The sequence below is a fragment of the Pedobacter sp. L105 genome (genome assembly GCF_009765875.1).
GTDB lineage: Bacteria > Bacteroidota > Bacteroidia > Sphingobacteriales > Sphingobacteriaceae > Pedobacter.
In genome coordinates, this window is the sequence record NZ_LMUP01000007.1 from 1 (window position 1) to 115343 (window position 115343).

86 protein-coding genes, 1 tRNA gene, 2 pseudogenes and 1 riboswitch (1 of these 90 running past the window's edge) are annotated in these 115343 nt (G+C 39.9%); of the genes and pseudogenes, 25 read left to right on the top strand and 64 right to left on the bottom strand.

Annotated features, from left to right (window positions below):
• Window positions 1-22: 22 nt before the first annotated feature.
• The 18 genes and pseudogenes from GSQ84_RS13795 to GSQ84_RS13880 form a co-directional block, all read right to left on the bottom strand.
• Complete coding sequence (locus GSQ84_RS13795) at window positions 23-880, bottom strand: hypothetical protein (RefSeq protein WP_158797869.1); 858 nt, start codon at window positions 878-880, stop codon at window positions 23-25.
• 238 nt (window positions 881-1118) lie between these two features.
• A pseudogene (locus tag GSQ84_RS13800) lies at window positions 1119-2753 on the bottom strand (DUF6119 family protein).
• Window positions 2750-3568 carry a TerC family protein gene (locus GSQ84_RS13805; RefSeq protein WP_254070863.1) on the bottom strand — a complete coding sequence of 273 codons (819 nt, stop codon included), beginning with the start codon at window positions 3566-3568 and terminating at the stop codon, window positions 2750-2752. Before GSQ84_RS13805 ends, GSQ84_RS13800 begins: the two are co-directional and overlap by 4 nt.
• Window positions 3569-3855: 287 nt before the next feature.
• Window positions 3856-4623 carry an OmpA family protein gene (locus GSQ84_RS13810; protein WP_158797871.1) on the bottom strand — a complete coding sequence of 256 codons (768 nt, stop codon included), beginning with the start codon at window positions 4621-4623 and terminating at the stop codon, window positions 3856-3858.
• Between the two features lie 13 nt (window positions 4624-4636).
• Window positions 4637-5290: a TerD family protein gene (locus GSQ84_RS13815; RefSeq protein WP_158797872.1), complete on the bottom strand. Its 654-nt coding sequence runs from the start codon at window positions 5288-5290 to the stop codon at window positions 4637-4639.
• Between the two features lie 11 nt (window positions 5291-5301).
• Window positions 5302-5868: a TerD family protein gene (locus tag GSQ84_RS13820; RefSeq protein ID WP_158797873.1), complete on the bottom strand. Its 567-nt coding sequence runs from the start codon at window positions 5866-5868 to the stop codon at window positions 5302-5304.
• A gap of 22 nt (window positions 5869-5890) precedes the next feature.
• Entirely contained in the window at window positions 5891-7195 is a 1305-nt protein-coding gene (locus GSQ84_RS13825; protein WP_158797874.1) for a hypothetical protein, read from the bottom strand.
• Window positions 7196-7199: 4 nt separating this feature from the next.
• The gene (locus GSQ84_RS13830; RefSeq protein WP_158797875.1) at window positions 7200-11108 is read right to left on the bottom strand and encodes a hypothetical protein; all 3909 of its coding nucleotides are present in this window, start codon (window positions 11106-11108) and stop codon (window positions 7200-7202) included.
• Between the two features lie 5 nt (window positions 11109-11113).
• On the bottom strand, window positions 11114-12757 hold the full coding sequence (locus GSQ84_RS13835) for a hypothetical protein (protein WP_158797876.1): 1644 nt from the start codon (window positions 12755-12757) through the stop codon (window positions 11114-11116).
• 16 nt (window positions 12758-12773) lie between these two features.
• Window positions 12774-13112, bottom strand: coding sequence for a hypothetical protein (locus tag GSQ84_RS13840; RefSeq protein WP_158797877.1), 339 nt, complete (start codon window positions 13110-13112; stop codon window positions 12774-12776).
• Between the two features lie 24 nt (window positions 13113-13136).
• A complete protein-coding gene (locus GSQ84_RS13845) occupies window positions 13137-14678 on the bottom strand; it encodes a hypothetical protein (RefSeq protein ID WP_158797878.1) in 1542 nt (513 codons plus the stop codon).
• Between the two features lie 20 nt (window positions 14679-14698).
• Complete coding sequence (locus GSQ84_RS13850; RefSeq protein ID WP_158797879.1) at window positions 14699-15799, bottom strand: type I restriction endonuclease; 1101 nt, start codon at window positions 15797-15799, stop codon at window positions 14699-14701.
• A 251-nt stretch (window positions 15800-16050) separates the two neighbouring features.
• Window positions 16051-16374, bottom strand: coding sequence for a membrane protein insertion efficiency factor YidD (gene yidD, locus GSQ84_RS28370; RefSeq protein ID WP_158797880.1), 324 nt, complete (start codon window positions 16372-16374; stop codon window positions 16051-16053).
• Window positions 16374-16607: a hypothetical protein gene (locus tag GSQ84_RS13860; protein ID WP_158797881.1), complete on the bottom strand. Its 234-nt coding sequence runs from the start codon at window positions 16605-16607 to the stop codon at window positions 16374-16376. Before GSQ84_RS13860 ends, yidD begins: the two co-directional genes overlap by 1 nt.
• A gap of 356 nt (window positions 16608-16963) precedes the next feature.
• Window positions 16964-17170 carry a hypothetical protein gene (locus GSQ84_RS13865; RefSeq protein WP_158797882.1) on the bottom strand — a complete coding sequence of 69 codons (207 nt, stop codon included), beginning with the start codon at window positions 17168-17170 and terminating at the stop codon, window positions 16964-16966.
• Window positions 17171-17295: 125 nt separating this feature from the next.
• On the bottom strand, window positions 17296-18543 hold the full coding sequence (locus GSQ84_RS13870) for an IS256 family transposase (protein WP_158797883.1): 1248 nt from the start codon (window positions 18541-18543) through the stop codon (window positions 17296-17298).
• Window positions 18544-18714: 171 nt separating this feature from the next.
• Window positions 18715-19383 (bottom strand): response regulator, encoded by a 669-nt coding sequence (locus GSQ84_RS13875; protein WP_371416370.1) that lies wholly within the window; start codon window positions 19381-19383, stop codon window positions 18715-18717.
• An 8-nt stretch (window positions 19384-19391) separates the two neighbouring features.
• Window positions 19392-21062: a tetratricopeptide repeat-containing sensor histidine kinase gene (locus GSQ84_RS13880; RefSeq protein ID WP_254070864.1), complete on the bottom strand. Its 1671-nt coding sequence runs from the start codon at window positions 21060-21062 to the stop codon at window positions 19392-19394.
• 1050 nt (window positions 21063-22112) lie between these two features.
• Between GSQ84_RS13880 and GSQ84_RS13885 the strand changes: the two are divergent.
• The 5 genes and pseudogenes from GSQ84_RS13885 to GSQ84_RS13905 all read left to right on the top strand — a co-directional run bounded on the left by GSQ84_RS13885 (window position 22113) and on the right by GSQ84_RS13905 (window position 25617).
• Window positions 22113-22198: pseudogene (locus GSQ84_RS13885) on the top strand.
• Between the two features lie 35 nt (window positions 22199-22233).
• A complete protein-coding gene (locus GSQ84_RS13890; RefSeq protein ID WP_158797884.1) occupies window positions 22234-22653 on the top strand; it encodes a hypothetical protein in 420 nt (139 codons plus the stop codon).
• 1119 nt (window positions 22654-23772) lie between these two features.
• Window positions 23773-24462 (top strand): hypothetical protein, encoded by a 690-nt coding sequence (locus GSQ84_RS13895; RefSeq protein WP_158797885.1) that lies wholly within the window; start codon window positions 23773-23775, stop codon window positions 24460-24462.
• Window positions 24463-24753, top strand: coding sequence for a hypothetical protein (locus GSQ84_RS13900; protein WP_158797886.1), 291 nt, complete (start codon window positions 24463-24465; stop codon window positions 24751-24753).
• 372 nt (window positions 24754-25125) lie between these two features.
• Window positions 25126-25617 carry a TlpA disulfide reductase family protein gene (locus GSQ84_RS13905; RefSeq protein WP_158797887.1) on the top strand — a complete coding sequence of 164 codons (492 nt, stop codon included), beginning with the start codon at window positions 25126-25128 and terminating at the stop codon, window positions 25615-25617.
• A 48-nt stretch (window positions 25618-25665) separates the two neighbouring features.
• Here the strand turns inward: GSQ84_RS13905 and cysM are convergent, their stop codons facing one another.
• The 4 genes from cysM to GSQ84_RS13925 form a co-directional block, all read right to left on the bottom strand.
• The gene (gene cysM / locus GSQ84_RS13910; protein ID WP_371416378.1) at window positions 25666-26556 is read right to left on the bottom strand and encodes a cysteine synthase CysM; all 891 of its coding nucleotides are present in this window, start codon (window positions 26554-26556) and stop codon (window positions 25666-25668) included.
• Complete coding sequence (epsC, locus tag GSQ84_RS13915; protein WP_158797889.1) at window positions 26546-27358, bottom strand: serine O-acetyltransferase EpsC; 813 nt, start codon at window positions 27356-27358, stop codon at window positions 26546-26548. Before epsC ends, cysM begins: the two co-directional genes overlap by 11 nt.
• Before the next feature lie 21 nt (window positions 27359-27379).
• A complete protein-coding gene (locus tag GSQ84_RS13920) occupies window positions 27380-28207 on the bottom strand; it encodes a mechanosensitive ion channel family protein (protein ID WP_158797890.1) in 828 nt (275 codons plus the stop codon).
• 120 nt (window positions 28208-28327) lie between these two features.
• A complete protein-coding gene (locus tag GSQ84_RS13925; protein WP_158797891.1) occupies window positions 28328-28963 on the bottom strand; it encodes an enhanced serine sensitivity protein SseB C-terminal domain-containing protein in 636 nt (211 codons plus the stop codon).
• Window positions 28964-29268: 305 nt separating this feature from the next.
• Here GSQ84_RS13925 and GSQ84_RS13930 point away from each other — a divergent pair, with 305 nt between their 5' ends.
• The 7 genes from GSQ84_RS13930 to metQ all read left to right on the top strand — a co-directional run bounded on the left by GSQ84_RS13930 (window position 29269) and on the right by metQ (window position 37093).
• Window positions 29269-31680: a TonB-dependent receptor gene (locus tag GSQ84_RS13930; protein WP_158797892.1), complete on the top strand. Its 2412-nt coding sequence runs from the start codon at window positions 29269-29271 to the stop codon at window positions 31678-31680.
• A 23-nt stretch (window positions 31681-31703) separates the two neighbouring features.
• Window positions 31704-32948 (top strand): DUF4374 domain-containing protein, encoded by a 1245-nt coding sequence (locus GSQ84_RS13935; RefSeq protein ID WP_158797893.1) that lies wholly within the window; start codon window positions 31704-31706, stop codon window positions 32946-32948.
• Window positions 32949-33013: 65 nt separating this feature from the next.
• Window positions 33014-34168, top strand: coding sequence for a PepSY domain-containing protein (locus tag GSQ84_RS13940; protein WP_158797894.1), 1155 nt, complete (start codon window positions 33014-33016; stop codon window positions 34166-34168).
• A 218-nt stretch (window positions 34169-34386) separates the two neighbouring features.
• Window positions 34387-34457 (top strand) — tRNA-Cys (locus tag GSQ84_RS13945).
• 128 nt (window positions 34458-34585) lie between these two features.
• Window positions 34586-35617 carry a methionine ABC transporter ATP-binding protein MetN gene (metN, locus tag GSQ84_RS13950; protein ID WP_158797895.1) on the top strand — a complete coding sequence of 344 codons (1032 nt, stop codon included), beginning with the start codon at window positions 34586-34588 and terminating at the stop codon, window positions 35615-35617.
• On the top strand, window positions 35610-36266 hold the full coding sequence (gene metI / locus GSQ84_RS13955; protein WP_158797896.1) for a methionine ABC transporter permease MetI: 657 nt from the start codon (window positions 35610-35612) through the stop codon (window positions 36264-36266). Before metN ends, metI begins: the two co-directional genes overlap by 8 nt.
• A gap of 17 nt (window positions 36267-36283) precedes the next feature.
• Window positions 36284-37093 (top strand): methionine ABC transporter substrate-binding lipoprotein MetQ, encoded by an 810-nt coding sequence (metQ, locus tag GSQ84_RS13960; protein ID WP_158797897.1) that lies wholly within the window; start codon window positions 36284-36286, stop codon window positions 37091-37093.
• Window positions 37094-37161: 68 nt separating this feature from the next.
• On the opposite strand, the gene GSQ84_RS13965 is transcribed toward metQ, so the two are convergent.
• The 18 genes from GSQ84_RS13965 to GSQ84_RS14045 form a co-directional block, all read right to left on the bottom strand.
• Window positions 37162-38178 carry an LLM class flavin-dependent oxidoreductase gene (locus tag GSQ84_RS13965; RefSeq protein WP_158797898.1) on the bottom strand — a complete coding sequence of 339 codons (1017 nt, stop codon included), beginning with the start codon at window positions 38176-38178 and terminating at the stop codon, window positions 37162-37164.
• Between the two features lie 3 nt (window positions 38179-38181).
• Window positions 38182-39165 (bottom strand): RimK family alpha-L-glutamate ligase, encoded by a 984-nt coding sequence (locus GSQ84_RS13970; RefSeq protein WP_158797899.1) that lies wholly within the window; start codon window positions 39163-39165, stop codon window positions 38182-38184.
• A 97-nt stretch (window positions 39166-39262) separates the two neighbouring features.
• Window positions 39263-39949, bottom strand: coding sequence for a Sir2 family NAD-dependent protein deacetylase (locus GSQ84_RS13975; protein ID WP_158797900.1), 687 nt, complete (start codon window positions 39947-39949; stop codon window positions 39263-39265).
• Window positions 39950-39955: 6 nt separating this feature from the next.
• Complete coding sequence (locus GSQ84_RS13980) at window positions 39956-40222, bottom strand: UBP-type zinc finger domain-containing protein (RefSeq protein WP_158797901.1); 267 nt, start codon at window positions 40220-40222, stop codon at window positions 39956-39958.
• 120 nt (window positions 40223-40342) lie between these two features.
• Window positions 40343-40990, bottom strand: a complete 648-nt coding sequence (locus GSQ84_RS13985) for a hypothetical protein (RefSeq protein ID WP_158797902.1) — start codon at window positions 40988-40990, stop codon at window positions 40343-40345.
• A gap of 110 nt (window positions 40991-41100) precedes the next feature.
• Entirely contained in the window at window positions 41101-42102 is a 1002-nt protein-coding gene (locus tag GSQ84_RS13990) for a lysylphosphatidylglycerol synthase transmembrane domain-containing protein (protein ID WP_158797903.1), read from the bottom strand.
• A gap of 241 nt (window positions 42103-42343) precedes the next feature.
• Window positions 42344-45412 carry an efflux RND transporter permease subunit gene (locus GSQ84_RS13995; protein WP_158797904.1) on the bottom strand — a complete coding sequence of 1023 codons (3069 nt, stop codon included), beginning with the start codon at window positions 45410-45412 and terminating at the stop codon, window positions 42344-42346.
• 149 nt (window positions 45413-45561) lie between these two features.
• A complete protein-coding gene (locus GSQ84_RS14000) occupies window positions 45562-46626 on the bottom strand; it encodes an efflux RND transporter periplasmic adaptor subunit (protein ID WP_254070865.1) in 1065 nt (354 codons plus the stop codon).
• Between the two features lie 24 nt (window positions 46627-46650).
• Window positions 46651-48030: a TolC family protein gene (locus GSQ84_RS14005; protein ID WP_158797905.1), complete on the bottom strand. Its 1380-nt coding sequence runs from the start codon at window positions 48028-48030 to the stop codon at window positions 46651-46653.
• 153 nt (window positions 48031-48183) lie between these two features.
• Window positions 48184-48792 carry a TetR/AcrR family transcriptional regulator gene (locus GSQ84_RS14010; protein ID WP_158797906.1) on the bottom strand — a complete coding sequence of 203 codons (609 nt, stop codon included), beginning with the start codon at window positions 48790-48792 and terminating at the stop codon, window positions 48184-48186.
• 409 nt (window positions 48793-49201) lie between these two features.
• Entirely contained in the window at window positions 49202-50578 is a 1377-nt protein-coding gene (locus GSQ84_RS14015) for a YeiH family protein (RefSeq protein ID WP_158797907.1), read from the bottom strand.
• 249 nt (window positions 50579-50827) lie between these two features.
• On the bottom strand, window positions 50828-52381 hold the full coding sequence (locus GSQ84_RS14020) for a RagB/SusD family nutrient uptake outer membrane protein (protein WP_216848923.1): 1554 nt from the start codon (window positions 52379-52381) through the stop codon (window positions 50828-50830).
• A gap of 23 nt (window positions 52382-52404) precedes the next feature.
• Window positions 52405-55488 carry a TonB-dependent receptor gene (locus GSQ84_RS14025; RefSeq protein WP_158797908.1) on the bottom strand — a complete coding sequence of 1028 codons (3084 nt, stop codon included), beginning with the start codon at window positions 55486-55488 and terminating at the stop codon, window positions 52405-52407.
• Window positions 55489-55770: 282 nt separating this feature from the next.
• On the bottom strand, window positions 55771-56757 hold the full coding sequence (locus GSQ84_RS14030; RefSeq protein ID WP_158797909.1) for a sterol desaturase family protein: 987 nt from the start codon (window positions 56755-56757) through the stop codon (window positions 55771-55773).
• Window positions 56758-56768: 11 nt separating this feature from the next.
• Window positions 56769-56957, bottom strand: coding sequence for a hypothetical protein (locus GSQ84_RS14035; protein ID WP_158797910.1), 189 nt, complete (start codon window positions 56955-56957; stop codon window positions 56769-56771).
• A complete protein-coding gene (locus GSQ84_RS27810; protein ID WP_174238661.1) occupies window positions 56954-57127 on the bottom strand; it encodes a hypothetical protein in 174 nt (57 codons plus the stop codon). Before GSQ84_RS27810 ends, GSQ84_RS14035 begins: the two co-directional genes overlap by 4 nt.
• Window positions 57128-57572: 445 nt before the next feature.
• The gene (locus tag GSQ84_RS14040; RefSeq protein ID WP_158797911.1) at window positions 57573-59006 is read right to left on the bottom strand and encodes a SusD/RagB family nutrient-binding outer membrane lipoprotein; all 1434 of its coding nucleotides are present in this window, start codon (window positions 59004-59006) and stop codon (window positions 57573-57575) included.
• Between the two features lie 4 nt (window positions 59007-59010).
• The gene (locus tag GSQ84_RS14045; protein ID WP_158797912.1) at window positions 59011-62193 is read right to left on the bottom strand and encodes a SusC/RagA family TonB-linked outer membrane protein; all 3183 of its coding nucleotides are present in this window, start codon (window positions 62191-62193) and stop codon (window positions 59011-59013) included.
• 373 nt (window positions 62194-62566) lie between these two features.
• Window positions 62567-62672, bottom strand: a riboswitch (SAM riboswitch).
• Window positions 62673-62865: 193 nt separating this feature from the next.
• Between GSQ84_RS14045 and GSQ84_RS14050 the strand changes: the two genes are divergently transcribed.
• On the top strand, window positions 62866-63945 hold the full coding sequence (locus GSQ84_RS14050) for an aminotransferase class V-fold PLP-dependent enzyme (protein WP_158797913.1): 1080 nt from the start codon (window positions 62866-62868) through the stop codon (window positions 63943-63945).
• Between the two features lie 16 nt (window positions 63946-63961).
• Here the strand turns inward: GSQ84_RS14050 and GSQ84_RS14055 are convergent, their stop codons facing one another.
• Window positions 63962-64174, bottom strand: coding sequence for a nucleotidyltransferase domain-containing protein (locus GSQ84_RS14055; RefSeq protein WP_254070866.1), 213 nt, complete (start codon window positions 64172-64174; stop codon window positions 63962-63964).
• 299 nt (window positions 64175-64473) lie between these two features.
• Between GSQ84_RS14055 and GSQ84_RS14060 the strand changes: the two genes are divergently transcribed.
• Both GSQ84_RS14060 and GSQ84_RS14065 read left to right on the top strand, forming a co-directional pair.
• Window positions 64474-65361 carry a GLPGLI family protein gene (locus GSQ84_RS14060; protein WP_256377529.1) on the top strand — a complete coding sequence of 296 codons (888 nt, stop codon included), beginning with the start codon at window positions 64474-64476 and terminating at the stop codon, window positions 65359-65361.
• Between the two features lie 74 nt (window positions 65362-65435).
• Window positions 65436-68000, top strand: coding sequence for a hypothetical protein (locus tag GSQ84_RS14065; protein ID WP_158797915.1), 2565 nt, complete (start codon window positions 65436-65438; stop codon window positions 67998-68000).
• Between the two features lie 135 nt (window positions 68001-68135).
• Here GSQ84_RS14065 and GSQ84_RS14070 read toward each other — a convergent pair whose 3' ends face one another.
• Entirely contained in the window at window positions 68136-68324 is a 189-nt protein-coding gene (locus GSQ84_RS14070) for a hypothetical protein (protein ID WP_158797916.1), read from the bottom strand.
• 218 nt (window positions 68325-68542) lie between these two features.
• The gene (locus tag GSQ84_RS14075) at window positions 68543-68992 is read right to left on the bottom strand and encodes a cysteine peptidase family C39 domain-containing protein (RefSeq protein WP_158797917.1); all 450 of its coding nucleotides are present in this window, start codon (window positions 68990-68992) and stop codon (window positions 68543-68545) included.
• Between the two features lie 295 nt (window positions 68993-69287).
• On the opposite strand from GSQ84_RS14075, the gene GSQ84_RS14080 reads away from it, so the two are divergent.
• Complete coding sequence (locus GSQ84_RS14080; RefSeq protein ID WP_158797918.1) at window positions 69288-70532, top strand: hypothetical protein; 1245 nt, start codon at window positions 69288-69290, stop codon at window positions 70530-70532.
• A gap of 375 nt (window positions 70533-70907) precedes the next feature.
• Here the strand turns inward: GSQ84_RS14080 and GSQ84_RS14085 are convergent, their stop codons facing one another.
• Window positions 70908-71804 (bottom strand): hypothetical protein, encoded by an 897-nt coding sequence (locus GSQ84_RS14085; protein ID WP_158797919.1) that lies wholly within the window; start codon window positions 71802-71804, stop codon window positions 70908-70910.
• 236 nt (window positions 71805-72040) lie between these two features.
• Here GSQ84_RS14085 and GSQ84_RS14090 point away from each other — a divergent pair, with 236 nt between their 5' ends.
• Together GSQ84_RS14090 and GSQ84_RS14095 are read left to right on the top strand one after the other, a co-directional pair.
• Window positions 72041-73087 carry a sensor histidine kinase gene (locus GSQ84_RS14090; RefSeq protein ID WP_158797920.1) on the top strand — a complete coding sequence of 349 codons (1047 nt, stop codon included), beginning with the start codon at window positions 72041-72043 and terminating at the stop codon, window positions 73085-73087.
• Window positions 73088-73115: 28 nt separating this feature from the next.
• On the top strand, window positions 73116-73838 hold the full coding sequence (locus GSQ84_RS14095; protein ID WP_158797921.1) for a LytTR family DNA-binding domain-containing protein: 723 nt from the start codon (window positions 73116-73118) through the stop codon (window positions 73836-73838).
• Between the two features lie 5 nt (window positions 73839-73843).
• Here the strand turns inward: GSQ84_RS14095 and GSQ84_RS14100 are convergent, their stop codons facing one another.
• The 8 genes from GSQ84_RS14100 to GSQ84_RS14130 all read right to left on the bottom strand — a co-directional run bounded on the left by GSQ84_RS14100 (window position 73844) and on the right by GSQ84_RS14130 (window position 84130).
• A complete protein-coding gene (locus GSQ84_RS14100) occupies window positions 73844-74980 on the bottom strand; it encodes a TlpA disulfide reductase family protein (protein WP_216848924.1) in 1137 nt (378 codons plus the stop codon).
• 218 nt (window positions 74981-75198) lie between these two features.
• Window positions 75199-75675, bottom strand: a complete 477-nt coding sequence (locus GSQ84_RS14105) for a PepSY-like domain-containing protein (protein ID WP_158797923.1) — start codon at window positions 75673-75675, stop codon at window positions 75199-75201.
• 162 nt (window positions 75676-75837) lie between these two features.
• Window positions 75838-76917 (bottom strand): efflux RND transporter periplasmic adaptor subunit, encoded by a 1080-nt coding sequence (locus tag GSQ84_RS27890; RefSeq protein WP_216848925.1) that lies wholly within the window; start codon window positions 76915-76917, stop codon window positions 75838-75840.
• Between the two features lie 25 nt (window positions 76918-76942).
• Complete coding sequence (locus tag GSQ84_RS14110) at window positions 76943-80167, bottom strand: efflux RND transporter permease subunit (protein ID WP_216848926.1); 3225 nt, start codon at window positions 80165-80167, stop codon at window positions 76943-76945.
• Between the two features lie 4 nt (window positions 80168-80171).
• Window positions 80172-81569 (bottom strand): TolC family protein, encoded by a 1398-nt coding sequence (locus tag GSQ84_RS14115; RefSeq protein WP_158797924.1) that lies wholly within the window; start codon window positions 81567-81569, stop codon window positions 80172-80174.
• Between the two features lie 200 nt (window positions 81570-81769).
• Window positions 81770-82084: a hypothetical protein gene (locus tag GSQ84_RS14120; protein WP_216848927.1), complete on the bottom strand. Its 315-nt coding sequence runs from the start codon at window positions 82082-82084 to the stop codon at window positions 81770-81772.
• A gap of 342 nt (window positions 82085-82426) precedes the next feature.
• Entirely contained in the window at window positions 82427-82636 is a 210-nt protein-coding gene (locus GSQ84_RS14125) for a hypothetical protein (RefSeq protein ID WP_158797926.1), read from the bottom strand.
• 339 nt (window positions 82637-82975) lie between these two features.
• Entirely contained in the window at window positions 82976-84130 is a 1155-nt protein-coding gene (locus GSQ84_RS14130; protein WP_158797927.1) for an acyltransferase, read from the bottom strand.
• A 648-nt stretch (window positions 84131-84778) separates the two neighbouring features.
• On the opposite strand from GSQ84_RS14130, the gene GSQ84_RS14135 reads away from it, so the two are divergent.
• Window positions 84779-85831, top strand: a complete 1053-nt coding sequence (locus tag GSQ84_RS14135; protein ID WP_158797928.1) for a glycoside hydrolase family 130 protein — start codon at window positions 84779-84781, stop codon at window positions 85829-85831.
• Between the two features lie 52 nt (window positions 85832-85883).
• Here GSQ84_RS14135 and GSQ84_RS14140 read toward each other — a convergent pair whose 3' ends face one another.
• Together GSQ84_RS14140 and GSQ84_RS14145 are read right to left on the bottom strand one after the other, a co-directional pair.
• Window positions 85884-86663: a GLPGLI family protein gene (locus tag GSQ84_RS14140; RefSeq protein ID WP_158797929.1), complete on the bottom strand. Its 780-nt coding sequence runs from the start codon at window positions 86661-86663 to the stop codon at window positions 85884-85886.
• A gap of 4 nt (window positions 86664-86667) precedes the next feature.
• Window positions 86668-89454, bottom strand: a complete 2787-nt coding sequence (locus tag GSQ84_RS14145; protein WP_158797930.1) for an outer membrane beta-barrel protein — start codon at window positions 89452-89454, stop codon at window positions 86668-86670.
• 260 nt (window positions 89455-89714) lie between these two features.
• Between GSQ84_RS14145 and GSQ84_RS14150 the strand changes: the two genes are divergently transcribed.
• Entirely contained in the window at window positions 89715-92144 is a 2430-nt protein-coding gene (locus GSQ84_RS14150; RefSeq protein WP_158797931.1) for an outer membrane beta-barrel family protein, read from the top strand.
• Window positions 92145-92148: 4 nt separating this feature from the next.
• On the opposite strand, the gene lodB is transcribed toward GSQ84_RS14150, so the two are convergent.
• From lodB to GSQ84_RS14170, 4 genes are all read right to left on the bottom strand, one after another.
• A complete protein-coding gene (lodB, locus tag GSQ84_RS14155) occupies window positions 92149-93252 on the bottom strand; it encodes a lysine-epsilon-oxidase maturase LodB (RefSeq protein WP_158797932.1) in 1104 nt (367 codons plus the stop codon).
• 1 nt (window position 93253) lies between these two features.
• The gene (lodA, locus tag GSQ84_RS14160; protein WP_158797933.1) at window positions 93254-95296 is read right to left on the bottom strand and encodes a CTQ-dependent lysine 6-oxidase LodA; all 2043 of its coding nucleotides are present in this window, start codon (window positions 95294-95296) and stop codon (window positions 93254-93256) included.
• Window positions 95297-95578: 282 nt separating this feature from the next.
• Window positions 95579-96955: a sulfatase gene (locus GSQ84_RS14165; protein ID WP_158797934.1), complete on the bottom strand. Its 1377-nt coding sequence runs from the start codon at window positions 96953-96955 to the stop codon at window positions 95579-95581.
• A gap of 97 nt (window positions 96956-97052) precedes the next feature.
• Window positions 97053-97817 carry a rhamnogalacturonan acetylesterase gene (locus tag GSQ84_RS14170; RefSeq protein WP_158797935.1) on the bottom strand — a complete coding sequence of 255 codons (765 nt, stop codon included), beginning with the start codon at window positions 97815-97817 and terminating at the stop codon, window positions 97053-97055.
• Window positions 97818-98420: 603 nt separating this feature from the next.
• Between GSQ84_RS14170 and GSQ84_RS14175 the strand changes: the two genes are divergently transcribed.
• The 5 genes from GSQ84_RS14175 to GSQ84_RS14195 are packed head-to-tail and all read left to right on the top strand — an operon-like array spanning window position 98421 to window position 107497.
• Window positions 98421-101525 (top strand): TonB-dependent receptor, encoded by a 3105-nt coding sequence (locus tag GSQ84_RS14175; protein WP_158797936.1) that lies wholly within the window; start codon window positions 98421-98423, stop codon window positions 101523-101525.
• A gap of 10 nt (window positions 101526-101535) precedes the next feature.
• A complete protein-coding gene (locus tag GSQ84_RS14180) occupies window positions 101536-102891 on the top strand; it encodes a RagB/SusD family nutrient uptake outer membrane protein (RefSeq protein ID WP_158797937.1) in 1356 nt (451 codons plus the stop codon).
• Window positions 102892-102944: 53 nt separating this feature from the next.
• Entirely contained in the window at window positions 102945-104291 is a 1347-nt protein-coding gene (locus GSQ84_RS14185) for a DoxX family protein (protein ID WP_158797938.1), read from the top strand.
• 38 nt (window positions 104292-104329) lie between these two features.
• The gene (locus GSQ84_RS14190) at window positions 104330-106048 is read left to right on the top strand and encodes a hypothetical protein (protein ID WP_216848928.1); all 1719 of its coding nucleotides are present in this window, start codon (window positions 104330-104332) and stop codon (window positions 106046-106048) included.
• On the top strand, window positions 106049-107497 hold the full coding sequence (locus GSQ84_RS14195) for an NAD(P)/FAD-dependent oxidoreductase (protein ID WP_158797940.1): 1449 nt from the start codon (window positions 106049-106051) through the stop codon (window positions 107495-107497).
• Between the two features lie 45 nt (window positions 107498-107542).
• On the opposite strand, the gene GSQ84_RS14200 is transcribed toward GSQ84_RS14195, so the two are convergent.
• From GSQ84_RS14200 to GSQ84_RS14225, 6 genes are all read right to left on the bottom strand, one after another.
• A complete protein-coding gene (locus GSQ84_RS14200) occupies window positions 107543-108409 on the bottom strand; it encodes a cyanophycinase (RefSeq protein ID WP_254070867.1) in 867 nt (288 codons plus the stop codon).
• A gap of 206 nt (window positions 108410-108615) precedes the next feature.
• Window positions 108616-110109 (bottom strand): RagB/SusD family nutrient uptake outer membrane protein, encoded by a 1494-nt coding sequence (locus GSQ84_RS14205; protein ID WP_158797941.1) that lies wholly within the window; start codon window positions 110107-110109, stop codon window positions 108616-108618.
• A gap of 17 nt (window positions 110110-110126) precedes the next feature.
• On the bottom strand, window positions 110127-113453 hold the full coding sequence (locus tag GSQ84_RS14210; protein ID WP_158797942.1) for a TonB-dependent receptor: 3327 nt from the start codon (window positions 113451-113453) through the stop codon (window positions 110127-110129).
• A 110-nt stretch (window positions 113454-113563) separates the two neighbouring features.
• Complete coding sequence (locus GSQ84_RS14215) at window positions 113564-114142, bottom strand: FecR domain-containing protein (protein WP_216848929.1); 579 nt, start codon at window positions 114140-114142, stop codon at window positions 113564-113566.
• A 54-nt stretch (window positions 114143-114196) separates the two neighbouring features.
• A complete protein-coding gene (locus GSQ84_RS14220) occupies window positions 114197-114781 on the bottom strand; it encodes an RNA polymerase sigma factor (protein WP_158797944.1) in 585 nt (194 codons plus the stop codon).
• Between the two features lie 193 nt (window positions 114782-114974).
• Window positions 114975-115343: the 3' portion of a DUF6250 domain-containing protein gene (locus GSQ84_RS14225; RefSeq protein WP_158797945.1), read on the bottom strand. The gene runs 300 nt beyond the window's last position; 369 of the gene's 669 nt are visible here — the last part of the coding sequence; the start codon falls outside the window, past its right edge — the gene reads right to left on this strand; the stop codon is at window positions 114975-114977.

Below are 115343 nucleotides of genomic sequence, written 5' to 3' on the forward strand. Positions count from 1 at the left end.
TTCATATTTGTTCTTATTGTTTTTAACGATAATAAGCAGAGCCCCGTAGGTTCTCATGCAGCGGCAGCTGCAATTCATCTTGTTGTAGATGCTGCTGATCAAGGTTCTGCCTTAGGATAGATTCCAGAATCTTATAGCCGTATTGTTCAAAGCTGATTGCGCGTAAACAAGCAGATTTTAGCCTTTCAGTGCCATATATTTTCCCTAGCCGCTGGATTCCTCCACAGGATCTGCAAGCTTGTTCGGGATGGGAACGTTGTACAAAGACTTTCTCAATATATTGATAGATTACCGGGTCTTTGGATTCTGCCCAGGAGAGAAAAGAGGCCATATTCCAATCCTTCATTATCTGATGATTTTCCGGCATATGGTTATCATGAGTGCTGAAAGCAGCTGCCGTCCTGTTCCTGAAGTGACAGGCTATTCTTGAACTGTAGGAATAGACCTCCACCAGTGTTTCGCTGTAACGTATTTCCACTTTTCTGCCAATATACTGATGCGGCACACTGTAATAATGCTTATCCTCACTGATAAAGACATGGTAATTCTTTTGAACCATAGTGTGCTTATATGTAAGTAATTCATAAGGTTGGATGGGTAGTGGCGATAATAAAGGCTTTTCCTGATCCAGGAATAACTGTTTCCGGCTGGTTTGCCTTTGTTGATACATTCGCTCATTATAAAGGTCAAGCAAGGGAGAGATAGCTTGATTTAAGGAATGGAGATCAAAGAATACCCTGTCTTTCAGGGTAAAGCAGATACGTTGATACACAAGTCTCACAGCGTTTTCAACCAATGCTTTGTCCTTTGGCTTGCGCGCTCTGGTGGCTAATACCGCTGTTCCATAATGAAGGGCAAACGCTTTAAAGTCTTTATTCAATTCTGGTTCGTACTTAATACTTTGTCTTTCACGCCAATTACTATTTAAATTATTTTTTCAGGTCTGCAACTCATTTAATTATTGTTTAATTTAATCTTTCAGTTATAATAACAGATACGCAATTTATCTAATAAATCTCACACATATAGTCGATAATCGCAAAACATTTTTTTACAAAAAAACATAATTCAAACTAAACACTATCCTCTGAAGTACAGCACATTATGTCATCATAAAGCTATGGACTAACAATAAAAGCAATTTTACAATCGTAGCCCATTAGACCTAAGATATTCTCAACGGTGTCCCTAAAGGTTACCTTACTGAAAAAAGGTATATCTTTTTTTTGTTTTTTACCAATAACAAGTGCAAAAATGATATTCTATTCTGCTGGAGTATAAGGCTCGGATATAACTTTATTTGTACATCCATAATCTTTTAGGTGCTTGATAAACTGTTTGCATATTGCATCATCCTGTTTCAGGATCTGTCCACTGAAAGCACCTTGGCGAAACAATTGGCTCAAAGCTGGTGAACTTTTGCCCATTTTTACATGGATAAATGTCTTAGCAGAAATATCATAGACATCACAAACCTCGTTATGGTCAATGCCAATAGATTTAGATTTTGAACTTGCGTGACCAAGGTCAAAAAGTAACCTATTCCTCTTTTTGCAGATCTCTGCATTATAGTCGCTTTCCATGATTTTACTTTTAGAAGGTGTAGGGAAATTATGGTGCTCCAAAACTCTATCTAAGTAAAATTTATTGACTTTAGCAAAAAAGCTAGGATCTACAACATACCAGCTGCCTTCAGATAGGATATATTTGTGATCGTTGAATTCAGTTTCCCAGGCGAGGCACCGTTGGAGGGGCCAGGATTGATTTTTCCCATTTTCTTCATTTAACAAATTAACTTTAAAGCTGTCTATATTTTCTTCTTTAATTTCTTTTCTCGCCTCACCAATTGATTTTTTCCAGTCGAGCATGTCAGGCATATTAAAAGCCTCCTTTTTGTTCAAACGAGCGCGATCACCTGAAGAAAAGACAAATCCATTATATTCAAAAATTAATTCATAATAAACCGGAGGGGAAAAAAACATATTTTCGAATTTAGCTTGCTTAAGATTTTTGACAAGGTGCTTTGTTAATGCCTCAACCAGAGATTTATCGCGAACCATAGCAATATTGTCTATCCATGGATAATCCTTTTTATATCCATTTGATAAATAATATTTAATCGCTTCTTTGCACAAACTCTTAAGCTTCTCAAGACCTTCAACTCCCTTTATCAGCCGCAAACTATCTTTACCATCCATAGATTCTCCTAAAATATGACCTTTAGGAAGCTTGCCCGTAATCCCCCTCAAAATATCCTTTTGCTTATTGATCCCGAATTCTTCCGGAGTCGAGCCAACGACCGCTTGCTTTTTTGTTTTTTGTGAGTTGGTTTCGGGAGTTGTAGTATCTATTTGTCTGATTTCTTCCTTAGGAATACAATTTAGTGCCGTCCGAAGACCAAAGTTATACTCGATCTTCGGCATATCCATCAAATGAATTCCAGAACCTAGAGGTATTGCCATAAATCTTCCTTCAACTTTTACTACGATTACAGCTTGCGATGAAGAATTATTAAAAGGCTTAGTATTAACGTTAAAGTTTTCATTTAGATAATTGGCCCAATCAGGCGTATTTTTTTTACAATCAATATAATAAAGCCAAAAATCTCCTTTTTCTTCATAATGCAGCCTTGTACCCTTCTTAAATAGCTGTCTAGGGTCTTTTATATATTCTTTGATGAGATAGATTGTTGGTTTGATAGCGCTCATTATGCTTTTTTTTATAGTTGTGAATAATTGATCATATTTCTTCATACTCTGTCTAATACCTCATTTCCAGGTTTGGAAACATTTAACTCGACCACCTTCCTTTTCGGATAATTAAAAACCAATGAAGTAATCACAGGAACAACAAACACAGCTACCGTAAAAATTGATACGAACATATCTGTCTTCTCTCCTTCGATTAGCTGGGAAATTTGTGATTTTGGAGCATAATGAGTAAAAAAAGAAGAGATGAGTTTAATTCCCAGCACTCCGATTACAATGAATGCAACAGTTTCCAGAAAACTAAACTTCTCCATTAATTTCACAAATGCCTGTGCAACAAATCTCATGGCAAGAATTCCAATAAAAACGCCAATGTAAATGAGCCAGATATGATCGGTAAAGGCTACCGCGGCAAAAACATTATCAATAGAAAAAGCCAAATCCATAACCTCCACTAGTGCGACAGTTGCCCAAAATGTTCCGACTAAGCCTACAGTAGACTTATAAAGCCGGTTCTTGCTTTTGTCAATTTCGTCTTCTCCATCTTCTTTCTTTGAATTCTTCTTCATGAAGTAATCAAAAGTCAGGTATAAGAGATAGAACCCACCTATGGGCTTTAGCCACCAGATCTTAACCAGCCATGCTGCCAGAAATAAGCAAATACCACGAAACACATATGCCCCAATAATACCATACTTCAATGCTTTACTTCTTTGATCTTTTGGAAGATCCATCACCATAGTAGCCAAGACAGCGGCATTATCTACTGATAGCAAACTTTCTATAACAATTAAATTTAAAATGATTAGTAGCCCAGCCTGGATATCATTTCCAAGAATATTATGTAAAAAATCCATCATGTATAATTATTTAATTTGCTGATCTATATTCAATTTAGACGTTTAGTGATTAGCTAAATTTTTCTAAGAATTGCCTTCAACGCGGTTATTAAGAAAATAATAAAAAAAGCAACGATGACAGGTGCAAAAACCTCGAACCAGCCTATACTGCCTGTAATCACCTTTGTTAAAAAAAAGATTGCGCTAAATAGTATTCCTAATGAAATTAAAACTTGTTTGATACCTGTTTGACCAGTCTTAGTTTTCTGAGTTCTTCTCTTTGCCACAAGGAGTATCTTTCAATTAATTTACGGAAGCGTAATTTCCACCCTTCTGTTCTTTTTTCTGCCAGCATTGGTTTCATTTGATGCAATAGGATCCTCAATTCCTTTTCCGGTTGCTACTACCCTGCTCTCCGCAATAGCTTTAGTAACGAGGTATTTCTTAAAGGCATCTGCTCTTGCCTGAGAGATGGTCTGATTGATCTCAAGAGAACCATCACTACTTGCATAACCATTTATATGAATTGATGCAGCAGGGTTTTCAGTCAGATAAGAAATGATTCTTCTGACCAATGATTGATCTACCTTTTTAAAAGAAGAAGCACCCTGGTTAAACGTAACTGGTATTTTATGATTTAACCCCGTCCTGAAAACATCAGGAATATCAGATACTGTTTTTACAGGTGTAACAGCCGTATTTTTAGCTACAGGAGTTTCTGTAACAATGGGCTTGACAGAGGCAGTTTTAACTGCTGTATCGGCTGGTACAGCCTTAGCTTCTATATTTTTATTGCTGCTATCAGCAATTTTAGTACTGGAATCAACAGTAGTGGTAGCAGATAATGCACCTTCACCCGTATTTTCTGTTTTTGGAAGAGATGAATAATACCAGATCCCTCCTCCTACAACTAAGATCCCAACTAATCCGACGATCCACATCTTTGATTTCGTAGATTGCCCTGATACCATTGCATTAGTTACATCACCTTTTGATAGATCAAATTTAGATTTAGTGGGTATTTTACTCGTTGAGTCTGGTACAGACCCATCGTTTTTATTTAAATCAAATGCCATAATTTCAACTGGATTAAGTGTACATATCTACTAATGTTTGCAAACTGCCGGTATGAGCTCTGCCCATGGCCTCAAATTCCCAGGTATCACCAACACGGAATAAACGACCAAATTCAACAGCATCTTCGTTGGTGTACTGATCTTTCAAATCATAGCGGGTAATTTCTTCTCCGGTACTTTCATTGACAATCCGGATGTAACAATCATTCACTTGTCCAAAGTGGAGATCTAATGTCCTGCGGTCTTTCTTATTGTCATGTGGATACTTACAGACGGTACAGCAGATAATGATCTGTTCAATCTTCTGACTAACCTTCGTTAGATCAATAAACATATCTTCATCATCATCGCCATCACTTCTGGTTCCGTCAGGATCATCAATTGCACCAATGATCGCCCCGTCCTCTGTCAATGGCCTGAAAAGGCCTTTTTCTAGTTTATCTTCAATTTTATTACCCATACGGAGCTGACCGTAAAAAGTGAAGTAAGAATCTGAAGGGATTTTGAAATCGCTTCCTATAGAGAAAGCAGACACATCCAGATCAAATTCTGGCCCACCTGGTTCGTCATTAGGATCCCATCCCATTCCAATTTTTACAATTGATAGTCCGGGTGCCGCCTTGGAAAGGGAAAATCTATCCCCTTTACTTAAATTAAAACTGCTCATATTGATATGTTTTATTGATATAATTCTACTAGTGTATTTAATCCTCCGGAAAATGCTTGCCCAAGTGCTTCTACATTCCAATCCCCTCCATTTCTTGAAATAGCGGCTATAATCAAAGAATCTTCGTTGGTAAAGTTGTCCTTTAACTGATATTGGCACAGAATGGAATTGTCCGCAGCATTTCTGATATTGATATAAGAGTTCTGGACGTGCCCGAAATGATGCCCCCGCTCTTCGCATTGATCAATTGTCACTGCAAAATACAGGAACTCAACTTTTGGATCTATTTTAGACAAGTCGATGTTAATCACTTCATCATCTCCCTCACCTTCACCACCTCTGCTATCACCAGGATAGTCTGTAGAACCATCCGGACTTGCTGAATTATTATAAAAAATGAAGTACTCATCTGCAACCAGCTTACCATTTTCGCCTAACATAAATAAGGATAGATCCAGGTCTACGGGATAACCATTAATGATAGCCGGATCCCAGCCTAAACCAGCTACGATTTTGTGGAGCCCCGGTTGTTGCTTACTGATGGAGATCGGTTTTTTCTTTTCTAATTGTATAGCCATTGTATTTTATGATTTAATCTTGCTAATTCCCCTTTTTAGGGGGAAGCGGGGGAACCTTTACTGTATTTACTTTTATTGTGCCTGACGGTTTTACTTGAGGCAATTTTGGAATAGGAATAGGCCGTTGGCTTACATTTACCTCTTTTTTTGGCGGCAATGGAGGGGGCATCTTTGGTGGCGGAAGCGGTGGCCTTGGGGATACTGAAGTTCCAGGCAATACTGGCGGTGTAAAAGTCTCCCTCACTTTAACGCTATAATTGGAACCGGAGATTTCTGCAAAAACAGCTTGCATAGTATCTTTATTATCCAGGGCTTTTACTTCTTTCACGTAGTGATATCTCTTTAGTAGTTTATTGGAAAAATAAGGAGTACTGATCTCCCCGGTACCCAATAAAACAACTACATCCTCTCCCTGTAATCCACTGGATTTCAATAAATCATCTATCGCAGAATAAATTATACTGTCATTAGAATAGTAGTTCAGTCTGTCATTGAGATTCCTTTCATTTACTTTAAACCAGTAGCAATTTCCATCAGATAGCTCAGCATCGCCTTTTATAATAGGATTGATATTTTCTAACAGATTTGCGCAGAAAGGAAGTAACGCTGCAACCTCGGTACCTTTATCTATTGATAAATAGGAGTTTTGAAGAATGATGTATTCAATGATCATATCTGCTAAAATCTTTACTCTCGGATCTGCTCCCTGCCCGTCCAGTTTAAAAGAACCTATCAGGTCAGCATTGATACCTTGATAGAGTTGCAGATATAATACATCATCAATACCACTCAATAACAGAATTGCTTTATCTCTTCCAAAAACTCCTTTTTGAGCCAATACTTCAAACAATAGGTTATTAAAATGAATCCGGTCCAGGTTAAAATAACCGGCTTCTTTAAACAGGTTTTCTATCAATGATTTTTCATTATCTTCTATATCGGTGTCAAATAAAAAACGTAATGGAAAATGCTGCCTGTAGGATTCGATGGAGTCTGCTTTATATAAAATGGTATTGAGAAAATGAGATAAATACTGCTCAATTCCATAATAAAAAAGCTGCTTAACCGGCTTTTTATTACCATAGATGGTGAAATGCATGCCTGGATCCTTAATAATTTCAAAGTAGTTACCATAGGCATTAGGATCATGACGGTAGAACCGTTCTCTGGCAGCATTACCAAAAATAAAGTCGTTACCATTCACATAGAAGTACAAGGGAATTTCATTCGATTCCCTCATCTTTAATGGCGCATAGGCGTTACTATCTGACTGGTACCAGAAAGAAACTGAACGTTTAGATATTTTTACCAATACACAGAATTTCATGATCCTATTGTTTTTGAATTCCTTTAAGCAGATGTTTTTCGAAGAATTTCATGCCTTCTAAAATGATGATTGGGGCCACATAATCAAACTCTTTCTGATCATCATGCTTCCGCTTTTGTGCTTTGATAAAAGCAGGCTCTCCTTTGATATAATTTTCCATATTCATATCCTGAAAGCCAGCCATAAAATCTGCAGGACTCATTTTTAAGCCAAACATGCTGGAAGAAACTTTGTAGAATAAATCGGCAAAATCCATAAATCTTGGACAAAGCGGTTTTCCCTCCTGAGGCAAATAGATAAAGTGATTACCTATATGTTCTAACATTTCCGGAGTGATAGAGTTAGTGGATTCCAGATATTTGAATTCCCCGGCAGGGGTAACCACGCAAAAATTGTCTTCTCCCAGGATCTCAATAGCCTGTTTATTGGCAGGAACCAGTATACTGGTGATATTTGTTGGAATAGCCAGGCCTTTGGACACTTCATATTTAACATCAGCATTGTTGACTCCACGCTGCGAATTGATATCAATTATTTTTAAGGGATTGGTTTGAAACGGTTTAATAGTCTGCTTCGCTATTGCTTCCCCGCCCATTCCCCTGATAAACATCTGGGTATAGTAATCATCAGCTGCTGTTGGATTCACCGCTGTAAACCAGTCGAAAATCCTTGACCCTTTGCCCGCAAAAGCAATCTTGATTTTGGGAGGAAGGGCTTTAACATGCACCGGCGCATCCTCAGACTTTACAATCTCAGTTCTTAATTTATAAGCCAGCTGACCGGCATAATACATGATGAGCCCTGTAACGTATAAATTTACACTCATCATCTCTTTACATTCTGCGGCTATCAAGAGATAAAAAGTTTCAAAATCTGCAGCTTCCAGACGATCTACAACCTGTTCAAAATAATATGGGGCAGTATTTTCAGAGAATTTATTGGCACCATGATTCAATCCTTCAATGAAGATATTTTTTCTCTCACACATTCTCAGCAAAACGTTCTTAAAGTTTGGAGAGAACTTAGTGGCCTGAGCTACCCTTTCTGCAGCAAAATGAATAGAGTTTTGCTTGATCATGGCTTTTCCATTCTCCATCTGGCACAATGCCGTAATATCAGTTGTACTTCCACCAATATCAAAACATAGAACCAGTTCTTCAGGATTAATAGAATAACCTCCATTTGGCCTGACCAGGTAATTTGCTACAGCACAGGCTTCAGAGAGTGACTCTTCATTACTTAATTTTTTGAAATCGAAGCGTACCGGTCCTGTTTCTGTAGTTATATTAACAACACCAGAAGCTTTAACAGGTTCATCACCCCAGCCACCACCGGCAGCTGCAGCATTAGTTACCGAACTCCAGCCGTTAGCGCTGTTTCCAGCTGACCCCCAGCTTGAGGCTGATGCTGGCGGATCAGTCACACCACTGCCCCAACCAGAATCAGCAGCCGGTGTATTCCATGTACTATTACCCGAGGTATCACCAATATCTGAGAGATCTGATGGCGGGTAGGGTTTCAACTTGACATTGCCAACAATCGGAGAAATCTCTCTCAAAGAATCCCATATACCCCTGTATTCGTTTAACAATTCTTTACCCATTGATGATGGATAAGACCATTTTAAGGTGTGAGGCTCGTGGCCCTCAATAAATAACTGTGCATAAACATGTAATAATAAAGAGCTTAAATAAGCAGTTTTATAACTCTTGTCAATTGATTGGGTTGACCACTTCATGTTATATACCAGCTCTGCCCTGCCAACTCTATTGTAACTCAGAATATAGCGGTTGTCTTCTGCCGTTTCAATCGGCAGATTCTTTTCAAAACAAGGAAACCCACCTTTAACCGCTTGCGCCATCAAGGAATCGTTCTGAATTTTACCATCATTGACTAGCCTTCTGGAGTCATGAATAGTTAAAACCGACTTAATTGCATTCGTAAGGATTTCATCATTTTGGAAAAAGAAAATCTCATCTTCCACAGCCGGGCGTTTATCATTGTCCTTGACATCAGTGGAAAGCAGCGAAACCCTTTTATTAGTTAATTTTAAACTTTCACATACTTCATTTTTATGGTCGGAAAAATAAGCAATAGAAGTGTTTGTGCTTCCAAAGTCTACACCCAAATAGGCTTTTGACAGTGTTTTTGGAGAATTGAGCATATTGACCGGTAAGAATTGTGTATTTCCTGATCCATCATAACGAATGATCCCAAATCCGCAATCAATACCCGCATGGGCAAATTTTACGCCCTTGAATGGCCTGTTGCTTTCGTAAATCTCGTATTTGTATTTGTTGTCAGCTACAGCATTATTTGATGTGATGTGCAGTTCTGTTTTAATAGCACCATTTTTTTCAGGAATAGTAGCCGACCGGCCATTGCTGGCCAAATACAGTGGAACCCCTTTTTCATCGAGCACAATCCGGAAAAAATCGTCGTCGATATTACCTATAAACGGAGTGGCCTGAAACTTTGCATCATTATGCGGAATTTCTGAATATAAAAAATACCGGTTCCATTGTTTGGAAATGAAGTTGGGCCACATTAAAATGTCTTTCCCACCTATGGGCAAAGCAATTACATTATATATGACTTCTTTAATAATTTCATTTCCACTTTCTGTATATAATTTGAGATTGACAGTAAGGCGCTCGCCATCCTTATCATTTGGGTCATAAATAGCAGTAATCCTTGAATTCACATTGGAAGCATCTGAAATGCCGACCAATGCATCCAGCGTAGCGCCAAAAACATTTAGGGCCAACGGTGTTAATGGTAAGGTAAAATAAGCATAGGTATTTCGCTCACCTTTAGTTTCTGCTGCTAATAAAAGTATGGGTTTAGTTTGGAGGTAATTTCTGGTTTCCATCCCTTCTTTACCAAAGTCTATCTGGGCGATCTCTGTTGTATCTGGCAAGAGCAGATCTTTAGGATCAAAGATGATACGACCTTCTTTTGGTTCATTATAGATGATACCTTCCGAGCCATATAATTCGGTAGAGTAGTTAAACAGGATACTGAACGGATAATTAAACAAAGAACCCACTTCAGGAGGTGCCTGCTGATCTAATTTTGGATAACCTTTCTTTTGCTGATAGGTTATCATCTCATCAATCCATTCCCGGATACTGGAAGATAGATTGCCGTATTCTGGTCTGATCAGTTCTTCTAACCCAGCATAATTTGTTCTGAACAGTTCTATATTTTTAAGGATATGCTGCGCATAACCGTATAGTGTGGATAGTTCCTGCGAAGTTAATGGCGATTGCAAGGGATCAATAAACTTACCGTTTTGTACATTGACGAATGGTAAGTTGTCTTTTACCTGATACGCTACAGAAGTAAACAGGAAACTATCTGGTGATGTTCCGCCTACAACATTCCCCTTAAAAGAGATCACGTCAATAAACGGAACTTTACCTGCATTGGTTGCGAGCGATTGATCACACCATAAAGGCTGGCGCTCAAACAGCATATTTCCAAAGGCACCTACCGGTTCGTAGATATTGGAAGTATTGATCAGCTGCTGTCCGTCGGAATAGGCTAAATGAATTCTATTGACCTCAATATCCTTATAATTCAAGGCGATACAGCTGATAAAACCCTTCCACTCACTAATCAGCGATTTATAAAAAAGCATCAGTCCGGCAGCCTCTGAATCCTTATCCTGGATATTATCTAAAGCACTTTTGAATAAGTTGGCCCTCGCAAATACTGAAGGTATACCAGAAACGATGGTTCCAATGTTAACAGAAGAGTTTCCCTCTCTGTCGACTGCTATTTCAGGTATGATTATATTTTTAGTAAAAACTTCTAATTGAGGGATCTTGTCCCAGGCAAATTCAACACCATTAGGTTCAGTTTTGGGATGAACTTTTATCGCCAGTGCCTTTATTCTTTTATCTGACATGTCCTTTAGTTTATATCGAAGTTTTGTGAAATGGTAAGCGCATTAAAAATGTGAGCAAGGAATTTCTCTTTGGTGGTATTTACTTTCTGCTCATCCTTTGGACCACTATTGATAAGTTTCGCCACAAAAGTGTCGTATCGGTCACCGAAAAACCCTCCTTTTGACCAATGATGTTTTTCATCCAGAAAGATTGTCCCTACATCCAATTTCTTCAGCTCAGCCTGATTATCTGGAAATGCCTTGCTATCAAATAAGAATTTACCCGGCGCTATGGAACCCCTTATCTGATACAGCCATCCAGGGGTGAATTTGGCGTCTTTAAAAGTATAGGCAAATAGCTTAAAGTATTCATTGATATCTTTACAATCGGCATCTGTTATGGTACTGTATTGGAGCAGTTTCTGATTCTCACATTGTGTAATAAAACCTTTGATGCCAGCATCATTAAAGGCACCCCCATTTTTTGTTAAAGAGATATGGGCTAAAGAGAAGAATGCGCCTAGTTTATTGACAAATATTTCTCCGGCTTTATTGTCTTTACCTACAAAATCATCGAAGGAAAAGTTGAATGAGTTATCTTTAAATTCTACCGCTTTATACAAATAATCAGCTTTTGAACTATCAAAACCACTATTTCTGGTAAAAAAGTCATAAGCTGCGCAGGCACATAACAACTCTGTGATATGGCAAGGATTCTTTTGTTCACTCCCACCAGTTACGGTTTGATTGGAGGCACTATTGTTATCAATCTTTTTACTTTCTATGGGCCAACCAATGTGGTACAATAATTTATAACACTTCTGCACAGTGGGATCACTCTGGTAAAATTGCAGCGCAGCCTGGCTATTTAATGGAAAAAATGATGAATCTGCAATAACACTATTGGCTTTGCCAGACTTTTGCTTGTCGTCTGGTTTGTTAAAGGTGAAGTATTCAGTAAGCAATGTAGAGCCAAATTTTGCTTTAGAAAAATCTATACTGGCACTTCCACCAGAACGAATTTTCACAAAATCCTGCAGTGCTTTAGGAATAACAGGTATAGAAGAAGCTCCGGTTCCACCGAATATGGATCCAAAAATAAAGACCCTGGCGTTGGCGCCTGCTTTTTCCAGTTTGCCGATAAAAGTATCCAGCTCACGTTCCTGAGATTGTACAGCAGATCCTTTTAGTATATTCCTTGCAGCTTCAACAATCCCGTGATACATTAACATGGAACCCAGGTGTGTTTGCGCACGATAGCCGTGTTCTAAAGCAAATTCCTGTACAGAAGCAGTATCAAGGAATAAATCAGAGATCAATTTATTAGCTTTCTGCTGATCAGGGGTACCCGTTGAAATTTTGGTGATGTTCTTATAAGTCTCTCTACCCGGCCCCGAATAGTTAGTCCAAAACCTGTGCAAATTAAGTTTTGCTGAAAAGAATGTATTTGCATTAGGTGTTCCTCCTTCTGTTGAACCCGATGTTTTAATTCGGTTATATAAATTGATCAACTCTTCAACCCTGCCCTTGTTTCCGTTATTCTGATCCGTATCCAGTGTCAATACTTCTATTTCCTGATTATCAAATAATCCAGCTGCACTTAAGTGAACAAAAGATTCTAAACAGCGCATTCCCGTACCGCCTATAGCGATGACAAATAATTTATCCATGATTCTATTTGAGGGTTTAAAACCAGTGACCGATTTTTCCGTTGGCAAATATCTTGCTCAGTATAAAGCCCAATAGGATATATAAGACAAATCCAATAGCGGTTCCTATATTCAGAGCAATTTTATAATTATTTAATACCATGATGTTTGCATCTGGCCTGAAAACGAAATAACCTAACAGGAAGGCCACTGCTGGATTTAGCAGGGCTAAAGTCCAAAACCAGTTTCTCCGTAATTGCGGATCTTTAGGGGCACTGCCACCTTCGAACTTTATAGCATTTGCTAGGATAGCCGATAACAGTAGAAAAAGTAAAGCAGTGATGAGCGCAATGATGTAAGCAGATGTAGATTCCATTTGATGAATGATGAGTGTTAAAGATTATTGCTGAGTTTTGATATAGTAAGAATAGATCACCTTATTTGCTGGTTTAAGCTCTTGCAAGGTATTTTTGATAGATTCTGATAAGGCGATGTTTGGAATGTTCTCCGAGTTGATCCATTGGAACTTGGAGAGTTTTGCATTCGTAAGGTTGGGCTTAGCTGTATTTAACAGGATATCAACTTTAACCAGTCCTTCAGGATTTTTAATATTTTTAAGATTGAACTTTGGATCGAAAGCCACACCAAATTCTACCTTTTTATTTTCTGAGGCCTTAGTATTTGTAAAGAGGGATTTATTTAAGATAAAAACTTCATTTAAGGAAACTCCGGCTTCTGGTTTATAGATCCACTCGTCTTTTAATTTTCCATTGTTTTGATAACACGATAATGCAATTGGATCTATTTGACCTACAGCTAACTTAGCTTCACCATTATTTCCCTTAGTTAATTTAGGCTGATGCTTTTTTGCCTCCTCCGATTTGGAAAATTTGTCAAAATCTGAGGTGACATCAGAAACTTTAACAATAAAATCTCCAAATATGTAACTATCATCATTGCTCAGATCTATGTACAACTTTCTAAAAAAGTCATTAAATTGACCCTGACTGGAGTATGTGGTATGAAGCTGATCTATGGTCTTCCAATCAACTCCTAGAGGATAAAATTCAAATGGATTTCCATTTTTAAGTCCGTTGACGTAGCTATCTTTCAGATCCAGCACATTCTTTGCTTTATCTGATGTACCACTGGCGTCGTAAAATATACCCCCGGATTTCTCACTTGCATATCCTGTGTAAAGTTTATACGATTGAGTAGAGAGATCGAATCTGATTGTCAATGGCCCAAGTTTAGATTCCAGCTTTGAGATCATACTTGATTCAATTGGGCGGCCACAATTAAAAACCGTGAAATAGATGTGCTTATCAACTTTACCTTCTTTATAGTCAGCAATAAAGAAGTGTATTGTGTTTCCTTTTGAAAGCCATTTTGAAAAAGGTATTTTTAGAAAAGCTGTATTGATAACCTCGCTGTTTTGTTGCCATTCTTCAAAGTCGGTGATCAATAAGGCATCGTTATGACCATCTACTATTTTTTCAACCGCGGACTGGATGGGAGCCCATATATCAGCATACTCTGAAGCATTACTGACTTGCTGGCCTAATTCAGTAGTGTTATTTACATTTAATGGGGTAATTTTATTGGAACCTAGTTTGTAAACATCAAACTTTTGGGCTAAAACAGTATTGAAACAGTCGGTCATCATTGATTTGATACGAGGATCAGCAAATGCTTTATTGATACCGGAAGAGAAATCGATATATAAGGCGGGATTTCCGCTTTTTGAATTGGCATTATTTGGGGCAATGATAGCGTTATAAGCTTCAATGCGTTTACCTACTGCTTCATCATAAGGGTTAAATTTCGCATCTGCGAATGGATCATCTGTAGGGTGAGTACAGCTATCACAAGAAAGTACTAACGTGAATAGCGCAAATATTCCTGCGATCCTGAAAATGCCCAGGGCTCTACCTATTTTCATAAAATATAATTTAAGATCTGTTATTTAACTATGGAATGGTTTTGATCAAGAGTTTTAGCACTTTCTAATCTTAGGACGACTTCATTTAAAATGCCTGAATGCTGGTATAAGTCATCCAGAGAATGTATTTCGTATTTAATTTCTTTTTTATTCTCGTCGAGCACTGCCAAATATTTTTTAGCATTCATATATAAGCGGCAAATGGTTTTGCGGTTATTATTGTCCAGCAGGATAGAGAAATAGGAAAGTGCATCCCGGTAAGTAATCCTTTTAGGGTCGGTTGTTTCTCTAAGAATTGATTTCACAATAAAAAACCCCTCTATCTCCTCCTCTGTTGTTATAATTCCGGAAGCCGGCTCAGCGATAATAAGCTCTTCAATTTTAACCGCCTCTGCAGCATCTTTATCTTTTTCCTGATTAAGAGCAGATTTCAAACGTTCATTAATCGCATCACTGATGAGCTGATTGAATGATCGTTTTATAATTGGTGTAAATTGTTCTTTGACCTTAGCAGTAATCACCTTCGGATACACCTGTTTAGTAAAAAAAGTGATAAAGCTATCCGAAGGGTCGGCTATCTCCTTATGAAGCAGACCTTTTAGTTCGTTCAGGTATTTTAACTCACTCGCAGTATTCGTAATATTCTCTACGTCAAAGTATGATTTGTGGAACTTCTTTAATTCTGAGATTTCAGCTTCCTTAACTTCAGTTAATTTGAATTCAAAGAATGGAGTGCTATCCATTTTGTTTTTCTCCACCAGATCAGTGTAAAAGCGATATACCAAACCATTAGTTAGCAAACCGAATTTAGCACTGGTGGTATGAAAATATCTGAACAGTTGAGAATTATGCGGATCCAAATTCTCCAGGTGGTGTTTACATTCGATCAGGATTGTTGGTTCACCATCCTTCATAATAGCATAATCAACCTTCTCTCCTTTTTTAATACCTAAATCAGCAATAAATTCAGGGTTTACCTCAAAAGGATTAAACACATCATAACCCATGATCTGAATAAATGGCATCACCAAGGCATTTTTTGTAGCTTCTTCTGTTTGTATCTGCGGCAGCATCTTCTCCACGCGAGAGGCTAACTGTGCAATCTGGTCTTTAAAATCCATCTGAATATGATTTATTAATTGATAATTATATATTGAATATGATTATTGTTCCCATCGACATAAGGTCATTCCCTTGCTTTTAGCTGCGGTTAAGGTTATTTTGATAATTTTAAACTGGCAGTTACTTAAGCCCCGGCAATTAGGCGTTTGATGGTACTTTTTGGCGTAATGACTGCCACAGATATAAATCATGGTTGGCTTATTGCCTGCAATGTGATGTAAGGAGATAAATGTTAGTAGTAAAAGTATTTTCATAGACAGTGATTTAATTCAGTACTGTTATCGAAGAGTTGTCTTGTAATCAATCTTTCTGCTATCTGATCTTCTGTAACCCCCTGGCCATTTGGAAGAATCATAATTTTGCTTCTTTTAATCGGATCTTCAAAAATGTGAAAGTCACCCCTGCAGTTTAAGTATCTATATTTTAATGCTGCTAACCCACTGTTAAACCCTTCCTTTCTAGTAGCCTGATAAACATATTGAGAGCAACTTGTCCTGAATATGCATTTGCGTCTCTTGCCCTTAGGAACTGTTGCCCAATAGATCCTTATGAACAGCAGCAGAAGTATTTTCATTAATAGTCTTTAGTAAAAACTACCATTTGATGTGCAGTCATACGACCTGGTGTTCCACCCCCAAAACATCCAGACTCTGGTTGCACATAAGTCGAAACACTTTCTAACCTTAAGTATTCCCAACCTTCAGCATGAAATTTTTGGATTAACTGTTCTAGTTGATCTGCGACCACTTTTGTTGTTTCTTTTTGTTGGTTTATAACCGCGACGAATGGTACTACTTTATATTCCATTTTATTGATTTTTAATTGTTCAACACTTCAAAAGTAAAGAGACAGATGACCCTTTTCTTACGGGAAACCGTAAAGCAAAAAATATATTCAATGAAATTTATTAAGATTTTAACCTTGATTGACAGAGGGTTATTTTCAACAAAGAACTCTCTCACCTTTTGTGGCCCACCATTAGAAATTTACAATATCATATTAAGGAAGTAGAATGTAGATATGAAAATGCGGAATTGTAACCCTTCCACGAGATTTGCGGATTTCAGAAACAATTCCTGCATTTGTTGGAGAGCTAACATTTTTGATTCTAGGCAATACTCATCTCTGAGTTTAACTTCAAAAGTGTGATGCCAGAATTTCTATTACCCCTTATTACAAGTGGGTGAGCAAATTGCACAGCCATCTGCTGTAGAATAGGTTTTTTTTGCTTCTTTGACAGCTGCAGAACAAGAGGAAAAATTGCCTAGAAATGTTTTACTTACGATCAAATGTAAGTAAGGACAGGTATCATCATGAACCTCATGATCACCACTGTTTTGTGCACGGTCGTTTACGTAATATTTTTTCATACTTTTTTTGAGGTCTAATAGTATAGACTAGTCAAAAGTAGATGGAGGCATAAAATATTTTTTACGTAAAACGGGAGTGTAAAGTGAACTGTGTCAACATCACTTCTTCTTAGGTGGAGGCTCCTTCAGCCTCCACCTAAGAAGAAGTCGCCGAAGGCTTTCAATCGATCACCGAATTTAATAAAGAGCTGCGACATTGTCAAGCCCCAATTGTGCATAGGCATTGTCCATTTTTTGGAAAAGTCTCTATAGGAAAGATACACAAGCTTCAGTAGTGCCTGATCTGAAGTAAACGCCCCCTTAGTTTTCGTTATTTTACGGATCTGCCTGTGCATTCCTTCAATGGCATTAGTGGTGTAAATCACCTTCCTTATTTCCGCAGAATACTCAAAATAAGTTGAAAGATTCGTCCAGTTATCCACCCATCCCTTAACTGATAGCGGATATTTTTTGCCCCATTTATCTTCAAACTCCAGTAACTTCTCATAGCCTTGTTCCTGATTATTAGCCTTATAAATGGGCTTAAGATCAGCAACTACTGCTTTTTTATCTTTTTCAGGCACATAACGAAGGCTTGTACGGATTTGGTGCACAATGCATAACTGAATCTGTGTTTTTGGAAATACAGCCTGGACCGCTTCTGGAAAGCCTTTTAAGCCATCGATGCAAGCAACCAGGATATCTTCTACACCACGCTGTTTCAAATCTGTGAGTACAGAGAGCCAGAATTTTGCACCTTCATTTTCTGAAAGATACACGCCAATTAAATCTTTTTTTCCATCACGATTCACGCCCAGGATATTATATACCGCACGGGACTCAACACCACCGCTATCACGTACTTTGTAATGCATACAATCAAGAAATACAAAGGGATACACTGTTTCCAATGGTCGATTGCGCCATTCGTTCATTGCAGGGATAATTCGGTCAGTAATGTTAGATATCTCCGTTGCTGAGATGTCCATCGCATACATTTCCTTTACATAATCTGCGATATTACGAGTACTCATTCCGCGGGCATACATCGCTATTACATTATCCTCCAGCTCATCAGTGATAATTAACTGACGTTTAGGAACGATCTTGGGCTCAAAAGTTCCGTTGCGATCACGAGTGCTTTCCAATTCAAATTCTCCTGATTGCAGACTACGAACGTTTTTCTTTGTCTTACCGTTACGACGATTGGGTTCGCTACTGCTTTTACTCTCCTGAAGATGATTATCAAGCTCCCCTTCGAGCATAGATTCCAACAAATGCTTCAACATCGGGGCAAAAACACCATTGGTGCCGCCCATCTTTTTGCCTTGATAAAGGCCTTCCATAGCTTCATGTTTGAAGCGCTCAAAATCGAATGGTTCTTTACTTTTCATTGTGTCCTAAGTGGTACTAAATTACTTATTTTAACTCTATCATTCTAGAGTTGACACAGTTCACTTTACAGTCTCCGTAAAACCGTAAAGTGCAAGATTTTTAAACTTTATTAGTGTAAAACAGTATAATTGTTATGTGCAACAGGATTAACGAATTTCAGTTAATGGATCCTAAATAATTCCCATGTCTTTACAATAAACAATCAATTGTTCATTATTAGAAAATCCAAATACCTCCCTGATGAGGTTAAAACGTTTCTCGACACTGCTTAGACCAGAGGGCTTAATGTTGTTTTCTTGTAAATAGGATGGTATTTCTTTTTGAAGTATTCCCTTAGAAAGCAAAGATATGATCGTTATATCATAGGTGGTAAATTCATGCGAGTTTTTATCTTTTACAGCTTGCTTTAGATCAATAGATATGTATTTATTTCCTTTATAAACGCGATCAACAGCCATTTTTAGATCTTTAGCGTCATTCCGTGCTTTCCTAACATATCCGTTTATGTCCAAGTCCTTAAATAGAGAATGAATTTTTGATTGCTTATTTTCAGCAGAGAATACAATAACTTTTAAATTAGATTGCACATTTTTACAAGCCTTTATTAATTCGATGCCCCCGGAAATTTTTTGTTTTTGATGGTCTTCTTCAAAAGATAGGTCCGTAATGAGTAAATCATAGGGATCATCATTTTTAACCGCCTTTAATATCCTGGTTAAAGCGTCATCACAGTAAAATACGTAATCAGTATCAATAATTCCCAGGTCTTCCAAGGTTATTCGCACCGAAATGTTAGAACTTTCGTGGTCTTCAGCAATTAATACTTTTCTAAACATCATTTATCAAATTAACATATGGGAAAGGAAATTCGAATCTTCAGTCCCCTTTCGGTTTCATTATCAAAAGTAATTGTACCATGGATATTTTTTATACGGTTTCCCGTACTGGTAAGCCCGTTATTAAATTTAATATTGTTTGATATGCCTCTTCCATTATCAGAATATTGAATATTAATGTGCGTATCAGTTTGTTCAAAACGAATAAAAACATCAGTCCCTCCGCTATGTCTAGTCATGTTGACCATCAACTCCTGAAGAACAATTTCAATTTCATATTTTGCCTGGGAATTTACATTTTCCCATAATCCCGGACTGCTTCCTGTATAGCCTACACGAATAATGTCAGTCACAAAAGATTTTAATATTGAGACTATTTTTTCATGAAAGTTCTCATCTGTCGTTGATAACTTTTCATAAGAGATATCACGGGATTTTTCATACATATCATCCAATCTATCTACAATACTTTCTCTATCTAAAACCTTCACATTGTCAATTTCTTTCATTACTCTATATAACCCGTTTGCAACAATATCATGTACCTTCTTTGATAGCTTAAGTTGATTTTCACGAATGGTATTTTGCGCTTCCAGCTGCAGCTTTTGTTTTCCCTTTTTGGACCAAAGGAAGATAATAATAGATCCAGCAATGATTAACAAAAATGTACCAATTATGATTATCTTTTGTTTAGTGATCTGATAAGTTTTCTCATTGTTCTCTTTTTGAAGATTCAGATTATCCGCTTTATTTTTTTGGGCTTCATATCTTATCAGTGCAAATTGATTTTTAGCAGCGTTACGCGCGGTCTGTATGCTATCGTCTAATTTTTGATAGGTTTCAAAATAAGTTTTTGTCTCTGCTGGTGAACTTAGTTTTATCAATTTTTGAAGTGCTTCACGTTGATCATCCGGGCTTTTGATTTTCTGAGAAACTTCATACATCTTTCCGGCATATAATAAAGCAGTATTTGGCTGCCTTGCAGTATAATAATAATCAGCTAAATGAGCATAACTTGAATTTTGTCCCCATAAATCATTTTCTTTTAAACGAATATTTAATGCCCTTAGCAATTCTGGTCCTGCCTCATATTGGCCATTATTCAGCCACTTTGTAAAAGAAATATTGGTTAATATCCTTGCATACAATATTTTATCTATTTTTTTTGAAGAGATAATCTGATTATATATTTTAAGAGCCTTTAAATATTTTTTGCCATCTCTATAGGCTGCTGCTTTATTATTTAAAATGCTCAATCTTAGATCATCATCTTTCGAGAATTTGATAGCTAAATTATAATATGGAATAGCTGCGTCATAATTTTTTAAATTTCGCATATTTAATCCCAGTTCACTATAATTTGCTGCAAGACAGGAATAATCCTTTTTCTTTTTCTCATTTAAATATTTTAGCGAGGCCAGTAAACTTTCCTGACTTCCAAAATAATCGCCCGCATCAGTTTGAATTGCAGCCATAAAACTATAGGACAATGCTATTGATAAACTATCTTTGGTGGTCGTAGTAACTTTGTTAAAATAATAAAAAGCTGAATCGTTATTCTTATATAAGAATGATTGAGCTTTTTTATAATTAAAATCTTCAATGACAGATTTTTTGTCTTGTTTCTTTCCACAAGACAAAAGAAAAAAAATGAAGATTAATAAAAGAAATGTTATTTTCAAGAGCTTTTTTTTGAAAAATACAAAAAAATATATGAAGAAGAAACTTTCGCTCCTTCTTCATATTTTTTCAATAAGACAAGTAGTACCTGCCTTATTATATTTAGTGACCTGTCGGTGGAATGTGACCCGAATCGCCACCTGTATCAGGCGCATCTTGTGTTGTAGGTGTAGTAGGACTTGGCGGTGTTGGGTGACCTGGACAGGCTAATCCTATCATTATAGCAATCATTAATTCTAACATGGTTCAAAAATTTAAGAATGAAATACTTTGTAGTTCCCCACGATCCGTTCGTGGGGGCTGCTACGATTTGTAAATCAGAAGGCCTTCTGAAATTTTTGGGAAGTAATGAGAATCAAACGCGGGAGGTAATAACTGCTTCCCAAACCGGCTACTAACTACCGCGCCTTCATCTCTTTTTGAAATCTGTTTTGTACATTTAAACTTTGATAGCGAATCAAAGTCTGAACTGATTTCTAATGCAAACATACGGGGAGGTAAATGACTATCTATCAGTGAATTCCGAAGATTCCAATCATTCCATTGGAATTCCGAAAATTCCTTAGAAATTCCAAAAATTCCGTTTAACTATAGCTCTTAATGGATTTGAAAAGATTTGAAGATTATAAAAGAGAAGTAATTCTTGCTTATGAAAAGAAAAAAAGGGAAGGTAAATTACCTCCTAATTTGGAGCGTCCGACCCCCGCAAAACTGAAAAAGGAGTGTCTCAAGGAGTTTTCCAATAGATATTCAGATAAGGATAGTCCCACCTTCTCATCGCTATTGAATAAAGGAAACAGTGCGGGAGAATACTTAAAATTAATCGATCAGTCCGAACCAAAGATCTTTAAACCGCTAAATAACTTTTTAAATAACAAGATAGGTTCGCCTAAAGATATAAGTATTGAACTCTTAGCCTGGTTAATTGATTTTGGAGACAGACCACACAGGTATGGAGATATTTATGAGATAGTAAAAGAAGACAGGAATTCATTAACAAATGTGACAGCAGCAGACACATCAGAAATTATATATCCTGAAAAAGAAGCAAAAGTTGAGAAGTTGAGTGAAACTGATCTCACAAATATTCCAGAAGAAAAAGATAATAACGAGGGTTCGAATCCCTCTTCCTCAACTACAGATGATATAGGTGAAGTAAGAGACATTTCTATAATGCCAAGAGACGAGATTCAGAATAGCGGCACCACAACTTTTGGTGTTCCACGTAAATTCAACAAATCTATTCTGGCATTTTTTGGTGCATTCATCATCTTTAGCGGCTCTTACATAGTATATATTCTCAGAGATCACCAGTGTATGTACTGGGATGGTGGTCAATATCAATCAATAGGATGTAATGAAAAAGTTAATGGTGCCACTATAATCGCTTTAGACACTTCCAGATTAGCACATTTAAAAAGAATAACGAATCTGTCATCCATTACTATAAATGATATTGGAAAAATTTACTATTCAAAGGTATATGGCAAAGTAGAATTTTATACCACCGGAGGGGAAAATCCTAATGATAGCCATAAAAGGTTATTGCCAATGACTAAGTATATGTATGACAAGTATGTCCCTCATAAATAACCACCTGGCAGACACCTTCGAATCCTGGCAAGAAATTACATTCCATCAATTAAGCAGGATCACAATTACATGAGACTTGTCCATGTTATATAATTCCCACGCACAATATGCTACGGCTAGAAATATATCTGATATGTAAATGTGAAATCTAATTAGTTTAATATATTTTCAAAAGGAAATAAATAAATACAAATTCAATGTAAAAAATCACAAAATACTGTATTTAAGTAAATTACATAAAGAAAACTATGCTAATCGACATTGTAAATTAATAATTATACAAATTAATTGATTCCTATTTGATTAATTTCAGTACATAAAATAGGAGATACTCACCAAAGTTATTTTAAATAGAATTATCCGCATAAAGCCCCAACACTACTCATTCCAGTAAAGACACCCTCCTTTTTAGCCGGTAACCTCACATATTTTGAAGCTTCATCGTGTAAACATCCACAGGGTCTAACCTTGATGTATCCAAGACCTTCGGCAGATATGCCTTGGACATTTGCTGATACCCCAAATTGAAGATTCTTCGACAGCTGGAAACCCACAATCTGGATCTCCGGATTTTATTCTTTCGGACACATAGAATTACACATGACACTTCCCATACCTCCCATTGAACTTACAAAATGCGCGATCTGCTGATTGTTATCATGGCAGACCTCAGGTTCTGTAGTTTCATAATCTGCCAGGCAATTATTAGTATATGTTATTCCTAGTTTTCTATAAACGTATTCAATAGAATCCTTTACATAAAAACCTTTTGTGATAATTATTTGGTAATCTCCTCATAGAAATCCAGAAGATATGTACAAAAATGAAGTTCACATAGAGAAACGGGCATTTCACGTAAATTAATTTTACATTACATTTCATTTATGTTACTTCATATAAAAAAATGATTAACTATCAATATAATCAAACTGATTTCACAGCAGCAGTAATATTGTGTAATGCTGAACTTAAAAAAGCAATAGGTGCTAAAGTCCCCATTTATCTATGATCGTAAATCAAATCCAGAACTTGTTAAAGTTGCAGTATTACTGTGAATTAACAAGACCACTCTGCTCGAATCTTCTAATTAACAAACGCTATATATCTTAATTAAATTTCATGAAATATTTCATCACACTGCTTTTTGTATTTAATACACTCATTTTAATAGCCCAACCTATAAAATTCAATATCCAGGGTGAAATTAAAAATACAGCGCATGCTAAATTTGCTTATCTGACTACGCTATCACAGCAGACAACTATTTCAAGTCCAAAAATATTTATAGTTTCTCCCATTATAAATGGAGAATTTTCATTTAAAGGAACCTTTAACTTAGAACAAAATGATTATCAACAAGCCTGCGTGTTCGTGGATGAAAGAAGTAACATTTCAAAAGAGGAAATAGCATCAAAATTTAAAGAACTCATTTGGGTAACAGGAAGAGAAGGTAATTTAAGAATGATTGTCCTGGAAGATCTTACACTCAAAATAGAGGGGCAGGATCAAATGAAAGTATCAGAAATCACAGCAGGCGGTAAATTAACAAAACAATTAGATGAACTACATCTTGCTTTTGTCAAAGGAGATAAAGAATTTTTAGTATTTATAAAAAAATATCCGGATTCACCAATCAGTTTCGATGGAGTAAAATCATTAACTAATATGGCTCAAGCCTCCAATAAAGATAAAATCGAAAGCAGATGGGGATCTCCTGTAGAACAGTATGAACTACTTTCAAACAGATTGAAAAAAAGCGGGAAAGGCATTATTTTAAAAAAACAGATAGATGAAAAATATAAAAATTAAATGATAAAAAAAATAATAGTCTTAATCATCCTGACCAATATAACATTAACCTCATTTGGTCAGGAGCCCGTTACAGGAAAGCTAATAATAGCTTCAGATTTAGCCAGCCTAAAAGAGCTACCAATAAAGATTTTAATTGAAAAAAGCGATTTGGGAGATTACGAAAGTACAATAGATACTTGCAAAATAAACGATAAATCATTTAATTATAAGACAGACATTCCTGAACCTGAACTGATTAAAGTAACCTGTTATTGGCAGGGTAAAAAACTTACCTCAACATCGTTTTGAGCCTTACCAATCACCTATAAATTAAAAATTAGCGATAATCTGCTACCAGAAGTTATAGATGCAGCAAACTCGAGCTTTGCAATAGCTATTAGTGATATAAAAAACCAGATATCCAATTCCAAAAACAGATCAGACAGTTTAGTAAAAAATATCAGTTACGAGAACCATTCAGTAGCTGATGTTGAAGAAAAAATAGCTCACCTGAGGGACTCAATTGAGTTTGATGTTGACGAAAACATTTACAAAAAGAATATTCTTAACCACTTAAATTCCCCTTTATCCTTATATGCATTATGTAGATATGCTGAAAGACCTTACGCAAATCAAAGAATTAAATCTGAGCCTGAAAAAATAGAAGCCCTACTTAATCAATTGGATACAAGTTTAAAAAAATTACCATCAGCTGTAATTTTGCTCAAAAAGATAGAAATCAGTAAACAACTGAAAATTGGAAAAGTATTTACAACAATTTCCTTAAAAGACACAATAGGTAAAGCTTTTAAAATAGGGAATTTCAAGGATAAATATATTCTTATAGATTTTTGGGCCAGCTGGTGTATCCCATGCAGACAAGAAAGCCCCGAATTAATAAAAATATTTAAAAAATATAAAGGGGAAGGGTTTCAAATTATTAGCATTAGCAGGGATGTAATATCTTCAAAAGCCAATTGGAAAAAAGCAATTAAACAAGATCATACAAACTTGTGGCCTCAACTGAGTGATTTTGATAATTTGGCACAAAATACTTACGCCATCAGATTTATACCTACCAATTATTTGGTAGATAAAAATGGGGTAATAATTGCGAGGGATTTGAAAGGCAAAGAATTGGAAGAAGAGCTAAAGAAATTATTCGGGCGGTAGTTAATTACATTTAGTTATTTATTCAACCGCCCGATAACATTAAAACCCTTATTTCTCTATAAACAAGTCGCTGCTCAGGTACCTGTCTCCCCTATCGCAGGCAATAAATACAATAATTCCTGAAGTCAGTTCAGCAGCTAGTTTTAATGAACAGGCAAAAGCCCCGCCACTGCTCATCCCGGCAAAGATGCCCTCCTTTTTAGCCAGAAGCCTCGCATACTTTGAAGCTTCATCCTGTGAAACATCCAGTACCCGGTCTACCCTTGACGCATCAAAGATCTTCGGCAGATATTCCTTTGGCCATCTGCGGATACCAGGAATAGAAGATTCTTCCGTAGGTTGGCAGCCCACAATCTGGATCTCCGGATTTTGTTCTTTCAGGAACATGGAATTTCCCATAATACTTCCGGTGGTTCCCATAGAACTCACAAAATGCGTGATCTGCTGATTGGTATCGCGCCAGATCTCCGGTCCTGTAGTTTTATAATGCGCCAGATAGTTATCCTTATTGGCAAACTGGTCCAGCAGGAAATAACCTTCCTCTTCGCCCCTGGCTTCAGCATAATCCCTGCAGGCTTCTATAGATTCAAGCAGGGTAACCTTTGCGCCAAATGCTTCCATGGTTAGCGTGCGTTCACGGGTAGAATTAGAAGGCATCACCAGCTCTATCTCCAGATCATACAGACTTGCTATCATGGCCAGCGCAATACCTGTGTTTCCGCTGGTAGCTTCAATTAGCTTTGTTCCGGGTTTAATTTCCCCGCGTTCCATCGCACTGCGGATCATATTTAAAGCAGCCCTGTCCTTTACACTTCCGCCCGGGTTATTTCCTTCCAGCTTAGCAAAGATCTTTACGCCCGGGTTAGGATTTAACTTCTGGATTTCTACCAACGGGGTATTTCCTATGCACTCTATAATGTTAGCCATGTTAAATTTTATTTTTTGTTTCTATCACTTTCATAGCCGACTGATGGTATACCGTTGAATCAGGCAAAACGGATTTGGTTAACCATACATTTCCACCAATAATGCTGTTGTGACCGATAAAAGTATCGCCTCCTAAAATTGTCGCCCCTGAATAGATGATCACATGATCGCCTATTGTAGGGTGTCTTTTGGTATTGGCCATGAATTTCTCTACGCTTAATGCCCCTAATGTTACACCCTGGTATAATTTTACATGGTCTCCAATCACCGTAGTCTCACCGATAACGATACCGGTACCATGATCTATAAATAAGTACTCCCCTATCTTTGCCCCGGGGTGAATATCTATTCCAGTAATAGAATGTGCATACTCTGTAAGTACCCTCGGAATTAAAGGAACGCCCAAAACCAGCAACTGATGGGCAATACGGTATAAGGATATGCCAAGAAAACCAGGATAAGTCCTGATGATCTCAAATTCACTTTTTGCAGCCGGATCACCATTTAACGTGGCTGTAATATCTGTATTCATCCTGCGGTACAATTCCGGAAGATCACGGTAAAAGGTACCTGCAATCACTTCGTTATCACATTGCCCGCAGGCTTTGGTAGCTTTCAGTATTCCGAGCAACCCTTCCTGCGACTGGCGGAATAACTCTCTGATTTCCTCCAGAGAATATTCTGGCTGCGTTAAACGTTCAGGATAGACTAAGTTTAATAAATTCACTGCCCATTCAGCTATCTCCCTGTTGGAAGGAATCGCCTCCTTTAGGTTTTGTTTATGATAGAGATGAAGGTAAAATTCTTCGTTCATTTTGATGGAATACGGATTGGATTAAGGTAAAGGGTTGGTGTTTACATTCACTACGGTGGTAGTGCTTGGCAGTTTAATTTTATTGACCTCCAGTTCCTCTTTTAGTTTTTGATAATTGCTGTAATAGGCTGTCCAGAAATCGGCATTGAGCGACCACGACCTGATGATCAGTATAATGGCATCATCTCCAATAGAACTTACCAATACCGCAGGTTTAGGATCCTGAAGGGTTAGAGGATCATTTTCCAAAATGGCCAGCAGGACCTTACGTACAGCCTCTATATTGTTATCAAAAGATATGGATATTTTGTATTCTGCCTGTCGGATATCATTATCGGAGGCATTATTGATCACGGCATTGGCCAAAGGGCCATTCGGTGCATAGATGGTAGTTCCATTCCCGGCTTTTAGTGTGGTATATAAGATATCGATCTTCAAAACAGTTCCGGCAACATTATTACTGGAAGTGATATTGTGTCCTACCTTAAAAGGTTTGAAAAGCAGGATCAGCACCCCACCCGCAAAATTAGACAGACTGCCTTGCAGTGCCAGGCCAACGGCTAATCCGGCTGCACCCAGCACCGCTACAAAAGAACTGGTCTGAATACCAATCATAGAAGCGCAGCTGATAATCAGCAGTACGTAAAGCACTACGTTAACAATGCTGATCAGGAACTCACTTAAGGAAACATCTATACTGTTCCGGTGCAAACGCGCGTGGAGAAACCTCACAAAACGTTTGATAATCCAGAATCCCGCTAAAAGCGTGATGATAGCAAAAAAAAGATTGGGCAAACCCCTTACCAGGGTAAGGGTAAGGGCTTCCACATATTGTTTAACATTATTCATCCTTAATTATTCTTGGGTTCAAAGCTAATCGCCTCCTAAGATTTTTTAAAGATACATATCTATTTATTTGTTTAAAATCAAAGGATGTAATTGCTTTGTCAAGGAATAATTCCAGATCGGCTATAATAGGGTAAATTCTATCCCGAATGAAGTCCCGGGGTTGAGCACATAAAAATTCTCACGCAGCTTTCCGTCCAGCAGCTCATCTACTTTTACCCAGTCGAACTCCACCACGGTAAGATCTGGCGGTATGGTTGTCATCCCGCTCTTACCAATCATATCCTTGTCTGAAAATAGCGGAATGAACTCCCTGCCATCCTTAACATAAGTTTGGAAATTAAGTGCGTTGCTCATGGGGTTAAAATCTTTAAACAGGGAACGAAGCCTTCCTGTAGTTACCTGATTAATAAACTCTTTTCTATATTTCTCGGGTTCAAACCAATATTTCATTATTGCTACATGCAGCGGCTTAGGCTCATCCAGCGCGTAAAAGGGGGCATTTGTCTGTTCTATAAAACTTAATAGTTCAGGCTCATAGGCTGATGAAGTAAAAGACACCTGACGGTTGGCGAGAAATTGCTGCTTAAGCGATTCAGTAACGATAAGTATGTTATCCAGGTCCCCATGATGCACTACGGCGAGAAATAAATCCTCAGAATTATCCTGTTCATTATAGAGCAGACCAAAGTAAGCTTTGAGCACAGCAGGATTGGAGGAAAAAAAACTAATCAGGCTTTCTATGTAGTTTTTGTTCATATCAATAAATTAAAAACACCAACACTAATATATAAATTATATAAAAGCAATAATAATCTATTTTATAAAAAATAATTTTCCATTGCTTAATAAGGAAACTAAGCATCCCTGGCGCTATTGATAAATGGATATAGCATAAAATCCGAATATGATTTTACTCTTTGCTATTATTTCAAAAATCTTTTATCTGGAATTGTTCTAAATCACTTTTTATTTTATAAAAAATACTGTAATATTGTCCGCTGTTAATAATTAGTCTTAATAAGACAGACTAGCAGATAACAGCTGGCTCAATAACCCCAAAAATGACTGCAAGATATTTGCCCCTAAAATTTAGTTTTTCTAACGTTTCTCTTTCCATTTTTATTGCTCTTCTTTTATTTAACCTCAGCGGTTATGCCCAGGATACCAAAGGCACAATTTCTGGAAAAGTACAGAACAATGACTATGAACCTGTAGAAAATGCAACTGTTTACCTGAAGGGCAGACCTGGCAAAACGACTACCAATCAAGCCGGTGAATTTAGTCTCTCCGCAGCTGCCGGAAATTATGAACTGATCATCTCTATTGTAGGTTATAAAAAAGAAACGGTAAAAGTACATTTGCTTCAGGGTGTTACTACCAGCATTACCCCTCTCCTGTTATCAGGCAGTAATGATATGAACGAGGTTAAGATTGGTGGAAAATCCCAAAACAAACAAATAAAAGAATTGCCTTTTAATGTCAATATCGTTGACACCAAACAGTTATATAACAATTCATCTGATATAAATCAGGTGCTGAATAGAACTTCAGGTGTGCGTGTCCGTGAAGACGGAGGGGTTGGGTCTAACTTTACCTTTTCACTAAACGGTTTTTCCGGCAAACAGGTGAAGTTCTTTTTGGATGGGATCCCAATGGATAACTTCGGGTCTTCTTTGACCCTGAATAACTTTCCGGTAAATATGGCCGAAAGAGTAGAGGTATATAAAGGGGTAACCCCTATCGGTTTGGGCGCCGATGCATTGGGCGGAGCAGTGAATATCGTAACCAGGAACAATCCTAATTACATGGATGTGTCTTATGGATACGGCTCGTTTAACACCCATAAAGCTACCTTTAATGCGGCTTATACCAATGCCAAAACCGGCTTTACTATCCGGGCAAATGCCTTTTACAATTATTCCGACAATGATTATAAAGTAGATGTAAGCCCTATTAACCTCATTACAGGACAAACAGAGCCTGAGCAGGAAGTAAAACGTTTTCATGATGGTTATAAATCGGGAACCGCGCAGGTAGAAGTGGGCGTAACAGGAAAAAAATATGCCGACAAATTACTAATCGGATTAATCGCTTCCGGAAATGACAAAGATGTGCAGACCGGTGTAACAATGGAACAGGTTTTTGGTGCCAGAACAACACGCAGTGCTTCGGTTATCCCTACTTTAAAATATAAAAAAGCCGATTTGTTTGTCAAAGGACTGGACGTAAGTTTATACAGTGCTTATAATATGTCTGTCAACAGATTCATCGATACTACAAGACTAAAGTACAACTGGCTACAGCAGACCATTCCAACTTCAACAGCCGAATTATTGAGAACACAGCTTAAAAATAAGGATAATGAAGAATTAACCACAGCCAATATAGCTTACCGGATCAATGAGCACCACGCCATATCTTATAACTATACCCTTTCTGATTTCACAAGAAAGTCGAGCGATTTGGAAGATCCAAATAATGTAACCTATACTTACCCGCAGAACCTAACCAAACAGATTATGGGCCTGGCCTGGCAAACAGATTACAAACGTTTTACCGCCACTCTTTTTTCTAAATTGTACCTGCTGGATGCAAATTCATTTGAGCAAAAGGGGCTGACCGTAGCAGATGGCTACAAACAAACTTCCACTAACACCAGCAATACCGGTTACGGAGCAGCTGTTGCCTATTATATTTTAACTGGCTTACAGGCAAAAGCATCTTATGAACATACTTACAGACTACCAGACCCTACGGAGCTATTGGGTGATGGATTATATGTAAGAAGAAATTCCGATTTGAAACCAGAAAACAGCAATAACCTCAATCTGGGAGCTTTATATACGCTGCCGCTAAACAGCGACCATAAAATAGGAATAGAAGCTAATTTCATTTACAGAAATGCACAGAACTTTATTCGTCTCGACCAGGCACAGGCACAGCCGATAGACAGGCAGTATGTAAACGTAGGTAAAGTACGTACTACCGGCGTGGAAGGCGAAATTAAATATGCCTGGGCAGATAAAATCTTTGCTTCCGTAAATGCAACTTATCAGAATATCATTGACAAACAGCAGTTTATTACCAACAGCAACCTTACCGGTGATAATGTAACCCAGAATTTCTATTACAATTACCGTCTCCCTAATATCCCCTATTTGTTTGGCAATGCCGATATAGGTACCCTGCTTCACAACACCTGGGGAAAAGGAAATACACTGGGCTTAAATTATAGCCTGAATTATGTAGAAAAATACTACCTAACGCCTTCCGGATTTGGTGTAAATAATACAGATGACATTCCAACACAGGTATCACATAATGTGTCTGCTAACTATGCGCTTAGCCAAGGTAAGTACAATATTACGCTGGAATGCAGGGACTTCACTAATAATAAGCTTTACGACAACTACCTTCTGCAAAAACCAGGACGTTCTGTCTTTATCAAATTAAGATACTTCATCAGTAAATAAGAAACACATATAAAACCACGATTATGTATACAATTAAACAATTATTTAAATCTACTTTTTTTGCCGCACTGGCTATAACAGCGGTATCCTGCAGCAAGGATAAAGGTGTTGCTTCCGTAAGTACAGGAACTGAGACTTATGCTTTAGGTGTGGGTATCACTGATGCAAGCAACAATACCGTAAATTATGTGGTACAGGCCAGTAACCTGATGACCGGAACTATCTCTGCAACTTCCGGCAGTACCAACAATCCACAATTACAAACCGGATACCGTGATTATTCATTTGGTGGAGGAACATTCTACAGTGTTGGAGGATTAGGCGTATCTGATGCTACAGCTTATACTTTAGATGCTTCAGGTAAACTTTCCGGTAAAACAGGACTAACTTTTGATTTACCAAATACTGACCTGGTTAACGTTGATGGTACCACCATGATTGGCGGATCTTTTCCTACAGGACCAACGGTAAGCGCAAATGCCCAGTTATATACCCTGAACATCGCCGGCAACACGATCACCAATAAAGTAACTGTTCCTATGAACAGTTTATTTCCTACTAATACCGACTGGACTTTCTATACCGGAATGGTAGTTAGCGGATCTCAATTGTTCCAGACTTTCTATCCTGTTAATGCAAGTACTTATGAAACCTTACATACAGATACCAACTATGTTGCTGTATATTCTTACCCTGCTCTTGCTTTACAAAAAGTGATTAAGGATACACGTACTGGTCCTTCAGGTGCTTTTGGAACAAGATCTGGCATTATCAAAACTGATGCAGGGGATGTATATACAATTTCTAACTCCAGCTTTGCAAATGGCTACAGTCAATCTACCAAACCAGCAGGTATCTTAAAAATCGCTGCAGGCACAACTGTATTTGATCCTGCCTATTTCTTCAATACAGACACTGCTCCGAATGGTGGAAAAATTGCCCATGCAAAATACATCAGCGGTAACCTGATTTTTGTAGAGATTACTACTACAGCACCTACCCTGGCAGACAGATGGGGTGATAAAAACCTTCAGATGGCAATTGTAGACTTAAGCAAACAAACGATTACCCCTGTATCAGGTTCTCCTGTATTTAGTGGTAACGGCGGAAGAAGTTTTGATGCATTGGTAGACAACGGAAAAGTTTATACGGCCATCACTGTTAATGGTGTTACTAACATCTACCAGGTTGACGTAGCAACTGCTACTGTTACTAAAGGTGCCATCGTTTCAGGAACTTTTGTAGGCGGTATGGCCAGATTAAAATAATCAGCTATATTTTTTAAAAGTCTGATGAGGCCTATCTTCATCAGACTTCTCCTTTAATGATCTCTATGACTGGTTACCGAAAAAAGAAAAAACATCCGCGTTCACTATTTTATAGAATCTCCGCCTGGCTTCACTTATGGCTGGGACTGATCTCTGGAATGGTGATCGTCATTGTGAGTCTTACCGGTGCCATCCTTACCTTTGAACAGGAGCTACGCCTGTTATTTCAACCTTATCAAAAGGCTGAAGCAAATCATCTTCCTTTTTTACCGCCTTCTGCATTAAGTAAAGTAGTAATGGAGACCTATAAATTCCCTACCGTTGCAGGTGTTTTTTACCAGGGGGAAGGCCGAAGTGCCATTGTACCCTATTATGGCGATCCAAAGCGATATACGGTAGTGTATGTAGATCCTTATAGCGGTAAAATATTGCACCATCAGTTGCTGGATGAAGATTTTTATAGGATCATGCTTACCGGTCATTACCAGTTATGGCTCCCCCGTCCTGTTGGGCAGCCTATCGTTGCCTATGCTACGCTGATCTTTGTAATCACCCTGATCTCAGGAATGGTTTTATGGTGGCCAAAGAAATGGACAAAATCTACCAGGAAAGCCAGTTTTTTTATCAAAGTTAAAGCGAAATTCAAACGTGTAAATTATGACCTTCATAATGTGCTTGGATTTTATTCCCTGCTTATTGCGCTTGTGTTAGCCCTTACCGGAATGGTTTACGGCATGAAGTGGTTTTCTACAGCGGTTTATTTTGTAGGCTCCGGCGGAGAAAAGCAGTTGTCCAGGCGCGACCGCGCAGTATCTGATACTACCTTAGCTACTATCCACAACTTACCCGAAGAAGATATCTTATTTCATCATTTAGTAACGACAGGGGTAGATCTTGATCACCAGTTGATCAGCATCAGTTATCCCTTTGGTAAAAAAGGTGCATGGGGCGTGGGCATTAATCCAAAACCGGGCACCTCTTACCTGGACCACTATCAGTATTACGAGCAGCATTCCCTAAAACTGCTGCCCAGTCCTGATTTGTATGCCAAAGCCAATGGTGGAGAAAAAATAAGCAGGCTTAACCTGGACCTTCACATTGGTGCCATTGGTGGCATATGGACAAAGATCATTGCCTTTTTAGTCTGTGTGATCTGTACCAGCCTGCCCATTACCGGTTTTATCATCTGGATCAGGAAGAGGAATAAGTTCCAGTTTTAGATATCCTGTCTGTTGGTGAATGATTAAAATCTTTCTTCAAAAATTACCCAAAAGCTAAATAGCTGATACTCAATATAGGCTTAAAACTGCATACAACTGCTTTGTCAGGAAAAAGTCAAGCCTGTTCTTACATTGAAATTATTTTCAAATAAATACTACTATTTTAATAGACATTATTATCTTTGTGTCGTTCAGTAATTGAATTAACGAATAAAAATAGTCATGTGGCCGAGTGGTTAGGTGTGAGTCTGCAAAACTCTTTACGGCGGTTCGAGCCCGCCCTTGACGTCTGCTTTAATAGGTATAAAGACTTTTTGGTTAAAATTAAGTTTTGTTGAGAAGCCGGGCCGGATGGCCTGGCTTTATTTTTATCCGGCTATTTAATGTATTTTACACCTTATACGCAAACACTAATTAATGATCACGCTACAACACATTACCAAAACTTTCCATCAAAAAAACAGGACCGTAACAGCCTTATCGGATGTTTCCCTGCATGTTGCCGAAGGGAAAATATTTGGCGTTATCGGTGCCTCCGGAGCAGGAAAAAGCACACTGATCCGCTGCGTAAACCTATTGGAAACACCTACCTCCGGAGAGGTAATTGTAGACGGGCAGCATTTAACTTCACTTTCCAGAACAGCGCTGGCAAAAGCCAGAAGACATATCGGCATGATCTTTCAGCATTTCAATTTGTTATCCTCCAGGACGGTTTTTGAAAATATAGCCTTCTCGCTGGAGTTGGACCATGTACCTAAAGAAGAGATCAAAAAAAGGGTAAAGGAATTACTGGCTTTAGTAGGACTGGAAGAAAAATATAACGATTATCCTGTTAGTTTATCCGGAGGACAAAAACAAAGGGTGGCCATTGCGCGTACCTTAGCGAGTAATCCCAAAGTTTTGTTATGTGACGAAGCCACCAGTGCGCTGGACCCGGCTACTACCCATGCTATCCTCCAGTTATTAAAAGATATCAATCAGCGTTTAAACATTACCATTTTACTCATTACCCATGAGATGAATGTGGTAAAGACAATTTGCGATGAAGTGGCAGTGATCAGTGAGGGAAAACTGATTGAGCAGGGACCTGTAAGCACGATTTTTTCACACCCAAAAACAGACCTGGCCAGGCAATTTATCAGTTCTTCACTGAAGATCGATGTTCCGGCAGCTTACCAGCGACGGCTTTCTGCCCTGCGTTCTGAAGGAAAGCGGCCATTGCTAAAACTTGAATTTACGGGACAGTCGGTTGATGATCCTGTATTTTCTGAAGTAGCTACCTTGTTCCAGGTACAGAACAATATTATCAGTGCACAGCTTGACTATGCCGGTGAGGTGAAATTTGGCGTGATCCTGACTGAAGTATCGGCCACACCAGAAAACCATGAAAAAGCAATCTTATTTTATGAACAAAAAAATATTAAAACGGAGGTATTAGGTTATGTCTGAAGCAATGATCTGGATGCTGATCCACGGCACACTGGAAACTATACTAATGACTTTTGCAGCCGGCTTTTTTGGTTTCGTAATTGGTTTACCCGCCGGCGTATTTCTCTTTATTACGCGTGACGGGCAGATCATGGAAAATAAATCAATGAACCGCCTTTTATCGGTTATTGTAAATATTTTCCGTTCTATTCCTTTTATCATCCTGATCGTATGGATGATCCCTTTTACCAGGGCATTGGTAGGTACTTCCATTGGCGTAGAGGCAGCCCTTGTGCCCTTAAGTATTGGTGCCGCCCCTTTTATTGCCCGAATGATAGAAAACAGCTTACTGGAAATCCCTTATGGATTAATAGAAGCAGCAAGGGCGATGGGTGCAAAACCCTACCAGATCGTAGTTAAAGTATTATTGCCCGAAGCGCTACCCGCTATTATCAATAGTGCATCGATTACGCTGATCACCCTTGTGGGCTATTCTGCCATGGGCGGTGCTGTAGGCGCAGGAGGATTAGGACAAATAGGTTACCAGTATGGCTATGTAGGTTACGACGTAGTGGTGATGAATACCGTATTGGTATTGCTGGTAGCGCTGGTGTTTTTTATCCAGTTTTTTGGAGACCTGATCTCAAAATTAACAGACCATAGAAAATAAGAATGATAGCAATCCATATGAAACTTTTAGCAAAAATGACCGTTGTTGCCGGATCACTGCTCATCCTGAGCTGTGCAGGCAAATCAAAAAGGAACAACCCCAATCACCTTATCGTAGGCGTAGAATCCGGACCGGAATACAATATGGCACTGGTAGCACAAAAAGTAGCCAAGGATAAATACGGACTGGATGTGGAACTGGTGCAGTTCAATGATTATGTGATGCCCAATGAAGCTTTAAACCAGGGGGATATTGAGGTAAATGCTTATCAGAACAAACCTTATCTCGATGTGCAGGCTAAACAGCGTGGTTATAAATTTGCCATTGCAGGTAATACTTTTGTTTATCCTATAGCGGGTTATTCGAAAAAAATAAAAAGCATTGACCAGCTAAAGGATGAAAGCACAGTGATCATTCCAAACGACCCTACCAATAGCGGCAGGTCATTATTATTACTGCAAAAGGCAGGATTGTTAAAATTGAAAGATAATGTGGGCTTATTCCCTACCATCAATGATATCACGGCTAATCCTAAGAACTTAAAAATTGTTGAAATGGAAGCCCCTCAGCTCCCACGTTCGCTTGACGATGCGAAGGTGAGCATTGCTATTATCAACAATACTTTCGCCACTCCTGCAGGTTTAATTGCTTCCCGCGATGGACTGTTTGTAGAGGATAAACAATCACCCTATGTAAACATCATTGTTTCAAGAGAAGACAACAAAAACGAAGAGAAAATAAAGAAATTTGTTAAAGCTTATGAATCGCCCGAAGTAGAGGCAGCTGCCCTGAAAGAATTTAAAGGGGGTGCGATAAAAGGCTGGTAATTCAACAGAAAAACAGAAAGGCCAGATCATTAACATTGATTCGGCCTTTCTATTTTAATAAATACCTGTTAACCAATAACCGCTGCAGAGAAACGTTCCATTTCTTCCAACTGAGGACTGCATTGCAGCAGGAAAAAATTAACACCAGCTTTTTCAAATTCTCCGATCCTGTCCTGTACCTGATTTGGCGTACCAATCAATCCTGAACGCAAACCACGGTTTGAAACCGAATAATCTTCCAGTGAAACCTGTTGTTCCAATTGTGTGCCTGCCAGCCATTGCTGGTAGTTCTTATAACCTGAGCTGCTTGCTTTCACATCAGTTATCCTGGCCAGTTCTTTCTTAACTTCCTGTTCGGAATCCCTGATCACGCTATAGGCAGCTACGCCAAACTGCATTGGGGGCAGGTTCTTTTTATCCCTGCGCTCACTCAGGTCGCTGATGCGTTCTGCGATCTTTCCAGGGCTATCGCCATGCATTACATAACCGTCAGACGTAGTAGAGATCAGGTCTTTCGCCGCTTCAGATTCTCCACCGGCATAAATCCGCGGCCTCGGATGACCAATAGGTTTAGGCTGCAGGATATTTTCTTTCACCTGATAATACTTGCCATCAAAACTAAAATTATCTTTTTTCCAGACATTATCCAGTACCTCCAGCCATTCGGCGGTACGCGCATACCTGTCATCGTGCTGCTCAAATTTAACCCCGTACTTCTCGGCCTCATCCTGCCACCAGGAAGAAACTACATTTAACGACAAACGGCCGCTGCTGATGTGATCTATATTTGCAGCCTGCTTTGCCAGTAATGCCGGATTATGGAAAGTTGGCCTTACAGCCACCATCAGCTCCTGCTTATGCGTAACTGCTGCCATTGCCGCTGCTGTAGACCATGCATCCAGTGAAGGGGCATATTCTCCTTTAATATCGTTTAAATTTAGCTCGGCAATCAACGCCAGGTCGAACCCTATTTCTTCACTTCTGATTGCCAGCTTTTTCACGTAATCCCAGCTGGCTTCCATATTTTCATTTTCAACATTTCTTAACCAGCCTCCAAAAACCGGTACCCAATATCCGTATCTCATAATTTAAAAGCTTGCTTTTTCAAGATGTACCTCTTCCTGTTTAGCCTGCTCATCTACTAAATACTGTACCAGCAGATCGTGCGGATTGAAACCAATTACATTCACCGCATCAGCTACAAAATTTGAAAGTGCATTGATATCGTAATAATAGATCTCCCCGTCACGGTCGTCAATAATATATTCAATTCCACCTACATCAATGCCGGTATGCGCCATGATGGTTTCTATGTTTTTCACTACTTCTTCAGACGGTGTAAAACCCTCTACCTTTAACCCGTTTTTTGGTGCATCTATTGCACAGGCATTCCTTATCAATTCATCGCCAGTATTGGTCTGGCAAATATCTGCCGGGCATAAATTGAACGTATCACCCGTTAAATAAACCCTGATGCCATAGATCACTTTGCCACCAATCGTTTCTACCCTTGATATATAACCTCCTTTGGCCGGAATGAACTCCTGCACCAAAGCAGTATGGTCGATTCCAAAATCTATAGCCTCATTTGCAATCGCTTCTTCTACCTCTTCCAGTGAATTGAATTTCTCGATACCGGCACCGCTGCCCCCAATATTCGCTTTGATCACGATGGGGAAACGCAGACCTTCCAGTGCTTCTTTGATTTTAGAAACGTGGTTAACCACCTTAGATTTTGGATATTTAATGCCCAGGGACTGCAGCAAGCTTAGTTGTAAAGCTTTAGAAGTTTCGTATACATAAGCTTTGTAACCGTTGATTACCCTTACACCATGTAATTCAAGATGTTTTAGATAATATTGGGTATAAAACGTACCCTGAATACCGTCGCGTAAGTAGGCTGAAGGACTCATCCGGTTAAAAAATACTTTGAAATCTGGTTTAGGCGCGTCTATTGCATATTGATGCCGAACCGGATTGATGCTTTGAAAAGCTATTCCCTGCTTTGTTAACAGTTCAAATAATGGTTTGAACCAATCAGGGTGTTCGTGTGAGATGATTATAGGTTGCATGGACTATTCTTTTTTACTAAAATAGTTATTTATTCTTTGCCTACTAATATGGTAGTTTAAATATTACATTGTATTTAAACGTGCCCTGCCATGAACGCTATTTTTCTATTAACTCCCTGATCATCATTGCTACACCAATAGTAGCAGGCTCCTGTATTTTTTTAACGAGCCTCCCTCCGCTTACCGGTGGGATATTCGGGTCAATTACATACCTGATTACGCCGGCGGGTACAAAGTCAATTAATCCTGCTGCAGGATAGACAGCTAGTTTAGTTCCTATGACAGCGAAAATGTCTGCCCGACTGCATATTTCTGCCGCAATTGGCAGGTTGGGCACTGCTTCTCCGAACCACACTACATGAGGACGCAACGGTTTGCCATATTTGCATAGATCAGTGGCCTTGATCTCCCATCCTTCAATGGGATAAGTTAAGGACGCATCTACATCAGATTGTGAACGGGTAATTACGCCATGCAGGTGTAACACATTTTTAGAACCTGCCCTTTCATGAAGGTCATCTACATTCTGGGTAATGATCTGAACATCAAAATGCTGTTGCAGCCTGGCCAGATCCAGATGGGCCTGATTAGGCTCTGCCGCCTGTACCGCTTTGCGGCGCTCATTATAAAAATCCTGTACCAGCACAGGATTACGCTGCCAGGCTTCCGGGGTAGCTACATCTTCAATATTGTAACCTTCCCAAAGGCCATCCGAGTCTCTGAAGGTTTTTAATCCGCTCTCAGCGCTAATGCCTGCCCCGGTTAATACGACGATCTTTTTCATTGGCTATTAATAATCAACCATCTGCTCATCAACATAACACCAAAGCCAGCGCTCATCGGGCTGTGCAGAAGCGATTACGGGGTGATGACTTTGATGGAAATGTTTAGTCATGTGCTGATTGGGCGACTGATCACAACAAAGCGTAACGCCACAGGTCTGGCAAACACGCAGGTGTACCCATTCATCATCAGTTTTGATACATTCTTCGCAAACAGCTTTACCGGGTTTAACTTCAGTAATCATACTGATGTGGGAACAAATTTCGTTTTTCATATCTTTCAGATTTATTTACCAGGAGCGAAGGCTGATGAATTTACTACATACATAAAATGGGCATGCCCAATAAGGTATGCCCATCCAAGGTAAAGATTTATTTTAAATAAACGATAATTTTTATGGTTTCGTGACTATATCTTCCTTGTTATCGGGCAGCGCACTTTTCTGCACCATATTTCCAACCAGCAGTTGTGCAAATTTAGCTTGCTGCTCCCCTGCTTCCGAAAGATTGATCAGCGGTGTTTGTGCAGAATACATTAATTTCTGACTGTCAGTTAGGTACAGGTTGTTTTGCCAGTAGTATTTTTCATGGGCATCGTAATAACCCGGCTGTCCAATACGACTGGTGATCGCATTGTAGTATTGTCCGAAAAGGTTTACACTATAACTGTAAGGCGTATTGTTAATTTCTCCGGGAACAAATTCCTTTGTTTTATCATTTTTGAGCAGGGCAACGGTAATGATCACATCTACTCCCTTGCTTTTCAGCTTACTCAAAGTAGCGGTGTCCGTTAGTTTCTCTGAAGATGCTGATCCGTATTCCTGCGACGAGGAGACGGCATCATAACCCATTCCCTTCAGATCAGTAACCATACTATTTTCTATGTTTTCCCTCAAACCGGGATCAGCTGTTTTTACCAATCCAAGCACCATAATTTTATGATAAATCTCTGTACGCTGATTTACCCATCCTGTACTGAGTTTTGAGGTACTGCATCCTGCTGCAAGCAGCAATACGATACTGATATATTTGATATTCTTCATGTGCTCCCGCTATTTGGTTTTGTATTGATGACAATCTTACAAAAAAATAGTTCATGATCTCAATAGTACTGAATTTTTAACTGTAAATCAAATTCTTTATCACAAACAGTTTAATCCCTCTGCAAATTTCTATAAAGCAGTAATCCAACAGGAATAGGAAACCAAAACGTAAAAAAACGGTACAATAAAGTAACTGTCAGCGCTGCCTGTACGGGCACGCCAAGTGTAGTGAAAAAATAGGTCATTGCACTTTCGTAAACAATCAGGGAGCCCGGAGAAATTGGCAGTGCACCAACCACCAGGGAGAGCAACAGACCAAAGGTGATGACGTGAAAAGGCAATTCAATATGGAAACCTTTAAGGACTGCGTATGCAGTCACTACATCGGCCATGATAATTCCAAGCTGCAGCAATATGGAAATTAAAAATTCTTTTTGGTTTCCAGCCAGCAAATTACCATCCGCTTCAGTTTCTTTATGCTGAGATAGCGAAGTTACTTTTTTGATATAATTCTGGATCCGTTTAAAACGGCTTAGTTTATTCACGATGAAATCAACAATTCGCTGATTGCTGATGATCACTACAACTATACCCAATATGATGTAAAATACAAATCCTGTTAATGCCCCATAGCGAATAGGTTCTGTAATGAGCCTGTGATCATGAATATACCATCCATAAAATACTGCCAGTAGCAAAACCATGGCGATGTAATAAGAAATTGATTCCAGTACCAATGTTTTAAAAGCACGTCCTCCGGGCACCCCTCGCTTTACCAGCTGGTTGAAAATGTAACCATTACCACTGATACCGCCAGTTGGTAAGGCCTGGTTAACAAACATGATGACAATAGAGGTTTTAAAAAGAGTAAAAAAATCAGGGACTTTAGCCTCTTTTCTCAGGAATATCTTTAAGATACAGGCATTGAATATATAGGTAAAAACCTGGGCACCAATAGTCAGTAAAAGCCATGCCGGGCTCATCTGTAACAACAGCGTTTTGATGTCTTTCAGTTTTCCGAAATAATGGATGCCGAAATAAAATACCAGCAAAGACAATACATAAAATATAAGACGTGAAGGGCTGAATAACGATTTCTGTTTTTTGGTCATCTTTGATAAACAACACTTTTATAAAACCAATGTTTGCCTACTATTACAAATCATGCATTATTGCCGTAAAAACGTGATTAAACCGACTCCACAGTGTCCATACCCATCTTTAGACAAATCATCACTTCCTCCAGTAACCGGAATTGAGGTCATTCATCAAACAAACACAATGACAATTTCTTCTATAGCAGAAAACCCTCCGGAATAATCCGAAGGGTTTTCTATAATTTATTTAAACGGCTTATTCAGCAGCAATTTCTTTTTCTTCTATTTCTATCGCCGGAGGGATGAGCTCATAAATAATAGGTGTTACAATCCTGGACAATAAAGTGGAACTGATCAGTCCTCCGATCAAGACAATGGCCAGCGGAGAGATTAATGGATTGGTAGATATTGCAATGGGGATCAGTCCGCCGATAGCTGTTAAGGAAGTCAGTACGATGGGTAAAAACCTGATCTCCCCTGCTTCACGGATAGCTTCCTGCAATCCCATTCCCTTTCGTCTCAGCTGGTTGGTAAAATCCACAAGCAGGATGGTGTTTTTCACCTCAATACCCGCCAGTGCAATCAGCCCAATGATCGCAATAAACGAGAGCGAATTGCCCGTTACCCAAAGCGCCACAGCAGCGCCTACCACACCCAAAGGAATAACCGACAGAATAATCAGTGTGCTTTTGAATGTTTTAAACAGCAGTACCAGCACGGCAATGAACATAAATACAGTGACCAGGATGATGCTCATAAAACCGCCGAAGGAATTGTTCTTTGCTTCTACTTCACCACCCATTTCATAACTGTAACCCGGAGGAAGTTTCATTTTATCCATCTTCTGTATCACGTCGTCTACCACGCGGCTTACCAAAAAGCTCTTTTGAACATTGGCCTGTACAGATACAACCCGCTTTTTCTCCTGATGGTTAATGACAGCAGGTGATGCTTCCAGCTGCAGATCGGCTACCTGGTTAAGCGGCAGGGCATTACCTTGTGCATTATTAACATATAAATTACGGAAAGCATCTAGTGTAGGCCTTCCTTCTTTCAATCGAGTAAGCAATACATTAAAACCATATTTATTATCATTATTATAATAAGTACCTAAACTTAAACCTGTTACTGCCAGTCGGGAAATCTGGTCTACATCCATTGAAGATACCCCCAGCTGCTGTGCTTTATCTTTATTTACCGCAACGCGGATATCACTCTTCAGCAAGCTCACAGGATTGTTGATATACATGGTGCCTGGTGTTTTGTGCAGCATTTGTTCTACCCGGATCGATAGTGCACGCAATGTATCCAGGTTATCACCAAACAGACGTACTTCAACCTCGGCAACTACCGGCGGCCCCTGCTCAAAGTTTTTCACTTCTACTTTTGCTCCCGGATACTTTGCCCAGCGGTCCTGTAACTTCTGGATTAACGCCAGTTTGGCATCAGGTTTAGTATCCGGATCCAATTGTATAAACAACTGCGCATAATCGCTCCGGTTATTTTCCGGCACAATATTATAATAGATCCTTGGATTACCCCTTCCCACGTTTGTGGCATAATACTTAATCAACGGTTCATGTTTCAGCTGCTTTTCGATAGCCAGTGTTACGGTATCTGTATAAGGCAGGTTAGATTGGTTAGGTGTAGTAATATTGATCAGGAAGGCTGGTTTTTCTGATGCAGGAAACAAACTAAAGCCAATGATCCCAAAAATATAGATCGATGCGCTAAATAGCACAACCGCAACACCGATGGTAAAAAATGGCCTTTGCAGGGCTTTGTCCAGCAGACGGGCATAACTGCCATGAATCAGTTTTTTTAACCCGCGCATCAGGAAGTTTCCTTCAGGATTGCCTACATGGTTTTTTAATAAACGGCTGGATAAAAAAGGAATAATTGTTAAGGAAACCAGCATGGAAGCCAGCACACAAAATATAACGGCTAAAGGCAGACAGCGGATAAAATCACCCGATCCTTCAGGCAGGAACACCAAAGGCATAAAAGCAATGATCAGGATCACTGTGCAGCCTATCACCGCCATACCAATCTGTCCCGTAGCTTTTAGCGTAGCTTCCATCCGGCTATGCCCTTCCAGCATCCAGCGCTCTATATTTTCTACCACCACAATGCTGTCATCCACCAGTAAGCCCAGGGCAACCACCAAACCTACGATGCTCAGCTGGTTGAGGTTAAAACCAAACAATTGCAACAGCACGATACCGATGGCCAGGGAAAGCGGAATAGAGATCATTACAATTACGGCCGGTCTGAAACCTAAAGGAAGCAGGGTAACCGCTACCAGCAAAATAGCGATGATAAAATCATGTCCTAAACCGGTTAAACGTCTGTTTACATTTTCTGCCTGGTCAAAATTCTGAACCAAATCAATATTATTGGGCAGTAATTTCTGAAAATTGGCGATTACTCCTTTATAAGCTTCTTGTGTTTTGGTAATATTCTCACCGTCCTTTTGTGCAGCAACAACGAATACACAGCGATGGCCATTTAATCGTGTAATGTGCTCCTCTTCGCCATAACCGTAATACACATGTCCAATATCTTTCAGCAGGATATTTTTTGTTCCTGCAGGTGATACGATGGTATTGTTTACGGCATCCAGCGTGCGGTAATCGTTGGTTTTAATATTAAAAGTTTGATGTCCTGCATCTACACTGCCTCCGGGAATACTGGCCATTTCGCTTCTCAGGCTATTGGAAACAGCACTCAGGGGAAGATGCATCTGGGCCATTTTCTCCAGGTTAAGTTCTATACGCACCTGTTGTGCAGGTAAGCCATATATCGTTACCTGTTTCAGTGAAGACACTTTTTCCAGATCATCCTGCAGCTTTTCCGCAAAATACTTGAGGCGGCTGCGTGGTGCATTTTCCGACACCAGCGCTACCTGCAAAACATTCACATCTGTAGGCTGCTGCTTTTGTACTTCAATACTGGTAATATCTGCCGGCAGTTCGCTCCGCTTGTTATTCACTTCACGCACCACCTCCTGATACTTGGAGTCGATATTACTGCTGTATTTATATTCTACACGAATTACCGCTACGCCATTGGAAATAGTGGTACGCAGGCGTTTAATATCATCCAGGCTGGAAATTGTTTTTTCCAGCGGGGTAACTACCCTATCTTCAATATCACGGGGATTTGTTCCCGGATAGTTTACAATAACCATAAAAGAAGGAGGGTGCATTTCCGGATCTTCCGATCGTGGCATACTGAACATAGTAGTTAAGCCCAATACAATGATCATCAGGAAGATCACCAGGGTAAACTGACTGTTTTTTACAGCATATTCTGAGATTTTCATATTTTGAATATTTTTTTTATCGGTTATGAAGCTATCATGATCTTAAGCTCGTTTTTTCAATAGTAAGCTCTTATTTTTCTTTATTGAATTCAAGAACCCGGAAACCCGGTTTGTTAGGAGATTTTAAAGATCATGGAGGTTTCATTTCCCTATTTTACAGGTGATTGAATGGTGATTGCGCTGTTATCGGTTAGATATGCGGAACCTGATATGATGAGTGCTCTGGACTGCCCCAGGCCATCGGTGATCGTTACCGTATTTTTATCGATACCGGCAACCGTTACTTTTACTTTATGTGCCCTTTTATTATCATCAGTAACAAACACGTAACCGATGGTACCGTCCCCGTCCAGCAGTGCTTCATAAGGGATCTGCCAGTTTCCTTCAGTATGTGAATTATGGGTTGGTGTAATGGTAGCCTTGCCAAACATCCCGGCAGCAATAGCCTGTGGTTTTTTACCCGTTAAGGTAATATCGGCAGTAAAAGTCCCTGTAACAGCATCTATCCCTTCCGCTTTGCGGCTTACCACTCCATCCAGCAGCTGGCCGGGAAGGGCAGTCGTTTGAATCACAGCGTGGTCGTTAAGTTGCAGCATTGACCATTCGCGGTCGCTGATGCCTACCCTTAACATCCATTTGCCAGATGCCGCACCATTGGTCTGAAGAACAGCTGTGCCTGCAGCAATCTGCTGTCCAGGATTGGCCAATTTTTTAAGGATATAACCGTCTTTCGGCGCACGTATTTCAGAATACTGGCGATTAAAACTTACCATACTCAGCAGTTGCTGCGCCTGCTGTAAAGAAGTTTTACCATTCTGTAATTGTTCTAGCGTGGCTACGCTATCTTTATATAAATTCTGTGTACGCTGGTAATCACGTTTCGCTTTTTCTAAGGATAGCTGTGCCTGCTGTACCTGTGCATTGATCTCTGTAGGATTGAGCGTAGCCAGCAGCTGGCCTTTTTTTACCGCATCGCCTTCTTTTACCGCGAGGCTGCTGATAATTCCTCCTGTTTTAAAGGAAAGCATTACTTCATCATCAGTAGTGAACTGGCCCGAAACAGCCATAGTTGAATTGCTGTTCTCCTTTTTCAGTTCCATGATCTTTACAGGAATGACGGCAGCATCAATCTGGCTGACAGCTGCAGGATGTGACGTACAGGCGGCAAGCATCGATATGCATAACGATAAGCTGATGTAATAAGTAGGTTTCATATAGATATATTTTATAGAATGCTGTTAATTATTTTTGTTGATTGGATAAGTAGCCTGCTCACGTTCCAGTTCAGCAAGGCTGATTTGCAGGTCGGCCTGCGACGCTGCCATTTGTAACCTTGCACCGGTAAGCTGATCTTGTGCATCTACCAGTTCGAGGAACAGCAACTGTCCTGCGCGGTAGGCTTTCAGCTGATCGTTATAATATTTGGCCGCAAAAGACAACTGGGCCGCTGTGCTTTTAAAACCTACTTTGGCCGATTCATAATTGTTGAAAGATTGATTTAACTGTAGCTGCAGCGAAAGCTCCGCCTGATCCAGCTGCGCTGTGGTCGCGTTGAGGCTGGCATGTGATTGCGCCGCACGGTATTTACGCTGTCCTCCGGTAAAAATATCCCATTGCAGGTTTACCCCCCATAAGTAATAGCGGGTTTTATCGTTCACGCTGAAATCAAATCCCTGCGATCCCAGGTCGATATAAGTATTCAGCCTAGGGATAAAACCTGATTTTTGTAACTTATAATCCAGTGTATACACCTGTTGCTGGGTGCGTAATTGTTTCAGTTCTTCCCTGCCGCTGGTACCCACAGTGGTATCAGGTTCAAGCAGAACTGCGGCTACGATTGTACTATCGATCAGAATAGAATCCTTTAAGGGGCGGTTTAGCAGGAAATTGAAATAGTCGCGCGCATTCTGGCTGCTGTGCTGTGCCTGTATCAATTGCGCATTGGTTTTCTCCTGCTCTGTTTTGGAGCGTAGTAAAGCCGTTCCGTTACGTGTGCCATTGCGCAGCATGCTTTCGTTTTCCCTGATGTTTTCGCGGATCAGAACCATCGCACTTTTGTACACAGCGATACTCTGCAGACCCTGGAAATAGCGGTAATAGGCAGTTTTAATATCTTTTACCAGCGTTCTTTTATAAACGTTAACCGCAGCCTGCTGACTGCTGATCAGCTGCTGTTTGATCAGCTTGTTATAATGGATCTCTGCATTGATCAACGGCAGTGAAGTCCGCATTTTCAAATCGTAGAAATTATCCGGATTTAGCAGGATGGATTCATTCTTTAGCTGCGGATACTTTGTAGAATTGGTAAGCTGGTTCAGTGCGGTATATATCGGGTTTACCAGATCACCCACCGGCACATCAATGGTTCGGCCTCCGGCCGATTTGGTATAATCTCCAATAATACTAACCGTTGGAAGGAACATCGCCTGCGCCTCTTTCAGTGCGTAAAGGGATTTATCCAGGTTAAACTGTTGCTCTTTTAAACCTTCGTTCTGCGCAAAGGCTGTAGAAATGTAATTATCCAGCTGCGGGGATTGTTCCTGCCCCACCACATTGCTGCGAAAAATCACCAGGCATCCGAGGAATAAAAGGCCCGTTCTAATAAATGATGTGTACATAATAAACAGTGTTTAGTATTGTTGCTAAAAAAAACATATTATTTTGAATATGTCTGGTGTTAATATTTAATAAAATGAAATTATCGTTACTACCGTATTGTTAATGAGACATGTATTTGTTATAAACAGTGTTCATTAAAGTGGTAAATTTTTTTAGACAGTTATCAAATCGATATAATCTTCTAAAGAAGCGTATAATATTTTTTCTATACCTACTCCTTCAGGTAGCATTTTTAAACGGCAGCGTAAATTCAATGATACTAACCCATGTACAGTAGCCCACATTTGCAGGCTGCCCAGCGTTGCATCCTGTATCCGTACTAAGTTTTTCGCCATGCATTCGTTCAGACAATCTATCAGATAGTCAAAAGATTTCTTTCCATGATCTTTATGGGTCTGCTCATTAACGTTGGTAGGTGCGCGGATAATAAACATCAGATCATATAATTCGGGGTTCGTCAATCCAAATGAAATATAGGTTTTACCTATCTGTCTCAACCTTTTCAAAGGATCTTTACTAGTGGCTTTTTTCTTAAAAACTTCCAGTAACTGAATATACGCCTGCCCCTGAACATCATATAACAATTCGTCTTTATCTTTGTAATACAAATAGATTGTACCTGGGCTATATTCAATCGCATCGGCAATATTGCGGATAGAAGTTTTGGCATAACCTTCCTCAAGAAACATTTTCAAGGCTGCTGCCATGATCATTTGTTTCTTTTCAACCTTCTCCCGCTCTTTTCTTTCAGATATTCCCATTTTCAAAAATTAAACGCCACAAACATAATGAATGGTGTTCAGTAAATAACAGAGATTAGTTCATATTGCATGGATATGACATTTTATTTGTCCGTTATTATCTGGATTATAATGCCTTTGGCTCCTGAAATAAGGATTTTAAGAGAAAAGTTTATAGCTGCGTTTTCTATTTATTTTATATCGAAAACAGATTTGTGTTTTCTTCTAATTTGATCTTGTAATGAGAAGACATTAGGAAGTCATTGGAAGGTGGTTGAGAGGTGGTTGGTTTATCCCGGGGATAAACCAACCACCTCTCAACCACCTTCCAATGGATAATAAATAGATTTGCAGGGCAAAGCGAAAGTTTAGCCTATTATTCTGTGTCTTACTGATCAGAAAATGGGCTTACACAAAATGGCAGAACAGCTTACTTCAGATCGGGTATTGGAAAAATATATCCTCCAAATAAAACATACGACCATAATAGTGTCCAGAAGATATTAAATATCTGTGCAATAATAAAAGTATAGGCAGGTCTTCCTCCCTGCAATTTTACCAGGTCAGAAAATCTGGCTTCCATCCCAATACAAATAAAAGCCATTCCGAACCAAACCGTCCTTAAACTATTCAGCACTGTACTTACCCCTTTAACCGTTCCCGGAGAAAGTAAAAAAGAAAAGATTAAGGAAGCAGCAATAAAACCCAGCACAAATTTAGGGAACCTTTCCCATACGATTTTTAAACTTGGCTTTCCTGCATTGATTTGTAAACTGCCTTCTTTGGCTGTAACGTTTGTCTTTTTATAAGCCCACCAAATAGAGATAAAAAAGGCAGTTACCCCGATAAATACATTTTGAGAGAACTTAGCGATTACACCTGCTTTCACAGCTGCAGGCCCAACCAGCTGTCCGGCTGCTGTAACAGAAGCGGTAGTATCTAAAGTACCGCCCAGCCAGGCGCCACCTACAATTTCCGGAATATGTAAAACCCTGATGATCCAGGGCTGAATGATCATCATCGGTATAGCCATGAGCAGTACCAGTGTTGTAACATAAGATAGTTTTTTCTTATCTCCATTGATCGCACCGGCCGCTACAATAGCTGCCGATACCCCACAGATCGATACGGCAGAAGCCAGTATGACCCCAAACTCATCATCTACTTTCAGCCTTCTGCTCAACCATAAAGAGAAAAACCAGACTGCTGTAACCACAATAACCGCTTGTATAATCCCCGGCAGACCGGCTGTAACCAGATCGGCAGATAAGATGGTGGTACCCAATATCACCAATCCGGTTTTAATATAAAATTCTGAGCGTACAGCTTCTTTTAACCATCGGGGAAGCGTGGTTAAATTACCTATCAGCAATCCAATCAGTAAAGCAAATACCACATATTCCAAACCGTAATAAGCAACGCCTTTATTACCTCCTACAATGAATGAAATAATTACAAGCGTATAAACAAAGGCAAAACCTGCTGCAAATCTTTTGATATTACCACCTGATAAGGCGATGGAGACAGCCGCCAGGAACAGGAATACCAGACCCGTTTCCACGATCAGCAGGAGGTTATCCAGGGAAAGTATTTTACCAAACAGTTCATCCGTACCGCTCCATTTGAAGGCCGGTAAGTGAAAAACAACACCTTTGTCCGTAAACCACAAAACGAAAGAGATAATGAGTGCGCCGAGAATAACTGCCCACCAGTCTTCGGTCAGGGAATTGAAAAAAGGTTTTTTAACCGGCGACACCTCCGCCTCAGATTCAGCCAGCGCTGCCTCAAGATTAATATTTTCTGCCATAAATTTTGATTTTTTATTTGTTTTATGCTACTTATTATAATTTGATAATCAGCGAGATGGTTAAATAAGCGCTATTGCAATGATATAAAATAAATATTAGTCTACCAAAACTATAGACTAAATAATAAAAACTTAATGTTAACATCATTTAAACTTAACACAGCAAACACCAGCTAAATCAGGCTTTTTATGTCCCATTAGGCTGATATTTGTTTCCTGAAGATTAAATTAACCTTATTTGGTATCCTATTACCATCCTGGATTCTGGCTGAGCTTTCCGTTACTGTTATCAATCTCCTGCTGCGGTATAGGATAGAGATAAAACTTACCTTTTGCCCCCTTGCTTACATTGGTTTTTCCTACCTTCAGTAAGCTGGTTTCCAAAATGCCATTTCCGGCAGCGTCTTTTTCCCTGATCAGGTCAAACCAGCGCTGGTATTCAAAAACCAGTTCCAGTCTTCTTTCCAGGTAAACAGCATCCCTGAAATCGGCCTGGGTTAATCCGGATAGTCCTGTTAATCCCGCACGGGTCCTTACCCTGTTAATTGAAGTATAAGCTTTGCCCGTTGGTCCGTTAAGTTCGTTTTCTGCTTCAGCATGGATCAGCAGAATTTCAGCGAACCTGATGATAGGTACATTCGCCCCCGACTCACTTTCATTGGAAGCCACAGACGGATCATAATATTTATTAAAAAAGGGAATTGAATCATTAGGAATACTGGCGTCATTCAGCTTACCATAGTATAAATTGGTGCTGGGGCTTAAAAAACGGGTTACAAAGCTTCCCCTCTTTCTTTTGTCGTTCGCTGTATAAAGCTTATAAATACTAAAAAACTTATCGGTACCGCCTGGTTTTGTGGCATCAGGAACAGAATAAAACACTACCTGATTGGCATAATTGCCCTGTACTCCCGGTATACCGGTATATACAGACCGGGGAGCTTCATCGTTCCCCTGCCCTCCGGAATTGGATTTAAACTGTGCAGAAAAAATATGCTCTTTACCATTTTCGGAAGCCGGTAAAAAAACATCGGCATAATTGCTGAACAAATCATAACCATAAGGGCCGTTGATCACTGCTTCGGCCTGTGTAACTGCAAGAGCCCATTTTCGTTCAGTAAGGTAAACCTTAGCCAGCAGTGCATTGGCAGCCCCTGCAGTCGCCCTGCCCAGGTCGGCCGCAGCATAACTGTTCGGCAGATCTACCACTGCTGCTGCCAGATCGGCTTCTATCTGCGTATAAACCGCCGCCACAGGAGTCCTGGCTATCTGCTGATCAGACAGATTGATCGAATTCAGGGAATGCAGTACCAGGGGTACATCGCCATACAGGCGCACCAGGTTAAAATAATATAATGCCCTTAAAAACCTGGCTTCTGCCACCAGTCTTTTATTCAGGGTGGCGTCAAAAGTGATATGGGGTATGGTGTCAATAGCAATATTTGCTTTTTTAATGGCGGCATAATGCTGCTGCCATAACTGCAATACGCGCAGTCCGGTAGAGGAATGACCTAATACCGCCTGAGAGCGTACATCCGGATTAGTAGCGCCTGGCCCGGGACCTACATCATCGGCCATAAAATCCATTCCGGTATTAAGCAGTATATTATAGGGGGTCTGCACACCGGTAGAACCTGCGTTTAGCAATGAATAAACTGCATTTACAGCAGCCACTGCATCCGCCTGTGTTTTATAGAACTGATCGGACGGTATAAAAGACCGTGGATTTTCATCCAGTTTGGCGCAGGAAGCTGCAGAAAACGCAATCAGTAGAAGTATGTATATCTTATTCTTTATCAGCATAGTTTTAAAATCAAAAATGAACGTTATAAGGTGATGCCTATTCCGGCAATCAACGATCTGTAATTCGGATAAGCACCATTGTCTACACCCGCACCAATAGCAGATTGCTCATTACTGCTTACCTCCGGATCATAACCTGTATATTTAGTCCAGGTAACCAGGTTTTGAGCATTCAGATAGATCCGGATTTTTTTGAAGGGCGAGCGGGAAAGTACCGACTGAGGGAAAGTATAACCCACACTCAGGCTTTTTAACCTCAGATAAGAACCATCCTCAATAAAGCGGTCGGATATCGTTGCCGCTGGGTCCTGGAAAGCACTGTGTACATCTGTATTGGTATTGGTTGCCGTATAGCGATTCAGTAAAGTGGTAGTGGCATTGGTATAACCCGTTCCCAGTTCCAGTGTAGCCCGCTGGGCATTGTAAATCTTATTGCCATAAGAAGTTTGCAAAAATACACTCAGATCAATATTTTTATAAGTAAAAGTGTTGGTGATTCCGCCCGTAAACTTAGGCTGGGCATTTCCCAGGATTACCCTATCGCCTGCCTGAGTGATTTTCCCGTCATGGTTAATATCCTCATAGGCCTGTCCACCCACAGCGGTATTGGCAGCAGGTGTCAACGCGACAGTACCCGGCTGGATCAACCCATTGGTTTTATAGCCAATAAAAGATCCTATAGGCTCACCTACCCTGATAATGGAAGGGGAAGAAGAGTCTGGTATAAATTGAGTGATCCCATTACCGCCCAAACTCAAAACTTTATTCCTGTTCACGGCGAACACAATGCCTGTATTCCAGGTGAAAGCCCCGGTAAGATTTTTTGTATTTAAATTTAACTCGAACCCTTTATTCTGCACCGACCCAACATTTTCATACTGCTGTGCATTGGTGATGGAAGAATTGGTGATAATGGTTAAGCCGCTGGTAGAAGGTAATGGCACGTAAAGCAGCAGATTGGTTGTTTTCTTGTAATACACATCGGCGGTTAGCGTGATCCTGTCTTTTAATATACCTAAATCGAAACCCAGATCATACTGTGCGGTCTTTTCCCAGGTCAGGTTTGGGTTAGCCAAACTGTTTGGGGCAAAACCAGATACCGTTGCATTCCCAAAATTATAGCGGTAATAACCTAACTGCGAGTATGACTGATAAGCAGGAATATCACTGTTGCCCGTCTGTCCGGCACTAACCCTTAATTTCAACTGACTGATCTGTTCTACATTTTTCAGGAAACTTTCACTCGAAGCATTCCAGGCAAAAGCTGCCGATGGAAAAGAAGCCCATTGGTGACCGGAGGCAAATTTGGAAGATCCATCTGCACGCAAGGTTAAAGTAACCAGGTATTTACTATCAAAACCATAATTAACACGTGCCAGATAAGACTTCAGTGCCCAGCTATTTGAGATGGACGAAGGCGCCGGGGCAAATCCGCTGGCAGAAACAGAAGTGACACTGCCAGAACCCAGGTTATTGTAGCTATCGTAATCACTTACAAATCCTGATGAACCTGTAACTGAACCTTCACCCCTAAACACCTGCTGGGTAAAACCACCCAGGATATTCAGTGAATGACGACCGAATTTTTTGGTATAGGTCAAGGTATTTTCATTCAGCCAGTTGGTAGAATATAGTGCTCCGGTTTCACCCAGGCCATTATATCCTGCACCTTCATACACTGTGGCCGGTAAATACCTGTTTTGTTTATTATCGATAATATCAATGCCTGCCAGTACCCTTGCGGTCAGTTCATTGGTGATCTTATAATCACCCGAAATATTACCCAGCACACGGTTTGTAGTGGTGGTATTGATTTGATTGTACAACGTATTGATCGGGTTGCCATAGGTTCCTTCAAAAATATCTTTGATAAAGAAAGAGCCATTTGCATTGTATACAGGCGTTACCGGTGTCATCAGCAAAATAGCCGGCACTACACCTGCAGGTGCTACCTGTGCGGTGGTATGGCTTCCGGTGATATAAGAAGAAATCTTTAATCGATCATTATAGTCATGTTCTACATTTACCCGACCGGCATAACGCTTAAAATTAGTGTTCTGCAAAATACCATCCTGGTCGAAATAATTTCCTGAAAAAGCCAGCCTTGTTTTGTCTGTTCCAGAAAGAATGGATAAACTATGGTTCTGGGTATTTCCGGTACGGAAAGCTGCATCCTGCCAGTTGGTATCGCTATGATAAGGATTGAGCACTGCATCGGTCTGGGTTGGTTTGCCCGTATTGACCAGTGCATCATTTCTCAGGTCTTCCCATTGCTGGGTATCCAGCAGGGGGATGGTCTTGATGATCTTCTGATCTCCATAACTGCCGTCATAATTGATAGAAGAAACCCCTGCCCTGCCTTTTTTTGTGGTAATAATAATTACGCCGTTGGCACCGCGTGTTCCGTAGATAGCGGTGGCTGATGCATCTTTTAGCACTTCAATACTTTCTATATCCGAAGGATTAATAGAAGCCAGCGGATTGATCTTTGGTCCGTTGGTTACTCCTGCATCGTTCAGTGAATTGCTGTTTGAGGTAGGAAAACCATCAATTACATATAAGGGTTCTGCTACGGCATTAATAGAGTTTACCCCACGGATCTGCACAGTAACGCCTGCTCCGGGCTGTCCTGTGGCCTGGGTTACCTGGATACCAGAAACAGTACCCTGCAAAGCCCTGTCGAGAGACAAAGTGGATTGCTTTAAAGCCAATGCCGGAACTGACGCTACGGAACCGGTGATATCTTTTCGTTTCACCGATCCATAACCTACTACTACCACCTGGTTGAGCTGGCTCTGATCTTTAAGTGCAATCTCCACAGGACTGCCTGTTGCGGTAAACTCCTGCTTTTCATAACCGATAAAACTGACGATCAGTGTATAAGGAAATTTTTGTCCGGTTACAAAACTGAACTTGCCTTCAATATCAGTTTGCACCATATGGGTAGTACCTTCAATACGCACCACAGCACCTGGCAAAGGTTCTTTAGTGGTACCATCAATTACACGGCCTACCAGTTTAGAGTTTATAATTGGCTGTGTTTGCTGGGCAAAAACAGTTAGCATCCGGATAAAAATAAATATAGAAATGAGTATCAGTTTTTTCATATCGCGGGGTTAATTAGAAAGTTTAATCTACCGGACAACTGGTACTGGACTTTGAATTGTTGTACAAGCCGGACATAGGGCAGCCTATAGCCTGTCGCGACTTTCGCAATATTTTGCATAAATTTGAATGAATTAAAATGGCACCTTAGAAACAGCTTCCACACCAATGATATCTGTTTCGTTATTTTAAGAGAGAGGGAAAAGCGATTGCTTTTCCCTTTATTATAAGAATTGTAATCGTAATTGTTTTTTATTCCTCCTTTCTGTTCTTGTTGATGGAATTTAAGCCCCGGCGTTGTAGTTATCTGATCTGTATTGATGGTAAGTTAAAGGATGTGTATCCTGATCTTCTTTAACGGAGTCCTGTACTTTAGGACGGTATAACTGATGGTCCTGTAAAGGCACATCGGCTTTCACCAGCGGGCCATCTGCTGCCAGCTCACTACCTGCTACTTTTGATTTAAAAATGGGCCACAGCAGCTGTGCATACCATTGATCGCCTTCATAGTGAGATATGCCATAAGCTGCCGGATACTGACGGGAGATATGCGCTGTACCAAAAATAACATCCCATAAAAAGAACATATTGCCAAAGTTCCCTTTATAATAACCCACACCGTCATCCGTAGTCGCTGCATGATGTGCATGGTGGGTAGCAGGTGTAGAAATAGTACGTTCCAGTACCCAGGCCAGCGGATGAAGTATTTTATATTGATAAAAAGGTTTGTCCCATGGAATACTGGAATGCGCCAGTGTAGTGATGGTGCCTTTGATGGCCCTGACAGCGATGGCAGGGATACCCAGGCCCAAATAAACCAGGGCGGTTGTTAAATAGGTTTGTGAAAAGAACAAGCTATAAATCAGATTTTGTCTGCTGGCCATCGCCATTCCCATATAGGAAGCAGAATGATGTGTCCTGTGGAAACGCCACAACCATGGCACTTCATGGTGCAGGCGGTGGTACCAGTACTGGGTAAGGTCATCGGCCACGGCAATGATGATAAATCCCCAGAAAAAGGGCACCCAGTCGAAACTGTTTTTTAAATCGGGCAGCAGTGCCGGTAGAACTTTAAGTCCGTAGTAAGCTACTACTGGCCTGATCACCAATCGGGGAATGGTAAAACAGGCAATATCCACCCACTTTTCATTTTTATTCCAGTGGTTTTTATACAATCCAAAGGAGAACTCGAGTATGCCGAGTACGAGTACTAAAACAGAAAAGCCGTAGCCATTCAGGTTTTCTATTACTTTGTTTATCAGTTCAATCATAACGTAAAAGTTTAAGGATTAACAGGTTTGGTTTTTGTGGAAGCCCGGGATACTTTCTGTGGTTCTTTTTTCTTCTCCCAGGGCCGCTGTCCGGTAAAATAAAATGTTCCAAACATCAGTAAAATGGGTAGTGCATAGAGCAGCAGGCTGAGCAGCGCATTTCTTACAATTCTGGCTTGTGTAGCTTCTTCTATTTTCATGAGCGGGTTGCTTTAGGTTGATTAATGGACTGCGGATCCGGTTCATGATGCTCAGAAAGTAACTTCTCGGTAAGCCACAAACCTCCGAAGATGATGATGAAAGGGATAGTGGTGATAATGATACCTACCAAAATCTTTTTCCCCAGCAGGGATACGTCGTTAATGGTCATAAGAGTTTAAAAATTAAATGTAAATTATAGGTCAAGACCAATCATTGCGTTAAAACGCCTGATCAATGGGATGGATGAATATTTGAGGATGGATATCGCCTGAAAGGCAATAAATACTATAAAGAAGGGATCACCTGTTTATAGCTGAATTAACAGCAACAACAACAGTGGATGGCAGGGATAAAATCAGCCGAAAACCGGCGGGAAACAAATGAAGAGGAGACGTTAAATTCGGTATACATTTTTTGTTCTTTAGGACATTTAAATCTGTAATGATCGATAACTGAGGGCAATATACAAATTATTTTAATAAAGTCCACTATTTTGATAGACTTTATTAAAATAAATCTAATTCCGTATCAAACGACCCAAAAACAGCTGTTTATTATACCATAAAACCGCCTTATCATTTCTGACAAAGCGGTTTATCTGAGAGTTGTTAATTTTAATTTACATCAAACCACAGTTTAGTAGTTAACAGATCAGCACCCTGGTGGGCCACTGCTGCTTTGTAATTATCCGGGTTGAGGGATTGTTCAGTTCCAGGGTAAATAAACCTTACAGGGATAACACCATTCAGCGCTCCTGCTGCAGCTGGTTTTAAGATGGGATAATCCAGTCTTCTCCATTCTGCAAAAGCTTCCAGCCCTTCACCAAATAAGGCGATCCATTTTTGATTACCAATAGACTTCTTGTAATTGGCAGCGTCATACTGCACTGCGGGCAGTGCCTGGTAAGTGGCAATATCTGTACTGGATATTCCATACTGCGACAAAGAAGCGGCAACGGCATCATTATAAAGCGTAGCTGCATTTTCTGAGGTAAAACCTCTTGCTGCTGCTTCTGCACGGTCAAACAATACTTCTGCATAACTGATGATCACTGCTGGTGCTGCCGGAGCGGTAAAATAGGTACCAGGTTTAGAGGTCCTGGTTAAACCCAGGGCCGCAGCGTCACCTGTCAGCAGGCCATTTGGAACACCCGTATACAGTTGTGTATCTACGGCTTTATTGGCATATACCGGAAGACGGGGATCATTTAATGCTGCCAGCTGATCAACTATCGTTTTACTGATGCGGTAATCATCCCTGGTATCAAACAGATTACTAATTGGATTTTGATTTGGGGATGCCTGATAAACCAGCTGTGCAGTTTCACTGTTCGAACCGATATAAGCACCGCCTTCGGCTTGTACCGCTGCAATTGTCTGTGCAGCAAGGGTCGGCTCACGGTCGGCAATTCGCAGGGCAACCCTTAAACGTAAGGAATTGGCCAGTTTTTTCCAAGAGGCGATATTATTGCTATAAATAACGTCGCCACCAATCGCTTTACCTGTAGTACTCAAAGCATCCTGTGCAGTTTTCAGATCTGCCAGTACGCCCAGGTAAACATCCCTTTGGTTGTCATATTTCGGCAGCAGATAAGTATCTATGCTTCCGGCCTGTGAATACGGTACATCACCATAGGCATCAGTAAGCAAAGTAAAGATCCAGGATCTTAAAACCAGGGCTACACCTTTGTAATTAGGGTTCGACTGTGCATCTGCCAGTTTAATGATCTGGTTCAGGTTAACGATACCGGTGGCATAACCTATAGACCACAGGTCCTGAAAACTTGCATTGGTCTCGATGTATCTGTCGGGATCGGTATACTGGATCTTCGCCCAGTGCTGCACAAAAAGCAGACTGGAATTCATGTTATTGGTGGTGCCCCAGTACGTATCTGAGGTAGCCTTAATAGCGGCAGTTAGCAGGTAATCAGGTTGTGCGGTTTGGGAAGCATTGGGATTTACATTGCTTTCATCCAGCGATTTCTTGCAGGAAACGGTGCTTAGCAGTAAAACTCCGGATAAGAATATGGATATATAATTGATCTTCATGGGATTAAAATTTAAGGTTAATATTGAAACCGAATGTGCGTACAGTTGGGAGCGCTAAATCTTCCAGTCCTTGCCCGTTACCGGTGTTAAAAGCCGTCTCCGGATCTATATTAGGTACTTCTTTGTGGATGATCAGCAGATTCCTTCCCACCAGGGAAACAGTTGCACTTTGAAGTCCTGAACCTTTTATCCAGCGCTGAGGCAAATTGTAACCCAATTTCACCTCTCTCAGTTTCACATAAGTAGCATTGTAAACAAAGGCTTCATCGGCATTGTAAATTCCTTTGTAATACTCCTGGGCAGGAATAATTGTGCTGTTTGCGGTACCATCTGCCAATACGCCTTTAAAGATCATTCCGTCATCATAAACTGTTGCCCCGCCCGGAGCAGTTGCACCGGCAGCTATTTTTACCGCTTTGTTGGCACTGCTGTTTCCAGGATAATAATAACTTATACCTCCATTTTCAGTTCCGCGGCCCGGAAGGGTTGTTTTTAACACCCCCGTATAAGTTCCTGTTTCGTTGGTACCAGAGAAGATCTTACCACCTACGTGTGCATCTACCAATACGCTCAGGTTAAACCTTTTATAGGTAAAACTGTTGGTGATGCCCCCTATCCAGTCGGGTGTATATTTTCCCAGTACTTTTTTAGATGCACTGATAGACGGTGTTCCGTCTGCACTGACAATAATATTTCCGGAAGCATCCCTGGCATAGGCGGTTCCGAAAATTGTACCATAAGACTGTCCCACAGAAGCCAGTACCTGAACTGTTCCGTCAGTACCCAGTACATAACTCTGAATATTTCCATACAGCGATTTCACCCTGCTTTTATTCGATGAAAAATTGGTGTTGATATCCCAGGTAAAATCTTTTGTTTTAATCGGGGTGATACCTAATTGTGTTTCCAGTCCTTTGTTATTGATCGTACCGCCATTCACTAACTTCTGGCTATAACCAGTAGACGTGCTGACATCCAGGTTTAAGATCTGGTTGATACTATTGGTATTGTATACACTGAAATCAAACCTCACCCTGTTTTTAAAAAGGCCCAGTTCAAAACCTGCTTCAGTAGAATTGGTAGTTTCAGGTTTCAGATTGGCGTTGAGGTCTACAGCATTTGAATATTGTTGTGGATTGCCGTTAAATGGTGCGATAAATCCGTAGGTATTGATCAGCTGGTAAGGTGTAGCATCTTTACCAACTTTAGACCAGCCGCCTCGCAGTTTTGCAAAGCTTAACACATCACTTTTGATATCAAATAATTCTGAAAGGATTAAACTTCCGTTAACAGAAGGGTAAAAATAAGAGCGGTTTGCCGCGGGCAAAGTAGACGACCAATCGTTCCGGGCAGTCAGGTTTAAATAAGCATAATTCCTGAAACCCAATTGTGCAGAGCTAAACGTACTGTAAACTTTTTGCTTGGTATAAATATTAGAAGAGATCAAGGGATCCCTTGAATTGCTCAGCGTATATAAACCATTTACAGCCAGTTTAGGGGCCTTCTGATCATTGTCTTCAAACGTGGTGGTACGAATATTTCCACCCAGTAATACATCCAGATTAAAATCACTGTTCAGCTTTTTCGTATAGTCCAGTCTTCCTTCTGTATTGTTTTCATTGAAGGTATAGGTATCCTCCTCATAAGAACCATAAGGTGTTCCATTAGTTCCGTAAGCAATTCTGATCTTCCTGCGGTCGGTATAATTATCATTACCCGTTCTGAAATTTGCAGATAAACCATCAATGATCTTATAGTTTAATTCCACATTACCAATCAGACGGTCGCGCACCTGCCCTACCGTATTTTCATAGGCCATGAAGTAAGGGTTACTGTAATAATTATTATTCCAGTTGATCACACTTCCGTCGGCAGCGGTATAATTCCTTAACTGCGGAATATCTACCTGTCTGCCCGACCAGATAAACTGCAACATGGTACTGCTTGCCCTTTTGCCACCGGAACCCGGCAGGTTATCCGCACTGCTGTTTACATAGTTGGCAAAAGCATTTAGCGTTAGTTTAGGCGTTATTTTATAACTTGAACTAAACAGGAAAGAGTTTTTTGATTGCGATGAATTAGGGATCACACCTTTCTGATCGAGATTATTGTAAGACAGGCGGTAATCAAACTTATCTGTTGCACCAGCAAACGAAATCCCATTATTCAAGGTGCGCCCCGTATTAAAGAAATCGCGCACGTTATCCGGATGTGCAACAAAAGGTACAGCTACCCCATTGGAATAATATTGTGGGATCAATTGTCCGTTGAGGCGTGGTCCCCAGCTTTCATCTACCCCATCATTTACCCCACCACCTTTACCATCTACATAACTGAACTGGCCATTAGAACCCTGGCCATAGGAGTTTTGATAATCAGGCAAAACGAGCAGGGTAGAAAAAGTAGTATTTGAATTTACGCTGATCCCTAAACCTTTAACATTTTTACCTTTTTTAGTCGTGATCAGCACCACACCCGCTGCTGCGCGGGAGCCGTAAAGTGCCGCTGCATTGGGCCCTTTTAATACACTGATAGATTCTATATCTTCAGAATTGATATCGGAAATGGTATTGGCAAAATCCCTTGATCCGGCGGTACCGAGATTTTGTGTATTGTCCACAGGTACACCGTCGATCACAAATAAGGGTTGGTTATTTCCCGAAATAGAGGTCTCTCCCCGAATAATAATTCTTGAAGAGCCCATATCGCCCTGGCTGCTGGTTACCTGTACACCGGCAACTTTACCGGTCAATGCGTTTACCAGATTAACCTCCTTGGCTTCTGAAATATCTGCCGATTTCAATTCCTGAACGGCATAACCCAGGGACTTTTTTTCTTTTGTAATGTTTAAGGCAGTAACCACCACTTCATCCAGCGCATTCTGTGCTTCGTCCAGGCTGATATTCAGCGTAGAAGTTTCACCTGATACTTTGATTTCCTGTGTGGTATAACCAATAAAAACTACCCTTAGTATATCATCGGTTTTCGCGTTTAAACTAAACCTCCCATCGGTGTTGGTCTGGGCGCCAATAGTTGAACCTTTAATGGAGATACTTACTCCGGGAATAGGCTTTCCGCTGGACTTTTCGGTGACCACACCGGCTACTTTTATGGTTTGCGCAGTAGCGGACTGCAGGATAAAAAGGGACAAGAGTAGCCCTAGTATAGGTTTGTACAATTTTAACATAGTGATTGGGTTAATTACCCGTTTGCTCATAGTAAACCCACAGGCCCGTATTGATTGCTCAATGGCAGCAAGCCTGGAACTCAACATGAATGAGTAATAGTGAAAATTTTAATTAATTTTTTCCGGTACGGAGGGGATTGTTATTTACAACACCAGCAACTCATCGCAGAACTGATTAAACTGTTCATTTTCTGAGGTGGGGCGTTGAAATAACTCGTGTCTGATTGCGTAAATTTTAATTCCATTAATTGCTCTTTAATTGGTGGTTTATAAATCAATTATTAGTTCTGATTATACTTCTTTAAGAAGTTAATACCGATACAGAAATCCTGAAGAAATAAATGACAATTGATACACTGGTGAGCGAATCTATCACTTATCTTTCCGCTATTGCGGATAGGAGTTAGCACCTTTTACCGTTGGTTGTACAGGTTGCTAAGACTTCAAAGGGCCTTTCCCTCAGTCTTTCTGGATAAGTAGAAAATCAATGAACGTTTAATTGTTCTGCAAATATATATAAATATTCTATGGATTTAGTAGTATTAATAAATAAAAATCATATCTCTTTATAAATCAGCTTATTTAAGATAAGAAACAACTATAAATATTGATTACAACAGCATAGAGCCCTTCTTTTGAAATTATAAATCGTCAAAATATATATCTTTACACATGAATTTTTCCGATCAGTTTCCCGTACTTGACAGCTACACCTATCTTAATACCGCCAGTTCCGGAATTTTATTCCATTCTGCAGCCGATTGGCGCCGGAAACACGACCTTGAATTTATGGCAGCAGGAAGTATATTCAGGCTTAACCAGGCCCAATTCCTGGATGAAGTAAGACATAACCTTTCCCGCTTTTTTCATGCAAAACCTGAAAACACTTTTTTAGTTCCAAACTTCTCTTTTGGATTTAATACATTCCTGGATGGTTTACCCGGAGAACATCGTTTTCTGCTGCTCCATGAAGAATATCCTTCCATTAATTACCCTGTACAAAACAGGGGATTTATTTGCGATTATGCAGTGATAGATGAAAAACTGGAAGAAAATATTCTGGAAAAAATAAAGCTTTTTAAACCTACCGTACTTGCTTTGAGCATGGTTCAATATATTAGTGGCATCCAGATCAGCTTTGAATTTTTAAAACAACTTAAACGTCAGTTTCCGGAGTTGCTCATTGTTGCAGACGGAACCCAATTTTGTGGCACTTCAGACTTTAACTTTGAAGCTTCGGGCCTGGATGTGTTCATTGCCAGTGGTTATAAATGGATGATGGGCGGATATTTAAATGGCTTTTTGTTCCTGAAAGATGAAGTTGCAAAACTTTTATATACCGGAAACCAGCAAAGTGAACGCACATCAGCATCTTTTCTACCTTATAAAAATTTGTTATCCTCTTGTTTTGAACCCGGACACCTGGATACTTTATCTTTTGGCACGCTGAACCAGGGTGTGTTGTTAATGGAAAAACTCGGAATCAAATTTATTGAAAATCAGGTTCAAATGCTGAGTAAACATGCAAAAGCAGCCTTTGCTGAACGTGGTTTACTTGATCAGGCGGTTGTGCAGAGAACAATGCATAGCGGTATATTTAATTTATCTATTGATGATAAAACCTACCAAAAACTTCAGGAAGAAAATATCATTTGCTCTGCCCGTGGTAAGGGTATCAGAGTGTCTTTCCATTTTTATAATACAGTAGCTGAACTGGAAAGATTATTAGAGGTAATTGATAGCTGTGTTTAAATAGATTACGATCCTCTCATATAGATATTAAACTCTTTTCTACATAAGGTAAATAATGTGGTTTAATTCCTTTTCTTGCTACCAGATCAACCTTCATGTCAAAGGCATCTTCTAATTCATGAAATAAGGTGAAAAATTTCATTCCAATACTTCCGTTAAAGTCATTCAGGATATCTATCTCGCTATCTATTCTATTATCTCCACGTGCATAATAACCAAATAATGCCAATTCGCTGATCGAATACTTTGTTGGAGTAAATTTACTTTAGTCTTTTTTTCTAAATTATTTATTATTCCAAAATATAAAATGCTAATACGTTTTAAATCTGATCAAAAGGATAAAATTAAAATTTAATACTGCATTAAGTTCGTATTTATCTATTTTTAATCAAAAAAAACGAATAATCAGTATTATATTTGTTATTATTGAGCAATTAAACGAGGAAAAATTAGCCGGTAAAAGTGTTTTTTAGGTGTTTATTTTTCGATCTATAACCAAATATATTCCAAATTATGAAATATCAATTTATGGTGACATGCCTATTAGGTCTTAGCATGAATACTATAGCACAAAATGTGAAAAAATCGATAGAAAATAAGCCAATAGAAAATGTCAATATAAATAACCTGGAAACGGTTGATTATTCTACCTTAAAATGTTATTATTTATTCAGCAAAAAGAAAGAAAGTAGTGACAGACCTTATAGTCAAGATACAATGGCATTAGAAATTGGTTCCAAAATTTCCAGGTTTTATGACCCTGCCAGATTGAGCCGTGATTCTATTTTGTCTGACAGGATAAATAATATGAAAAATATCACTAATGATATTAGAAAAATGACCATCCTCAAAGAGGCCGATGCCAAAGATTTATCAAATATGCAAGGAACGGTTAGCTCAAGTTCAAATGATGGAGAGAGCTGTCAGATCTTTAAAGATAGATTATCAAATCGAGTGAAGCTAGTAGACTATTCCATTCTTGGCCGGGATGTTTTTCTGTATGAAGAGCAAATTGAGCCTTTCCAATGGAAAATATCCAATGAAACTGAAACTATTCTTTCCTATTCTTGTCAAAAAGCAACACTACATTTTAGAGGCCGTGACTATACAGCCTGGTTTACTCAGGAAATACCTGTTAGTGATGGCCCATGGAAATTTATGGGGCTACCAGGCCTGATCATAAAGGTAGAGGATAATCAACATTTGTTTTCATTTAGATTAACAGGAATTCAACAAATAAAAAACAAGATTCCCATTTTCTATACGGGTAAGGTAACTATCAGATGTTCAAGAAAAGATTTTGAAAAACTTAAAATGAAACAAGGACCTGGTAAACAATATAATTTCAACGGTGGCGATGTGATTATCTCCGACTTTCCAAAAAAATATGACTACACACCAATGGAACTGGAATAGTGCGCTTTTATATATTTTTATTGGTCATTTTTAGTGCAGGCAATGCTACCGGTCAAACTGTAATAAAGGGCTTAGTGAAAAATAAAGCCGATGAAAAAGGTATAGCCGGCCTAAGTATTACCGTCAAGGATAAGAGAGCTGGTATACTACTAAATTATGCGCTCACAGACGATAAAGGTGGGTATCATATCAACCTCTCCAGCACGCTGGATAGTCTTTTAATCACTGTTTCCGGCTTAAATATTGAAAAACAGGAAAAGATTTTTAAGAATATTAACCAAGATCTAGATTTCAACGTCAATGTGCAGGCTATAAAACTAAAAGAAATCAAGGTTAATCCACCAAGGATAAGAATGTTAAGTGATACGATCAATTATACAGTTGATGGTTTTATTGATCAGAATGACCGGACAATTGGCGACGTGCTAAAAAAGTTACCGGGTATTGAGGTAAAAGATGATGGAAGTATTTTGTATAATAACAAGCCTATTAATAAATTTTATATTGAAGAAAAAGACTTATTACAAGGGCGTTATGGAATAGCCACTAATAATATTCAAGCTAAAGATGTAGAAGCCGTTCAGGTTCTTGAAAATCATCAGCCCATCAAAGCATTAAAAAACAAAGAATTTACCACTGATGCCGGATTAAACATAAAGCTTAAGGAATCTGCAAAAGGAATACTGAGCATGACTGCAAAAGTTGGAGCCGGTCTTTCTCCTGCTTTGTGGGATAATGAATTATTCTCTATGTATTTCAATAAAAACAAACAAAATATAACTACTTACAAAGGTAACAATACAGGCAGCGATCCAGGTACAGATTTCACTTCCCACTATGCTGCCCCAAATAGAACAGATAACGAAACATCACTTTCCGTACAGTCTCCGGCTATACCTTCTATCAACCAAAAACGTTATTTATTTAATCATGCAAATGCATTTTCCATCAATAATTTATGGGCTTACGGAAAAGAAACCCAGGTAAGTTTTAATATCAGTTATTTGAATGATCATCAGGATAGAAGTAGTTTTTCAAGATCAGTTTATTATCTGCCTAATGATAGTACATTGGATATAGATGAAAAATTAACATCAAATGCTAAGATCAATCAATTTAATGGTGCACTTAAGATCAATACCAATAAGGAGAATTATTATTTAGATAACCTTTTTTCTTTCAGTGGTCAACGCAATCAGACAGAAGGAAGCGTAATACACCAGGATACAGTATTTCAGCAACTAAAAGATCCTTTATATCAATTCGATAATACCTTTAGCCTGATCAGAAACTACAAAAAAATAAGTTTTAAATTCTTTTCCTATACTTCCTATACAAGCACTCCAGAGCTCCTAAATATACAGCCGGTACTTTATAATGATATATTTACTGGAATAGAAGATCCTCTAACTATGAGGCAGAACTTAATTCAAAAAAAGTTCATCTTTAAAAACAAGGTATCATTTGGCTTAAACAGCAGGCATTTTAAACAAAATTATTCCATTGGGATAAACACAAACCTCCAAGATTTCCGATCTAAACTGGGAGAACAATCCAGCAGTGGAAGACTTAGTGCCACACAAGATTCATTAAGTAATCATTTAAGATGGAATAAAATTGAAATGTATTTTAATCCGGATTATACTTATGTCTCTAATAAGTTCAGGCTGGAGGCAATTCTTCTCTTAAATTATACTCACCTTTATACTGATGATCTGATTACGGAGCAAGATAAAGTCATCAGTCGCCTGTTTTTTAATCCGGCAGTTATACTCAATTATGATTTAAATCCATTATTGTCCCTATCTGCTGATGCACGGTATAATAACCGGGTAGGTGAATTAAATGACGTATTTACTGGCTACATCATGGAATCCTACCGTAATCTGGTTAAAAATGACGGAAAATTACCTGAAAATCAAAATCAAACTTACAACCTGACTTTAAATTACAGACACCCTATCCATGAGCTATTTATAAATTTAGGCTCCAGTTACTCCAGAGATCATTTCAATCTATTATATAGCTACGATTATCAGGGAGTTTTAAGTATTAAAAATACTAATATCATTCCTAACATTAAATCAATGAGTACGGTATTTGGTAGAGTCAGCAAAGGTATAGATGCCATAGGAGGCACAATAACTGTTTATACTAATTACTCTCATAGCCTTGGTAAACAGATAAGCCAGGATAAAATTTTAAATTATAAAAACCAGGTATTGATTATAAGGCCGATTATCGACATGAGAATTAAATCCTGGACAAGCTTAACTTATACTTTTCAATATACACAAAGCAAAAATGCTATTCTTAACGACATCAGTACTTTTCCTGCTATATACGGAAACACACAGATTGCGCAGCTTAATTTTTTCCCATCAAAAGGTTTAACTATTAATTTAGCACACGAGTATTATTATTCAAGTGCTACTTCGACAGGAAATAAGGCAATGAATTTCACAGATGCAGGCATTAAATACTTATATAAAAACTTAGAGTTTAATGCAGAATATAACAATATTTTTAATTCAAAACAATTTATATCTGCTTCCTACATAGATACAAGTATGTACTATTATGCTTACAATTTAAGGCCGGCACAAGTTTTACTTAAGGCCAGATTTAAAATAAAATAAGTAATCAACTACTTGCCTCCTAATAAAACCATTCTAATAGTAAACAAGTAGTGACAGGTAATTTAAATTTCCGCAAAGTTCGGAACCTTTAACTTGAGAATATTTGGAGTAAGCTTGTTAAGCTAATCCCCTTTATTAGGCGCAAGCGTTAATACAACCTTGAATAGATAAACATCCTTTATAAACTGAACCACAATAACAATGTGTAGTTCCTGAAGGGCAAGGGTCATTTTCTCCTCCTTTTCCAGTCAACTTAGCCAATTCACTCCTATTGAGCGGTTTTAGTAAGCTAAATATATTAGCTTTAATTTTTATGTTTTTCATTATTTAGAATTTTATGTAAAAAAACACTTCCTTTTCTTATGCCTGGAAGTACCCGGGCCAATGCTAATTATTGTAATTAATTGATATTATTGGTAATCAGCAGCATGCATAGATAGGATTTAAGAATAGCCAATAACCATTGACTAATTTAATAAAATATAGTACTGGTATGGCTAACAGCTGTCCCAAATTAACAGCAGTTCTGCTTTTTTAAAAGGTCATCTACTATTGACTTTAAAAGAAGTTGTAACAGAAAACATCAAAACAACTCCTTCGAAATATTTATTGTCTGATATACATTCCCAACTGCGCCTTAACTTCCTTTTGGAAAGTTTTATTATTCCTTTTTTTGGATCAGCAATATGATAAATGCGTTGCTTTATTTCGAATAAGACTACAAAATGACTCCGATTCCAATATAAAATTGCCGGAAGCTCAATATGATCCAGAAATTCTACTTTTGTTTGAAACGCCCTGGACATTAACCCAATGCTTTCAGCTGCATCACAAATATCAAGCAAAGAAGCTCCATTAAGTTTAATTCTTGGATTATTAAGCAATTGTTGATCTTCAAATTCTTTACCATAAAAACAAGCAATCATCTTTAAGCATGCTGGCCCACAATCCGTTTCTAAGCGTTGGGGATAATATGGAAAAGACTTGATCATAAATTAATTGGTTAAATATTTGGAATCATTCAGCTGTTATAGTTCTTCTCATAATAGGTATTACAAATGCGCTAAGAGAAAGATTTTGCTATCAAATTTACAAAATGCAATAGCCCATTTAATTGACAATTGACCCATAACAGAATTATAAATTTTGTTACTAATGACCAATTTCAAATCATTTATTGTCTGTAAATTGATATATGGTCAGTATTATATCGAAAACGCCCCATATTGGTTCAAATATACGACTGTATCAAATCCTATTAAAACGGCATTTTCAATACAAAGGCTGATGAATAATTTAAAGAAATTGATCCTTGATATCGAAAATTTTGATTCTTCGAAAAAGAAAAGAGATTCCGTTCAAAAACCTTTTAAATTAAGTCCTCATAATTGGATAGTTAGAAATTTAGTAGGCGGCATTGGGACATTATTTGTAAGAAGTATTTTATACGAAGCAAACATTAATGAACATCACGTATTTAGATGGAGATTAGAGAATAAATATATGCAATATCTTGTACTAAACTACTACATCCCCGGCAGCATGCCTAAGACAATAAGCTTCACTAAGCTTCTAAATTGTGCAAATGGAATACAAAAAATTAGACTTTTGTTGGGAAAAGGTTTTTTTTTGAAAGCAACTTTAAGTGAGCGCACAGGTACAACGAATACTTTTGACAGAACTGCCGAATTTGAGCAAATAATTCGTCTGTCGCTCAATAAACACTTTACTAATCAGAATGAAAAATGGATCTTACAGAAAAGATTAAATTTAAAAACTGAATTTCGAATTCATACCTTCAATAATGATGTAATATATGGCATGACATTCAAGATAATTGGATTAATTACACAAGACAATTGCAATGCCGAAAGATTTGTAAAAAACATCTTAGATAAAATGCCTTGCACCATCGTGCAGGAGTCTTTGATCGCATGGGATATCGGCTTAACCGATGACGATCAATATTATGTAATTGAATCTAATTTCACGGGGTTTCATCCTGAGTTTAACTATGGATTTCAAACAAGTGGATATTTTCAAAGTAGTCCTTCTGGCCCTATTATGTGTGCCTGGTTTAATATGTATATGAAAAATAAATATGGTATCTCCGTATCATATGTTGACCGCAGCCTATTAATTATAGGGAGTTTTTTTAATGATTTTGTGTTTTATCTGTCTGTATTTAGACACGAGCATTTCAAGGCCATTCGAGACAAAATAAAAAACATTCCCCTTAATGCAATAATTTATTTAAATCAAGAATCTAATTCACTTCTAAATACTTTAATAGCATATTTCCAAAGAACAAAATATGCTGAAACGTATTATATTGTTACAAATGAAGAAAGCTTTCCGAGGCTCGTAAATCTATATAAGGATCATTTAGATATTAAAATTTTAGTTGAAACAACATTGTTTACAACAGATCAATATCAACTTATTAAACAACTAAGCTATGAAAGACGAAGTCAAATTAGCTGTCGCCATGTCCAAAGAATGCTAAATAAGAGTAATTGTGTTATCATATGAGCTTTGACTATCCTTAGTCAAATAATCAAAATTGGCTCCTTTTAAAACTTAAGACCTATGAATTTCAGTAAAGATTATTATAGTTACTATAATTTTTAACCGGGAGGCCATAACGCCGCTGGAATATAGAACACAATGGAGCCTCAGCATGGAGTCAACATCTACGGAGTTAACTCCATGCTGAGGGATGAAAAATAATATATAAATTTGAATTCTCACGTCCCAGACCAGTTCGAAAAAAGGGAGGGTTACAAAAACTTAAGTTTATAGTAATTAAATTATGATTTTTTTTCTAATGCTTGTCAATATTCAAGTAAATAAAAGAACATCTCCAATTAGTTGTAAGATGTTTTTTTTATGAACAGAAATTTCATTTCATGGCTTTTGCCAGAATAAAAGATCATTATTCGTATGATACGTAATCACCTGGTAGTTTTTACGCGCCGACGTTTCAAACCCATCGGTTAGCGGATCAATACTTCCTGACGGAAGCAATTCCACATACTGTAACAACTTCCCATCAGACCGTGTTTGCGAATTGCATTCGCTATTCAGCGGGCAGATCATCCTGTAGATATGCTGCGCCATAAATTGATATAGATATTCTTCCTTTTTGGTCGGTATCTGATGATAATTAGCCGTAGGATTCAGTATCAGCGGCATGCCATTAATTAATCGTTCCCTAACTTCTGCAATGCTCAGAAAATTTCCTTTTTCATCTTTGAGATAAGCATTTTCCTGTGGATCCATATAGATCCATTTTTTTAGCGAATCGATATACAAGGAATTGATCACGTGACCACCCTGGGCAACAGGATACAGGTTAGAAAAGCAGATCACACTCCTCGACTTAAATCCCATAGAAAGAAAGATTTCGTTCATGGCGATGGAAAGCGGATAACAGCCCTGCCCTACCTTCTTTTCCTTGTAAAAAGTAATAATGTTCCCGGCTGTTAGCTCGTCAATAGAGGCAACATCCTCATGCGGCACCTGCCTGTGAAACCAGTCCAGCAATCGGATAGCCCTGTCCGTTTCACTTCCTTTTCCTGCTATGGAATCCAGGTGATAGGTTTTACGCAAAACTGCCAGTTCAGGTGCATCTGGAGACTGATATGTAAATGATGGATAATTTTGATTTTGCGAAGGATTGTATGGCCCTGTTTTCTTTAGTATAGCAACAAAATCAATACTATCCCTGGTACCTGCTGAAGCAGCAGATAAAGAGGAAGACAAACCTGACAACAGCAATAAATAAACAAAAAATGATTTCATGATAAGAGTTAAATTAAAGGATTAAATAGTCAATGATTATTTCAGTCCTCAAATAAATGCAGTAAAAAACTTAAAATTTGTACTTTTAGACAGACACGAATTTAACGGGTGCAGAGAGGTTCTTTGAACCCTTAAATTGATAAGCAGGCAAATATGGTCTATTGAGGCCATCCAATACCCTATTCGTCGAAAAAAGCAATCTATTCCACAAAGAATGTTCAGTTTTGAAAATGCAGATGAAACGGCAAATAAGCTACCAGACTATAGTCATGCACCTGCTGTTCTGGCTAGCCTTTATCAGCTATCAAGCCATTAGTAATGGATGGGAAGACACTGATCAGCTCTCCTTTAAACTGTCGCAGCAGCTGTTTACATTGACCATACCGGTTACCATATTATTGACTTATTTTAACCTTTACGTGCTGATGCCTGTTTTTTATTATCACCAAAAATACCTGGCCTATGCTGCCGGGATATTGTTGCTGCTTTTAAGTGGCGGATTATTACAAAGGTATATTGCTTATACATTTATCATTCCCTGGGAACAATTTCACAATCCGGTTAGGTACCAGCAGGAAAACAAACACTTCTGGATACCGGTAAGGATTTTAAGACTTGCTATAGAATCTTACCCCGTAGTTGCGCTAACCATGGTGATTCAACTGATGCACAATGCTTATAACCAGGAGAAAAATTTAAGAGAAATAGAAAAGGAAAAGTTCTCAGCTGAAATGGGCTTGTTAAAAGCACAAATTAACCCGCATTTCTTTTTTAATACGCTGAACAGCCTATATGCATTAACCCTGAAAGGATCAGACAAAGCATCAAAAGTTGTTCTCCGTTTATCTGAACTGATGCATTACATGCTCTATGAAGCCCGCGCAGATAAGGTATTCTTAAAAGATGAACTCAGCCATCTGGAAAATTACATCAGCATTGAGCAGATGCGGTTTGCCGACCGGCTGGATCTATGTTTTCAACATTCGGGAGATATATCAGGCAAAATGATCGCCCCATTGTTATTGCTGCCCTTTGTAGAGAATGCCTTTAAGCATGGCATAACTGATGATGCAGGATGGATTACCATCAATTTGAAAGTTATCGGTAACCAGCTTTTTCTGAAAGTTGAAAACAGTTATCCGAAAAATGTAAATAAAAGCGTTCATGGATTGGGACTCATTAATGTTAAAAGGCGACTCGAGTTAACTTATCCCGATAGTTATGACTTGCAGTTTATCCAAAATAACGAGATTTTTGAGGCAAGCCTTAAACTTGAATTGTAAATACAATACGCTAAAAAAACAGGAGCTCATGAACAGGATTAATTGCATGATTGCAGATGATGAACAGCTTGCCAGAGAAATCATTGAAGTTTACGTACATCAATTAGATCAACTGAATTTGGTTGCTGTCTGTTCAAACGGTACAGAGGTTTACAATGCCCTGAAGGTTAATACCGTTGACCTGTTATTTCTGGATATACAGATGCCTCATTTAACAGGAATCGAACTGCTGCGGATTGTTAAAAATCCACCTTTAGTAATCATGACCACTGCACACCGTGAATTTGCCCTGGAAGGTTATGAATTAAATGTGATCGACTATTTATTAAAACCTATTTCTTTTGAGCGGTTTCTAAAAGCCGTTGCTAAATATGAATCTATCAGAAACCCGGGAAGTAAAATAGCCGGACAACCGGTTATCCTACTAAAAGATGATCAGCAAGCTTTTATCTACGTAAAATCTGATAAGAAAATGGTGCGGATACTGCTAAAAGATATTTTGTATATCGAAGGGCTTAAGGATTATGTAAAAATACAATTGGAGGATAAGATGATTATCACTTACCAAACGATGAGCTATTTTGAAGAAAAACTTTCTGCCAATCATTTTATACGCGTACACCGGTCATACATCGTTTCCCTGGATCATATCAGTGCTTATTCGGCTACGCAAATTGACATTGGCAACACTCCTATTCCGATTGGCGGTTCTTATGGGAAAGAGGTATTAAAAAAGCTGACTACTTCATAAATCTTCTACTTTGCAGGCCCATCAAATAATTCAGCCAGTTTAGCATTCAAAGTTTCACGCCTCAGATCTTTGGCGATGATTTTACCATTAGGATCTATCAGGAAATTGGCAGGAATACCACGTACTCCATATTGCAATGCAACACTGTTATCCCAACCTTTAAGATCTGAAACTTGCGTCCATATTAATTGATCATCAGCTATAGCCTTAATCCATGATTTTTTTGCTCCGGGATTATCCAGAGATACCCCTAATATTGTAAAACCTTTGCCTTTATATTTATTGTAAGCAGCTACTATATTAGGATTTTCTTCACGGCATGGGCCGCACCAGCTGGCCCAGAAATCTATCAGCACATATTTTCCTTTAAAATCAGAAAGCCTTACTGTTTTGCCATCAGGTGTAACCTGCGCAAAGTCAATCGCCTGACTGCCGATCCTCGTTTTTGAGGAGGATGTCAGTAAAACTGTTATACTTTTCCCGAGTGGTGTATTTTTTAACGAGGGATTCAAATTATCAAATGCTTTTGCTACAGCTTGAGTAGTTTTCGCCTGTGCTGCGCCATCTTTTAACGCGATCAGACTCAGGTAAGATTGGGGATGAGTTTTTGCAAATTCTACACCAGCAAGATGTAACTCATCCATGTATTGTAACTCAAGGGCAGCCATATCTGCAATATGCTTTTCATTTTTTTGAGAGTCAGGAAGCATCGCATAAGCTTTGTTTAAAGCGGCCAGTTTATCATCTGCAGGTTTACGTAATGCATTAAATTCAATATTTTCCTTGTTGATTGGTGATCCGGTTATGGTAATATGCTTAAGAGAGTCAGGTGCTGTAAGGCCTATTTTTCCAGCTTCTATATAAAAGTGGAATACATCCAGATTCGTAGCCGTCTTATTTACCAGTGGGTTTACATTCAGGACGATTGTTGCATATTCGGGATGCGGTAAGTTGCCGCTAAAATGAAAGCTGCCATTCAGCACATTGGCAGAATCTATTCTTTTTTGCCCGTCGGGCTGAGAAAACATATAGATTTTATCTCCGTTTTTTAATCCACCTACTTTACCATCGAGGGTAAAATCACCTTGTGCCATTAACGATATTGGTATCAGGCATAGTATAAAAAAATATAGCTTTTTCATTTAACCTACACTTACTAATTGATTACGTTATTTTTAAAGATAATCAACGGAAAGGTAATTTGAAAATTTTATTTAAAAGAAAACCATCAATAGTAAGGCTATAAGCAAATTTAAGAAATGTCAACAGAAGCTGCTTTGATCCTGCCTGCGTCTCTTTTTTAATAGTATTGGATGGCCATAACCATCCAATACACATTGGGAATATCAAATAACTAGGCTTAAGGCAATTCTTCTTTTTTAACCAGTTCGCCTGCCGGAGAAAAGTATAATTTATATTTCTCCATAAAGTAAACATGATCAGAATCCAGCATCGGGCCATTGTCTACCAGGAAAACAAACTCATGGTGTCCTGATGTTTCTACTTCTTTAATTTCTTCAATATACCAGGCTTTGAATGCAGAGTTTTTCCATCCGTTTTTAACTGAAGGCGTCAGATAATGGGTAAAATGAAACATCGTTTCTGTCTTTATCCATTTGCCATCGGTTCCGTAATAATCGAAATGATTTTTCTTGTTTGCTTTGAATTTAACGATGTAGGTTCCTGATTTAAGGTGCCAGTTTTCTACCACACTCTCCGGATGTTTTGATGCAAATGCCGAAGCGATTTCGGCAGGCAACTGAACAGTTTTCTGACGGGCAATAACTGGAACTGAAAAGATGAGTACTGCGATTATTGAAACGATTAAATTTTTCATGAGAATATATTTATTTTTAATGGTTATGAAGCTTGCATGAGCTTTCATTTCTTTTTGAAAGCTGTGAGTTCATGCAGGGTTCGTAATATTTTTTTTTAAGTTGATGAAACTTGCATCGGCTAATTTTAAAAGCAAATGCAAGTTTCAGGGGTTACACATTGTTTAATTGACTTTTATTCCTTCTTCTATTTCATCACTGGCATTGACAATTACCTTGTCATCCTTTTTCAAGTCGCCTGTAACTTCTTCTTTATTGGTATTTTCAATACCGGTGGCTACGTCTACCCTTACCGTTTTCCCATCCCTCACAGCAATCACATATTTTCTTTCCGTTGAAGTAACTACTGCAGATTTAGGAACGATCAGTGCATCTGGTGTGCCTTTAACATTTAAGATCACATCTGCATACATCCCTGGTGACAGGGAACCCTCCTTATTGGGTACATCCAGCTCTATGCGTTCTGACCGGTACTGTATGTTTACATTACCGGCTTTGCGACTGATCGTGGCCGTCATTTTCTTACCGGGAAGGGCACTGAGGTAAAAGCTGATCTGATCTTTGTTTTTCAGCGAAGCAGCTATTCCTTCAGGTATATCCACCTGCAAACGGAGATGGTCTACTTCTTTCAATTCCAGCATTGGTTTATTGTCCTTTGATTCTGCGCTGGCCAGGGCTCCGGGATGGGTATTTCTATCAGTAATAATTCCGCTAAACGGAGCCCTTACGTTTAGATAACCCATCAGGGCTTCCTGCATTTGCCAGTTCGCTTTTTCAGCATTGCTTAAAGAACTGTCAGATTCCATTTTTGACTTATAGGTAGCCAGGTCCATTGCCGAAATCGCTCCTGCTGTGCGCGATGCTACCTTTAAGCGGGTATAGTTTTCCTTATTCAGCCGGTAATCAGATACCGAACGGGCGTATTTTTCTTTCGCCTGTAAAGTTGCCTGCAAAATCTCGGGTGCTTCCAGCGTCATTAACAACTGCCCTTTTGTTACATGTGAACCGATATCTACCAGTACATTTTTGACATAACCGTTAACTTTAGGAAAGATGCTCACTTCCTCGTAGGCAGCCAATTGTGCCGGGAGTTTCACCGTTTGTTCCATATCGGGGCTTTGCAAACTCGTCAGGTCGTAATGAGGAGCGGCGGCAGTTTCCTGTTTCTTTTCTGCCGGCTTATTGTTTGAGCAGCTGTACAATACAGTTGCTGCGCAGGCGATGATGATATATTTTAGTTTCATGATATATGATGATTTGATCAGGCTTTTAATTCATGTTCTGTTTTTTTTCTGTTTCGGCTAATAGCGAGACATCCTTGTAGGAAGCATTCTGCTGTATCCATCCATATACTAATGGCACGATATATAAAGCCGCAATTGTTGAAGTAATCAACCCGCCTATTACCGCGCGTCCCAGCGGTGCCGACTGATCTCCGGATTCGCCCAGGCCACTGGCCATTGGGATCATACCGGCAATCATCGCCAGACTGGTCATTAAAATAGGGCGAAGCCTGATGCTTGCCGCCACTGATGCTGCCTTGAATGGATCTCTGTACTCCAGTCTTAAACTTTCCGCATTATTTACGATCAGGATTGCATTGGATACGGATACCCCTACCGACATAATAATCCCCATATATGACTGCAGGTTGAGCGTAGAACCGGTAAGCAGCAGCATTCCAATAGAACCGAACAGCACCGCTGGCACCGTAGATAAGATAGAAAAGGCCAAGCCAACGGATTGATAATTGGCAGTAAGCAATAACAGGATTACTACAATCGCAGCCAGCAACCCGCTTTGCAGGGAGCCTAAAGTTTCAGTGAGCAGAGAAGACATTCCCCTTACCTGGGCAACTAAACCTGACGGAGGTGTTCCCATTTCATCCACTGCTTTTTGTACATCAGTAGTGGCTGTTCCCAGATCCTTCTTATAAATATTCGCATTGATCGTTAAAAACCTGCGCGGTCCTGAACGGTCGTATTCACCCGGTAGTGAATCAATAGTGATACTTGCCACATCTGATAACACGGGTCTCATTTTACCGGCAACAACAGGCGTTGATTTTAACTGATCCAGGCTATTCATCATGTATTCAGGAACCTGAACCTCTGTATTGTAGGTGTATTGTTTCTGGTTATCCAGCCACAGATTTTTGAGGGTATAACGACTGGAGGCGGTCACATCTGAGATACTTTTAGAAACATTTTCCACGCTTAATCCCAGCTGCGCCAGCTTTTGCCTGTCTAAATGCACATTGATGGTAGGAAACTTTAATGGCTGTGCAATCTGAACATCGCGCAGGTAAGGAATTTGCTGCAGCCTTTTCACCAGCTTGTTGGAATAATCAGCCAGATTATCCATATCCTTAGCTGCTACACGTACTTCAATAGGTGTGGCAGATCCCTGGGACATTAATTTCTCAGTCAATTCAATAGGTTCGAATGATAACTTAACACGAGGAAATTTCTTTTTAATATCCAGCCTGATCTGATCTTTCAGATCATCCATGTTCACTTTGTATTTCTCATCCAGCTCTACCTGTAATACAGCTTCGTGTGTACCACTGTTAAAAACATACAGGTTACTGTGCCCAAAATTGGAAGATACCGGCCCTACAAATGCAGAAGTGATGGCTACATTACCATGAACTGCAGAATCGATAATCGACAAAATACTTTTTACATTCCGTTCGGTAATTTCCAGTCGGGTACCATCCGGTTCACGTACCCGCAGCTGTAACTGCCCTGCATTGGAGTGCGGAAGCATGTCCTTACCAATGGTTACAAAACCGACGCCGGTAAGCAACAACACAACAACCAGGTAGAAAACAACAATTGGCTTCCGTTTAGGCATCCAGTTGTTCAGCTTATGGAGTAATCCTACTTTAATACGCTGAAAGAAATCATTTTCTTCAGGGTGTTTGATATCCTCTGCCGTATGTTTATTGATTTCATCAGTCTCTTCACTATTGAGGTCCAGACCTGCATGGGCATGTGGCTGGTTGTGATGGTACTGAAACATTTCTTCTTTTAACAACCAGTTAGAGATAATCGGAACCAGGGTCTGTGCAGCAATATAGGAGATGATCATCGCGAAAGCGATAGACAGGGAAAGCGGCAGGAACATCGCCTTCGGCACACCGGTCATTACAAAAGAAGGGGCAAAAACGGCCAGTATACACAGCAGGATCAGCAATAAGGGAAAGGATATTTCCATACAGGCATCCTGAATAGCCTGTTTTTTGGTTTTACCCATTTCGAAATGCTGATGGATGTTTTCAATGGTTACCGTAGCCTGATCCACGAGGATACCAATGGCCAGTGCCAGTCCGCTCAGGGTCATCATGTTGATGGTCTGCCCGGCCATTTTCAAACAAAACACGGTACTTAAAATAGCCACCGGTATGGTGATTACCACTACCAGACTACTGCGCCAGTCGCGCAGAAACAGCAGCACCATTAAACCCGTTAAAACAGCCCCCAGAATCCCTTCGGTCATTAAACTTTTCGCAGAGTTCATTACAAACACACTCTGGTCAAACTCATAACTGATATGAACATCTTTAGGCAGCAGGCTCTGCATTTCAGGAATTTCCTTGCGCAGGTTCTGCACTACATCCCAGGTAGAAGAACTCGCCGTTTTTACGATAGGAAAATATACTGAGCGCTTGCCGTTTACCAACGCATAATCCATCACAATATCCGATGCATCTTCTACGTGGGCTACATCTTTTACATAGATGGTATTCACCCCATTACTTACAATAGGGATATCGTTAAAATCTTTCACATGTTCTTCCTGTGAATTTACAGAGGAAACGTACATCGTACTGTCGATACGCACATTACCTGAAGGTGTGATCGCATTGTTACGGCCCAGTGCTTCTACTACCTGCTCAGGGGAAATATTGAGTTCCCTTAACTTTTCAGGATCGGCCTTGATAATGATTGAACGGGCATTAGAACCAAATGCTGGTGGCGCAGAAAGGCCAGGTATTTTACCGAAAAGCGGACGAATGATGGTACTGGCCATATCAAAAACATCATTCAATGACTTTGTTTTACTGCTGAAAACCAACTCTCCTACAGGAACTGAAGAAGCATCAAAACGTACTACTTCCGGAGGCAATGATCCCGGAGGAAAAAAGGCCAGACACCGGTTTACCTGAATGGCGATCTCTGCTGACGCTTCTGCCATATCTGTCCCTTCATAAAAGGAAAGCTTGATCAGGGTTAAGCCCTGTGTATTTTTACTTTCAATATTCTTCAGACCATCCACATACAGAAAGTGATCCTGCATTTTTGTGGAGAAGAAACCTTCCATTTGTTTTGCACTCATCCCTCCGTACTGTTGTATCACGTATACCGTAGGCGAGTTTAAACTCGGAAAGATATCGATAGGAACGGTACGCAAAGACATAATGGAGAACAATAAAAGGCCAATAAATAACACCAGTATGGTGATAGGTCTTTTTAAAGCTGCTTTTACCATTTTTTTATCTTTTAATAGTTTGAATAAATAAATCGAGATTACCTGTTGATGCAGCCTTATCCAGGTTACCCAAATACCAGTCGTTTAGCGTTTCCACATAATTCAGCTGTGCTGAATACAATAAAAATGAAGCATTGGTCAGGTCGATCAGGTTGATCACACCAGCTTTATATTGCGCCACTTTCTGGTTGTAGACATCAGTTGCCGCCTGCAGCTGTACCGGCAGTTCAGCGAGGTTTTTCTCTGCTGTGGCAATCACTTCTCCTGCCTGTATATTGGCATTATTGAGCGTCTGCTTTTGCTGTTCCAGCTCATAACCTGCAGCCTTTGTCTGATAGTGGCTAACGGCCGCTTTATTTTTACGGTGGATAACATTAAACAAATCGTAAGTGATGGCAACACCTCCGGCATAAGTGAAGCGCTGGTAACCCAATCCTGTACTGAGCGGCTGGTAACCATTATACTGGATGCTCGACCCACGCTCCCATCCTCCGCCTGCAAGGATAATTTTGGGGAGATAGCTTTTTCTTACCAGCTTTTCGGCAGATTGATACAACACCTCCTGCTGACTGTAATACTTCAGCAATGGATTGGAAACCGTATCGGTCATGCTTCCGAATAAATGGGTAGCCTGTACCTGGCTGTCTTTCCGCAGCGTGTCTAAATTAATCTCGGGGGCCCTGATTCCGGTTAGGAAACTAAGCTGCTGTTTCAACTGTTTAATTGCGCCTTCATGCAGGTTATAACTTACCCGCACTTTAGACAATTCAGCTTTAGCCATTGATGAATCTACCCCGGGTTTAATACCGGTACTGGTTAAGGCGCTGATGATGGTCATTACAGATTGATAGCGGTTGATATTCTGCTGGTCGATATGCAGCTGATAAGTGTTTTTAATGACATTGAAATACAGCTTGGATAGTTGCAGTTTCAGCACATATAACTCTTTGTCAAAATCGGCCTGCTGCAAATTGGCATAAGCTACAGCATTACCAACTTTGGCACCACGCAGGCCAAAATTCACCAGGTCATATTCTGCAAAAGCAGAAGCTATGTTACCGGTAGCAGGACTATTATCGTTACCCGCCCTGATACTGCCCGATGTAGCATGGACGATGCCGCCAATAGGAAGATATGTTCCGTTCAGGTCATTCGCAGACCCTATGGAAAGTTCATCTCCTACAGTCAGCTTGGGTAAAAAGGAGTTTTTAGCATCGGTAATATTTGCCTTTGCACTATTGATCAGCGCTTGCTTTTGCAGCAGTACGGGCAAATGGTTCGTTGCAGAATCTACCAGGTCTTTTAAAGAATACTTGTTCTGAGCTTCAAGGGTATTGAAGGACAATAGGAAAATACACGTCACAGTGAACCTCCCTATTGTTTTTAGCATATAGGATTTCATAAATCTGTTAAAATAAACAGGAAAATAATTGATTGGGAATGGACGAAAAGATCATCCTGACACGACAGTTTTAGTAAAACAGGGGCATACCTATCCTATTCAACTGATGTGATCAGAAAAATGCTCATCCAATGAGTTCCACGGAGAAACTCAAACAGGTCTTAGTTTTTAAAAACTAAAACACACCAATAAATATAGGCTCAGATTTGGAGTCGGGAGATCAGTTGAAAGTACTGATTAGACGGACAGACCTGGAAAACAGTATTGCGTTTCCAGTTTACATTTACACGAATAAATAACAAAGAAAACAACCACGATGCCTGACGTCTTAACAAAACAAGTAAAACGGAAGGAAGAACGAATTGGTTATCCACTAACTGGATAATTTCCGCATCATCATTGTCTGCGTGGGTTTCTTTTTTCTTCACTGCTCTTTGGAATAAGCTGAAGGTACGTTTAGGACCTGTAACCAGTGCCCCGCCTTTTGATACTTCGTAAGCAAAAAAAGGACGCATCAGGAATATTAAAACCAAAAATGAATAGAAGATGACTCTGTTTGAAAACCTCTGATTAGTATCCATTTGAAAGACATGTTAATATTAAATTAACATTGACATAACAATACTACTAAATCGTTTTTACTAAACACAATAAGAAATCAAAATACATATTTTTGTTACAAAAAATTGTATTTATTACTGATGGACATCATTCTATGGGAACGTTTAGGGCTTATAATCAGCTGCGTTAAGCCAAAATATATCATTTGATACAAGGCTGGAGTTGATTTTAGAAGGAATGGCGGATTTCTATAATAAAAATAACTGAGGCAGCGCTCGTACTGCCTCAGTTACTAATTACTTCTTAGCAGTGCTATGTTTCTCTGCATGCTTTTTAGATGCCTCATTGGCATGCTCTTTAGCTTTAGATCCATGACCTTGTGCAGCATGTGCATGTGTGGCCGCTTTTTCATCATTACCTTCTGAATGACTTTTGTGCGCTTCTGTGTGATGCTTTGCAGCTTCTGTGTGGTGCTTTGCAGCTTCCTCGTGATGTGAATGTTTCATGATATTTGGTTTTTTATAGATATGTCACAGCAACAGCACGTTTTATAAATTGTTTATTAAAAGATTATTTTTCTGAAATTTTTATCAAAATATTAAGATAAGGTAGTAAATTACCATCATCGATCAATGCGAGGTGATTGATTGAACTGGTCGCCTGTAGCGCAAATTTCAACTCCCAAAACTTTTTCGATATTCGAACCGATAGCTATTCCAACAATGCTACACCATAACCTGCTTTCTGGTTTTCACCCTGTTCACCTTTAACAATCCATTCCTAAACCAATTTTTGATTCTGATAATTGTAATTATCAGAATCCAATGAAAGCCAATAGTATTAAGTTAAACCGATAGTGGTAAAGAGACAGGGTTATCAATTTTTTTATTTAACTGTTTTCCATATTGAATCCCTTTTAATTCTATAAATGAATAGGTAAGACCTGAAATGAACAGCACAATTGCGATTATTAATATTACTATAAAATTATCAATCAAAGAATTTCCACTGGCAATATATCTTTCCATAGTCTGGATATTATTTCCAAAAGTTGGAGTGAAGTTATTCCCCGATATTTTACCAGCAATCATTGCAAAACTTAGAATTACATTTAGAATTGCGTAGTGTGTAAGATAAATCGAATAGGATAGTTTCCCCACATGGTTCATTATTTTGGTTTTAAGGAAAGCAGAAATAATTCCTCTATCAAAAGAGAAAGAAATGACCACAAGACAAAAAGAAAGGGTAATAACCACATCTTTATAGGCAAAATCAAATGGAAAAATTGCCCCTGCGATACCTATTGAAACAACCTCCAATAGGTAAAATATCTTAGTTGTTAATTTTAGCTTTCCTATCTCCAGATAAACAAGATAACATAGACAACCAATAAAAAAGCAGGAAAGCCCTCTGAATATACTATTATTTAGGTATGGATAATGATTTTCTAACGCCACAAATGAGAGAATAGATAGAAATATAAATAAATACTTTTTTATTCCAGGAATGAACAATAATATAGAGCCAAAAATAAGATAAGTATAATATTCAATGCTTATACTCCAGGTAGGCGTATTAAATGAACGAGTTCCTGTCCCTGGCTTCCCCAACCACTCTTCTATTAGAAATAAATTTGGAAGTATTGCTGATGGAGTATTATTCCCCGAAAATGCAGGAGTACTAAAATTATATCCTTTTAGGCCGGCGATATATTTCAATATTTCTAAAAAAATAAAAAAGATTAGCATAACAATATGAAGCGGAAAAATTCTGAAGGTTCTGCTAATTAAGAAGCGTTTAAATCTTAGAAAATCTAAGCTCTTTTGTCCATAGGCATGATACATAACGAATCCACTTAAGACAAAGAAAAATTCAACAGCACGGTATCCATTTCTAAAAAAGCTAAACTCACTTAGCGCCCCAAGAACATGAGTGTGATAAATTACAACTAATATGGCCCCTACACCACGCAGCCCATCCAGAGCACAGAATCTTTTCATTTTATATAAATTTCGTGATAAAAGTATTTATTCTGATCCGTTTTTACGTAAGAAATCCACATCAAAAAAAATTATATAATTTTAATTACCAACTACTTACAACACTAAAACGATATATTACAGATCATAAATCGTTTAGTCTAAAAAATTCAACTCCTAAATATTATGGAAATTTTGCCGATAAAATAAAGACGGAATTACGCCTCTTTTTAATAACTGTAGCAAGTTGCTCCGTTCTGATGTGGGCTTGCTTTAAAAAACAGAACTTATGGATTTTCAATTTGAGTATCTTTCAAATAAATCTTAAAAACTACTACAATCTTAAACATGGGTAAATAGACCTGTTAGATATAACATTTCCCGGGGTTGTGCCTGGGATGTGGTTGGGTTGTAGTCGGAGTGACAGCAATCTCTTTCCGGTCTCCCTCCAGTATGACTCCAATGTTTTTCAGGAATACATTAGAGTCATATTGGAGGGAGATGAGTAGCACTATGCTCGCACCCCGGGCACAAACTAACGACAACCCTGGCTTATCCTAGCTTTAACACAATACAATTGCAATCAGATCAAACTATTCCAACAAGCTGTTGTTAGAGTGAATTAATTATTAAAACAAACAATAGTTTCATCCCCGTAAAAATATTGCAATGAAAGACCTGGCACAACGTTTTCCTGAAAATCCTTTATTATTACCAAAAGATCTTACTGTTAGCAGTAGCGAGATGCAAATTATTAGTTTGCTTAATCCGGGGGCCTTTAGTTATGATGATAAAATCTGGCTGCTGGTCAGGGTAGCTGAAAGCCTCAGTCAGAAAGAAGGGTTCATTTATGTTCCGGTATTAGATGCATCTGGAAAAACGGAGCTTGTTGAGGTGGCACTAAATGACCCCGATCTGATTGCTACAGACCCAAGGATAGTAAATTATAAAGGACTCGATTACCTGACCACCATTTCCCATCTCCGTTTATTATGCAGTACTGATGGCGTGCATTTTGAAGAGCCTGAAGGATATGCTCCCTTATTTGGAAACGGGCCATTGGAAAGATTTGGGATTGAAGATTGCCGGGTTGCGAAGATAGAAAACACCTATTATCTTTCTTATACTGCGGTTTCTGAAAGTGGCGTTGCCGTGGGCCTCAGAACCACTACAGATTGGAAAAATTTTGAATCAAAGGGCTTGATACTGCCTCCGCATAACAAAGACTGTGCAATATTTGAAGAAAAGATCAATGGTAAATTCTATGCCTTACACCGCCCAAGCAGTGTAGACCTTGGCGGTAATTTTATATGGCTTGCTGAATCGCCAGATGGTTTGCACTGGGGAAACCACAAATGCATTGTTAAAACCCGTGATGATTTATGGGACAGCGCAAGAGTTGGCGCAGGAGCAGCTCCTATAAAAACGGCAGAGGGCTGGCTGGAGGTGTATCATGGGGCAAATAAAAAGAACCAATATTGTCTGGGCGCATTTTTAATGGATCTGGAAGATCCGTCAAAAGTAATTGCAAGAACAAAAGAACCAATTATGCTTCCTTTGGAAACCTACGAGTTAAGCGGCTTTTTTGGTTATGTAGTTTTTACCAACGGCCATATCATCGATGGGGATACATTAACAGTTTATTATGGAGCAGCTGATGAATTTGTATGCGGCGCACATTTTTCCATTCAGCAAATTCTTTCTGCTTTAATTAAGATTTAAAGCAAAACAAACTTAAGAAGCTGTTATTTCAGGCCAAAGGGTTGCATCATGGTTAAAGCATAAACATCTTTAATATCGCGTTACTACCATCTCCCCAATAATCCTTTAACGCGGCTAATAATGTTGCAGTTAACCCTTTATTGTCTGTCACTTTTCCTTTAGCAGGTGTTACCATAACTTTACTATCCACAGTTTTATCTGTGACAGTTTTCGCAAACCAGGTTACATTCTCATGGGGCAGAGCCACACCTAAAATCATTCCAGGCAACCCGTTAAAAGATTCGGGGCCTCCTGAAACGGGGATCTGCTCGGTATAAAAGGCAACCACATAAATAGAATCCAGCACAATTGCATTTGCCCTTCTGCAGGAATAACCTGCAATTTCCCTGGTTTCTGTAGTAATCTTCCACCTTATTTTTCTGGTATTATCCTTTACAAGGAAAGTCTCTTCAAAAGCATTTTTCTGCGTTACCTGCTGGTGTGTGGTTAAATCAGAAAAGATGGTATTCAACTGGCTGAATTCTGGCGATGGGCCTAAGTAATTCACAGGAGGAGAGGCATCTTCTGTTGGTTTAAATAAAGTTTGGTTCTTGGAAAAATAAAGTGTGCTTTTTAGGGTCTTAAACTGGGACTGGGATTTTTTAAAGCCTTCCATAATTGGTCCTTTAAAGGCATTATCACTTTTCGCCATTTTTTTCTCCATTATCGCATAGGTATTGATGGTCCGTTCATAGGTTATAGTACCTTCTTTAACAAATCTTACGTTTTGTGCGGATAGCGTAGCACTCATACCGATAAAAAGCAGAACCACTGTAATTATTTTTCTGTTCATTGTTTTATTTTTTTGAAGTTGATCCACCCATCTTGCTGAAATCCCAGGAGATAGAGCCCATAAAATATCTTCTTATCGTAGTATAATCGTTTTGCGTAATCATATTTCCGCTTGCCGACCGGCTAAAACCTTTGTTCTGATTGAGCAGGTCATTACCTGAAAAGGACAACTTCAAACCTTGTGATTTCAGGAATTTCTTGCTAACCACTGCATTTAAAATCACCCTCGAAAAGTTGGTATCAAATGATTCTGTTTTAGCCCTATATTCATAACGGAGATCTGATCCTATTTCAAATTTTCCCGGCAGGTAAATCGTAAAACTGGCATTGCCCCGCCATCCCCAGCCGTTATCATTGAGCTGCTGCTGGATAGAAGATTCATTAGTGGTATAGGTAGGGCCAAAACTTCCATAAATATCATATTTGTTGTCCTTAGATTTGTAGAAACTAAAATTACCCCCGTAGGTAGCTCCCGTTACTTTATTCAAAGCACCATTAATATAGCTGTATGATGTATTTCCGTTTGCATTTAAAGATAATCCGGTACCGATATCCAGTGCCTTAATTTTTTGGTTGATCGTGAAGTAACTGGAGACTGAGCTGGATTTTTTTTGCGGAAGGTTGGTATAACTGATCACACTTTTACCAGCTGAGTCTGTTACCGTATTGCTTACGATAGGATTATTGGTCACGCTATAATTCAAATAGCCATAAATACTTCTTCCGGTGATCACTTTATTAGAGTTAAACCTTATATTGATATTCTGCTGGAAGGATTGTTTTAAATCCGGATTCCCAAGAATGATATTTAGAGGGTCATTATTCACCCGCACAGGCTGAATTTGATCAAGGGTTGGCTGAACGCCGGTACCGGAATAGTATACATAAATCTCCGTTTGCGGAGCAAACTTATAATTATAATTCAATTGCGGTTTCCAACTCAGGAAGTTCCGTTTTAGGGTACTGTTGTCAATCAGGTTGGTCTGATCGAAACTGATATCGGAAATCCTGCTTCCAAAATTCAGTGTATGCTTATTACTTTTGAAGTTTAATATCAACCCACCCTGGTTAAAAACCTGATTGAGCTTAAAATTATTACTATAAATGCTATCCAGTAATGTATAACTGCCGTTTGCAGCAGGATTAAACGATTGCCTGTTTGCGCTACTGTTGTTGATGCCCAAACCGTAATTCACCACCAATGCTAAATTTTTTGTCAGTGGTTCAGTATAAGCTATATTGGAGGTGAATACAGAACTTTTAAGCAAACTGGTTTTATATTGATTGACCACTGAACTGCTATCCCTAACCCCTGTAGTGTTGTAATATTCGTTATCTGATTTCAGATAACCTTTAGTATCCGTATTGGTTACAGCTTCCGTTAGGGTTACGGACAAGGTTCGCCGTGGTTTATTCAGCTTTTTGGTATAAAATAGTTTGGTATTGAACAGTTTATTATGCGCATCATTATCCAGATTTCTCTGGCTTTCATTGAGCAGCACATCATTACCACGTGTACTTTTTGTATCTATATTACTTCGGGTCTGACTGTTTTTTATCGTTCCATCCACAGAAATCTTCAGGGTAGAAGTAGTATCCAGTTTGATCTGATAACTTCCATCCAGCTTTTGCCTGAACATAAAATTGTTAAAATCATTTCCAGATACCGTATTAAAAGCACCTGTGGGCAAATTAGTCTGTGTAATGGTATTATTGGTTCCTGTCACTCCTAATGAGCCTACTTTGTAATTGGCATTAATAGATTCCTTATCCTCGTTCCATTTGGTTTCGTAGTGGGTTCCACCGGTTCTGGCTACGGGGATTCCCTGATCATTGTATTGCCCGTTATAAGATTCCAGATCGTCATTTGACGCATTGATATAAAAACCTCCATCAAAGGCCTCAACCTGAGAGACACCATATTTACTGTTATCCGACCAGCCCAACCCTATTTTCCCGGTATTTGCCAGAGTTCCGTAAGCAGAAAATTTCTGTTTACCTTTAAAATAATTGAACATCCCCTGCTCTTCGTAATATTTATCTGTAGCACCACTTGCTTCTATTTTTCCAAAATAACCGTTCTTCTTGTCTTCTTTCAGCTTAAGATTGATAGTTTTATCCGTTTTACCGTCATCAACACCCGTAAAGGCTGCCTGATCACTTTTTTTATCATACAGCTGCACCTTGTCTATCATGTCTCCCCGCAGATTCTTTGTCACCAGCGTGGGGTCATCGCCAAAAAACTCTTCTCCGTCTACCAGCACTTTAGTTACCGTTTGTCCCTGTGCGGTGATCTTTCCATGTTTATCTACCTGAATACCGGGCAATTGTTTTAGCAGGTCTTCTACCTTTGAATTGGGCTGGATCACAAAAGCCGATGCATTAAATTCTGTGGTATCCCCTTTAATTTTTATAGCGGCGGCTTTTCCCTTAATGATCACATTGTTTAGCAGGGTAGCTTTAAGAATCATCCTGATTTTACCAAAATCAATACTTTTTTTGGTGCTGTCCACGCTGAACTGCTCTACATAATCAGCATAACCGGGATAAGTAACCAATAAGAACAATTTCCCTTTGGGGAGATCGGTGATCGAAAAAGTTCCATTTTCATCCACCTGGGTAAAATCGACCAGAACAGAGTCTTTACTCTGCAGCACGCTCACAGAAGCATTAATTAACTGATGATTTGTAGTTGTATCGGCCACAGATCCTTTAACAGAATTAACGTTTTGTGCAGCAGCAGTCATACTGAGGAGAATGAGAAAAAAAATACTGAGGAAAGGCAGTTTCATAGGGAGCTAATTACGACCCCAATGTATAACTAAAAAAATAGTAATAAAAACTATTTACTCTTAAAAAATGTTAAATTTTATAAATGATTTTTATTTCACTGTATAGCACACAACTAATTGATATAATTAACAAAATTCCACATACATAAAGCGATATAAACTACATTACTATAACTAAACCCTTTTAAAACCAATCTATTTTTATTTCATTTGTAACTAATTGTTTCTTCTGGCATCTTATTTACAAAGACAACAAAAAGATGAAACTATTTTTACCTGCCACATTTCTCCTCTTATTATATTTCTTTCCATTGTGTTTATCTGCACAGGAAAGTGTAAAAGTGAGCGGCACCGTTCGGGATGCCCAGCAAACTTTACCTGCAGCCACGATTTTATTATATAACGCTAAAGATTCTGTTCTGGTTACTACAGCAATGACCAACGAAGATGGAAAATTCAATTTCACAGCGAAGCCTGGTAACTACTACATCCAGTCTACATCAATAGGTTACAGTAAAGTTAAAACAGCATCATTTCAACTCACCAGCTCAGCCTTTCAGGTACCAGTGATCACCTTAAAAGAGAATTCCAAACAGCTTGGCGAGGTTAACATTACAGCAGCTAAACCAATTTTAGAACGCAGGGCTGATAAACTGATCTTTAATGTAGATGCCACACCATCAGCAACAGGTTTAACGGCACTGGAGTTATTGAAAAAAGCACCAGGAGTAGTAGTAGATTATAACGAAAACATCACCCTTGCCGGTAAAGCCAATGTACTGGTTACGATTGATGGTAAACAGACTTACCTCAGCGAAACAGAAGTAACCAATTTGCTCAAATCCATGGCAAGCAGTGAAATAGAAAGTATAGAGATCCTCAATAATCCGGGTTCGCGTTATGAAGCAAACAGCACCGGAGGTATCATCAATATTAAAACTAAAAAGAACAAAACAGAAGGGTTTAACGGAAGTTTATCTTTAGGCGGCGGATTCAATAAATTTGTGAAAAGCGATAATTCCGTTAACCTGAATTATCGTAAAAAAGATTTTAATGTATTTGGCTCCTATGGTTATAGTACAAGAAAGTATGAAGAGACCCTGGATTTAAACCGTGTTACCCCAAGTGCTACCGCCCCTGTATATTTTCGTCAGCATAGCAGGGATACATCTACCAGCACTGCCCAGAACTTTAAGATCGGATCGGATTTCTTTCTGTCACCGCATCACACCATTGGTTTTTTGGTTAAAGGGAATATCAATCCTTATCATGACTATAGCTATAGTCAGGAAAATATTGGAAAGTCTTTCGAGGCCCCGGATTCTATCTTAAGAACACCCAGCAGTACTTCAGCAAAACGCAAAAACTTCACTTATAACATCAATTACAAAGGCATATTGGATACTGCAGGTCAGGAACTGAGCATAGATGCTGATTATTCTACTTTTAATGGAGGTAATAATGCAAATTACCTGAACCGTTTTTATCTGCCTGATGGCAGTTTCTTTAAAGATGGTCAGATCTACAGAAACTCTGCCCCATCCAATATCAATATCAAGGCAATTAAAGTAGATTATACCCTGCCTTTTACAAAAAAATTCAAATTGGATGCGGGGGTAAAAATAGCCGATGTAAAAAGTGACAACAACTATATTTATGAAAATAACCTTGCTGGCAACTGGATATTTGACAATACTAAAAGTAACCAGTTTTTGTACGACGAACAGGTAGATGCTGCCTATACAACGTTAAACTTATCAGTTGGCAAAGCCAATATACAAGCAGGATTACGGGCAGAACATACCAAATCTACCGGCAACTCTGTCACTACCAATGAACTTACTGAAAGGGATTATACCAACCTCTTCCCTTCCCTGCTGGTCAGCCAGACTTTTGATGCCGACCATACCATGAACTTCTCTTATTCCAGAAAGATCAACAGGCCGAATTACCAAAACTTAAATCCTTTTGTATTTTATCTGGATCAATATACTTACAACCAGGGTAATCCGAATTTGAAACCAGAATATGCAAATAGCTTTGAATTGAGTTACCTGCTTAAACAAAAATATAGTGTTTCCTTAGGTTATACGCACACTTCTGATGTGATTACGCAGGTACTGCTACAGAATGCAGCAACCAGTTCAATTTTTCAAACGGTATTAAACCTTGCCTCAGATGATGTAGCCTCCATCACAATTAACTTCCCTGTAACGCTGAGCAGCTGGTGGAATATGAACAATAATATCCTTGCTTATTACAAACAAGTGCAGGCACCTAATTTAAATGGCAATGATCTGAATTCGAAACAGTTCAGCACCAACCTTTATTCTCAAAATAATTTCACGCTGACAAAACTGATCAGTGCTGATGCAGGATTGATGTTCAGTTCACCACAGATTGACGGTGCATTCAAAGTAAAAAGCATGTTTAATGCTGATGCAGGGCTTCGTTATAACTTCCCTAATAAAATGGGTAGCCTTAAACTAGGTGTAAATGACATCTTTCATAGTCAGAAAGCAAGGATATCCAGCAGTGTGGCAGGAAATGTTTACAGCCTGGAGCAATACGGAAAATCAACCAGTGCCATGTTGACCTTTACTTACCGCTTTGGAAAGATGTCTGTTAAATCTGAAAGAAACAGGACAACAGGATTGGATGATGAACAAAAAAGATTAGGCGGAAAATAAACTGTTACAATCTTCTTTGCCAGAATGCGGCATCCGGCCAGCGTTGTTCCAGGTGATAATATTTTTTACATAAATCTTTATAATTTGCAAAGATATCCTTTAGGCTTTGTGCATAGGATTTGACAAAAGAATCATCACCTTCTAAAAAATAACCCGCTGCCCTTGCTGCATTACAGGCTGAGGAAACGGCAAATCCAATTCCCATGGAAGAGATGGGATCGAAGGCCGCTGCTGCATCACCTACTGCCAGGAAATTAGTGCGTAAACTTGAATCTGTAAGCTGTGAAAAGGCATTCCTTACCCAGGGTATTTCATTAGAAAACGCATTTTCAGTTCTTCTACGCATGTGTTTTGTGGCGGAGAGGAGCCGGCTCCAGTTTTCGGGCTTCTGCAATTGCTGTTCCTTTACCAGATCGGCGTCAGTAAATAGCGTAACCGTCATCCGCTGGTCGGGCAGGGTTGCACAATACCACCAGCCTTGTTCTACGGTTTCCAGAAGAACTTCCTGCGGCAGAACCCTGCGGTCTTTGAACTGCAGAAATGCACCTACGCCGATTAACTGATCGTGTTTAACGGCATTAAGATTCAGCAACCTGCAAATGTGCCCCTGTCTGCCGCTGGCATCGATCAAAAACTTTGCGTGGAGTTGAAAATCACCTTTAACCTGGTGCCTCAGCTGTATTTTCCAATGTCCGTTAGGTGATTGGTCCATCTTTATACATTTTGTCCGTGGAAAGATCTGCCCGCCCCTTTTTGCTACCTGGGCTACCATCATCAAATCGAACTTCTCGCGGTTCAGCTGATAACTTTTGCCTTCAGCACGATGAATAGAATTTCGGGAAGTAATGGTTTCATTTCCCCAGGCGGCCAGGTTGCTGTATCCTTCAATAAAGCTTTCTTCTTCAAAATGGTCTTTATCAATTTTCAGATAACTGAGCAGGTCAAACAAACTGGCATCTACATGTTCGCCTACCCGGGCGGCATCAAATCCGCTGTGATCAATCAGTGTCACTTTAAAGGGAGTGTGTAAAAGCAGGCCTAATGCGGCAGAAGTCCCAGAGGGACCTCCGCCTACAATAAGCACATCGGTGTGAAGGATGTCGGGCATATTATCTTCTGTTTCTGGTTCCGGAACGTGGCAGGCCTAAGTTTCCTTCAGCCATCGCAATCGGCTTAAATGCCTGCTCTTCCAGGAAGGATACCAGCAAGCCGGCTTTGGCACTTTTCCTTTTTACCGCTTCCATATCACCTTCGATGAAATAAACCGGAATGGTGGTTTCATTATCTTCCGTATTTCCGCTGATCTGGCCTACAGGAACATCGTCATAGGTAAATAACTCATTGTTCCTTTCAATCTCTACCAGATTAGGGAAACCCCTGTCGTGCGAGTTGGTATCACGGATAAAACCAAGTGCCGACCAATGTTCTACCATTTGGGCAAAGCTATTGATCCCCCTGGCATAATTTACCTGTACACCGCCCGGGTTGTGGGAAGCGAGTTGTCCTGCTGCGGTTACTTCCCCAACAATAACATCCCATGGACTTTGTGGTGGCCACCAGTAAGAATAGTAGGTTGGAGGCAAAGGTTTTCCGTCACCTTTATTTAAAGTTGGATCAGTGAAATTAACATACTGAACGGTGCACTGGAAGAAATCAGCCTGCCATGGGCAAGCCATCCTTTTAGTCAGGTCACCTGGTTCACATCCACCGCCTTCGCATTCATCGCGTGAAGGGGTCAAACCATTTTTCATGTAGAGGGCTTCATTCCCATATTGTAAAATCCGATAAGGGGCAGCATATAATTTACTGTTCTGCAGGCTCCAGGTTACTTCGATACCAGGGCACATCGGCAAGCCTACGCAATTTCCTACACTTGCCATATCATGGGGATTAACCGGATAAGGTGCAGGATGAGCTGAGTTAGAAAATTCACCTTTAGCCCATTGGCCAAGCAGAAAATACTGTGTCTCATCCAGTGCCAGGAACTTCATGATATTGATATTACTCACAGAATTACTTCCGGAGTTAATCGGCATCATAGGAAAATAATCCTGTCCGTTATCTCTATACAACTGCTGCTGGGGCTGTTTGTCCGGAGGTAATACCGGTGGGGTCTCATCAGGTCTTCTAAAGTAAGCAAAGTAGTTTTCCCTGTTGGCCAGGTTACTTGCCGAAGCATCCGAGAAATCAAAGATGTTAGACGCAAATGCCATCATAGGCTGCACATTGGCCACCCACTGATACCGGCTGATCCTGTTGATAATCGGCAAAATATCACGTTTGAACTCGGCTTTATAAGTCTTATCATAGTGCCCATTTTTATATAGTGAGGGCAATAAATTAAAGTGCCTTACCCCAACATCAAACATGGTATCGCTCAAATTAGAGATATTCACAATTTCAGGGGCAAAATCCGGGGAACCTACCACTACCCAGGCCGTTAAACTTACATCAGGTTGTCCGTCTTTAAAGGAGATGGTGCAGTAAACAGGTCCGTCAGAAATATCATCATTCCAGGTATTCGAGCCGCCATAACTTGTTAAGGGTTCGTTACCTCCTGCATTTCCGAAACCGCCCAGTACAATGAGCTGTCCTTTATCATTTGTCCTTAGATCTCCCAGGGTTTTAATAGCGGTACCATAATGTACGGTTGCCGGCGGATATTGTACAGGATAACCGCTGGGTGCCTTGTTCACATCAAAGCCAATAGCCTGTCTTTCTCCTGAGATCGTTCTTGGTCCCGGATCAACGATTAAGGTCTGCCTGGCTGCCCCTGTAATGTTATTGTTTCTGAAGGGTATTTTCTGATTGGTATAGCTGTTTTGAGGGCCATACAATAAATTCCCCTGCAGTTCACTGTACTGGTACCATGCCGCTTTTTTGCTGGCCAGATGGACCGTCCAGGAAATGGACTTCACATTTGGGCTTTTAAGGGTCAGTTCAACCCCATCATTGTCATAAATTTTAAAAGGCTGACCTTGTCTTTTCACCAGGCCTTTGGCATCTTTAAATTTATCAATTGGCCCGTGTGGATTACCATAGTAATCTGCTTCGAAGGGAAGTCCCCCGATGGTGTCTGGCGACAGACAAATGTGTTCAGGGCTATTCCCTAAACGGGCTACGCCTACTGATGGATGGATGAATAAATTCATACGTGTTAATTTGGTTTATGAGGTTTAAGCAGTATCATTAATTATACATACAATTAAGAAACTAAATTATAATACGAAGTACTGCACTCAAAAGATCAACACATAGAAAATATAGTCTCACGCCATCGAAAGGTCAAAAATTCAAGAAATCGCGCTAAAAGGGTTTAAAGTTAATTGTATCAGACTGCTAACACCTGATGAAGGAATTCACAAAGAATTAATCAAGAATAGATTATCATTGCCCCTATGGCAGAACCGCCACCAGACAAAGACTGTAAGACATTAATTTTCTGTTTTGCCCGGATACCGATCAAATAACAGCTTCAGTTCCTTCGCTTTTTGCGGATAATCCAATATCACATTGGTGCGTTCACTTGGATCATAAGCCAGGTTAAATAACTCTGTTTTACTGTCAGTGGCTTTTTCAGAAATACCATGATTACCGCTGCTAGCCTTTACCTCCCTGTACTTCCAGTTGCCTTTACGTACCGCCTCACAAACACCACTGTTAACAATATAGATTTCGCGGTGAGCCGGATGTTTAGGGCCTTTCTGCAACAGCACATCCGAAATGACCTGTCCGTCCAGTGTACGGCCTTCAGGTAAGGAAGCGTTAGCCCATTTGGCTAAGGTAGGGAGCACATCCAGATTACTCATCATATCGGTAACAATAACTCCGGGAGGGGTATGGTTTTTCCAATAAACAATAAAGGGCTCGCGTACACCACCTTCATAACTTTCTCCTTTACTCCCGCGAAATACACCTGCCGTTCCTGCATCCCAGTGTTTTGTCTTTCCATCTCCAGACATACGGGATGGAAAATCTATCCAGGGGCCATTGTCACTGGAAAAAATAAATATGGTATTATCTGCCAGTCCCTGATCTTCAACGGCCTTCCATACCTGCGCCAGGCTTTCATCCAGTTGTTCCACAACGTCACCCAGTGCACCACCTTCAGAACGGCCTTTGTTTTTTACCGAAGAAGCAAAAGCTACGGGTAAATGCGGTATATTATGTGCCAGATAAAGGAAAAATGGTTGATCTTTTTTCTGCGTTTTGATATACCTGATCGCCTCGTTTCTGTACAGATCGGTAAGTGACGAATCTGCAGGCTGGATCACCTCCGGCTTACGGTTGCGAAAGATCTTTAACGTAGTATCCGTTTTTACATAGGGCGCGTGGTAATCATGACTGTATAACATACCATAATAGGAATCAAAACCTTGTGCTATAGGATGGTTGTAAGGCTGATGATCACCCAGGTGCCATTTCCCGATCATTGCTGTTTTGTACCCTGCCTTTTTCAAGACTTCAGCAATGGTCACCTCCTGATCTGGCATTCCCATAGTTGAACCCGGCCCTATCACAATAGGCAGGTTCATCCTGGTAGCGTACCTTCCCGTTAATAAAGACGCGCGCGATGGTGTACAGGAAGGACTTGACACCACATAGTTTGTTGCCCTTACCCCTTGTTGCGCCATTTTATCCAGAAAGGGAGTCATAATTATTGGATTACCGTAACAGCTCAGGTCAGAATATCCCATATCATCTGCCAGTACAAAAATAATATTGGGTTGTTTTTGTGCATAGCTACTTGCCGAAAAGAGCAGCGAAAGAAAAACAAGCAAACAACAATTCTTTTTGACCGGATTTTTCATGATATATTGATTTACAGATTACGAAGTTTCTATCAGCTATGGTAAGCCAATCTTCACGACCAAAGGTATTTCCAATAATAGGATGGCTAAAATAGGATTATTTTAACAGGTACTGGTTTAAAGGACAATCTTTAAGCGCCCGGATACCTTCAACTACCGAGGCCGCATTTAACTTTGCCCCTTCCTGGTTGGTATGCGTGTGATCACCAGGAAAGAATTCCTTCACTTTTACCGGCCCCATGGCATCATATTTATCTGCAACAATACTGTTTAAGTCTACAAAATAAGCATGCTCCTGTTTGGCTATTTCACTTGCCCACAAACCATAATCCTGATTGGCACGCATTACTTTTCCATCCCTGAATTCATTTCTTGGGATCATGGAAACAACAATTGGAGTGGCTCCTTTAGCTTTAGTTTCCCTTACAAATTTGCGGATATACCAGCCATAGGTATGTACAATTTCGGGTTCCCCGTTTACCTGGGTAACGGTTACAGTTTCTTCCCCAATACCTTTTAATACCCCACGGCGGCCGCTTTTACTAGTATCAGGTTTACTGCCTTCATTATGACCAAACTGCATGGTTACAAAGTCTCCTGGTTTTAACGATTGTACAACTTTATCCCATCTGCCTTCTGAAAGAAAGGTGCGGGTGCTTCTGCCAGCCATCGCGTCATTTTGTATATTGATCTTTGTGGTATCAAAAAGATCTACGATAGTAGTTCCCCAGCCCCATTTATCTTTATTGGCATTATGCACGGTGGAATCTCCTATGGTGTGTAAGGTTGGTTTCCCTGGTGCAAGGAAACTGAATATCGAAAATAACACGGTGACGCCTGCGAGAATTTTTATCTTTTTCATTTGATCTGGATTTATTTTACACTATAAGCTAAATGCTTACGACTATACCGTAATGAGGTGTCAAAAAATAGATTTAGCCCCTAAAGAAAGATAAAAAACAACAGATATCGATCTATATAGATTTAATTTACATTTTCGTTTACTTAGATATACACTGAATATTAGTGCATTAGCATTTATTTTCAATTGTAAAAATTTAAATACATAGTCTACCTATTTGGTAGAGTATTAAATAATCTCTATGTTTATCCCGAATCATGAAAGTATCCATACTTAACATCTTCTTAACTATGCAAAGGGCTATGAATATCGTAGCGCCTTCATTTTCTAATGGCTGCGCTTCCTGCTGTTGTTGCTGTCAATAACATTGACACGATATAAAAAAAGGGAAGGAGTTTTTAATCATCCTCCTAAAGGAGCTCATGATTTTTCACACCAAGAATCAACGTACGATATGACAAAATAAATGCTATAGATAAAATAAAACTGGCAAGGAAGCCTTGCCAGTTAATTTGGAGAACAGCTACGTAACGCCAATCACACACTGAACTTCAATTCTGGTTTAATCAACGACTAATCATTAACACAAACCGCGTTAAATATATGGAAATATTTATCCTCAAAAAAAAACACCTTATACCCGCCCTTTTAGCTATTATTTTTCTCTTCTTACTTACTCCACTTTCTCTTTTCGCACAAAATGAACCTACCCCTCTCATCAATTCCCAGCTACATGGGGTGATCAGGGATTTGTCGACCAAACAGCCTATTCCCGGAGCAGTAGTACGCATTAAAGGAACAACCCATGCCGTATCTACCGATGGTGATGGGAAATTCAGCTTCATCACAGGTCAGAAATTCCCTTATACCCTGCTGGTAAGCTTTGTAGGCTATGAACCCAGGGAACTGATTGTAAATGGAAGCCCCGCTGACATTAGTTTAAGGGAAAATAACAACCAGCTTAACGATGTAGTAGTGGTTGGTTATGGTACACAAACCCGCAAATCCCTAACGGGATCTGTTGCTACGATAGACGTAAATGAGGTGAAAGATAAACCTGTAGCAACCTTTGAACAGCAATTACAGGGTAAAGCAGCAGGTTTGCAGGTAAGCGCTTCTACAGGAGTACCTGGCGACGGGATGTTTATCCGTGTGAGGGGTACTACATCAATCAACGCAGGCAACGACCCTCTTTATGTAATTGACGGGGTATATGCAAACAGCAGTTCCCTGCAAACCATTACCACAGAAGGCCAGGCCAATAACCCTTTGGCTGATATCAATCCAAATGACATAGAAAGTATTTCTGTTTTAAAAGATGCAGACGCCACAGCCATCTATGGAGCACGCGCTGCAAATGGGGTCATATTGGTTACTACCAAAAGAGGTAAATTCAATTCGGCGCCAAAGGTAACTTTCAATACCTACTTCGGGGCTGCATGGGCACCTAAATTATGGAGCCTGGTTACCGGGCCTGAGCAGGCCGAACTGGTAAACGAAATGTACAGAAATTCCGAAGCCGATGCCATTGCAGCCGGAAATACTGCCGCCATTAATACCTATAAAAATGTTCCCTTCAGGGCACTGACAGACAATCCTGCCGGCTCGCCCGCACCAAGGGGATTACCTCAAAATCAGTCCACTTACGACCGGCTGGGGCAGGCCTTCAGGACAGGCTTTTTACAGAATTACGATGCCTCCATTTCTGGCGGTAACGATAAAACTACATATTATATCGCCGGCGGTTTGAATAAGCAGCAGGCCGACCTGAGAACAAATGATTTCAGAAGGGCAAGTTTTAAGTTCAATCTGGATCAGAAAATCAATAATATATTCAGCTTTGGTACCAGTAATATCCTTACCCAAACATACAGAACAAATGCACGTGTGGGCGACGGCCCGCAGGGAGGCGTTTTACAATCGGCATTACACACGCCAACTTATCTTCCTGAAGTGAATGCCGATGGCAGCCCTGCAAAATGGGCCGGGTTTGATAACCTGGATGTATTACTCAATAACACCAATATGCATTCTACGAGTAACCGTTTACTCAGCAATGTATACGCGGAGGCAAAGATTACTCCCGACATCAAGTTCCGTACCAGCTGGAGTGTAGATTATAACAATTATAATGAATTTCAATACTGGAACAGCTTAACCAACCTGGGTATTGCCAATCACAATTTAGGCACCTCAGCGATCTCGAACAATACGGTTTGGACCAACGAACAGACACTTTCTTACAATAAAACAATCGGTAAAAACACATTTGGAGCTTTACTGGGTAACTCTTTGCAGGGTACTGTACTGGGTTCAACTACAGCTACAGGTACCAATTTTCCGAATGATTCTTTTGAGCAGATCGCCTCTGCGGGAAGTACAACTTCTACCGCAACAGAAACCAAATACAATCTTTCCTCCTTCTTTGCCCGGGTAAATTATAACTATAACAGTAAATATTATATCCAGGCTAGTATCCGTGCCGATGGTTCATCAAGGTTTGGTACCAATCACCAATGGGGATATTTTCCTTCAACAGGTGTAGCCTGGCGTGTAAAAGAAGAAGACTTTTTAAAGGATGTAACGGTGATCAGCGACTTGAAACTGCGCGGGAGTATTGGTGTAACGGGAAATCAGAATAATATTAACGACTTTGCATCACGTGGCTTGTGGGGTGCAGGTGCAAACTACCAAAGCAATCCGGGTACAATACCGCAACAACTGGCTAACCCTAACCTGAAATGGGAAAGCACCCGCCAGACGGATGTTGGTTTAGACCTGAGTTTGTTCAATAACCGCTTAACTTTTGCGGCTGATTATTATGATAAATTCACCAGCAATTTACTGCTGAACCTTCCCCTGGCTACCAGTTCTGGTTTCTCTTCCATCCTGCAGAATGCCGGTGAAATGAGTAATAAAGGACTTGAATTGTCGATCAGCAGTACCAATATTAATGGAAAAGATTTCCGCTGGACAACCAATTTCAATATTGCTAAAAATAAGAACAAGATTGTATCCTTGCCTACCCCCGTTGTAGCGGCTTATTCGGCAGAAAGAATGGTACAGGGCTTGTCCATGTATACTTTTTATGTCTACAAACAATTGTATGTAGATCCAAAAACAGGGAATGCAGTTTATGATGATTATAACCATGATGGTAAGATTACTTCCAGTGATCTGGAACCCGACGGCAATGCATTGCCCAAGTTTACAGGCGGTATTACCAATACATTTTCTTATAAAGGCTTTGACCTTTCTGTGTTTTTCAATTTTGTGTACGGCAATAAAGTATACAATAATAACGCCTACTTCCTGGAAGGCGGAGGAACACGTGATGCCAACCGGGCGATTGACACCTACCAGTTAACCAGATGGCAAAACCCCGGTGATGTTACCGATATGCCAAGACTCACTGCCTTAGGCAATAACTATACGCTGAGCCCAACCAGCCGTAACATAGAAAACGGTTCATTTATCCGGTTAAGTAATGCAAACCTTGGCTATACACTTCCAAAACGTATCGTAGAAAAAGCAAGCATGTCTAACGTAAGGGTTTATGTAAGCGGTTCCAATCTCTGGCTGATCACAAAGTACAGGGGACCAGATCCTGAAGTCAATGTTTCTTCATCGTCTACTGTTCTGGGTTACGACTTAGGTACCCCTCCTATTCCGCGCACCCTTCAGGTGGGCGCTACCATCACTTTTTAACACTAAACATATGAAACAACTCTTATATATGATACCGCTTTTTGTTATCCTTGGATCATGCAAAAAGTACCTGGATTCGCCACAGCCTGAGTTACAGGTGGACCAGTCTGTAGCCATCACCAATGCCGGATCGGCAGCATCAGCTGTTAATGGAATGTTTAATACACTGGCCACTGATGGTTATTACGGCTCGAATTTCCCTGCCTTATCTTATTTATCCGGTGGCGATATTCAATGGACAGGTTCCCAGTCTGATCCCAGCGAAATCACCAAACATTTAACATCAGCTACTAACGGCTACGTGAATACCGCATGGACTACGATCTATAAAACCATATCATCTGCAAATTATATCATAACCGATGTTCCAAAAGTTAATGATCCGCTGTTCACTACAGCGGCGAAGAATCAATACTTAGGTGAGGCCTATTTTGTCAGGGCACTGGCCTATTTTGACCTGGGACGCGGCTGGGGTGGTGTGCAATTGATCCTTACACCAACCATTACCCCTACAGATAATACCAATATCAAAAGGAGTACACTGGCAGCTACTTATGCCCAGGTCTTAAGTGATCTGAATACTGCTGAAACGCTTGTTCCAACTGCTTTAAACCGGAACAGGATAACACAAAAAACAGTATGGGCATTAAAAGCGCGCCTGTATCTCTACACGCAACAATGGGCACTGGCAGAACAATATGCCACCAAAGTTATCAGTGATACACAGGATTACGCGCTGGTAAATCCTTATAGTGCATTTTTCGCCAATAGTGCCGTAAGCACCAGTGAATCTGTTTTTGAACTGGCTTATACTGTTTCCAATACCAACGGACACAGTAACTGGTGGCTTCCGCCTGTATTGGGAGGACGCCGGGAATGGGCTCCTTCAGACCCGCTGGTTGCTTTGCTAAACAATGCCGCCGTTGGCGGAAACAGAAGTGCCCTGATCGGCCAAACGGCAGCTCCGGGGAACCTATGGTATGGCAAGTTATATTACCGCACTCCCGTAGGAACAGACCCAGCCTATGTGATCCGCATTGCCGAACTGTATTTTATCCGTTCTGAGGCCAGGGCACAGCAAGGTAATATCACCGACGCCCTTGCAGATTTAAATGCCGTGCGTGCCCGTGCCGGTATTGCTCCTGCTGTAGCTTCCAGCCTAAGTGATATTTTACTGGCACTGGAAAATGAACGCAAAGTAGAGTTTCCCTTCGAAACCGACCGCTGGTTTAACCTGGTTAGAACAGACAGGGCACAAGCCGTATTGTCCCTTCCTGATAAACATTTGTACCTGTTCCCGATCCCATACAGCCAGACCTTGGTTGATCCGAATTTAGCCGGTGCAAATACCAACCCAGGATATTAAGATAACGCTCTTTATTACAAGTTCTTTAATCATCAACTATTAGATTTTAAGAAATGGACACCTTATCAAACTTACAATGGAAGACCTACGAAAAAGTAGTTTTTCGTTTCTTTTTCATTTACTTTTTACTGCAGGCGGTACCGCTCGACTGGATATATTATGCCCATCTGTTTCATATCCATTGGACCAGTCTTCATTACCAGGATATCTTTTACCTTAGCCGATATACGCCTCAATTTGTTTCCGGGCGCTATCAACCAGGTGTCTGGGGCCTTGGAACGCTGGCCGACTGGATACTGATCGCTACCATAGCCCTGGCAGGAACCATCGTATGGACCTTCCGGGATAAAAGCAGGGGAAATTATATCGTATTGTACCAATGGCTTAGGATCATTGTACGGTACAGGTTGGCCATAGGAATTATAGGTTATGGATTTATCAAGTTCTTCCCTATGCAGGCGCCTTTCCCCTCTATCAGTAATTTAAATACCAGTTACGGCAATTTTACCGACTGGAAGCTTTTCTCCATGAGCCTGGGTATAGCACCAAATTATGAATCCTTTCTTGGTGCAGTAGAGATCATTGCAGGGTTGTTATTGCTGTTCAGAAAAACAGCCACCATTGGTGCCTTGATTATTGTTGTATTTACCGGCAATGTTTTTATGTCTAACCTGGCTTATGAAGGAGGCGAACATTTGTATAGCGTTTACCTGGTCAGCTTTGCCCTGTTTATCTTATCATTTGATGCCCTGAGGTTATATAACCTGATCTCCCTTGAACAACCCACAGAACCTAATAAATTTAAACTGGAATTAACCGGCGGCCAGCGTACTGCCCGGTTGGTACTCAAAAGTCTTGTCCTCCTCTTTTTTATAGGATTATACGGTTTTAAAAGTTATTCGGGTTTTCACCATGATCCTTACCAGTTCCCAAAGACTGCCGGAATAACAAAAGCCAGCGGATTGTATAACGTCAGTGAGTTTCGCATCAACCAGAAAGTATTGCCCTATTCGCCTACAGACCCGGTACGTTGGAAAGATGTGGTATTTGAAAAATGGGCAACTATCAGCGTCCGGTCTAATCGCGCTGTAATCATCGATTCTGCAAATTATGAGCAGATGCTGGAAAATGATAAGGATAGGGATTATGAATCATCGGGTTCGTCTGAAAGACAGTATTACAGTTATACTGCCGACACCTTAAAACATATCCTGGTACTGGAAAATAAGAATAAACATTATCAGGGAGAAAAACTGGAACTGAACTATTCAAGACCAGATAGCACGACCATTATTTTGTCGGGTATAAACCAGCACAGGGATTCTATTTATGTGGTGCTCAACAAGACAGACAAAAAGTATCCGATCTTATTAGGCCGCAGAAAGGCTTTAAATCTCTAAAATAGAATTGTCCTTTAAAAATTCTTATCAAAAATGTTATGTCTGATAAAAAAATTCAATTAACAGCCCCAGCTCCATGGTCATGGTATAAGAAGCTTGGGTTTCGCATAATTTTTATATTTTTCCTGGCCATGTCTATTCCTTTTTCTGGCGGCTGGTATAAAAATGTATTTACGCTCGACTGGTTTCATCCTCATTACAGGGATATATATGATATTGCTCGTTTTCAACCCAGCTTTAGAGGATTCTTCGGTGGAAAAGGAAATAGTGAAGGAGATTTCACTGCTGTAAATGAATCCAAACAGGGCGATGAAATTGCAAAAAAAGGGCATCATCACGGACAGGGGCACCACCATCAAAATGCGGCCCATGATGCCGGGGCACAAAGTCATCAGGCTGAAAGAAACAGCAATGGCATCCCTCCAAAAAGAGGCTTTTTAGCCGATTACTCCGATTGGGGAATAGCTTTTCTGATTGGGATAGCCGGTGGATTAATCTGGACATTGGTTGACCAAAAAAGCAAATCTTATCATCTCCTGTATTACTGGATCCGCGTTGTGGTACGCTACCGGGCAGGTATAGGCATTATTGGTTTTGGCTTTACCAAGTTATTTCCTACGCAAATGCCTTTCCCCTCCCTCGGCCTGTTGAACAGCAATTTTGGAGATTATACTGCACAAAAAATATATTGGTTATCTGTAGGGATAGTGCCCTGGTACCAGGTTTTTGGCGGGATAGTTGAAATTGCTGCAGGAACGATGTTATTTTTCAGGAAGACAACCACTTTTGGTGCGGTTTTACTGATGGGCGCCCTGGGAGATATCACTTATGTGAATTATGCTTACGATGGAGGGGTGCACGTTTATGCCTTCTATTTTGTATTTCTTGCTTTATTTTTATTGGCAGATGATATACCTAAATTATATAACCTGCTGATACGGGAACGTTATACTGTACCGGTTCGTTTTTATCCCGATTTCAATCAGCCTGCCCTGAAATATTCTCGTATTGTCTTAAAAACACTTACGTTTGTTATTTTCTTTGTGGTACTTACTTATACCGAAGTGATTAATTTTAAATATGACCCTTACAAACAGCCTGCAACTGCGGGGCTCAAACCGCTGAGAGGGAATTATCATGTTACAGAGTTCCGTCTTAACGGACAGGTGATCCCTTATAATCCTTTGGATACCGTAAGATGGCAGGAAGCAACTTTTGAAAACTGGACTACCTTAACATTTAGGGTAAACCATCCGGTACTCGTAGATCCTTCAAATGGTGGCGGCAGCCCAATGAAAGATATTCAAAGGACTTTTGAAATCAGCGGGGTTGCCGGCGGACAGCGCGCCTTTCATTATTATGCAGATACTGTCGACAAGGTTCTTTATCTTCAGGACAAAAATGTAATGACGGCCCAGAGAAGCAAGCGTAATACAGCAGGTGCTGAAGAAAAACAACCGCAAAAAAGAAAACCTGAAGACAACTGGATCAGCAAAACGGCCCTGCAGCATATTGGCGACGAGAAAAAGATGATCGATCCGCACGCCTGGTCTACCCGAAGGGACCGTGAGTTTGCGAAACAGGGACCGGAACCTAAAAGAAACCGTATGGTTCTTCAGTATACTACGGTTAACGGATCAAGAGTAATCTTATCGGGAATAAATGAGCATAGAGATTCGATCTACGTAGTTTTAGACCGTTACAACAGGAAATATGCACTGCATCCAAGTACACTCAATGCAGGAAAATATAATTAAATGAACAAAGAAAAAAAGGATTATGATGCAGTAGTAGTAGGCTCAGGACCAAATGGTCTTGCTGCCGCTATACTGATGCAGCAACATGGACTGTCAGTACTGTTACTGGAAGGCAAAGACAAAATTGGCGGTGGCTTACGTACAGAAGAGCTCACCTTACCCGGTTTTCTGCATGATGTGTGCTCTGCCATTCATCCGCTGGCTGCAGCTTCTCCTTTTTTTGAAACTCTCCCGCTCCATGAACATGGGTTGGAATATATTTATCCTCCGGCCGCAGCTGCACATCCTTTTGACGGCGGGAAAGCGGCACTGCTTAAACAATCTGTTACGGAAACAGCTGCTTTACTGGGCGAGGATAAAGAAGCTTATATCCAACTGTTAGAGCCGCTGGTTAACAGCTGGCCAGGTATTGCGGCTGATGTACTGGCACCCTTACATTTCCCCAAACATCCGCTGGATATGGCCAGTTTTGGGCTAAATGCGATGACTTCGGCATCTTATCTTGCTAAGCGCTTTAAAACGGAGGCCGCAAAAGGTTTATTTGCAGGTATGGCTGCGCATAGTATCCAGCCGCTCACTAACCTGGCTACTTCAGCCATAGCCCTGGTTTTAATGGCAAACGGGCACCTTAAAGGATGGCCTGTACCTAGAGGAGGTTCCAAAAAGATCGCGGAAGCGCTGGCATCCTACTTTATTTCTATCGGAGGAAAAATTGAAACGGACAGGTATATTTCTTCAATGGATCAGCTGCCTTCCTCACACACGGTACTCTTTGATGTTACGCCCAAACAACTGCTCACTATAGCCGGCCATCGTTTTTCCAATATTTACAAATGGCAGCTGGAACGCTATCGTTATGGGATGGGCGTTTTTAAGGTAGACTGGGCACTGGATGACCGCATTCCATTTACGGCAGAAGAGGTAAAACTTGCCGGAACAGTTCATCTGGGCGGCACTTTTGAAGAAATTGTCACCAGTGAACAGCAAACGGCCAATGGCAGGCAGGCAGAAAAACCTTATGTATTACTGGCCCAGCAAAGTTTATTTGATCCCACACGTGCTCCTGAAGGAAAACATACGGCATGGGCTTATTGCCATGTACCAAATGGATCAATGAAAGACATGACCAATATCATCGAACAGCAGGTAGAACGTTTTGCCCCTGGTTTCAAAGAACGCATCCTTTCTCGCTCTACTATGAATACCATGCAACTGGAAAAATATAACCCGAATTATATTGGCGGTGATATCAATGGCGGTATCATAGATCTTGCTCAGCTTTTTCCCCGCCCCGCCTTGCGGAGCTCTCCTTACCGCACATCGGCCAAAGGCCTTTATATTTGCTCATCTTCTACTCCTCCGGGCGGAGGCGTGCATGGAATGTGTGGTTATCATGCGGCTAAAAGGGCTTTGAAGGACGTATTTGATCTAAGTACAAAGGCATTATAAATTAACGCTGCAAAAAACAGAAAGCTTTTGCAGCGCTTTACCGAGTTAATTGTTAACCGGCGGTTTGGTCAATAAAACCCTGTTTTTGAGGTCGTATTTATCTCCTGCCCTCAGTAAATAAAAAGGTATATTTTTCTTCACGATATTATCATAGTCATAGATGGCTACATAAGACTTACCCAATACCTCTAATTTGTCTTTTTGTATCCAGACCGCGGTTGCTTCGTCCAAACCAATTCCAATCAGTTTAGGGGATGCCTTAATAAAATCTACAAGGTCGAACTGCCTGTTACGAACAAACAAATGCTGGTCTATTGCCGCATCTTTAAGAAAACCTAGTCCCTGCAAATGGTCTCCTATCAGGATTTCCGGTCCTTTGGTATCCCCTCTCCATAAAAATGAGCCTTGTATAGAAGCTCCTGCAGAGCTGCCCGCAATTACACCTCCCCGGTTCAGTACATCAAAAAAAGCCTGTTGTGTTAAAGTATTCAGATAAGAATCAGCTATCCGCCATTGGCGGCCGCCCAGGAAATAAACACCGGTAGCACGTTTTAAAGGAGCTATAAATTTTTCCGAATTGGCTTCAGCCAGGCTTTTGGTATGTAACAGTACCACATCTTTAATACCTGTTATCTTTTTCACCAGGTCTACATCTTTCTGATCAAATGCGGCGGAATCTCCTACAGCAGCAGACACCACTACAATATGTGCATTATCTTTTCCGCCGGCAAGCTCTGTGAATTTGTTCCACACAGCAGGTGTAGTACCAACGTTGCCGCCAATGATCAGTAAAGATCCATTCTCAGGACCATGCCTTGTAGTAGATTTGGTGTTGATCTGGATAGGCGTTTGCGCAAATGAGGTGTAACTCATCAGCAAGATCGAAAAAGATAATAAAATAGGTTTCATCATTAGATTTCTTATGTTAATTAATTGATAAATAATACAATTATGTTGTCTTCTAAAGATAGCAGGAATATCAAATAAAGACTACACAATTGATAGACTATAACAAAGGATTTACATAAAAAAGCCCCGGTATGAATCGCAAGCTTTCAAATACTATTTGGAGGCTTGCAAATCACAACGGGGCATTGATGAGTTGCTCAAAAAATCTATTATTGATATCCTGGATTCTGCGTATATAATCCCGGAGCAGTACTCAATTCAGCACCCGGAACAGGATAAATTACATAATTAGGAACAATCTCGTTGATCTTGGTAATTCCGTCGGCTACTCTCCAGGCGTTCATTTGGGTAACTGCCAATCCTTCACGTACCAGGTCATTCCAGCGCAGGCCTTCACCTAAAAATTCACGCTGACGTTCTGCCATTAAGGTAGGTAAATCAACATTGGACAATGGTCCAACACCCGCCCTTGTACGCACCTGGTTAACAATAGCGTCTACATCTGCCTGTGAACCCGGGGCACCATGAAGGATACATTCCGCTTTCATCATCAGCACATCGGTATAACGAAGTACGATGAAGTTAATTGGCCAGTCTGTTCCGCTGGTACCCTTTTTAGTGATGTCGATATATTTTTTAATGAAAGGGCCTAAAGTGTAAGTAGTAGCTACATTAAACGGATAACGCACATCAGTGCCGCTAACCGTGTTGGTAGTATAAGAATTTACCAGGCTGGTAGTTACCGGAAAAGTACTTGTACCATAACCATTTCCATAAATATTGGAAATCTTCAGGTTTGTCCAGTACAGCACAGGAACCAGGTTGGAAGGAAAACTGGCACCATTTAAACTACTGGCAAATTGTACATCAAACACCACTTCACTATTGTCTTCATTACTGTAAGAAAATATGTTGGCGTAATTCGCGCCAAAACTATAGGGACTGCCTGTAATGATCTGATCAAACAAGGCCGCAGCCTGTGTGTATTGATTACTGGCTAAACCAGGTCCGTTTACACCATAAGTTGGTCCCGATTTGGTTAAATAAACCAATCCTAAGAGGCCTTTGGCAGCATAAGAAGTTGCCCTGCCCAGATCAGAACCGGTAAAACTTGCCGGCAGGTTGGCCGCTGCATAGGTTAGATCTGCTTCGATAGTAGCATACACATCAGCCACAGAGCTGCGTGGTATAGTCAATACTTCTGCTGCAGTTTTTGGTGTGGTTAATATAGGCACCTGTCCAAAAAGACGTAGCAATTGAAAGTAATAAAAGCCACGTAAAAACCGGGCTTCGGCAGTATACCGGGTAACCAGCGCGTCGCTGCCCACAACAGAACCCTTAGTGGTCAGTGCCTGAAGCAAAGTATTCACATTATAGATTCCGTTAAAATTACTTTGCCACGCGCTGGTGACGAAAGCAACGGTGGTAATATTAGGAGAGAAATTATTGATTCCGTCCCAATCCCTGTTTCCGTCGGAGGTTGCATTGATATCATCACTTCGCATTTCTCCTAAAAACATCTGCTGACTCGGATAAGCACTCAATGTGGAGTAGGCACCATTTAAGCCCTGCACAAAATCACTGTTGTTGGTATAAAAATTTTGAGTCGCGATGCTGGATACCGGCGTTTGGTCCAGCTGTTTTTTACAACTGCCCAGCAGGATAGCCAGAGGGAGTATAAGTAAGTATTTATAGGTCTTCATTTCGATATTTTTATTAATTAAAATCCAAAGTTTACACCAATGGAAGCTGTTTTACTTAAAGGCATAGAACCGTAGTCACCGGCAATTCCATAACTGCCGTTACCGCTTACATTGGTATTTTGTGCTTCCGGATTTGCGCCACCTTTATAATCATCATGTGAGAAATAGTTTTCCAATGAGATGAATACCCTGGCAGAACTGATGGATGGGGTACGGAATAATTTTTTCAGATTATAACCTAACCTGATATCCTGTATACGGAAGAAATTAGTAGAATAGATCCAGTCGGACGTTACCGCTGGATTGGTATAGGTTGCCCCATATTTACCCCTTACGGCATTAGGATCCTGGTTGGTTGCAGAGTAATTGTCCCTCCATAAACCCAGTATATTAGCTGTGGTACTGCCTGGAAAATCTATCGCGCGACCTAAGTAAGATAAGATGGAACCGCCATGCTGGCCATATGTTTGTATCGTCAGGTCAAAATCTTTATACTTAAATGTATTTGTCCATCCCCAGGTATATTTAGGTGTAGGCTGTCCATCAACCACGCGGTCGGCCGCAGTGATTTTACCATCGCCATTGGCATCCAGGAATTTCTCATCACCTACGGTTTCGCCGGATACTTTAGCTACTTTAGGATTGGCCATATCTGCTGCCGTCAGGATACCTGTCACTTTAGTTACGTAATAACTAAATTCGGGCAGTCCTTCCTGTAACAGGTAAGGTGCATTACTTCCACTATAGGCCGATGCAATTTGTATGGGCGCATGTGTTGGGCCAAGGTTGGTTACTGTATTTTTATTGAATGCAATATTGGCATTCATAGACCACTGGAAATCAGCAGTCTTAACATTGACCGTGTTTACACTAAATTCCAATCCTTTGTTCACCACTGCACCGATGTTCTGCAGACTGGATGTAAATCCGCTGGCAGCCAGTACAGGAAGGTTTAACAACAGGTCGGTATTCTTTTTATTGTAAGCATCAAAAGTGAAATTGATCCGGTTTTTCAACAGGCTTAAATCTAAACCTGCGTCATACGTATTAGATGTTTCCCATTTTAATGCAGGGTTAGCCAATCCTGATCCCACCTGTCCGGTTGCACTAACAGGAGTATTACCACCAAATACATAAGAACCGTTAACCAGGGTAGAAATAGAACTGTAGTTACCTATATTGTTGTTACCAGATTTACCCCAGCTTAACCTTAGTTTTAAATCTGAAATAGCCGTAACATCTTTTAGGAAGGATTCCTGTGAAACCCTCCATCCGGCAGATGCCGAGGGGAATGTTCCATAACGGTTATCAGGACCAAATTTAGAAGAGGCATCCCTTCTGATGGTACCGGATAAAAGGTATTTATCCTTGAAAGCATATTGTAACCTGCTATAGTAAGAAAACAGCGTATTGTTATCTTCACTGGTTGTACCGGTAGTGGTTACGCCAGCAGAATTGGCAATGGCATTACTCAGGGTGTTCACCAGGTCGTTGGCAAATCCGCCCGCTGTAGCAATGCTGGCCAGTTCTTCGTGAACGATATTATAAGATACGCCTGCTACAACTGATATCGTATGATCTTCAGCAATTTTTTTGGTGTAGGTTAAGGTGTTCTCATTTAAGAAATTCTGTTTTTTATAGTCTGCATAAGATCCTGTAGAATACAAACCAGGATTGGTTTGTAATGCAGAGGACGCACCTACAGTAACCTGATCTGAAGTATAAGTTTTGGTGTTCTGATCAAGGTTATCATAATTTACAGTTGTTTTAAAGTCCAGTCCGGGTATGATGGTATACACACCATAAATTGACGTCAGCAATCTTGAACTTTTAACCGTATTGATTGCTGTGTTCAGAAAAGCATAAGGACTGATCAGTTTAGGACTGCCCCAGGCGTAGGTAGAAGTTCCATAAGCACCAGAATTGATCCCTGTAGAACTTTCTACAATAGGCACCATCTGTGCCAGTTTCATCAGCTGGTTATCTTTTCCTTCGGCAGGAGGGGCATTGTTAATAGAATAAGTAGGTGCAAGGTTAATTCCGAATTTGAGTTTTTTGCCCACATTGGTTTCTACGTTTGCACGCATGCCATAGTTTTTATAGTTAGAGTTGATCAGTGTACCATCCTGGTTCAGGTAATTACCTGAAATAAAATAATGCGCGTTCTCAGATCCACCACTGGCAGACAATTCATAATTCTCATAAGCCGCTTTACGGTATACTTCATCCTGCCAGTCTACATAATCTAATCCCGGGTGGCCAGGTTCGGCCCAACGCGGATCGGTCATGTAAGTAGTGTTGATTGTACCCACCGGCAAGCCCAGAATAGCAGCACGCTGCGCATTGGTTTGTGTAGCCGTTCTTCCGGTACCAGAAGCTACCCATGCGGTATTGGCCACATCTGTTGCCATGTTCACCCATTCATCTGCACTTAGTAAATCCAGTTTTCTGGAAACCTGACTTACACCTGTATTTGCATTGAAGGAGATCTTTGCTTTTCCGTTACCCCCTTTTTTGGTGGTGATGATCACCACGCCATTTGCTGCACGTGATCCGTAGATTGCTCCTGCAGCTGCATCTTTTAATACCTGAACACTTTCTATATCATTTGGGTTCAGGTTATCCAGCGGGCTATGGGAAATAGCTCCGGAAGAACTCTGACTGGCAACATCCAGAGGGAAGCCGTCCAATACATACAAAGGTTCATTTCCTGCGGTGATAGACCCTGTTCCGCGGACCAGGATACTTAAACCTGCACCAGGCATGCCCGACTGCTGTCTTACCTGCACACCTGCCATCTGGCCGATCAGTGCCTGTTCAACTCTTACAATGGGTTTTTCTTCAATATTTTTAGCATCAAAAGTAGCTACTGCGCCTAATACATCAGCTTTCTTCTGTGTTCCGTAACCTACTACCACTACTTCATTCAGCGCACTTTGATCCTGTTCAAGATTTACAGACAATAAGGTCTGTCCACCATAAACCACTTCTTTAGTTTTGTAACCGATATAACTAAATGAAAGTACCGGACGTTCTTCAGGGCTGATCAGCAGAAACTCTCCATTGGTATTAGTGGAAGTTACTTTATCTGATCCTTTGATCCGGACACTCACGCCGGGTAATGGAAGCCCTTTTTCATCAGTCACCTTTCCCTTAATGGTGATAGGTGCAGCTGCTGTTCTTGATTTTAGTACCTGAGCCAGGCTGGTATGATCCAGCAATATTGTATTTCCTTTAACCTTAGCTGATGCCTGTATAAATAATACGGAGGTAAGGGTAAGAATTAGGCCTGTCTTTAATATATATGTATAGGAGCCCTGAGCAGACTCTCCAATTTTTTTCATAAATTTAACATGATTTAAGTAAAAGGTTGAACCGGCTGCAACGCCAATTGATTCCGGTTCGCTGATCGAAATCAGAGGGGAAATACTTTGGTATTTCCCTGATTAGAGGGTTAGTAAATAATGATTATCTTCTCACCCTCCTTCCTATACCTGAATTCATTACTGAACTGAAGTGTATTTAAAACTGTATTTAAGCCGGCATCTTTAAAGCTGCCTGTAAACCTGTAATCTTTAACTTTTGGATTTTGAATAATGAGCTGAATGTCATATCGTTTTTCGAGCATTGGCAGAATAGCTTCGAACCGTTCATTACTAAAACTTAATTCCTGATGGATCCAGTTTAATTCAGCGGACTGATTACGACCGTAAAAATGAACACCAGCTACCAAACCTGATATCAATGCAACTGAAGCTGCTATTTTAGTCTGAAAGAACTTGTTTGCACGAGTATTTTCATCTCCATTTGAATTGACCTTTTTAACCGGTGTAGGAGTTATAGTTTCATTCTCCGTTATTTTAGACTGAATTTTCATAAACAATGCTTCCTCCTCTTCTGCCGGAACGGATTTTCTTTCCGTAATGGATTCCTGCATCGCATCATACCATTTGAAGAGATAATACTCTTCTTCAGGGCTGGATGTGCCATTCAGGTACGTTTCCATTAATTGGTGAAATTGTTTTTTTGTCATTATATAGGTGAGTGTTAAAAGAGACCTGTTGCCCCCAAAGGATATGCTGATTATTTAGCAATAGCTACAACAACACAGCGAGAGGAGTAAAATTGCAGGCAAAAAATCACCCAGACTAACGCGGAGTTTGCGAATAGCTATGGTAATCTGGTTCTCCACAGTTTTTGGAGAAAGGGAAAGCTGAAGGCTGATCTCCCTGTTGGACAGGCATTCTACGCGACTCATCGCAAATATCATCCTGCATTTTTCCGGCAGACCTGATAAACCTGAGAAAAAAGCAGAAGAAACTTCTCTTTCAGCCAGCACATGCTCTGTGCTTCTACACAAAGGCAATTCATGTTCTACATCAAAAATATCCTCATGGTATTTTCCTGAACGGATAACTTTAAATACCTGGAATCTTGTTACTGCATATAAATATGCATTTAAAGAATCTATTTGCTGCGTGGCACGCTTGTTCCAGAGCTGTAGAAAAACTTCCTGGATGATGTCTTTACTTAAATTATCATCCTTCAGCATTTTAAATGCCTGATGATACAGCCGTTTAAAATACCGGTGATACAATTCCTTAAAGGCATTGTTATCATTATTCTTAAGCAATTCAAGCAGCTCCTGATCTGAACGAAGTGCTGTTTCCATATTACTAAATCGATTAGTCCGTGTCAAATATACAATAAGTTCTATATATTTAGTAGACATTGCGGGTAATCATCAGATTTTATTGAATTACGTCAAAATACTGCCGGTTTTTATCAAGATACAGTTGGTTTGAGGATGATGACATCATCAGTTTAGCCTGGAAAGCTGATGATGGATGTTGAGTGTGGCAGAATTACAGCTGGTAAATCTTTAGATTCAGGATCTCCTGATTAGATTTAGTAGACCGAAAGCCAAAGTATCCTTCAGTAAGGAGCTGCGGATCATTGAAAGAAAACCAGCGTTGCTGATCTACCCAAAAAGAGACCTCCCCATTCTTTACCACCAGATCAATGTGATAGGTCTTGTTAGGTATTAGTAAATGTGAAGGATCTGTATATTCGGCAATCAGATCTCTTTTACCCTTGCCATTATATTTCCTGAAGCGCGTGGTGGTATTGTAATTGCCGCCCATCCCCACATAATATAACTGCAGGTTATTATAAGATTCCAGTTCCCCATTCCTGGTGAATAAATCTGTATTGGCAGGATCTGATGCCATCCA

What these genes read in the sequence shown, in the direction of transcription:
- GSQ84_RS14185 (WP_158797938.1), top strand. Translation starts at nt 102,945, where the DNA reads ATGGACACCTTATCAAACTTACAATGGAAGACCTACGAAAAAGTAGTT.
- yidD (WP_158797880.1), bottom strand. Translation starts at nt 16,374, where the DNA reads ATGAAAATACTTCTGCTGCTGTTCATAAGGATCTATTGGGCAACAGTT.
- GSQ84_RS14140 (WP_158797929.1), bottom strand. Translation starts at nt 86,663, where the DNA reads ATGAACAGAAAAATAATTACAGTGGTTCTGCTTTTTATCGGTATGAGT.
- lodB (WP_158797932.1), bottom strand. Translation starts at nt 93,252, where the DNA reads ATGCCCGACATCCTTCACACCGATGTGCTTATTGTAGGCGGAGGTCCC.
- GSQ84_RS13925 (WP_158797891.1), bottom strand. Translation starts at nt 28,963, where the DNA reads ATGAACAAAAACTACATAGAAAGCCTGATTAGTTTTTTTTCCTCCAAT.
- GSQ84_RS14170 (WP_158797935.1), bottom strand. Translation starts at nt 97,817, where the DNA reads ATGAAAAAGATAAAAATTCTCGCAGGCGTCACCGTGTTATTTTCGATA.
- GSQ84_RS13815 (WP_158797872.1), bottom strand. Translation starts at nt 5,290, where the DNA reads ATGAGCAGTTTTAATTTAAGTAAAGGGGATAGATTTTCCCTTTCCAAG.
- GSQ84_RS14015 (WP_158797907.1), bottom strand. Translation starts at nt 50,578, where the DNA reads ATGGCAGAAAATATTAATCTTGAGGCAGCGCTGGCTGAATCTGAGGCG.
- GSQ84_RS14040 (WP_158797911.1), bottom strand. Translation starts at nt 59,006, where the DNA reads ATGAAGATCAATTATATATCCATATTCTTATCCGGAGTTTTACTGCTA.
- GSQ84_RS14035 (WP_158797910.1), bottom strand. Translation starts at nt 56,957, where the DNA reads ATGAAAATAGAAGAAGCTACACAAGCCAGAATTGTAAGAAATGCGCTG.
- GSQ84_RS13965 (WP_158797898.1), bottom strand. Translation starts at nt 38,178, where the DNA reads ATGAGATACGGATATTGGGTACCGGTTTTTGGAGGCTGGTTAAGAAAT.
- GSQ84_RS13995 (WP_158797904.1), bottom strand. Translation starts at nt 45,412, where the DNA reads ATGAAAATCTCAGAATATGCTGTAAAAAACAGTCAGTTTACCCTGGTG.
- GSQ84_RS14010 (WP_158797906.1), bottom strand. Translation starts at nt 48,792, where the DNA reads ATGGGAATATCTGAAAGAAAAGAGCGGGAGAAGGTTGAAAAGAAACAA.
- GSQ84_RS14220 (WP_158797944.1), bottom strand. Translation starts at nt 114,781, where the DNA reads ATGGAAACAGCACTTCGTTCAGATCAGGAGCTGCTTGAATTGCTTAAG.
- GSQ84_RS14050 (WP_158797913.1), top strand. Translation starts at nt 62,866, where the DNA reads ATGAATTTTTCCGATCAGTTTCCCGTACTTGACAGCTACACCTATCTT.
- GSQ84_RS13805 (WP_254070863.1), bottom strand. Translation starts at nt 3,568, where the DNA reads ATGATGGATTTTTTACATAATATTCTTGGAAATGATATCCAGGCTGGG.
- GSQ84_RS13835 (WP_158797876.1), bottom strand. Translation starts at nt 12,757, where the DNA reads ATGGATAAATTATTTGTCATCGCTATAGGCGGTACGGGAATGCGCTGT.
- GSQ84_RS13990 (WP_158797903.1), bottom strand. Translation starts at nt 42,102, where the DNA reads ATGACCAAAAAACAGAAATCGTTATTCAGCCCTTCACGTCTTATATTT.
- GSQ84_RS14020 (WP_216848923.1), bottom strand. Translation starts at nt 52,381, where the DNA reads ATGCTGATAAAGAATAAGATATACATACTTCTACTGATTGCGTTTTCT.
- GSQ84_RS14215 (WP_216848929.1), bottom strand. Translation starts at nt 114,142, where the DNA reads ATGACAAAAAAACAATTTCACCAATTAATGGAAACGTACCTGAATGGC.
- GSQ84_RS13930 (WP_158797892.1), top strand. Translation starts at nt 29,269, where the DNA reads ATGACTGCAAGATATTTGCCCCTAAAATTTAGTTTTTCTAACGTTTCT.
- GSQ84_RS14165 (WP_158797934.1), bottom strand. Translation starts at nt 96,955, where the DNA reads ATGAAAAATCCGGTCAAAAAGAATTGTTGTTTGCTTGTTTTTCTTTCG.
- GSQ84_RS27810 (WP_174238661.1), bottom strand. Translation starts at nt 57,127, where the DNA reads ATGACCATTAACGACGTATCCCTGCTGGGGAAAAAGATTTTGGTAGGT.
- metN (WP_158797895.1), top strand. Translation starts at nt 34,586, where the DNA reads ATGATCACGCTACAACACATTACCAAAACTTTCCATCAAAAAAACAGG.
- GSQ84_RS14180 (WP_158797937.1), top strand. Translation starts at nt 101,536, where the DNA reads ATGAAACAACTCTTATATATGATACCGCTTTTTGTTATCCTTGGATCA.
- metI (WP_158797896.1), top strand. Translation starts at nt 35,610, where the DNA reads ATGTCTGAAGCAATGATCTGGATGCTGATCCACGGCACACTGGAAACT.
- GSQ84_RS13860 (WP_158797881.1), bottom strand. Translation starts at nt 16,607, where the DNA reads ATGGAATATAAAGTAGTACCATTCGTCGCGGTTATAAACCAACAAAAA.
- metQ (WP_158797897.1), top strand. Translation starts at nt 36,284, where the DNA reads ATGAAACTTTTAGCAAAAATGACCGTTGTTGCCGGATCACTGCTCATC.
- GSQ84_RS14095 (WP_158797921.1), top strand. Translation starts at nt 73,116, where the DNA reads ATGAACAGGATTAATTGCATGATTGCAGATGATGAACAGCTTGCCAGA.
- GSQ84_RS14060 (WP_256377529.1), top strand. Translation starts at nt 64,474, where the DNA reads ATGGTGACATGCCTATTAGGTCTTAGCATGAATACTATAGCACAAAAT.
- GSQ84_RS13935 (WP_158797893.1), top strand. Translation starts at nt 31,704, where the DNA reads ATGTATACAATTAAACAATTATTTAAATCTACTTTTTTTGCCGCACTG.
- GSQ84_RS13975 (WP_158797900.1), bottom strand. Translation starts at nt 39,949, where the DNA reads ATGAAAAAGATCGTCGTATTAACCGGGGCAGGCATTAGCGCTGAGAGC.
- GSQ84_RS13970 (WP_158797899.1), bottom strand. Translation starts at nt 39,165, where the DNA reads ATGCAACCTATAATCATCTCACACGAACACCCTGATTGGTTCAAACCA.
- GSQ84_RS13890 (WP_158797884.1), top strand. Translation starts at nt 22,234, where the DNA reads ATGCCAAGAGACGAGATTCAGAATAGCGGCACCACAACTTTTGGTGTT.
- GSQ84_RS14125 (WP_158797926.1), bottom strand. Translation starts at nt 82,636, where the DNA reads ATGAAACATTCACATCACGAGGAAGCTGCAAAGCACCACACAGAAGCT.
- GSQ84_RS13985 (WP_158797902.1), bottom strand. Translation starts at nt 40,990, where the DNA reads ATGAAGAATATCAAATATATCAGTATCGTATTGCTGCTTGCAGCAGGA.
- GSQ84_RS13850 (WP_158797879.1), bottom strand. Translation starts at nt 15,799, where the DNA reads ATGGATTTTAAAGACCAGATTGCACAGTTAGCCTCTCGCGTGGAGAAG.
- GSQ84_RS14130 (WP_158797927.1), bottom strand. Translation starts at nt 84,130, where the DNA reads ATGAAAAGATTCTGTGCTCTGGATGGGCTGCGTGGTGTAGGGGCCATA.
- GSQ84_RS14120 (WP_216848927.1), bottom strand. Translation starts at nt 82,084, where the DNA reads ATGCGTCCTTTTTTTGCTTACGAAGTATCAAAAGGCGGGGCACTGGTT.
- GSQ84_RS13845 (WP_158797878.1), bottom strand. Translation starts at nt 14,678, where the DNA reads ATGAAAATAGGTAGAGCCCTGGGCATTTTCAGGATCGCAGGAATATTT.
- GSQ84_RS14110 (WP_216848926.1), bottom strand. Translation starts at nt 80,167, where the DNA reads ATGGTAAAAGCAGCTTTAAAAAGACCTATCACCATACTGGTGTTATTT.
- GSQ84_RS13875 (WP_371416370.1), bottom strand. Translation starts at nt 19,383, where the DNA reads ATGATGTTTAGAAAAGTATTAATTGCTGAAGACCACGAAAGTTCTAAC.
- GSQ84_RS13895 (WP_158797885.1), top strand. Translation starts at nt 23,773, where the DNA reads ATGAAATATTTCATCACACTGCTTTTTGTATTTAATACACTCATTTTA.
- GSQ84_RS14190 (WP_216848928.1), top strand. Translation starts at nt 104,330, where the DNA reads ATGTCTGATAAAAAAATTCAATTAACAGCCCCAGCTCCATGGTCATGG.
- GSQ84_RS14145 (WP_158797930.1), bottom strand. Translation starts at nt 89,454, where the DNA reads ATGAAACTGCCTTTCCTCAGTATTTTTTTTCTCATTCTCCTCAGTATG.
- GSQ84_RS14070 (WP_158797916.1), bottom strand. Translation starts at nt 68,324, where the DNA reads ATGAAAAACATAAAAATTAAAGCTAATATATTTAGCTTACTAAAACCG.
- GSQ84_RS27890 (WP_216848925.1), bottom strand. Translation starts at nt 76,917, where the DNA reads ATGAAACTAAAATATATCATCATCGCCTGCGCAGCAACTGTATTGTAC.
- GSQ84_RS14075 (WP_158797917.1), bottom strand. Translation starts at nt 68,992, where the DNA reads ATGATCAAGTCTTTTCCATATTATCCCCAACGCTTAGAAACGGATTGT.
- GSQ84_RS13865 (WP_158797882.1), bottom strand. Translation starts at nt 17,170, where the DNA reads ATGAAAAAATATTACGTAAACGACCGTGCACAAAACAGTGGTGATCAT.
- GSQ84_RS14210 (WP_158797942.1), bottom strand. Translation starts at nt 113,453, where the DNA reads ATGAAAAAAATTGGAGAGTCTGCTCAGGGCTCCTATACATATATATTA.
- GSQ84_RS14115 (WP_158797924.1), bottom strand. Translation starts at nt 81,569, where the DNA reads ATGAAATCCTATATGCTAAAAACAATAGGGAGGTTCACTGTGACGTGT.
- GSQ84_RS13940 (WP_158797894.1), top strand. Translation starts at nt 33,014, where the DNA reads ATGACTGGTTACCGAAAAAAGAAAAAACATCCGCGTTCACTATTTTAT.
- GSQ84_RS14025 (WP_158797908.1), bottom strand. Translation starts at nt 55,488, where the DNA reads ATGAAAAAACTGATACTCATTTCTATATTTATTTTTATCCGGATGCTA.
- GSQ84_RS14090 (WP_158797920.1), top strand. Translation starts at nt 72,041, where the DNA reads ATGAAACGGCAAATAAGCTACCAGACTATAGTCATGCACCTGCTGTTC.
- GSQ84_RS14135 (WP_158797928.1), top strand. Translation starts at nt 84,779, where the DNA reads ATGAAAGACCTGGCACAACGTTTTCCTGAAAATCCTTTATTATTACCA.
- GSQ84_RS14200 (WP_254070867.1), bottom strand. Translation starts at nt 108,409, where the DNA reads ATGATGAAACCTATTTTATTATCTTTTTCGATCTTGCTGATGAGTTAC.
- GSQ84_RS14045 (WP_158797912.1), bottom strand. Translation starts at nt 62,193, where the DNA reads ATGTTAAAATTGTACAAACCTATACTAGGGCTACTCTTGTCCCTTTTT.
- GSQ84_RS13820 (WP_158797873.1), bottom strand. Translation starts at nt 5,868, where the DNA reads ATGGCTATACAATTAGAAAAGAAAAAACCGATCTCCATCAGTAAGCAA.
- GSQ84_RS14005 (WP_158797905.1), bottom strand. Translation starts at nt 48,030, where the DNA reads ATGTACACATCATTTATTAGAACGGGCCTTTTATTCCTCGGATGCCTG.
- GSQ84_RS13825 (WP_158797874.1), bottom strand. Translation starts at nt 7,195, where the DNA reads ATGAAATTCTGTGTATTGGTAAAAATATCTAAACGTTCAGTTTCTTTC.
- GSQ84_RS14100 (WP_216848924.1), bottom strand. Translation starts at nt 74,980, where the DNA reads ATGAAAAAGCTATATTTTTTTATACTATGCCTGATACCAATATCGTTA.
- epsC (WP_158797889.1), bottom strand. Translation starts at nt 27,358, where the DNA reads ATGAACGAAGAATTTTACCTTCATCTCTATCATAAACAAAACCTAAAG.
- GSQ84_RS13980 (WP_158797901.1), bottom strand. Translation starts at nt 40,222, where the DNA reads ATGAAAAACGAAATTTGTTCCCACATCAGTATGATTACTGAAGTTAAA.
- GSQ84_RS13810 (WP_158797871.1), bottom strand. Translation starts at nt 4,623, where the DNA reads ATGGCATTTGATTTAAATAAAAACGATGGGTCTGTACCAGACTCAACG.
- GSQ84_RS13920 (WP_158797890.1), bottom strand. Translation starts at nt 28,207, where the DNA reads ATGAATAATGTTAAACAATATGTGGAAGCCCTTACCCTTACCCTGGTA.
- GSQ84_RS14085 (WP_158797919.1), bottom strand. Translation starts at nt 71,804, where the DNA reads ATGAAATCATTTTTTGTTTATTTATTGCTGTTGTCAGGTTTGTCTTCC.
- GSQ84_RS13830 (WP_158797875.1), bottom strand. Translation starts at nt 11,108, where the DNA reads ATGTCAGATAAAAGAATAAAGGCACTGGCGATAAAAGTTCATCCCAAA.
- GSQ84_RS13900 (WP_158797886.1), top strand. Translation starts at nt 24,463, where the DNA reads ATGATAAAAAAAATAATAGTCTTAATCATCCTGACCAATATAACATTA.
- GSQ84_RS14150 (WP_158797931.1), top strand. Translation starts at nt 89,715, where the DNA reads ATGAAACTATTTTTACCTGCCACATTTCTCCTCTTATTATATTTCTTT.
- GSQ84_RS14205 (WP_158797941.1), bottom strand. Translation starts at nt 110,109, where the DNA reads ATGAAGACCTATAAATACTTACTTATACTCCCTCTGGCTATCCTGCTG.
- GSQ84_RS14105 (WP_158797923.1), bottom strand. Translation starts at nt 75,675, where the DNA reads ATGAAAAATTTAATCGTTTCAATAATCGCAGTACTCATCTTTTCAGTT.
- GSQ84_RS13840 (WP_158797877.1), bottom strand. Translation starts at nt 13,112, where the DNA reads ATGGAATCTACATCTGCTTACATCATTGCGCTCATCACTGCTTTACTT.
- GSQ84_RS14175 (WP_158797936.1), top strand. Translation starts at nt 98,421, where the DNA reads ATGGAAATATTTATCCTCAAAAAAAAACACCTTATACCCGCCCTTTTA.
- GSQ84_RS14030 (WP_158797909.1), bottom strand. Translation starts at nt 56,757, where the DNA reads ATGATTGAACTGATAAACAAAGTAATAGAAAACCTGAATGGCTACGGC.
- GSQ84_RS14195 (WP_158797940.1), top strand. Translation starts at nt 106,049, where the DNA reads ATGAACAAAGAAAAAAAGGATTATGATGCAGTAGTAGTAGGCTCAGGA.
- GSQ84_RS14000 (WP_254070865.1), bottom strand. Translation starts at nt 46,626, where the DNA reads ATGAAACCTACTTATTACATCAGCTTATCGTTATGCATATCGATGCTT.
- GSQ84_RS14080 (WP_158797918.1), top strand. Translation starts at nt 69,288, where the DNA reads ATGAATAATTTAAAGAAATTGATCCTTGATATCGAAAATTTTGATTCT.
- lodA (WP_158797933.1), bottom strand. Translation starts at nt 95,296, where the DNA reads ATGAATTTATTCATCCATCCATCAGTAGGCGTAGCCCGTTTAGGGAAT.
- GSQ84_RS13870 (WP_158797883.1), bottom strand. Translation starts at nt 18,543, where the DNA reads ATGAAAAGTAAAGAACCATTCGATTTTGAGCGCTTCAAACATGAAGCT.